Annotated in this window: 97 protein-coding genes, 1 tRNA gene, 2 pseudogenes and 1 riboswitch (2 of these 101 cut by a window edge); of the genes and pseudogenes, 45 read left to right on the plus strand and 55 right to left on the minus strand. The window is 63.7% G+C overall.

Translation table 11 applies throughout. From position 1 onward, the window contains the following. The 6 genes from VSR68_RS23135 to xylA all read right to left on the minus strand — a co-directional run. Nucleotides 1–401, minus strand: partial view of an MFS transporter gene (locus VSR68_RS23135; protein WP_342942065.1) — the 5' end (the start) only. Its footprint begins 997 nt before the window's first position; only the first 401 of its 1398 coding nucleotides appear in the window; its start codon is at nt 399–401; its stop codon lies off the left edge, out of view. Nucleotides 402–459: 58 nt separating this feature from the next. Then, nucleotides 460–1218 (minus strand): type IV pili methyl-accepting chemotaxis transducer N-terminal domain-containing protein, encoded by a 759-nt coding sequence (locus VSR68_RS23140; protein WP_342942066.1) that lies wholly within the window; start codon nt 1216–1218, stop codon nt 460–462. Between the two features lie 527 nt (nt 1219–1745). Further along, nucleotides 1746–2942 (minus strand): sugar ABC transporter permease, encoded by a 1197-nt coding sequence (locus VSR68_RS23145; RefSeq protein WP_342942067.1) that lies wholly within the window; start codon nt 2940–2942, stop codon nt 1746–1748. After that, nucleotides 2939–4540: a D-xylose ABC transporter ATP-binding protein gene (gene xylG / locus VSR68_RS23150; RefSeq protein ID WP_342942068.1), complete on the minus strand. Its 1602-nt coding sequence runs from the start codon at nt 4538–4540 to the stop codon at nt 2939–2941. Before xylG ends, VSR68_RS23145 begins: the two co-directional genes overlap by 4 nt. 74 nt (nt 4541–4614) lie before the next feature. Beyond that, nucleotides 4615–5643: a D-xylose ABC transporter substrate-binding protein gene (gene xylF, locus VSR68_RS23155; protein ID WP_342935653.1), complete on the minus strand. Its 1029-nt coding sequence runs from the start codon at nt 5641–5643 to the stop codon at nt 4615–4617. A 246-nt stretch (nt 5644–5889) separates the two neighbouring features. Then, nucleotides 5890–7215: a xylose isomerase gene (xylA, locus tag VSR68_RS23160; protein ID WP_342942069.1), complete on the minus strand. Its 1326-nt coding sequence runs from the start codon at nt 7213–7215 to the stop codon at nt 5890–5892. 315 nt (nt 7216–7530) lie between these two features. Between xylA and VSR68_RS23165 the strand changes: the two genes are divergently transcribed. The 3 genes from VSR68_RS23165 to VSR68_RS23175 all read left to right on the plus strand — a co-directional run bounded on the left by VSR68_RS23165 (nt 7531) and on the right by VSR68_RS23175 (nt 10988). Continuing rightward, nucleotides 7531–8754 carry a DNA-binding transcriptional regulator gene (locus tag VSR68_RS23165; protein ID WP_342942070.1) on the plus strand — a complete coding sequence of 408 codons (1224 nt, stop codon included), beginning with the start codon at nt 7531–7533 and terminating at the stop codon, nt 8752–8754. 60 nt (nt 8755–8814) lie between these two features. Beyond that, nucleotides 8815–9906, plus strand: coding sequence for an aldose epimerase family protein (locus VSR68_RS23170; RefSeq protein ID WP_342942071.1), 1092 nt, complete (start codon nt 8815–8817; stop codon nt 9904–9906). Nucleotides 9907–10283: 377 nt separating this feature from the next. Then, nucleotides 10284–10988, plus strand: coding sequence for a PepSY-associated TM helix domain-containing protein (locus VSR68_RS23175; RefSeq protein ID WP_342942072.1), 705 nt, complete (start codon nt 10284–10286; stop codon nt 10986–10988). Nucleotides 10989–11132: 144 nt separating this feature from the next. Here VSR68_RS23175 and VSR68_RS23180 read toward each other — a convergent pair whose 3' ends face one another. Beyond that, nucleotides 11133–11906, minus strand: a complete 774-nt coding sequence (locus VSR68_RS23180; RefSeq protein WP_342942073.1) for an SDR family NAD(P)-dependent oxidoreductase — start codon at nt 11904–11906, stop codon at nt 11133–11135. 161 nt (nt 11907–12067) lie between these two features. Here VSR68_RS23180 and VSR68_RS23185 point away from each other — a divergent pair, with 161 nt between their 5' ends. Next, the gene (locus VSR68_RS23185; RefSeq protein ID WP_342942074.1) at nt 12068–12658 is read left to right on the plus strand and encodes a helix-turn-helix domain-containing protein; all 591 of its coding nucleotides are present in this window, start codon (nt 12068–12070) and stop codon (nt 12656–12658) included. 175 nt (nt 12659–12833) lie between these two features. Further along, nucleotides 12834–13145 carry a hypothetical protein gene (locus VSR68_RS23190; protein ID WP_342942075.1) on the plus strand — a complete coding sequence of 104 codons (312 nt, stop codon included), beginning with the start codon at nt 12834–12836 and terminating at the stop codon, nt 13143–13145. Between the two features lie 18 nt (nt 13146–13163). Here VSR68_RS23190 and VSR68_RS23195 read toward each other — a convergent pair whose 3' ends face one another. The 5 genes from VSR68_RS23195 to VSR68_RS23215 all read right to left on the minus strand — a co-directional run bounded on the left by VSR68_RS23195 (nt 13164) and on the right by VSR68_RS23215 (nt 19533). After that, nucleotides 13164–14015: a carbohydrate ABC transporter permease gene (locus VSR68_RS23195; RefSeq protein ID WP_342942076.1), complete on the minus strand. Its 852-nt coding sequence runs from the start codon at nt 14013–14015 to the stop codon at nt 13164–13166. Between the two features lie 10 nt (nt 14016–14025). After that, nucleotides 14026–14976, minus strand: a complete 951-nt coding sequence (locus VSR68_RS23200) for a sugar ABC transporter permease (RefSeq protein WP_342942205.1) — start codon at nt 14974–14976, stop codon at nt 14026–14028. Between the two features lie 88 nt (nt 14977–15064). Beyond that, nucleotides 15065–16336 (minus strand): ABC transporter substrate-binding protein, encoded by a 1272-nt coding sequence (locus tag VSR68_RS23205; protein ID WP_342942077.1) that lies wholly within the window; start codon nt 16334–16336, stop codon nt 15065–15067. Between the two features lie 51 nt (nt 16337–16387). Next, nucleotides 16388–18370, minus strand: coding sequence for a beta-galactosidase (locus tag VSR68_RS23210; protein WP_342942078.1), 1983 nt, complete (start codon nt 18368–18370; stop codon nt 16388–16390). Nucleotides 18371–18381: 11 nt separating this feature from the next. Further along, nucleotides 18382–19533, minus strand: coding sequence for a sn-glycerol-3-phosphate ABC transporter ATP-binding protein UgpC (locus VSR68_RS23215; RefSeq protein ID WP_342942079.1), 1152 nt, complete (start codon nt 19531–19533; stop codon nt 18382–18384). 229 nt (nt 19534–19762) lie between these two features. On the opposite strand from VSR68_RS23215, the gene VSR68_RS23220 reads away from it, so the two are divergent. After that, entirely contained in the window at nt 19763–20791 is a 1029-nt protein-coding gene (locus tag VSR68_RS23220) for a LacI family DNA-binding transcriptional regulator (protein ID WP_342942080.1), read from the plus strand. A 134-nt stretch (nt 20792–20925) separates the two neighbouring features. Here the strand turns inward: VSR68_RS23220 and VSR68_RS23225 are convergent, their stop codons facing one another. Then, nucleotides 20926–21528, minus strand: a complete 603-nt coding sequence (locus tag VSR68_RS23225) for a lipocalin family protein (RefSeq protein WP_342942081.1) — start codon at nt 21526–21528, stop codon at nt 20926–20928. Nucleotides 21529–21773: 245 nt separating this feature from the next. Here VSR68_RS23225 and VSR68_RS23230 point away from each other — a divergent pair, with 245 nt between their 5' ends. Continuing rightward, nucleotides 21774–22769, plus strand: a complete 996-nt coding sequence (locus tag VSR68_RS23230; protein ID WP_342942082.1) for an aldo/keto reductase — start codon at nt 21774–21776, stop codon at nt 22767–22769. Between the two features lie 10 nt (nt 22770–22779). On the opposite strand, the gene VSR68_RS23235 is transcribed toward VSR68_RS23230, so the two are convergent. From VSR68_RS23235 to VSR68_RS23275, 9 genes are all read right to left on the minus strand, one after another. Continuing rightward, nucleotides 22780–23271, minus strand: coding sequence for a YbhB/YbcL family Raf kinase inhibitor-like protein (locus VSR68_RS23235; RefSeq protein ID WP_342942206.1), 492 nt, complete (start codon nt 23269–23271; stop codon nt 22780–22782). A gap of 166 nt (nt 23272–23437) precedes the next feature. Further along, nucleotides 23438–25063, minus strand: a complete 1626-nt coding sequence (locus VSR68_RS23240) for an IS200/IS605 family accessory protein TnpB-related protein (RefSeq protein ID WP_342942083.1) — start codon at nt 25061–25063, stop codon at nt 23438–23440. A 151-nt stretch (nt 25064–25214) separates the two neighbouring features. Further along, nucleotides 25215–25997, minus strand: coding sequence for an ROK family protein (locus VSR68_RS23245; RefSeq protein WP_342942084.1), 783 nt, complete (start codon nt 25995–25997; stop codon nt 25215–25217). Nucleotides 25998–26057: 60 nt separating this feature from the next. Then, nucleotides 26058–27659 carry a glucose-6-phosphate dehydrogenase gene (gene zwf, locus VSR68_RS23250; protein ID WP_342942085.1) on the minus strand — a complete coding sequence of 534 codons (1602 nt, stop codon included), beginning with the start codon at nt 27657–27659 and terminating at the stop codon, nt 26058–26060. A gap of 159 nt (nt 27660–27818) precedes the next feature. Next, a complete protein-coding gene (locus VSR68_RS23255; protein WP_342942086.1) occupies nt 27819–30566 on the minus strand; it encodes an MGH1-like glycoside hydrolase domain-containing protein in 2748 nt (915 codons plus the stop codon). A 34-nt stretch (nt 30567–30600) separates the two neighbouring features. Next, entirely contained in the window at nt 30601–32604 is a 2004-nt protein-coding gene (locus tag VSR68_RS23260; RefSeq protein ID WP_342942087.1) for an amylo-alpha-1,6-glucosidase, read from the minus strand. Nucleotides 32605–32718: 114 nt separating this feature from the next. Next, the gene (locus VSR68_RS23265) at nt 32719–34074 is read right to left on the minus strand and encodes an ATP-binding protein (RefSeq protein ID WP_342942088.1); all 1356 of its coding nucleotides are present in this window, start codon (nt 34072–34074) and stop codon (nt 32719–32721) included. Then, complete coding sequence (locus VSR68_RS23270) at nt 34071–34784, minus strand: response regulator (RefSeq protein WP_342942089.1); 714 nt, start codon at nt 34782–34784, stop codon at nt 34071–34073. Before VSR68_RS23270 ends, VSR68_RS23265 begins: the two co-directional genes overlap by 4 nt. Nucleotides 34785–34841: 57 nt before the next feature. Next, the gene (locus VSR68_RS23275) at nt 34842–35135 is read right to left on the minus strand and encodes an EF-hand domain-containing protein (protein WP_342942090.1); all 294 of its coding nucleotides are present in this window, start codon (nt 35133–35135) and stop codon (nt 34842–34844) included. Between the two features lie 362 nt (nt 35136–35497). On the opposite strand from VSR68_RS23275, the gene VSR68_RS23280 reads away from it, so the two are divergent. The 7 genes from VSR68_RS23280 (at nt 35498) to VSR68_RS23310 (ending at nt 45163) form a co-directional block, all read left to right on the plus strand. Next, nucleotides 35498–35884: a hypothetical protein gene (locus tag VSR68_RS23280; protein ID WP_342942091.1), complete on the plus strand. Its 387-nt coding sequence runs from the start codon at nt 35498–35500 to the stop codon at nt 35882–35884. A gap of 108 nt (nt 35885–35992) precedes the next feature. Then, entirely contained in the window at nt 35993–36466 is a 474-nt protein-coding gene (locus tag VSR68_RS23285; RefSeq protein ID WP_342942092.1) for a ferritin-like domain-containing protein, read from the plus strand. Nucleotides 36467–36871: 405 nt separating this feature from the next. After that, on the plus strand, nt 36872–38260 hold the full coding sequence (locus tag VSR68_RS23290; protein WP_342942093.1) for a transposase: 1389 nt from the start codon (nt 36872–36874) through the stop codon (nt 38258–38260). A gap of 275 nt (nt 38261–38535) precedes the next feature. Then, the gene (locus VSR68_RS23295) at nt 38536–39993 is read left to right on the plus strand and encodes an efflux transporter outer membrane subunit (protein ID WP_428983569.1); all 1458 of its coding nucleotides are present in this window, start codon (nt 38536–38538) and stop codon (nt 39991–39993) included. Between the two features lie 142 nt (nt 39994–40135). Further along, on the plus strand, nt 40136–41302 hold the full coding sequence (locus VSR68_RS23300; protein WP_342942095.1) for an efflux RND transporter periplasmic adaptor subunit: 1167 nt from the start codon (nt 40136–40138) through the stop codon (nt 41300–41302). An 11-nt stretch (nt 41303–41313) separates the two neighbouring features. Beyond that, a complete protein-coding gene (locus VSR68_RS23305) occupies nt 41314–44367 on the plus strand; it encodes an efflux RND transporter permease subunit (protein ID WP_342942096.1) in 3054 nt (1017 codons plus the stop codon). Nucleotides 44368–44506: 139 nt separating this feature from the next. Next, entirely contained in the window at nt 44507–45163 is a 657-nt protein-coding gene (locus VSR68_RS23310; protein WP_342942097.1) for a LysE family translocator, read from the plus strand. A 57-nt stretch (nt 45164–45220) separates the two neighbouring features. Here VSR68_RS23310 and rarD read toward each other — a convergent pair whose 3' ends face one another. Next, nucleotides 45221–46111 (minus strand): EamA family transporter RarD, encoded by an 891-nt coding sequence (rarD, locus tag VSR68_RS23315; RefSeq protein WP_342942098.1) that lies wholly within the window; start codon nt 46109–46111, stop codon nt 45221–45223. Nucleotides 46112–46463: 352 nt separating this feature from the next. Between rarD and VSR68_RS23320 the strand changes: the two genes are divergently transcribed. Further along, entirely contained in the window at nt 46464–47252 is a 789-nt protein-coding gene (locus VSR68_RS23320) for a sulfite exporter TauE/SafE family protein (protein WP_342942099.1), read from the plus strand. Nucleotides 47253–47260: 8 nt separating this feature from the next. On the opposite strand, the gene VSR68_RS23325 is transcribed toward VSR68_RS23320, so the two are convergent. From VSR68_RS23325 to VSR68_RS23335, 3 genes are all read right to left on the minus strand, one after another. After that, on the minus strand, nt 47261–47515 hold the full coding sequence (locus VSR68_RS23325) for a hypothetical protein (RefSeq protein WP_342942100.1): 255 nt from the start codon (nt 47513–47515) through the stop codon (nt 47261–47263). A 297-nt stretch (nt 47516–47812) separates the two neighbouring features. Next, nucleotides 47813–49939 (minus strand): 3-hydroxybutyrate oligomer hydrolase family protein, encoded by a 2127-nt coding sequence (locus tag VSR68_RS23330; protein ID WP_342942101.1) that lies wholly within the window; start codon nt 49937–49939, stop codon nt 47813–47815. A gap of 599 nt (nt 49940–50538) precedes the next feature. After that, complete coding sequence (locus VSR68_RS23335; protein WP_342942102.1) at nt 50539–50895, minus strand: BON domain-containing protein; 357 nt, start codon at nt 50893–50895, stop codon at nt 50539–50541. A 599-nt stretch (nt 50896–51494) separates the two neighbouring features. On the opposite strand from VSR68_RS23335, the gene VSR68_RS23340 reads away from it, so the two are divergent. From VSR68_RS23340 to VSR68_RS23350, 3 genes are all read left to right on the plus strand, one after another. After that, nucleotides 51495–53063 (plus strand): TAXI family TRAP transporter solute-binding subunit, encoded by a 1569-nt coding sequence (locus VSR68_RS23340; RefSeq protein ID WP_342942207.1) that lies wholly within the window; start codon nt 51495–51497, stop codon nt 53061–53063. A 156-nt stretch (nt 53064–53219) separates the two neighbouring features. Continuing rightward, complete coding sequence (locus VSR68_RS23345; RefSeq protein WP_342942103.1) at nt 53220–53864, plus strand: 2-hydroxychromene-2-carboxylate isomerase; 645 nt, start codon at nt 53220–53222, stop codon at nt 53862–53864. 444 nt (nt 53865–54308) lie between these two features. Then, nucleotides 54309–55256, plus strand: coding sequence for a LysR substrate-binding domain-containing protein (locus VSR68_RS23350; protein WP_342942104.1), 948 nt, complete (start codon nt 54309–54311; stop codon nt 55254–55256). A 159-nt stretch (nt 55257–55415) separates the two neighbouring features. Here the strand turns inward: VSR68_RS23350 and xdhC are convergent, their stop codons facing one another. From xdhC to VSR68_RS23370, 4 genes are all read right to left on the minus strand, one after another. Continuing rightward, complete coding sequence (gene xdhC, locus VSR68_RS23355) at nt 55416–56003, minus strand: xanthine dehydrogenase accessory protein XdhC (RefSeq protein WP_342942105.1); 588 nt, start codon at nt 56001–56003, stop codon at nt 55416–55418. 5 nt (nt 56004–56008) lie between these two features. Beyond that, a complete protein-coding gene (gene xdhB, locus VSR68_RS23360) occupies nt 56009–58390 on the minus strand; it encodes a xanthine dehydrogenase molybdopterin binding subunit (RefSeq protein WP_342942106.1) in 2382 nt (793 codons plus the stop codon). Between the two features lie 26 nt (nt 58391–58416). Next, nucleotides 58417–59934 carry a xanthine dehydrogenase small subunit gene (xdhA, locus tag VSR68_RS23365; protein WP_342942107.1) on the minus strand — a complete coding sequence of 506 codons (1518 nt, stop codon included), beginning with the start codon at nt 59932–59934 and terminating at the stop codon, nt 58417–58419. 161 nt (nt 59935–60095) lie between these two features. After that, a complete protein-coding gene (locus tag VSR68_RS23370; protein WP_342942108.1) occupies nt 60096–60287 on the minus strand; it encodes a hypothetical protein in 192 nt (63 codons plus the stop codon). A 44-nt stretch (nt 60288–60331) separates the two neighbouring features. On the opposite strand from VSR68_RS23370, the gene VSR68_RS23375 reads away from it, so the two are divergent. Then, a complete protein-coding gene (locus VSR68_RS23375) occupies nt 60332–61534 on the plus strand; it encodes an MFS transporter (protein ID WP_342942109.1) in 1203 nt (400 codons plus the stop codon). 77 nt (nt 61535–61611) lie between these two features. On the opposite strand, the gene VSR68_RS23380 is transcribed toward VSR68_RS23375, so the two are convergent. Then, nucleotides 61612–62856 carry a pyridoxal-phosphate-dependent aminotransferase family protein gene (locus VSR68_RS23380; RefSeq protein ID WP_342942110.1) on the minus strand — a complete coding sequence of 415 codons (1245 nt, stop codon included), beginning with the start codon at nt 62854–62856 and terminating at the stop codon, nt 61612–61614. Between the two features lie 18 nt (nt 62857–62874). Between VSR68_RS23380 and VSR68_RS23385 the strand changes: the two genes are divergently transcribed. From VSR68_RS23385 to VSR68_RS23395, 3 genes are all read left to right on the plus strand, one after another. Further along, nucleotides 62875–63051 (plus strand): hypothetical protein, encoded by a 177-nt coding sequence (locus tag VSR68_RS23385; protein ID WP_342942111.1) that lies wholly within the window; start codon nt 62875–62877, stop codon nt 63049–63051. Between the two features lie 614 nt (nt 63052–63665). Further along, the gene (locus VSR68_RS23390; protein WP_342942112.1) at nt 63666–64652 is read left to right on the plus strand and encodes a LysR family transcriptional regulator; all 987 of its coding nucleotides are present in this window, start codon (nt 63666–63668) and stop codon (nt 64650–64652) included. A 51-nt stretch (nt 64653–64703) separates the two neighbouring features. Further along, the gene (locus VSR68_RS23395) at nt 64704–65708 is read left to right on the plus strand and encodes a 2-hydroxyacid dehydrogenase (RefSeq protein ID WP_342942113.1); all 1005 of its coding nucleotides are present in this window, start codon (nt 64704–64706) and stop codon (nt 65706–65708) included. A 112-nt stretch (nt 65709–65820) separates the two neighbouring features. Here the strand turns inward: VSR68_RS23395 and VSR68_RS23400 are convergent, their stop codons facing one another. Next, nucleotides 65821–66378: a plasmid fertility inhibition factor family protein gene (locus tag VSR68_RS23400; protein ID WP_342942114.1), complete on the minus strand. Its 558-nt coding sequence runs from the start codon at nt 66376–66378 to the stop codon at nt 65821–65823. 260 nt (nt 66379–66638) lie between these two features. Here VSR68_RS23400 and VSR68_RS23405 point away from each other — a divergent pair, with 260 nt between their 5' ends. The 3 genes from VSR68_RS23405 to VSR68_RS23415 all read left to right on the plus strand — a co-directional run bounded on the left by VSR68_RS23405 (nt 66639) and on the right by VSR68_RS23415 (nt 70159). Beyond that, nucleotides 66639–67553 (plus strand): crotonase/enoyl-CoA hydratase family protein, encoded by a 915-nt coding sequence (locus tag VSR68_RS23405; RefSeq protein WP_428983570.1) that lies wholly within the window; start codon nt 66639–66641, stop codon nt 67551–67553. A 204-nt stretch (nt 67554–67757) separates the two neighbouring features. After that, nucleotides 67758–68915: an MFS transporter gene (locus tag VSR68_RS23410; protein ID WP_342942116.1), complete on the plus strand. Its 1158-nt coding sequence runs from the start codon at nt 67758–67760 to the stop codon at nt 68913–68915. Between the two features lie 86 nt (nt 68916–69001). Continuing rightward, nucleotides 69002–70159 (plus strand): MFS transporter, encoded by a 1158-nt coding sequence (locus VSR68_RS23415; protein WP_342942117.1) that lies wholly within the window; start codon nt 69002–69004, stop codon nt 70157–70159. A 105-nt stretch (nt 70160–70264) separates the two neighbouring features. On the opposite strand, the gene fahA is transcribed toward VSR68_RS23415, so the two are convergent. Together fahA and hmgA are read right to left on the minus strand one after the other, a co-directional pair. Continuing rightward, complete coding sequence (gene fahA, locus VSR68_RS23420) at nt 70265–71575, minus strand: fumarylacetoacetase (RefSeq protein ID WP_342942118.1); 1311 nt, start codon at nt 71573–71575, stop codon at nt 70265–70267. Beyond that, nucleotides 71572–72894 (minus strand): homogentisate 1,2-dioxygenase, encoded by a 1323-nt coding sequence (gene hmgA, locus VSR68_RS23425; protein WP_342942119.1) that lies wholly within the window; start codon nt 72892–72894, stop codon nt 71572–71574. The genes fahA and hmgA overlap by 4 nt, the downstream gene beginning before the upstream one ends. A gap of 235 nt (nt 72895–73129) precedes the next feature. Between hmgA and VSR68_RS23430 the strand changes: the two genes are divergently transcribed. Beyond that, complete coding sequence (locus VSR68_RS23430; RefSeq protein ID WP_342942120.1) at nt 73130–73960, plus strand: diguanylate phosphodiesterase; 831 nt, start codon at nt 73130–73132, stop codon at nt 73958–73960. 47 nt (nt 73961–74007) lie between these two features. On the opposite strand, the gene VSR68_RS23435 is transcribed toward VSR68_RS23430, so the two are convergent. After that, on the minus strand, nt 74008–74814 hold the full coding sequence (locus VSR68_RS23435) for an IclR family transcriptional regulator (RefSeq protein ID WP_342942121.1): 807 nt from the start codon (nt 74812–74814) through the stop codon (nt 74008–74010). A gap of 117 nt (nt 74815–74931) precedes the next feature. On the opposite strand from VSR68_RS23435, the gene VSR68_RS23440 reads away from it, so the two are divergent. Beyond that, a complete protein-coding gene (locus VSR68_RS23440; protein ID WP_342942122.1) occupies nt 74932–76122 on the plus strand; it encodes an acyl-CoA dehydrogenase in 1191 nt (396 codons plus the stop codon). A 99-nt stretch (nt 76123–76221) separates the two neighbouring features. Here VSR68_RS23440 and VSR68_RS23445 read toward each other — a convergent pair whose 3' ends face one another. Both VSR68_RS23445 and VSR68_RS23450 read right to left on the minus strand, forming a co-directional pair. Continuing rightward, nucleotides 76222–76860: a peroxiredoxin gene (locus VSR68_RS23445; RefSeq protein ID WP_342942123.1), complete on the minus strand. Its 639-nt coding sequence runs from the start codon at nt 76858–76860 to the stop codon at nt 76222–76224. 223 nt (nt 76861–77083) lie between these two features. Next, nucleotides 77084–78190, minus strand: a complete 1107-nt coding sequence (locus tag VSR68_RS23450; RefSeq protein ID WP_342942124.1) for a transposase — start codon at nt 78188–78190, stop codon at nt 77084–77086. A gap of 359 nt (nt 78191–78549) precedes the next feature. On the opposite strand from VSR68_RS23450, the gene VSR68_RS23455 reads away from it, so the two are divergent. The 3 genes from VSR68_RS23455 (at nt 78550) to VSR68_RS23465 (ending at nt 79899) form a co-directional block, all read left to right on the plus strand. Further along, nucleotides 78550–78852 (plus strand): DUF883 family protein, encoded by a 303-nt coding sequence (locus VSR68_RS23455; protein ID WP_007584918.1) that lies wholly within the window; start codon nt 78550–78552, stop codon nt 78850–78852. A 116-nt stretch (nt 78853–78968) separates the two neighbouring features. After that, the gene (locus tag VSR68_RS23460; protein WP_342942208.1) at nt 78969–79352 is read left to right on the plus strand and encodes a phage holin family protein; all 384 of its coding nucleotides are present in this window, start codon (nt 78969–78971) and stop codon (nt 79350–79352) included. 70 nt (nt 79353–79422) lie between these two features. After that, on the plus strand, nt 79423–79899 hold the full coding sequence (locus VSR68_RS23465; protein WP_342942125.1) for a DUF3318 domain-containing protein: 477 nt from the start codon (nt 79423–79425) through the stop codon (nt 79897–79899). A 183-nt stretch (nt 79900–80082) separates the two neighbouring features. Here VSR68_RS23465 and nrdR read toward each other — a convergent pair whose 3' ends face one another. Both nrdR and glyA read right to left on the minus strand, forming a co-directional pair. After that, on the minus strand, nt 80083–80574 hold the full coding sequence (nrdR, locus tag VSR68_RS23475; protein ID WP_342942126.1) for a transcriptional regulator NrdR: 492 nt from the start codon (nt 80572–80574) through the stop codon (nt 80083–80085). A 6-nt stretch (nt 80575–80580) separates the two neighbouring features. Further along, on the minus strand, nt 80581–81828 hold the full coding sequence (glyA, locus tag VSR68_RS23480; RefSeq protein ID WP_342942127.1) for a serine hydroxymethyltransferase: 1248 nt from the start codon (nt 81826–81828) through the stop codon (nt 80581–80583). A gap of 184 nt (nt 81829–82012) precedes the next feature. Then, nucleotides 82013–82127, minus strand: a riboswitch (ZMP/ZTP riboswitch). A 190-nt stretch (nt 82128–82317) separates the two neighbouring features. On the opposite strand from glyA, the gene ydfG reads away from it, so the two are divergent. The 9 genes from ydfG (at nt 82318) to VSR68_RS23525 (ending at nt 88991) form a co-directional block, all read left to right on the plus strand. Then, nucleotides 82318–83064 (plus strand): bifunctional NADP-dependent 3-hydroxy acid dehydrogenase/3-hydroxypropionate dehydrogenase YdfG, encoded by a 747-nt coding sequence (gene ydfG / locus VSR68_RS23485; RefSeq protein WP_342942128.1) that lies wholly within the window; start codon nt 82318–82320, stop codon nt 83062–83064. A gap of 109 nt (nt 83065–83173) precedes the next feature. Further along, nucleotides 83174–83644, plus strand: coding sequence for a tol-pal system-associated acyl-CoA thioesterase (gene ybgC, locus VSR68_RS23490; RefSeq protein WP_342942129.1), 471 nt, complete (start codon nt 83174–83176; stop codon nt 83642–83644). A 165-nt stretch (nt 83645–83809) separates the two neighbouring features. After that, entirely contained in the window at nt 83810–84487 is a 678-nt protein-coding gene (tolQ, locus tag VSR68_RS23495) for a protein TolQ (RefSeq protein WP_012401829.1), read from the plus strand. Between the two features lie 10 nt (nt 84488–84497). Further along, nucleotides 84498–84944 (plus strand): protein TolR, encoded by a 447-nt coding sequence (gene tolR, locus VSR68_RS23500; RefSeq protein ID WP_087732634.1) that lies wholly within the window; start codon nt 84498–84500, stop codon nt 84942–84944. Next, complete coding sequence (tolA, locus tag VSR68_RS23505; RefSeq protein ID WP_342942130.1) at nt 84941–85957, plus strand: cell envelope integrity protein TolA; 1017 nt, start codon at nt 84941–84943, stop codon at nt 85955–85957. Before tolR ends, tolA begins: the two co-directional genes overlap by 4 nt. Before the next feature lie 126 nt (nt 85958–86083). Next, nucleotides 86084–87376 (plus strand): Tol-Pal system beta propeller repeat protein TolB, encoded by a 1293-nt coding sequence (gene tolB, locus VSR68_RS23510; RefSeq protein WP_342942131.1) that lies wholly within the window; start codon nt 86084–86086, stop codon nt 87374–87376. A gap of 19 nt (nt 87377–87395) precedes the next feature. After that, entirely contained in the window at nt 87396–87902 is a 507-nt protein-coding gene (gene pal / locus VSR68_RS23515) for a peptidoglycan-associated lipoprotein Pal (RefSeq protein ID WP_342942132.1), read from the plus strand. Nucleotides 87903–87917: 15 nt separating this feature from the next. Further along, nucleotides 87918–88667: a tol-pal system protein YbgF gene (gene ybgF, locus VSR68_RS23520; RefSeq protein ID WP_342942133.1), complete on the plus strand. Its 750-nt coding sequence runs from the start codon at nt 87918–87920 to the stop codon at nt 88665–88667. Between the two features lie 248 nt (nt 88668–88915). Next, nucleotides 88916–88991 (plus strand) — tRNA-Lys (locus VSR68_RS23525). Between the two features lie 119 nt (nt 88992–89110). Here the strand turns inward: VSR68_RS23525 and VSR68_RS23530 are convergent. From VSR68_RS23530 to VSR68_RS42870, 5 genes are all read right to left on the minus strand, one after another. Beyond that, nucleotides 89111–90313 carry a cytochrome P450 gene (locus VSR68_RS23530; protein ID WP_342942134.1) on the minus strand — a complete coding sequence of 401 codons (1203 nt, stop codon included), beginning with the start codon at nt 90311–90313 and terminating at the stop codon, nt 89111–89113. A gap of 579 nt (nt 90314–90892) precedes the next feature. Then, on the minus strand, nt 90893–91198 hold the full coding sequence (locus VSR68_RS23535) for a hypothetical protein (protein ID WP_342942135.1): 306 nt from the start codon (nt 91196–91198) through the stop codon (nt 90893–90895). A gap of 15 nt (nt 91199–91213) precedes the next feature. Next, on the minus strand, nt 91214–91480 hold the full coding sequence (locus tag VSR68_RS23540) for a hypothetical protein (protein ID WP_342942136.1): 267 nt from the start codon (nt 91478–91480) through the stop codon (nt 91214–91216). Between the two features lie 238 nt (nt 91481–91718). Further along, nucleotides 91719–92483 carry an FAD-binding oxidoreductase gene (locus VSR68_RS23545; RefSeq protein ID WP_342942137.1) on the minus strand — a complete coding sequence of 255 codons (765 nt, stop codon included), beginning with the start codon at nt 92481–92483 and terminating at the stop codon, nt 91719–91721. Next, on the minus strand, nt 92435–92656 hold the full coding sequence (locus tag VSR68_RS42870) for a hypothetical protein (protein WP_428983565.1): 222 nt from the start codon (nt 92654–92656) through the stop codon (nt 92435–92437). The genes VSR68_RS23545 and VSR68_RS42870 overlap by 49 nt, the downstream gene beginning before the upstream one ends. Here VSR68_RS42870 and VSR68_RS23550 point away from each other — a divergent pair. Together VSR68_RS23550 and VSR68_RS23555 are read left to right on the plus strand one after the other, a co-directional pair. Then, nucleotides 92582–93469 (plus strand): annotated as a pseudogene (locus VSR68_RS23550) (3-hydroxyacyl-CoA dehydrogenase family protein). The gene VSR68_RS42870 and the pseudogene VSR68_RS23550 overlap by 75 nt on opposite strands. A 103-nt stretch (nt 93470–93572) precedes the next feature. After that, nucleotides 93573–94749, plus strand: a pseudogene (locus tag VSR68_RS23555) (acetyl-CoA C-acyltransferase). A 218-nt stretch (nt 94750–94967) separates the two neighbouring features. On the opposite strand, the gene VSR68_RS23560 reads toward VSR68_RS23555, so the two are convergent. Further along, nucleotides 94968–96032, minus strand: a complete 1065-nt coding sequence (locus tag VSR68_RS23560; RefSeq protein WP_342942138.1) for a glycosyltransferase — start codon at nt 96030–96032, stop codon at nt 94968–94970. After that, complete coding sequence (locus VSR68_RS23565) at nt 96032–97279, minus strand: oligosaccharide flippase family protein (RefSeq protein WP_342942139.1); 1248 nt, start codon at nt 97277–97279, stop codon at nt 96032–96034. Before VSR68_RS23565 ends, VSR68_RS23560 begins: the two co-directional genes overlap by 1 nt. A 285-nt stretch (nt 97280–97564) precedes the next feature. Here VSR68_RS23565 and VSR68_RS23570 point away from each other — a divergent pair, with 285 nt between their 5' ends. Next, nucleotides 97565–98824: a group 1 glycosyl transferase gene (locus VSR68_RS23570; RefSeq protein ID WP_342942140.1), complete on the plus strand. Its 1260-nt coding sequence runs from the start codon at nt 97565–97567 to the stop codon at nt 98822–98824. A 110-nt stretch (nt 98825–98934) separates the two neighbouring features. On the opposite strand, the gene VSR68_RS23575 is transcribed toward VSR68_RS23570, so the two are convergent. Next, entirely contained in the window at nt 98935–100080 is a 1146-nt protein-coding gene (locus VSR68_RS23575) for an acyltransferase (protein WP_342942141.1), read from the minus strand. A gap of 406 nt (nt 100081–100486) precedes the next feature. Between VSR68_RS23575 and VSR68_RS23580 the strand changes: the two genes are divergently transcribed. Together VSR68_RS23580 and VSR68_RS23585 are read left to right on the plus strand one after the other, a co-directional pair. Next, entirely contained in the window at nt 100487–101995 is a 1509-nt protein-coding gene (locus tag VSR68_RS23580) for a hypothetical protein (RefSeq protein WP_342942142.1), read from the plus strand. Nucleotides 101996–102067: 72 nt separating this feature from the next. Next, a complete protein-coding gene (locus VSR68_RS23585) occupies nt 102068–103327 on the plus strand; it encodes a glycosyltransferase (RefSeq protein WP_342942143.1) in 1260 nt (419 codons plus the stop codon). Nucleotides 103328–103434: 107 nt separating this feature from the next. Here VSR68_RS23585 and VSR68_RS23590 read toward each other — a convergent pair whose 3' ends face one another. Both VSR68_RS23590 and VSR68_RS23595 read right to left on the minus strand, forming a co-directional pair. Further along, nucleotides 103435–105180, minus strand: a complete 1746-nt coding sequence (locus VSR68_RS23590; protein ID WP_342942144.1) for a GMC family oxidoreductase — start codon at nt 105178–105180, stop codon at nt 103435–103437. A gap of 254 nt (nt 105181–105434) precedes the next feature. After that, nucleotides 105435–106136 (minus strand): DapH/DapD/GlmU-related protein, encoded by a 702-nt coding sequence (locus VSR68_RS23595; protein ID WP_342942145.1) that lies wholly within the window; start codon nt 106134–106136, stop codon nt 105435–105437. A 200-nt stretch (nt 106137–106336) separates the two neighbouring features. Between VSR68_RS23595 and VSR68_RS23600 the strand changes: the two genes are divergently transcribed. Next, nucleotides 106337–107008, plus strand: coding sequence for a hypothetical protein (locus VSR68_RS23600; RefSeq protein WP_342942146.1), 672 nt, complete (start codon nt 106337–106339; stop codon nt 107006–107008). Between the two features lie 180 nt (nt 107009–107188). On the opposite strand, the gene VSR68_RS23605 is transcribed toward VSR68_RS23600, so the two are convergent. From VSR68_RS23605 to VSR68_RS23630, 6 genes are all read right to left on the minus strand, one after another. After that, entirely contained in the window at nt 107189–108517 is a 1329-nt protein-coding gene (locus VSR68_RS23605; protein WP_342942147.1) for a glycosyltransferase WbuB, read from the minus strand. Nucleotides 108518–108634: 117 nt separating this feature from the next. Then, on the minus strand, nt 108635–109777 hold the full coding sequence (locus VSR68_RS23610) for a glycosyltransferase family 4 protein (protein WP_342942148.1): 1143 nt from the start codon (nt 109775–109777) through the stop codon (nt 108635–108637). A 105-nt stretch (nt 109778–109882) separates the two neighbouring features. After that, nucleotides 109883–110854 (minus strand): GDP-L-fucose synthase, encoded by a 972-nt coding sequence (locus VSR68_RS23615; RefSeq protein WP_342942149.1) that lies wholly within the window; start codon nt 110852–110854, stop codon nt 109883–109885. Between the two features lie 5 nt (nt 110855–110859). After that, complete coding sequence (gene gmd / locus VSR68_RS23620) at nt 110860–111987, minus strand: GDP-mannose 4,6-dehydratase (RefSeq protein WP_342942150.1); 1128 nt, start codon at nt 111985–111987, stop codon at nt 110860–110862. Between the two features lie 59 nt (nt 111988–112046). Then, complete coding sequence (locus VSR68_RS23625) at nt 112047–114269, minus strand: polysaccharide biosynthesis tyrosine autokinase (protein ID WP_342942151.1); 2223 nt, start codon at nt 114267–114269, stop codon at nt 112047–112049. 80 nt (nt 114270–114349) lie between these two features. Then, nucleotides 114350–115343: the 3' portion of a polysaccharide biosynthesis/export family protein gene (locus VSR68_RS23630; protein ID WP_342942152.1), read on the minus strand. Its footprint extends 146 nt past the window's final position; the window shows 994 of its 1140 coding nt (coding positions 147–1140); its start codon lies off the right edge, out of view; it ends in the stop codon at nt 114350–114352.

The following is a 115343-nucleotide window of genomic DNA, read 5'->3' on the forward strand; positions in this document are numbered from 1 at the left end:
GGATAGTTGCTGCCCGCCATCGGCAATGCGACCGCGAAGCTCGCGCCGCCGACGCCGAGAAACACGCCGAGAATCAGCAGCAACGTGTACGACGGCACGCCGGGCATCAGCAGCAGCACGATCGACGGAATCGCCGACAGCGCGACGCCCATCAGCGCAACGCGTCGTCCGTCGCAAGCCTGATAGAGATTGCCGAGCGTCACGCGCAGGATCGCCGCGCCGAGCACAGGCACCGCGACGAGAAAGCCCAGTTCCGCGGGCGACATCGCGATGTCCTTGTGAATGAACGGCGCGAGCGGCCCGAACATGACCCACACGGTGAAGCCGGTATCGAAGTACAGGAAGCACGCGAGCAGCGCGCGCCAGTTACCGCTTGCAAGCGAATTCAGCAGGTTTTTCATCGGTGTCTCTCATTGAACGAAAGCAGGACTGGTGCGTGGTCGTGTAAAGAACAAAAGATCAGGCGCGTTCGGCGATCCGACTGCGCGCGGAAACAGGTGGAACAGCAACGGATGAAACATTGCGCGGCGCGTGACGCGACACGTCGCGTCGCTGCGAGGCGTCATCGCCATCGCTGTCGACGACGCTGTAGATCAGCGCGTCCATCTCCTTGATGATGTCGGCGAGCACGGTCGTGATGACGGCGAACTCGCGGCCATACGAGCCCGCGCGCGCTGCCGAAATGCGCGCATTCAACGCGACGATGTTCGCCTGCATCGAAATGCTCGACAGCTGCTCCGCGATGGCCGCCTGACGGCGCTGCGCCGCCGCTTCGATGCCGCGCATCTCGTGCTGGTACACGAGCGTGATCTCCTGCAGCAGATCGAGCAGCGGCGTCGCCTGCGCGACGAGGGCTTCGACATGCGCGTGCGCCGCATCGTCGCGGGCCTCAACGTGCGCAGCCGTTTGCGCCGTCAGCGCGATGAAGCGTCCGACGCGCTCGTCCGCCTCGCGTGTGCCGAAATAAAGCTGGCGCAACGCGTCCGAGAACACGCCCGGCAGATGATCGTTGCCGTTCACGAGCACCGCGTGTGTCGTTGCGAACGTCGCGAGACATTCGCGCGCGACCGCGAGCGCGGCCATGTCGCCATGCGACGCGAGCGACACGTGCAGCACGATGCGTTGCGAAAGCATCCGCTGACGGCCCGACAGATTGATCAGTTCACCGATCGTCTGCCCCGATACTTCGATGCGTTGCGTGCTGGTGTGCTCGTTCATCGTGCCGATTGTTTCAAATGAGCGCGTCGGATGCGCGTGTCAAAAGAGCGCGCGTTTCGAGCGCGTTTCGGAGCGCGTTCCGTTTGCGCAAGAAAAAAGCGTCCCGAACCGCACGCCTGTGCCGTCGACCGATGCGATCGAACGATCCTCGCGTTGCGTTTCGGGACGCCGTTGCCCCTGTGGTCGCCCGCCATGCGAGCGTCCGCAAAAAATTCAGAAATCCTTGAAGCCGCCGTTGGCCCCGCGGCGGATAACGCAATAGGTATGCCATCGGCCTCTTCCAGGCCGTCGCCTTGACGTCGAAACAGGTTTCAAAAAGCGCTGGCGAAGCGTGCGAGCATCGCGCAATCGCTTGCAGGACAAGGCTTGCGCGCTTTCTTTTATTTTTCTGACGCGCCGCACGTCCTGCCTGTTTTCGTTCGTGTACGACAAAAGAAAAGCGCCCTTTGCAGGGCGCCTGCGCGCGCCTCGACGAAGCGCGCGGATGCTGTGCCGTGGTGCAGCGCACCACAGCCGTGCGCGATGCGCTACCGCCGTTCGGACCCCGAGATCACGTCGATCCACACGGCGAGCACGAGAATGCCGCCCTTCACGATCATCTGCCAGTACGAGTCGACGTCGAGCATCGACATGCCGTTGTCGAGGCTCGCCATCACGAGCGCGCCGATCAGCGCGCCGTAGACGGTGCCCGAGCCGCCGCGCATCGACGTGCCGCCGATAAAGCATGCCGCGATCGCATCGAGCTCGCCCATCGATCCCGCCGAAGGCGAACCCGCCGCGAGACGCGCCGTGTTGATGAGCCCGCCGAACGCGCACATCAGACCCATCAGCGCGAAGATCGCGAGCTTCACGCGGTTCGTGTTGACACCGGACAACCGCGTCGCTTCGAGATTCGAGCCGACCGCATAGATGCGCCGGCCGAATACCGTTTGCGTCGCGATATACGTGAAGATGCCGAGCAGCGCGAGCAGCAGCAGCACGGGCACGGGAATGCCGCCGTAGCGGTTGAGCGTCGCGACGAACGCGAGCAGGATCAGCCCCGCCGCGACGATCTTCACGCCGTCCTGCCACAGCGGCACGACGCTCAGGTTGTAGTGCTGACGCTTCTGCCGCTGCCGCACCGTCAACGCGGCGAGCAGCACGAACAGCACGACTGCGAGCGTGTCGCCGGCGATACGCGGCAGATAGCCTTGCCCGATGAACACGAAGTTGTCGGAGACGGGCGCGATCGTCGAACCGCCGGTGATGCCGAGCAGCACGCCGCGATACGCGAGCATGCCGCCCAGTCCGACGATGAACGACGGCACGCGCAGATACGTCGACCACCATCCGTTGAACAACCCGACGGCGATGCCGAGCACCATCACGACGGGCAGCGTCGCCGCGAGCGGCCAGTGATACGTGACGTCGAGAATCGCCGCGACGCCGCCCAGCAGACCGAGCAGCGAACCGACGGACAGATCGATCTCGCCCGAGATGATGACGAACACCATCCCGCACGCGAGCATCCCCGTAATCGACATCTGCCGCAGCAGATTCGACAGATTGCGCGGCGTGACGAACGCGCCGTCGGTGAGAAACGAAAAGAAAATCCAGATGACGGCGACGGCCAGCAGCAGCGCGAGCAGCTTGTAACGCGAGAACAGCAGCTTGATGCGCTGCCCCGACGCGAGCGATGCGCCGTGCTTTGCGTGGCTATCGGTGGAAGTGAGATCAGGAGTCATGCGACGCTCGCCAGTTGAGTGGGGTCCTTGCGTTGGGGGTCATTGCTTTGGGGGTCATTGCTTTGGGTGCCATTGTTTCCGGCGCCGATGGCGGCCGTCAGAATGTGTTCCTGCGTGAGGCCGTCGTTGGCGAAATCGCCGCGTAATTCGCCCTCGCCGATCACGAGCACGCGATCGCTGACACCGAGCACTTCCGGCAATTCCGACGACACCATGATGATCGACACGCCGCGCTTCGCGAGCGCGAACATCAGCTTGTAGATTTCATACTTCGCGCCGACATCGACGCCGCGCGTCGGCTCGTCGAGAATCAGCACGGACGGATCGGTGAGCAGCATGCGCGTGAGCACCGCTTTCTGCTGGTTGCCGCCCGACAGACTGGCGATCGACAGCATCGGATGCGCGGCGCGCACCGACAGCCGCTTCATTTCCGTATTGATCGTGTCGAGTTCCGATGCCGTGTCGATGCGTCCGCCTTTCGCGAAGCGTTGCAGCACGGCGAGCGTGATGTTGTGGCCCACGCCCAGTTGCGGCACGATGCCGTGACGCTTGCGGTCTTCCGGCACCATCGCGATGCCGGCCGCGATCGCATCGGCGGGCGTGCGGATCTTGAGGCGCTTGCCGTTCATCCACACTTCGGCTTCGCTGATGCCCGCATACGCGCCGAAAATCGCCTGCATCAGTTCCGTGCGGCCCGCGCCGACGAGTCCCGCGACGCCGAGTATTTCGCCTTTGCGCAACGCAAACGATACGTTGTCGACGCGCTTGCGGTTCGTGTTCGTCACGTCGTAGCACGTGACGTTGCGCGCTTCGAATAGAACGTCGCCGATATCGTGCGGCTCGCGTGGAAAGAGATTCGTGATCTCGCGCCCCACCATCATCGCGATGATGCGATCGGTGTCGAGCTGCGTCATCGGCTGCGTGCCGACATGCTTGCCGTCGCGTATCACGGTGATCGTGTCGCACACGGCTTCCACTTCGTCGAGCTTGTGCGAGATGTACACGCATGCGACGCCGCGCTTCTTCAGGTCGCGCACGATGTCGAGCAGAATCTTCGTTTCCGCTGCCGTCAGCGAAGAAGAAGGTTCGTCGAGAATCAGCAGCCTTGCCTGCTTGTTGAGCGCCTTGGCGATTTCGATCAGCTGCTGATGCCCGCCGCCGTAGTTCATCACCGGCTGCGCGACGTTGATGCCCGTGATATTCAGCTCGCGCAACAGCTCGTCTGCGCGCTGATACATCGCCGCGTAGTTCATGCGGCCGCCGGGCAGCGTGATTTCGTTGCCGAGGAAAATGTTCTCGGCCACCGACAGCTGCGGCACCAGCATCAGTTCCTGGTGAATAATGACGATGCCCGCGCGTTCGGTATCGCGGATGTTCTGCGCGACGAGCGGCTTGCCGTCCCAGACGATTTCGCCCGACCATTCGCCGTGCGGATAGACGCCGGACAGAATCTTCATCAGCGTCGATTTGCCTGCGCCGTTTTCACCGCACAGTCCGACGCATTCGCCGGGCGCGACGACGAGATCGATGCCGTCGAGCGCCTTCACTCCGGCAAACGACTTCGCGATGCCGCGCATCTCCAGTAGCGCTTGTGCCATGCGTAGTGTCCTGGATGGATGAAAGATGCGCGAGCGCTTTCCCGCGTTCATGCGGAAAAGCGCCGCGCCCGCTATCAGTTGCCAGCCAGTTGCGCCTGCGTATAAAAGCCGTCCTTGATCACGACGTCGACATTGCTCTTCGTGAGCAGCGTCGGTTGCAGCAGAACAGTGTCGACCTGCTTCTTGCCGTTGTCGTACTTCGCGTTGAACGCGGGCTTCTCGCCCTTCGCGAGATCGACGGCGAGTTTCGCGGCTTCGCCTGCGATCAGCTTCAGCGGCTTGTAGACGGTCATCGTCTGCGTGCCGGCGATCACGCGCTTGACGGCTGCAAGATCGGCATCCTGGCCGGACACGGGCACCTTGCCCGCCATCTTCTGCGCGGCGAGCGCCTGGATCGCGCCACCTGCCGTGCCGTCGTTCGACGCGACGATCGCATCGATCTTGTTGTTGTTCGCGGTCAGCGCATCTTCGGTAATGCGCAGTGCCGTTGCCGCGCTCCATTCCGGCACCCACTGCTGGCCGACGATCTTCACGTCGCCGCGATCGATCGCTGGCTTGAGCACCTTCATCTGCCCTTCGCGCAGCATCTTCGCGTTGTTGTCGGTCGGCGCGCCGCCGAGCAGGAAGTAGTTGCCCTTCGGCTGCGCGCTAAAGACGCCCTGCGCCTGCAGTTCGCCCACCTTCTCGTTGTCGAACGAGATATACGCGTCGACGTCGGCATCGAGAATCAGGCGGTCATACGAGACGACCTTGATGCCTGCCTTGTGTGCTTCCGCAACGACATTGCCGAGCGTCTTCGAATTGAACGGCACGATCACGATCACGTCGACGCCGCGCGAAATCAGGTTCTCGATCTGCGAAATCTGTCGCGCTTCGCTCGCGTCGGCGGATTGCACCGAGACTTTCGCGCCGAGTTTCGTTGCAGCGGCGACGAAATAGTCGCGATCGCGCGACCAGCGCTCGACGCGCAGATCGTCGATGCAGAAGCCGATCTCGGGCTTGTCCTTGCTTGCGTGCGCGAGCGGCGCCACCATCGTCAGACCTGCGGCCATTGCGGCGCAAACGAGGGAACTCAATACGGAACGACGCATTGCAGATTTCATGTCTCACTCCATTTTAGGGTTGCGTGCGGTATCGAATGCGAGAACTCGAAACGCCGTCTTAACCTCAAGGGCGCGCCGCGAATACCTGTTCGCGAGCGTCGGTTGTTGTCGAAAGCCGTGCCCCATTTTTATTCGCACGACAGCGTGTGCCGTGCGCGCCGGCGGAGCAATTGCGAAATCTGCCGGCGCTGCTAACGATATTTCGTGCGAGATTGAAGGCCTGGCGTTAAGGCCTGATCGAAGTACCTATTTGGCGTGCGAGTAGATCGCCTGATTGACGATGTTCTCCAGGTGCTCCTGCTGTCCGCTGACATGGCGCGGCGCGATGTTCCGCTGCACGGCATCGCTTGCGAGCGACTCGAGCGTATAGCCGCCCGTGAGCACCTTGCGTCCGAACTCGCTGTCCCAGCCCGCGTAGCGCTGCTGCTTGAATGCGTCGAGGCGATCGTTTTCGACGAGATGCGCCGCGCGCTCCAGCGCGATTGCGATCACATCGATTGCGCCGATATGACCATGCAGCAGATCTTCGGCATCGATGCTCTGACGGCGCACTTTCGCGTCGAAGTTCATGCCGCCCGTCGTAAAGCCGCCGTTGCGCAAGATCTCGTAGAACGCCAGCGTGAGTTCTTCGACACTATTTGGGAACTGGTCGGTATCCCAACCGTTTTGCGGATCGCCGCGATTTGCATCGACACTGCCGAAGATCCCCAGCGCAAATGCATTGGCGATTTCGTGGTGGAACGAATGGCCCGCGAGCGTCGCATGATTCGCTTCGATGTTCACGCGGATTTCATTCTGCAAACCGAATTGCGTCAGAAAGCCGTGAACAGTGGCGACGTCATAGTCGTATTGATGCTTGGTCGGCTCTTGCGGTTTCGGCTCGATCAACAGCGCGCCCTGGAAGCCGAGCTTGTGCTTGTGCTCGACGACCATGCTCATGAAGCGGCCCAACTGCTCGCGCTCGCGCTTGAGGTCGGTATTGAGCAGCGTGTCGTAGCCTTCGCGACCGCCCCACAGCACATAGTTCGCGCCGCCAAGTCGGTGCGTCGCTTCGAGCGCGTGAAAGACCTGCGTGGCGGCAAACGCGAACACATCGGGATTCGGATTGGTCGCCGCGCCCGCCGCATACCGCCGATTCGAAAAGAGGTTCGCCGTGCCCCACAACAGCCTGACGCCCGTCTCCTGCTGCTTGCGCGCGAGCACGTCCGTCATCGCCTTGAAGTTGTTCACATACGTGTTGATGGTGTCGCCCTCGGGTGCGACGTCCGTGTCATGAAACGTATAGAACGGCGTGCCCAGCTTCGAAAACAGCTCGAACGCGTGATCGGCCTTCATATGCGCCTTTTCGAGCGCGTCACCCGAACGATGCCACGGACGCTCGAACGTCCCCGCTCCGAAGATATCCGTGCCCGGCCACACGAACGTATGCCAGTAACAGACGGCAAGGCGCAGATGATCTTCCATGCGCTTGCCGAGCACCAGCTTGTTCTTGTCGTAATGGCGGTATGCGAACGGGTTGTCCGTCTGCGGGCCTTCGTAGCGCACAGCGGGCAAATGTTCGAAGTAAGACATGCGTGTCTCCTTGGGTATCAGCCCGACGTTGCATCGGGCCATGCATGATGTGACGCCATGCTGACGCTTGCCGCTTTGCGCGGCAATTGCGAAATTCGCCAGCGCGCTTGGTGATTCTTGCTGGCGCTTAAAATCCATTGGCAGGCAGGGGGAAGTGACGCCTAGAATAAGCAGAACACTTAAATGTCTGCGCCGCGAAAAACCTCAGCTAACGCAGCCGCAAACATAAAAACGCAAATCCGGAGACAACGTGACGATCAACGTGAAATTCAGCGTAATGAGCGCGCCGCGCCGCAGCCTGCGTCAGGAACCTCGATGACACGACAGCACGCCGCTCAACGCACGCACCGGATCGCATTGCTCTTTAATGCGAACAAGGTGTACGACCGCGAGATCATCACGGGGATCGGCAATTACCTGCTGTCGACGCGCGTCGCGTGGGACCTGTTTCTCGAAGAAGATTTTCGCGCGCGGCTAAACGGCATCGAGTGCTTCGAAGGCGATGGCTTTATCGCGGACTTCGACGATCCCGCCGTCTGCGACGCATTGGCGAATTCGCGTTTACCCGTTGTCGCCGTCGGCGGTTCGTATGAGGACGCGTCGAAGTATCCGGCCAACCTGCCGTACATCGCGACCGACAACATGCAACTGATGTCGCTCGCGTACAAACATCTGATCGGCGCGGGGCTGCAACGCTTCGCGCTCTACAGCCTGCCCGAATCGCCGACGAACCGCTGGGCCCAGGAGCGTGAACTCGCTTTCGATGCGCTGCTGAAGGCGGACGGACTCGAAGGCGACGTGCATCGCGGACTGCCGACGAGCGCGCCCGTCTGGCACCAGGCCAGCGTGCAACTGACGGAGTGGCTGCAAAGCCTGCCGAAGCCCGTCGGCATCATCGCGGTGACGGATGCGCGCGCGCGTCAGGTGTTGCAGGCATGTCTGATCAGCGGCATTGCGGTGCCCGAGCAGGTGGCGATCATCGGCATCGACAACGATCCGCTGACGCGCTCGCTCACGCGCATTCCGTTGTCGTCGGTGATTCAGGGCACGGAGGAAATGGGCCGCACGGCCGCGCACCTGCTACACCAGATGCTGGGCGGCGCGCGCTTTGCGGGACGCCGCATTCTCGTGCCGCCCGTCGGCATCAACGTGTGCGAATCGACGAAGCACGAGCCGCTCGCCAGCCCCTATGTGATGCGCGCGCGCCACTACATCCGCCAGTACGCGTGCCAGGGCATCAAGACGGAACAGGTGGCCGATTATGTGGGCGTGTCGCGCTCGTCGCTCGAAGACTACTTCCGGCGCGAACTCGGCTGCACCGTGCATCAGGAAATCCTCAAGCACAAGCTCGATGTCGCGAAGCAGTTGCTCGCGCAACAGGACATGTCGAGCGCGGAAGTCGCGATACGCTGCGGCTTCACTTCGCTGCAGTACATGTACGCGGTCTTTCGCCGAGAACTCGACTGCACGCCGCGCGAGTATCAGGAGCGCATGCGGGCCGCGCAGCCGCGCTCAGCGTCATCGTCGCAAATGCCTTAATCTGGTCTCACATTCCGGTTTTACCTTCGCCTCACACTCGGGTCTCAACAAACGACCGACATGAATTTCGCCGACATGCAAAGCACCGATACCTCCACTTCATCCAGCATGCAGATCGAGCGCTGGGGCACGTTGCCCGGGCTCGGCGACATTCGTCTGTTCACGCTGCGCAACGCACACGGCATGCGCGCGACGATCAGCGATTTCGGCGCGACGCTCGTCTCGTGGCATGCGCCCGACCGCGCGGGCCGCGTCGCCGATGTGCTGCTCGGCCACGACACGCCCGCCGACTATCTGGCGAGCCGCTGGTTTTTCGGCTCGACGATCGGCCGCTGGGCGAACCGCATTGCGCACGCGCGCTTTACGCTCGACGGCGTCACGTACCAGCTCGATCGCAACGAAGGGGACAATCTGCTGCACGGCGGCGCAAGCGGCTTTCACAAGGCGTTGTGGACGGCGCGCGAAGTCGACGGCGCGCTCGTGTTCTCGCATGAATCGCCGGAAGGCGATGCGGGCTTTCCGGGCGCGGTCACGGCCACCGTCCGCTACGCGCTCGACGACGACGGCGCGCTGACGATCGACTACGATGCGACGGCCGACGCGCCCACGCCGATCAGCCTCACGAATCACGCGTACTTCAATCTGTCCGGCGACGCGCTCGCCGATGCTTTCGACATTCGCGGCCATGTGATCTCGATCGATGCGGACGCATTCTTCGCCGTCGACGACACGATGATCCCCATCGAACGAAAGGACGTCGCGGGCAGCGTGTTCGACTTTCGCGCGGGCGCGCCGATCGGCGCGCGGCTCGACTGGCCCGATGCGCAGCTTGCGCGCGCGAGCGGCTTCGACCACTGCTATGTGCTGCGCGATGCTCCCACCGCGTTGCGCAGGGCGGCCGTGCTCTACGATCCGGCGAGCGGCCGCGAACTGACCGTATCGACGAACGCGCAGGGCATGCAGTTCTATACCGGCAATTTCCTCGCCGGCGTGAAGGGCCGCAACGGCAGGACGTATTGCAAGCACGCGGCGTTGTGCCTCGAAACAGGGGCGTTTCCGAACCAGATCAACATGCCGGACGCGCAAGCCGTCGTGCTGCGGCCCGGCGCGCACTACCGGCACACTACTGTCTACCGGCTCGGCGTCCGTTGATCGCCAGAGTCGCCGCACGCGGCTTGCCGTAATCTGTCGAAACATTGACGGTGTTGTAAATCGCGCCCGGCGATTGCGGCATTCATTACGCCATGAAATCATAGGCACCCTTAGACGGTCGCTGATTCGATCGACAATCCGATCGCACATCTGATCGTCGACTCTGATTGCCGAATCCGATCGTCGAGCCAGCCCACTGCAGCGCCCCATTCATGGGCAACGCGGCCAGCCAGCCATGCCATCGCGCCCTTGCGCCGATGGCCCATTCGTAGCGAAGCCAAGCCCGTCGCAAGCCTCTCCGGCCACGACGCGGTTTCGCTTGCGCAGCGGTCGAAATCCGTTGCGACTGCACGCTGTCCTGCCCCCTGGAGCGACTTGTGAATACACCCGAAACCGTCGTCATCGATCCCGCCACGCGCGGCAATGGACAGAACAAGAGCCAGGGCAACGGCATGCCGCCTGCCGGCTCGCGCCGCATCACGTTCATCAAATGGCTGCGCAAGGTGCATAGCTGGATCGGTTTGTGGGGCGCCGCGCTCGGCCTGCTGATGGGCACGAGCGGCTTTCTGCTGAACCATCGCGGGGGGCCGCTGCGCGTGCCGACGGGCGAGCCGCATGTCGAGTCGCTACAGGTTCGTTTGCCGCAGCCCTCGCCCGAGTCGCCGCGCGATCTTGCCAAATGGCTCAAGCAGGAACTGAAGGTGCAAGGCAAGCCGGGGCGCATGCAGAAGGAGCCGGCGCATCCCGTCGCGTGGGGCGATCGCAAGGCCATTCAGCCGGAGCGCTGGCAGATCACGTTCGCGACGCCGAACGAGAGCACGTCGGCGGAATACTGGGTCGGCAACGACTACGTGAGCGTGAAGCACAGCGCCAATACGTTCCTCGCGACGCTCACGAATCTGCACAAGGGCGTGGGCCTGAGCGTCGGCTGGGTGCTGCTCATCGACACGTTCGCGGGCGGCGTGATCCTGTTGTCGCTGACGGGCGTGCTGCTGTGGACGCAGTTGACCAAACGCAGAACGATCGGCGCCGTGCTGGTGCTCGGGTCGATTGTCGCGGCTATCGTGGCGGGGCTTGCTTAACGCTGCAATCGCGCTGCATTCGCGCTGTGCTCGCACGACGACGCGCGTTCTGATGACAAGGGCGATGCGCAGCCGCATGGCCGTGCATCGCCCTTTTTCTCGCCGTGACTTAGCGTGGCCAAGTCTGCGTTCAGGGCTTCGCGCTTATCCGCGGAACATCGGCGCACCCATCGGCGCGCCCGTGCTGCCGCCATCGACGACGATCTCCGCCGCCGTCATCCCCGACGATGCGTCCGACGCGAGGAACACAGCCGCCTGCGCGACTTCTTCGGCATCGGCGAGCCGGTTCATCGGGATCATCGGCTTCATTGCGGCTTCGGTGGCGTCGAGCGTCACGCCCTCGCGGTCGCCGCGCGTCCAGATCGGCGTGCGCGTCGCGCCGGGAATGACCGTGTTCACACGAATTCCGCGCGTCACCAGCTCTGACGCGAGCACGCGAGCCATGCCGGAGATCGCGGCCTTCGAAGCGGAATAAGCCGCCGCGCCAGGACGCCCCATCTCGCGCATCACCGAGCCGTTCAGCACGATCGCGCCGCCGTCGCCCATCAGCGGCACGGCTGCCTGCACCGTGAGGAACACGGCCGTGACGTTGGTACGCATGATCGATTCGAACTTTTCCGCCGTCGTATCGCCGACGGGTGTCGCGCCGCTCACGCCCGCGTTCGCGAACACGATGTCGAGCTTGCCGAACTGGTCGCCGATCACCTTCATCACTTCATCGATGGCCTTCGGGTCGTTCACGTCCGCGCGGATCGGCAGCGCGCTCGGGCCGAGTTCGGCGACGGCGTCGTCGAGCTTCGCCTGGTCGCGGCCCGTGATCGCGACGCGCGCGCCCTGCGCGATCAGCAACCGCGCCGTCGCGAAACCGATGCCGCTGTTGCCGCCCGTGACGAGCGCCGCCTTGTTTTCGAATGACATTGCAATTCTCCAGAGTTGATAGATGAGGCGGACATCCGCCGGCAGCTGCTTTATAATTGCGACTGCAATCTTAAATTAATGATAGCGATCGCAATGAACGTGCGTCAAGCGCTTTTTGCGCTGGCGTTCGCGTCGCTATCGTTCGGCAGGACGGAACAGCGATGAAAGTAAGCAAGGAAAAGGCGGCGCAGAACCGCGCGGCCCTTGTCGAGACGGCCGCGCGGCTGATCCGCGAGCGGGGCATCGATGGCGTCGGCGTGGCCGAGATCGGCAAGGCGGCGGGACTCACGCACGGCGCGCTGTACGCGCACTTCAAGTCGAAAGAGGCGCTCGCCGCGGAAGCGCTCGCGTATGGCGTGCAGATCAGCCACGAACGGATGACGACGCCGCGCAACGGCCATATGCCGAGCCTAAGCGAGTTGCTCGACAGTTATTTGTCGGAGGAAAGACGCGACGACATTGCCAATGGTTGCGCGATGGCGGCCTCGGCGAGCGAGATCGGCCGGCAGGACGAAACGATCAGCGCGCGCTACAGCGAAGGGATCGAGAACATGGTCGGCGTGTTCGAGAAACACCTGCACGCGCGCAAGACGAAGGGCAACGCGCGCGAAAAGGCGATTGCGATCACGATGGCGCTGATCGGCGGCATCGCGGCTTCGCGTGCCGTGCTGAAAGCGCAACCGGCACTGGCGAACGAAATTCTGCGCGCGGTGCGGCGCACGGTCGGCGAGATTGCGGGCGAAAAGGCCTGAAAGCGGTGTTTGCGACGAACCAGAACCAAAACCCCCATGCGCCCTGCACTACGGCGTGCTCGCTGCCTTGAACTCCTGCATGCGATGACCAATAGTTAAAGCGAACCGCGTCGCGTGAAGTTTGCGAAGCAAATCTCTTCGCGTGACCGCGGCATCATCGAGCAAGGAGTGCACCATGCACAAGACCACCTTTTCGCTTCATGGCGCCACAGCGCTCGCGCTAGCGTTGAGCGCGGTTCTATCGCAGGCGCAGGGACTTTCTGTTTATGACGACATGAACGCGCCGATGAACGACACGCGTCTGATGCCCACAGCGCCGCTCGGCAGCGAATACCCGACGCATGGCAACCAGCAGGCCGGCGAACTCAATCTGAATCCGATCGACCCGCGCGCACAACTTGTGAACGGTCTGCCGAACAATGCGCACTCGGGCGGTTATGGATCGCCGCTCGCAGGGGTGCACACGGTTGCGCAACCGGGGCGGTGACGTATCGCGCTCGCAGCACTATCCCTTGGTCGCGCCGAACGTAAGGCCCGCAACGAAGTGCTTCTGCATCGCGAAGAACATCGCGACGGAAGGCAGCGCGGCGAGAATCGAACCGGCCGACACGAGATTCCACGCCGTCGTCCATTGTCCTTTGAGCGCAGCGACGCCCACCGTGATCGGTGCGGCCTCATCGCCTTGCGTCAGGCACAGCGCCCAGAAGTAGTCGTTCCAGACGAACGTGAAGACGAGAATCGCGAGCGCGGCGAGCGCGGGACGAATCAACGGCAACACGATGCGAAAGAACACGGTCCATTCGCCCGCGCCTTCGATGCGCGCCGCCTCGACGAGTTCATACGGCAGCTGCTTGATGAAGTTGCGCAGAAAGAGCGCGCAAAAGCCCGTCTGAAACGACACGTGAAAGAGGATCAGCGCGTACAGCGTATTGAAGAGCCCGAGGCTCAGCGACAGGTCGCGCACGGGAATCATCAGGATCTGGATCGGCACGAAGTTGCCCGCCACGAACGTCGCGAAGAGCGTCGTGTTGCCGCGAAAGTGATAGATCGCCAGCGCGAAGCCCGCCATCGCCGCGAGCGCAATCGAACCGATCACGGAAGGCACCGTGATCAGCACGCTATTCCAGAAGTAATGCAGCATCGGCGATGTGGTGAGCGCTTCGCGGTAGTTGTCGATGAACGCGATGTGCTTCGGCCAGCCCCAGTAATTGCCTTCGCTCAGTTCTTCCGTCGAGCGCACCGACGTGATGAGCACCGCGATCATCGGCAGCAGCCAGATCAGGAGCGCGATGGGCAGCGTCAGCTTGTACAGGCGCCGGTTGAGCGGCTTCCATTTCGCAACGGGCATCGGATACATGGTCCGCTCCTTACTGTTCGTGGCGCAGCATGCGGCGCAGGTGATAGACGATGTACACGAGCATGATCGCGAACAGCACAACGGCAATCGACGCCGAATAACCAATGCGGTAGTACTTGATCGCCTGGTCGTACATGTAATACGCGAGCACAGTCGAGCTTTCGAACGGGCCGCCGCCTGTCATCACCGAAATCAGATCGAAACTGCGCAGCGCACCAATCACCGTCACGACGATCGCCATGAACGTGACGGGCCGCAATTGCGGCAGCACCACGTGCCATAGCATCGACCAGCCCTTCGCGCCTTCCATCCGCGCCGCTTCGATCTGCTCGCTGTTGAGCGTCGTGAGCCCCGTCAAGTAGAGAATCATGCAGTACGCCGTCTGCGGCCACAGCGCGGCGAAGATGATGCCGAAGGTCGCATAGCGCGCATCGCCGAGAACGGGGACGCCATGTCCGAGGATCATCGCCAGCAGGCCGAATGTCGGATCGTAGAACCACGAAAAGATCAGCCCGACGACTACGCCCGACAGCACGAACGGCGCAAAGAACAGCGACTTCACCACGCGTATGCCCGCGACCGCCTGGTTCAGATAGAGCGCGACAGCGAGTCCCATCGGCGGCGCGAGCAGGAACAGCACGAGCCAGATCAGGTTGTTCTTCAACGCGGTATAGAACGTCGGCGCCTGAAACAGCTCGATGTAATTCGCGAGACCGATAAACACCTTGTCGGTCATGCCGTCCCAGTTGTAGAAGCTGAGCCAGATCGACGACAGGATCGGCCAGACGACGTACACGGCAACCATCACGCATGCGGGCGCGAGAAAAAGAAGCGCGGCCTTGCGCTGCCGGCGCGCAGACGGCGACGGGCCGCGCCGCCTGCCCGCCGCTCCGGGCGCGGGCGCGGCCTGCGGCGAAGGCGGCGTGGCGTTGATGTCCTGACGTGTGACCGAATGCGACACGACGATGCTCCTCTTCATGCAAGCGGGCTGCTGACTTGCTGCGCGCCGGGCGACATGCGCATGCGATCGTCGCCCGGCGCTCCCGCCGTTACTTCTTGTAGATGCGCTTACGCGTCTGTTCGAGCTGCGCGAGAATCGCGTCGAGCTTCGATGGATCGGAGACGAACTGCTGCATGCCCTTCATCCCTTCGTCGGCCATTTCCTTCGTCATGTCGCGATCGTAGAACTGCGCGATGCCGCCCTTCGTGTTCGACAGAATCTGGAAGCCGATCTTCGAAATGGGATCTTCCGGTTCCGGCGACTTGCTGTTCGCCGACAGCGAGCCGAGACCCGCCGCGAGCTTCGCGCCCTGCTCGGGCGATTCGACGAACGCGAGGAACGTGTGCGCATCGGCCTTGTTCTTGGCCTTCGCCGGAATGTGCAGCGACTCGACGGGGCCGTCTTCCGCAGTCGGCACGTTGGAATCGATGATCGGGAACTGGAAATAGCTCATGTTCGGCTTCACGCTCGGCGGGAAGCCGCCCGTGATGAACGTGCCCATCAGCATCATCGCGGCCTTGCCCTGGAACAGGAACGGTTGCGCCGCATCCAGATCGTAGGACAGCGAGTTGTCGATGAAATCGTGATCGTCGAGCATCTGCTTCCACGTCGTGTAGACCTTCTTCACACGCGGATCGGTATAAGGCACTTCACCCGCCATCAGCTTCTGGTGGAACGCGTTGCCGTTCAGGCGCAGGTCAAGATAATCGAACCAGCCCGCGAGCGTCCATGCGTCGCGGCCGCCCACTGCGAACGGCGTGATGCCCGCGGCCTTCAGCTTCTTGCACGCGTCCATCAACTGATCCCATGTCTTCGGCTCGGACGCGATGCCGGCCTTCTGGAACAGGTCCTTGCGATAGAACAGGCCCCACGAGTAATACACGGTCGGCGCCGCGTACTGCTTGCCGTTGTATGTCGACGATTCCTTCGTCGATGCATACATGCTGTCCCAGCCGTTCTTCTTCCAGTCGCCGCTCAGGTCCTCGAACAGGCCGCGCCGCGCGTAATAGGCCATGCGCTCGCCGTTGTGCCAGTTGACGACATCGGGCGCGACCGTCGACAGCCAGCCCGGCAATTGCACCTTGTACGCCTCTTCATCGACGAACGACACCTTCACGTCGATGTCCGGGTGTGCCTTCTTGAAGTCGTCGATCACCGATTGCCACACCGCGCGCTGGCTTGCGCCCTTGAACGCGATGTTCATCGTCATCGTGCCCGCCTGCGCGACCGTGGTCGTCGCAGCGAACGACGACACGGCTGCCGCAACCGCGATGGCCATCGTCGCGAACGCCTTGCGCGGGTTGAATTGGCTTGCTGTCATCCTTTCGTCTCCTGTCATTTGCGTCTGGTTTTTACGTGCTGGATCACTTGCCTACTCGGTCCGATAAACCGCTACGCCTTGCGGCTCGACTTCACGCGCGCCGATCACGAAGCGCGATGCATCGACGCCTGCGATCACGTGCCTGTCGCCCGCATAGTTGAAGACATACGTGAGCTTGCCGCGCCGGCTGATGCGCACGCTGTCACCACACGGCATCGGCGTGAGGCCGGCTTGCGTTGCGATGCGCGCGAACAGCGACTCGGTGAGACGGTCGTCGAACAGGCTCGCGAAGTAATGGACGCGACCATGCTGCACATACGCGGGATGGCCGTCGGCGAAACGTGCATGCACGCCGAAGGTGCGTTCGTCGACTGCATCGATCAGATCGCGCCAGTGACGCGCATGGCCTTCGCGATGCGCACCGCCGTTGCCGTCGAGCCGCACCGGCTCCGTCACGTTGGGCCGCATCGATTCGACGCGCCATACGCGAATCGGCAGCAACGATGCGAGCGCGCCCGGCGGCAGGTTCGCGGGAATCTGCAGATCGGGCGTCTTCGAGCCCGTGCGAGGACCGAGCACGATCTGCGCGCCCGACGCCGCGAGCCGCGCCGCAAAGTCGGCGGGCACGACGGGCAGCGGCGGCACGACGATCATCGCGTAGCCGTCGAGCGGCGCATCGGCGGAAATCACGTCGACATCGAAACCGAGCGAGCGCAACGCCGAGTAGTACTCGAATGCAAAACGCGGATAGTGGAAATCCGCGCCCTGCGGATGAATCTCGAAGAGCCACTTCGCTTCGTAGTCGTAGATCAGCGCGATCTTGTTGCGCACATCGGCGTTTGCATCCGCATCGGCCGACAGCACATGCGCGATCTCCTGCGCGACCTTTGTCGCTTCGCTGCCGCCGATATCGAGGCGATTGTCCGGCGTATTCAGGCCCGCATGCATCTGCTCCTGCGCGAACGGCGCCTGGCGCCATCTGAAGTACGACACGCAGCCCGCGCCGTGCGCGAACGCTTCCCAGCTCCACAGGCGCACCATGCCCGGCAGCGGCGCGGGATTCCAGTGCGCCCAGTTGACGGGACCGGGCTGCTGCTCCATCACCCAGAAGGGCAGCTTCGACATGCCGCGATACACGTCATGATTGAACGACGCGAAATCGGGATGCCCTGTGCGCAGAAACTTCGCCTTGACCTCAGGCGCGAACCACTGCTCTTCGAGCGCGCCGAGCGGATAGCTGTCCCACGTCGCCACATCGAGATCGCGCGCGACCTTGTAGTGATCGAACTCGGTGAAGAGCTGCATGAAGTTGTGCGCAACGGGCCGCCCCGGCGAATGCGCGCGAATGATCTCGACCTGCATGCGGTTGTAGCGCGCCACTTCGTCGGAAGCGAAACGCCGATAGTCGAGACGATGCGACGGATGCGCTTCCGTCACCGTCGCAACGGGCGCGTCGATTTCGTCGAACCTGCGGTACTCCATGCTCCAGAACACAGTGCCCCACGCACGGTTCAATGCATCGATGGTTTGATAGCGTTCCGTGAGCCAAACACGAAAACGCGCGACGGCAGCAGGCGAATAGCTGACCACCGTGTTGTGGCAGCCGAACTCGTTGTCCGTCTGCCAGTAAGCGACGGCAGGATGCTTGCCATAACGCTCCGCGACGGCCGTGCAGATCTTGCGCGACGCCTCGAAATACGACGGCGACGAGAAATCGTAGTGACGTCGCGAGCCGAACGCGCGCGGCCGGCCATCGGCGCCAACGGGAAGGATGTCGGGATAACGATCGATCAGCCACTTCGGCGGTGTGGCCGTGGGCGTGCACATGACCACCTGCAAGCCCGCATCGCCGAGCACGTCGACGGCGCGATCGAGCCAGCCCCAATCGTATTCGCCCGGCGTGGGCTCGATACGGCTCCACGCGAACTCCGCGATTCGCACCTGTTCGATGCCGAGCGCTTTCATACGGCGCGCGTCGTCTTCCCACATCGATTCCGGCCAGTGCTCCGGGTAATAGCAGACTCCAAGGCGCATGCGCATGTCCCTTATGCGTAGTGTTCGACGGTGTTGAGCGCCTTCACGGCGAATCCGTCGTCGGTGAAAAGATGGCAGGCGTTGGCGGGCGCCTCGAATACGGCGCGCTCGCCCTGCTCGATGCGCGCATTGCCGGGCACTTTCGCGATCAGCACGTCGCCGCCGGGTTGTTCGAGATGCGCATAGCTGTGTTCGCCCAGATGCTCGACGAGCGAAACGGTGCGCGTGAGCGTTGCCTCACGTCGTGATACATCGGCCGCGACGAGCCGGAGATGTTCGGGACGCACGCCGAGTGTCACCGGCTGCGCGCCTTGCAGCGTGCTGCCGTCGACGAGAACGCGCACGGTTTCATTCGTATGATCGAGCGTGACGTCGACGCCTTGCCCGTCGATCGCCGTGACGCGTGCAGGCAGAAAGTTCATGCGCGGCGAGCCGATGAAGCCCGCGACGAAACGGCTGCTGGGCCGGTGATACAACGTGAGCGGCGCGCCGATCTGCGCGATGCTGCCGTAGCGCTCCGTGTCCTTGCCCGTGTGCAGCAGCACGATCTTGTCAGCGAGCGTCATCGCTTCCGTCTGATCGTGCGTCACGTAGACGACGCTCGCCGATGCGAACTGCTTGTGCAACCGCGCGATTTCGATGCGCGTCTGGCCACGCAGCGTCGCGTCGAGATTCGACAGCGGCTCGTCGAACAGAAACACGCCGGGCTCGCGCACGATTGCGCGGCCAATCGCGACGCGTTGCCGCTGCCCGCCTGACAACGCACGCGGCTTGCGGTCGAGCAGCGCTTCCAGTTGCAGGATGCGCGCGGCTTCGCGAACCTTGTGGTCGATTTCGTCTTTCGGCTTTTTGGCGAGCTTCAGGCCGAAGGCCATGTTCTCGTGCACGCTCATGTGCGGAAAGAGCGCATAGCTCTGAAACACCATTGCGACGCCGCGCTCGGCAGCGGGCACGTCGTTGACGATGCGCCCGCCGATCGACAGGTCGCCGTCCGTCACATCTTCGAGCCCTGCGATCATGCGCAGCAGCGTGGACTTGCCGCAGCCCGACGGACCGAGGAACACGCAAAACTCGTTCTCGCCGATCTCCAGATCGACGTTGCGGATCACAGGCGCGTTGTCTCCATACGCTTTCTGCACGCCCCTCAAGGAAATGCTCGCCATCGCTTCGACTCCGTGATTTAATCAGCGCGAAGCGGAGATTAAGCGCTTAATCTGCACGGCCGAAAAAACGATCGCATTGCGATCGCGGGGCCGCAGGCCTTTTTGTTAGCGGTGCTGCTGGCCTGTCAACGCTGTCTCCGATCATCGTTCTGGTGTTTCGCGCATGGTGCCCCGCCTTCGTAGCCAATGCAAATGATGAACGCTTGTCCCATATATTGACGCGCAAACCATGTCCACACTCAGCGAAGTCGCGCGGCGCGCCGGCGTCACGTCCGCCACGGTCTCGAACGTGCTGCGCAATCGCGGACGCGTCGGCGAGCAGACACGTCAGCGCGTGCTCGAAGCCGTCGAAGCGCTCAACTACCGTCCGCATCTTGCCGCACGCGCGCTCGCCGAAGGCCGCGCACCCACGATCGCGCTGATGGTGTCGAGCATCGCGAATCCGTTCTATCCCGAGTTCGCGCTCGCCGTCGAACGCGAGGCGCGCAAGAGCGGCCACTTCGTCATCATCTGCAACACGAACGAGGACCCGCGCGCGGGCCGCGCGTATCTGGACCAGATTGCAGGCACGCTCTCCGAGGGTGTGCTCGTGATGAACGCGAATCTCGACTTCGACGATCTGCACAAGACGCAAGCGCGCGGCGCGCCCGTGGTGCTGTGCATGTGGGAACGTCCCGACGATCCGCCGGGTTTGCCGTGCATCGCGGTCGACTTTCGTCTTGCGGGCCGGCTGGCCGCGAAGCATCTGATCGAACTGGGCCATCGTCGCATCGGCGCGATTGTCGGCAGCAAGCCTTCTGGCATTCACGCGTCGCGTTACGAAGGCTTCGTCGATGCGATGCGCGAAGCGGGCCTGAAGGTGCCCGCGAAAAACGTGCGTTACGCGCCCGACACGATCCAGGGCGGCTACACGGCCGCGCGCGATCTGCTGGAGCGCGACGCGAACATGACAGCGATCTTCGCGACGAACGACCTGCCCGCGCTCGGCACCATTCATGCTGCCGCCGATCTCGGGCGCAACGTGCCGCGCGATCTCTCCGTGGTCGGCATTACCGACATCCAGCTTGCGCAGCAATCGCGCCCGCCGCTGACGACCGTCGCCGTGCCGACCGTCGAAGCCGCCGAACTTGCCGTGACGCTGCTGCGCGATCTGATCGAGCGGCCGACACGCAAGCATGGTGCGCAGCAAAAGGCGCCGCGCATGTGCGTGACATCGGAGCCGCGACTGATCGTGCGCGGATCGACGCAAAAGCGTTGACGTCGACCGTGCGCGACGTGCAAGGCAAGAGCAAAACTTACCGCGAAGCTGCATTCGAAGCGGCGTTCAATAGCGCAACGCAAGCAATAAGCCGACGACCGCTTCGCCAAGCAGAAAAATTTTCAGCCGGGCTTTCAGTGCTGTGTACGGCGCAGCATCGAAAGGTCATAGCCGAGCGCGCGCACGCGTTCGAGCAGCGCGTGTTGCAGTTCCCCAGCGGGCTTCGCGTCGCGCGTGAGTATCCATAGATACGCACCGCTCGGCTCGCCGATGATCGACCATCGATAGTCGTCGGCGTGATCGAGCACCCAGTAGTCGCCGACGTAGAACGGTCCGAAGAAAGACACTTTCAGTTTGGCGTTGTCGGAGCCGGGCGTCACGCGCGCCTTGCCTCTCGCAATGCGCCGCACGCCGTTTGCGCCGTCGCGGCCCGTGTTGATCACGCTGAGCGAGCCGTCATCGCGCTTCGCATAGTTGGCCGTGACGAAATCGCGGCCCCGTTCGAAGTGATTGTCGTAACGCGCAAACTCGTACCAGTGCCCCGTGTAGCGGTCCAGATCGACGCTCTTCACAGGCTCGGGCACGCGCGCATTGCCCTTCTTGCTTTTCAAGCGGATTGCGTACGTGACGGCAATCCCTAACGTCACGACTGCCACGACTGCAGCGGCGACCAGTGCACCGCGCTTAGGGAAACTGCTTTGCTCGATATTGTCGTTGACGCTTCGTTCGACACTCATCGGACATGAACCTCGACTCGATGTCAAAGCCGTTTAGACCCTACGCAAATGAAAAGTTTTCGCCATTACGGGACGAAGAAAGGACAAAGCAGTACCGGCGATTCAGCTGTGCACGACCGCGCATGACGGGCCAGCGACGCGAATCCGCAATAGCCGCTATGCTTGCTGCTTTGTCGCGCTTTTGCCCGTCCTGCTGCACATCACATCAACCCATCACCCATAGTTCCCTTCTCGCGGAGTCGATCATGCAATACCGCAAATTCGGTAGCACCGGCCTTAATGTCTCGCGTTTGTGTCTCGGTACGATGACCTTCGGCTTGCAAACCGAAGAAGATGTATCGCGCGGCATTCTCGACAAGGCAACGGACGCCGGCGTGAATTTCATCGATACGGCTGACGTCTATCCGCTCGGAGGCACCGAGGGTGTCATCGGCCGCACCGAGGAGATCATCGGGCGCTGGCTCAAGGGCAAGCGCGACCGCTTCATTCTCGCGACGAAAGCCGTCGGCAAGGTTGGCCCGTCGCCGTGGGACCAGGGTGCGTCGCGCAAACATCTGCTCGATGCGATCGATGCGTCGCTGCGCCGCCTCGGCACCGATTACGTCGATCTGTATCAGCTGCACTCCGATGACCGCGACACGCCGCTCGACGAGACGCTCGAAGCGCTCGACGTGATCGTGCGTTCGGGCAAGGCGCGCTATATCGGCGTGTCGAACTATCTCGCGTACCGGCTCGCGCGCATGCTTGGCCGCGCGGACGCGCTGCGCACTGCGCGCTTCGTGTCGGTGCAGCCGCGCTACAACCTGCTGTTCCGGCAGATCGAGCGCGAACTGCTGCCGCTCGCCGATGAAGAAGGTCTCGCCGTGATGCCCTATAACCCGCTCGCAGGCGGCCTGCTGACGGGCAAGCATCGTCACGGCGCAAAGCCGGCGGACGGACGTTTCACCGAAACGGTCGGCAAGGCAGGCGAGATGTATTCGGAGCGCTACTGGCACGAGCGCGAGTTCAAGACGATCGACACGCTGCGCGAGATCAACGCGAAAACGGGCGAGCCGATGACGAAGACGGCGATCGCGTGGGTGCTCGCGAATCCCGTCATCACATCGGCGATCATCGGCGCGAGCCGCGTCGATCAGCTGAACGATTCGCTCGCCGCCGCCGACTACACGCTCGACCCTGAACTCAAGTCACAGCTCGATCAGGCGACGGTCGAATACCGTTGGGGCGATGCGCCGCGCTAGGCAACGTGCGTTAGCGCCCGTAGCGCAGCACGGTGCTGCTCGCGGCCAGCACGTGATTGTTGATGGCCGCGAGGAACTGATCGTGATTGAGACCGGGCTGCAAAGCGTCTTGCGCGAGATCGAGCGCGTAGACCTGTAGCACGTAGTGATGCGGCACGTCGCCGACGGGCGGACACGGCCCGTAATAGCCGGGCTTCCCGGTGCGATTGATGCCGCTCACGCTGCCCTCCGGCGCGGACGCGCCATGCGCCATCGACGTCATCGATGCAGGTATCCCGTACAGCACCCAATGGATCACGCCCAGGCCTTTCGCGCCATCGGGATCGAACAGCGTCACCGCGAAACTGCGCGTGCCCGCAGGGACGTTGCGCCACTGCACGGCGGGCGACTGGTTGCCGCCGCCACAATTGTTCGCGCTTGCGCCATGGCTCGAATCGACCGTGCCGCCATCGGGCGTGCCCGGCGACGTGACTTCGAAAGCGTCCGCCGCAAAGACCTGCATCGCTCTCGCCGACAACGCGACACATAGCGCGACACGCGCAAGTGCGGCATAAGGGAACCTTTTCATCGCGCGACTCCGTTGAACGATGTGCGGCCCCGCATTTGCATCCGCACAAACGGACTACCCTACCGCTCCTAAGAACCTGCTCAAACTTGCACAGATTCGATCAGACGCCACCCGAGCAGTGTTGATGACGATTCGCGCCGGGGGATCGCACCCCGGAGGTCCGGATAGCACCCACTGGCCGCGTTGCCGGGGCCAGTGGTGCAGAACGTGAGCCGCCTCTGGCCCGCTCACGTTCCGACCGGAGATGCGCTGCATGCGCCGCTTTCAGACTTCTCTTCACACCGGCCCACAGTGACCACACATGCTTCGCACGATTCCTCTCGGGTAGCACGAAGGTGACGTGACCACCGCAGTGCGCGGGCACCTGACCGCTGCGCACTGCCAGGCGTTCTGACAAGCCCAATCCTCTTCGGGCGATCGCACACGCGGCGCCCATGTGTATTGAAATCCCGCGCCGCTTCGCATGGTTGACCGCGCCGATCACCGACGTGTAGGCCGGATTAACCGCGATCGTCTCCACGCCACGGCGAAAGCACGCGCTATCGATACCGGCCATGAGCTTGCGGTAGGACAGCGATGAGAGCATGCGCGCGTACCGCGCGCCAGTAACCTCCAGTTCCGGCTTTTTCCTTGTGAAGTCAAGCATCTCGTGTACGACCGGCTTGCCTGCCGCGCGGGCGAGTTCGGCAATAGCGACGCATGCGTCGCCGATCATTGCTTCAGCCTGCGCCGTGGTCTTTCCATAGGTCGCTAGGTCGAGCCTCAGGGTTCGGACTAGGTTGCCTGATGCGTCGAGCTCGGCCAGCGCGAGATGGTCGGCATTGATGTCCACACCGATCGCGCCGCACTGGCGGCGGCTCGTTCGAGCCGGAGCGCTGACGTCCACGCTGGCGAATACCCGCCAGCCCTTCCCATCGCGCACGAAGCGATAGCTGACGGCGGTGCCGGTGCGCCGGTAGACGGGCTTGCCATCCTTCGTGCCGGACTGCACCCGCTGGCTTGACAGGAGCGCAGTTACGACGTCCTGATGGCCATAGGCGAAGCGCACGCCGGGGAGCGTGATGTATTTACCCGCTGCGGTGAGGCGATCCGGCAGACGCAGCTTCAGCGTCAGCGTGCCATCCTCTTCGAGGCTTGCCTGGCACGACTGGTTGCCCGCCGTCTCGTCCTTGCTGCCGAGTACGAAGAACTGCGCATCGCGCCGCGCCTGCCAGTCGGCTTTCCATTCCGCATGGCTGGTGTACCCGTTTTGCGCCAGCGCGAACTGGGCCCGGAACAGCTTGCGTGAGCCAAAGCACAGCCTCACGTGGCCGGTCTTCTGGTCGGTCTGAATCTGTTCCAGCTTCGCCTGCAGGATGCCCAGACGGCGACGCTTCTGATGCAGCTTCGACGTGCCAGGCGCCGATTTCTCAAGCTTGCCAACGTACGTCGCCGCCCGCCTGATCTGCTTGTTCAGACCCGCCACGCGCTCCGACCGCAGAGCGTCGATGCTGTCGACCTTGCCCTGCAGGCCGATACGCATCGCGTTGAACTGGCGGGCGGTCAGCCCAAAGCGCAACAGGAACTCACGCTTGATGGTGTTCACATCCTTGCCGCCCGCCTGAAGTGCCGCGAAAAGGCTGCGTTCGGCCCGACCGTACAGCGCGGCGTAGCCGTCCAGCCAAGCGGCTTGCGCTACGCTTACCACAGGGCGTGACTGGTACGTGTAGCAACGCGGATCGGTCATGAGTCGGCTGCTGGGAAATCGGTTCTCTGTATGAATATACAGTATCAGCCTCGAGAGAACCGCGCAACCGCCGTTGATGTAACGCGCGCGGATGAGGAGTTTTGAGCAGATTTTAACCGGCTGCACAGGCCCGTCACTATCCGAATACGCTCTACCTTTTGTTCATTTCCGGCAACCGTCGCGACTCGCGCACCGACTTCGCATGCCAGAGCCGCGCCCCGCCTTCGATGCCCGCCTCGTTCGACACGATCGCGGCATTCGTCGGCAACTCGAACGTGAGCCTCGACGCGTTGCCGCCGCCGATCCACAGCTTGTCGTAGTTGACGAGCGAAGCCAGGATGCCGATCACTTTTTCGACGCGCCGGTTCCAGCGCTTGTTGCCGGCCTTCTCGCGCGCCGCGTTGCCGATGTACTGGTCATAGGTGCGGCTCTTGCTGACGGGATGATGCGCGAGTTCGAGATGCGGCATCAGCTCGCCGTCGCGAAAGAGCGCGGTGCCCGCGCCTGTGCCGAGCGTCAGCACGAACTCGATGCCGTGCCCTTCGATTGCAGCGAGACCCTGCATTTCGGCATCGTTGATCATCCGCACGGGCATGCCGCCGACACGCGCAACAAGCTCGTCCGCAAGCGGAAACCCACGCCAGCTCTCGTCGCCGATATTCGGCGCGGTCAGAATGCGGTTGTCGCGCACGACACCGGGAAAGCCGATCGACATCAACGCGGGATGATGCTCGTCGACGAGCGGCTGCACGAGTTTCGCGAGCGTTTCGACGAGTTGCGCCGGCGTGCACGGATGCGGCGTGGGCACGCGCACGCGCTCACTTTTCATGCTGCCGGCCGGATCCAGCACTGCCGCCTTCAGGCCCGTGCCGCCGACGTCGATCGCGAGTATCCGTTCTTCGCGGCTTGCTGCTTCTTTCCTGCTCGTAGCCAAGTCGTTCCCCTTTCTCTGGTTCTTGTTCAGTGCGGCTGATTCGGTGCGCCATTCAGCGTGCTATTTCGCCGAGCCGCTTTTCTCCAGCGGCCGCCACGTGCGGCCGTCGCGGGCTAGCATTTCATCCGCTTGCGCCGGGCCACTGCTTCCCGCCGGATAGCCATGCACCTGCAACGCGGCGCCCTGAGGATGCAGCACACGGTCCACCGCGCACCAGCTCGACTCGATGCCGTCCGCGCGCTGAAACAGCGTCTCATCACCACGCATGCAGTCGTACAGCAGCGTTTCGTAGCCGACGTTCGCGCTTTCCTCGAAGTAGTCGTTGTAGTCGAACGCGGAGCGCGCCGCGCCGATCTGCATTGTCGGTCCGGGCACCTTCACGTTGAAGTCGAAGCTTGTGCCGTGCGCGGGATCGATGCGCAGCGTGAGCACGTTCGGCGTCAAAGCATCGACGGGCGTATCGCGGAACATCAGATACGGCACGCGTTTCAGATGCACCGCGATCTCCGTGCGCTTCGCCGTCATGCGCTTGCCCGTGCGCAGATAGAACGGCACACCTGCCCAGCGCCAGTTGTCGATGGACACGCGCGCAGCCGCATAGGTTTCCGTCTTGCTGTGGCGCGCGACATCCGGTTCGTCGCGATAGGCCGCCTTCGCATCGCCCTTTTCGTATTGCCCGAAGACGACATCGTTGGGCGTCAGGGGCTCGATTGCATGGAAGAGTTCGGCTTTCTTGTCGCGTACGGCTTCGGCATCGAATGATGTGGGCGGCTCAAGCGCGACCATCGCGAGCAACTGGAACATGTGGTTCGGCACCATGTCGCGAAACGCGCCCGTCTGCTCGTAGAACTTTCCGCGCCCTTCGACGCCGAGCGTTTCGGCCGCCGTGATCTGCACGTTGTCTATGTACTCGCGCCGCCATACCGGCTCGAACAACGCATTCGCAAAGCGCACGGCTAGAATGCTTTGCACCGTGTCCTTGCCGAGAAAGTGATCGATGCGATAGACCTGCTTTTCCTTTGCGAAATGCAGAATGTGCGCATTTAGATCGCGTGCAGACGCGAGGTCCGTACCGAATGGCTTTTCGATCACGAGACGCCGGAAGCCGCCATGGCCTTGCGGATCTTCCCTGAGCAAGCCGTGCTTGCCGAGTCGCCCGACAATCGGCTTGAAAAAATGCGCGCCAACTGCGAGATAGAAAATCGCATTGCCGTCGGGCGCGTTGTCGATGCGCTGCTTGAGCGCCTCATAAAGCGCGTCGTCTTCGAATTCGCCCGCCATGTACTCCATGCGCGACGAGAGCCACTGCCATGCCTTGTCGTCGATCTTGCCGGTATGAAATTCACTGGCCTTGTCCGCGGCAAACTGTTGTAGCGACTGGCCGAGATCATCGACCCAGTCCTTCGTTTCGCGCTCGCCGTGATTGACGCCGATGACGTTCATGCGATCGTCGAGCAGGCCGTCGACCGTCAGGTTGTAGAGCGAGGGCGTCAAGAGCCGTTTGGTGAGATCTCCGCCCGCGCCGAAGATGACCAGCGTGCACGGTGGTGCGGGCTGCTCGCCTGCAGGCCCCGACGAAGCAGGATGCGGCCCCGCGTCGAGCTTGCGGTTCACAGGTTGTTTGGCGGATGAAGCAGCCGTGTTTATCGCGTCATTGGACATGGCATTCTTCCCTAATGAGCCAGATGAAGTGGCGATATCCGAAAGACACGCGGCCAGGCCGCGCGGTTCAATCAAAGCCAGTCGATGCGTTCAACAATGCAATCCAGGCGATACGTCAAGCACGCGTCAGCCGTGCGCAAGGCAGATGTAATGCACGCGCTATTTCACCGCAACCGGAGTCGGCGCGGCAGCGGCGGCCGATTGAGCAACCCCTGCCGCCGCGGGCACATTCCCCGAACTCGCGACTTCGCGCGGCTGCAACAGCAATGCGACGAGCCCTGTCCAGCCCGTCTGATGCGATGCGCCCACGCCGCGTCCGTTGTCGCCGTGAAAGTACTCGTGAAAGAGCACGAGATCCTGCGAGCGCGGGTCCGCCTGCAACAGCGGATACGCGGCCATCACGGGACGCTCGCCGTTCTTGTCCTTCAGAAAGAGCGTAGTCGTGCGCCGCGCGAGCGCATCGCCGATCTCGGCCAGCGACAGCTTGTTGCCCGAGCCCGTCGGATACTCGAGGCGAAAATCGTCGCCGTAATAGCGGTGGAATTCGTAGAGCGATTCGATCAGCAGATAGTTGACGGGCATCCATACCGGTCCGCGCCAGTTCGAATTGCCGCCGAACACGCGCGAATCCGATTCGGCGGGCAGGTACTTCACGCAAAAGCTCTGACCGTTGTGCCGGTAGACGAACGGATTGTCGCGATGCACGCGCGACAACGCGCGCACGCCGTGATCGGAGAGGAACTCCGCTTCGTCGAGCGCACGCCTGAGCAGCGCCTTCATCCGGTGCCCGCGCAGCAGCGAGAGCAGCAGGCTGTTGCCGCGTCCCGGCTCGTTCCAGCGCGATACCAGCCGCGCGAGATCGGGCCGAAAGCGCAAGAACCATACGAGGCGATCGCGCAAGCCCGGCAGTGAGCCATGCAGGCGTTCTTCGAGCACATGCACCGCGATCAGCGGAATCAGGCCGACGATCGAGCGCACGCGCATCGGCGTGCTGGAGCCGTCGGGCAAGCGCAGCTTGTCATAGAAGAACTCGTCTTCGCTGTCCCACAGGCCGGTTTCGCAATTGTCTTCGCAACTGACGGCCTGCGCGATATACAGAAAGTGCTCGAAGAACTTCACGCCGATATCGACGAACACATGGTTCGCAAACGCGAGTTCGAGCGCGATGCGCATCAGGTCCAGCGCATACGCGGCCATCCATGCCGTGCCGTCCGCCTGATCGATGCGGCCGCCCGTCGGCAGCGGCGACGAGCGATCGAAGATGCCCACGTTATCGAGCCCGAGAAAGCCGCCCTGGAAAATATTGCGGCCATCGGCGTCCTTGCGGTTCACCCACCACGAGAAGTTGAGCAGCAGTTTGTGAAAGACCAGCTCGAGAAAATCGCGGTCGCCCCTGCCCGTCAGCGCGCGATCGATCTCATAGACACGCCATGCGGCCCACGCATGCACGGGCGGATTCGCATCGCTGAACGCCCATTCATACGCGGGGATTTGCCCGTTCGGATGCATGTAGCGGTCTTTCACGAGCAACAGCAGTTGACGCTTCGCGAACGCGGGATCGATCAACGCGAACGCCGCCGCATGAAACGCGAGATCCCATGACGCGTACCACGGGTACTCCCATTTGTCCGGCATCGACACGATGTCGGCATTGCACAGATGCCGCCAGTCGCGGTTGCGGCCCTGCTTGCGCGATTCGGGCGGCGCGGGCTGCGCAGGATCGCCGTCCATCCATCGCTGCACGTCGAACTGGTAGTACTGCTTCGACCACAGCATGCCCGCCAGGGCCTGACGCTGCACGAGGCGCTCGTCCGCGCCGTCGATGTCGCGCTGCAACGCTGCATAAAACGCGTCGGCTTCCGCGATGCGCTGCGAGAACAGCTCGTCGACGTCGAGAGGCTCGTCGTCGACGGCGAACTCGGGCCGCCAGCGCAGATAGACGACGGCCGTGCCATGCGGCGGCAGATTCAACGGCACATGCGCGGCCGCCTTCGTGCCCGCGTCGCGGCGAATCGCGTCGGCGTCGCCATGCACGACGTATTCGTTGAAGCCGTCCTTGAACGGACCCGCCGCCTCCATGTTGAAATGACGCCGGACGTTCGTATCGTTCTCGCAGAAAATCCATTCGAGCACGGTCGTATCGGGCGACCACGCCGTCACGACGATCGGCTCGTGGCCCGGATGCGTGCCCAGCAGATGTGTGACGCCGTGCACCGTTTCCTTGACGAGCTTCGGCCGTTCGTCGACATCCTTCCACGACCACTTGTTGCGCGCCCAGATCTGCGGCAGAAGATCGAGCGCTGCCGATTCGTCCGCGCGATTCTCGACGGTGACGCGCATTACGATGTCTTCCGGCGTGTTCTTTGCGTATTCGACGGTCACATCGAAATAACGCAGATCGTCGAACACGCCTGTATCGAGCACTTCGTACTCGGGCATATCGCCGCCGCGCCGCGCGTTTTCCTCGATGAGATCCTGATACGGAAATGCGGCATGCGGGTACTTGTACAGCATGCGCATATAGGAATGGGTCGGCGTGCCGTCCAGATAGAAGTACAGCTCCTTCACGTCCTCGCCGTGATTGCCTTCCTGATTCGTGAGGCCGAAGAGACGCTCCTTCAGAATGGGATCGGCGCGATTCCACATCGCAATCGCCACGCACCAGTTCAACGTTTCGTCGCCGAATCCGGCGATGCCGTCTTCGCCCCAGCGATACGCGCGGCTGCGCGCGTGCTCGTGCGGGAAGTAGTCCCATGCGGTGCCGTTCGGGCTGTAGTCCTCGCGCACCGTGCCCCATTGACGCTCGCTGAGGTACGGGCCCCAGCGCTGCCACCGCGCGCACTCGGCGGAATGCAGACGTATCCCCTCGGTCGTGGAAAGCAGATTCGCAGCGCGCAGCGCAGGCATGGCAGCGTCCTTCCTCTCGTGGTGACGGCAGGAGTCACATCGTAGCGCGGTTGGGGGGTTCGTGTGGCGCAGCGGGCACATCGGCGCTGACGCGTTCCCCAAGCAACACCCCCACACGCAACCGTTCCCCGAGCGACCACGCCTGAAACGGCGTGCCGCCCGGCGCGTGCGGCGCGTCGCCGTCCGCGACTTCCGAAATGTGATCGAGGCCCGTGCGGTCCAGATGCGCATCGAGCGGCGCGAGAAAGCGTGTGCGAGCCGCGACGCGTGCGGCGGCATCGGGACGTTGCACGCGCAGCCATGCTTCGACGAACGGCCCGAGCAGCCAGGGCCACACGGTCCCCTGATGATAGGCGCCGTCGCGCTCAAGCGGCGTCCCCGCATAGCGCCCGCGATACGCGGGATCTGCCGGCGAGAGCGTGCGCAATCCGAGCGGCGTCAGCAGATGCGCTTCCACCTGCGCGACGACGGCGCGCGCCGTCTCCCCTTCGACGAGCGCGAACGGCAGCCCGCCGGCAGCGAATATCTGATTCGGACGCACGGAGCGATCGACGGCGCCGCGCACATGATCGACATCGACGTTGTCGAACAGCGCGCCCGTTTGCGGATCGACGAAGCGCCCGGCAAACGACTGCGCCGCGCGCATTGCGGGCTCGCGCCAGCGCGCGTTCCATTGCGCGGCAATCTGCAACGCGTTGAACCACAGCGCCTGCACTTCGACGGGCTTGCCGATGCGCGGCGTCACGACCCAGTCGCCGACCTTCGCGTCCATCCATGTGAGCTGCACGCCGCGCACGCCGGCGCGCAACAGGCCGTCGTCGTCGGCGCGTATGCCATAGCGCGTGCCTTGCGTGTAGCCGGACAGAATCGTATCGACGGCTTCCTGCAAGCGGTCTCGCGTTGAGTTCGACGCATGTCCCGTCGCCAGATAATCGAGCACGGCGATCGCGAACCAGAGCGACGCATCGACCGAGTTGTACTCCGGCTCGTCGCCATAGTCCGGAAAGCGGTTCGGACACATGCCCTCGGAGATCGTGCCCGCCCACGCAAGCAGGATCGATTCGGCTTCCAAATAGCGACCTGTGGCGATGAGCAGACCGCGCATCGCGATGAACGTATCGCGGCCCCAATCGGTGAACCACGGAAAGCCCGCGACAATCGTGTGGCCCGTCGAACGCGCAACGACATAGGCATCGGCGGAACGTTGCAGGCGCGACGCGAAAGCAGCGCGACGCGATGCTTCCATATTCGCAAGCGCATCGGCGTGAGCGCTTGCCGCTTGCCTGTCGTGCTGCGCATCACTCGTGTCCGCGCTCAGCACCATGACAGCCGCATCGCTCAGAAGATCGAAGCTGAAGACGCCGGGCGTCGCGAGGTCTTCCGTGTAGTCGAGGCCGCGCTCGCGTTCGCGCACATAACAGAAGTTGCGATACCAGTCGGGCGCATGTTCATATGCGCCGTTCGTCAGCGCGCGTATCGCGGGCAGATCGCGATACGGCTGCCACTGCACGCGCTCGCCATCGACGCGCGCGCTGAAATCGAACGCGCCGTTCTCGTGATGCAGCGCGTGATAGTCGCGGCCCGACAGCAACGGTCTCACATGCAGCGCGATCGTGTAATCGCGCGGCGTATCTTCTTCGAACTCAGTCCGCCAGCGCAGCACCGTTTCGCACGTCGCTTTTGCAACGAACACTTCGGCGATCACGCTCGTCTGCGCGTCGATCCGGAAACGCCATGTCGGCCACGGCGTCGTATCGAATGCGATCAGGCTCGCGACGATGTCGGGATACAGAATGTCGGGCGCGTAGCGCTGCATCGTGAACGGATAGCGCGCTCCGTTCGCTTCGATCCACGCTTCGATGCCATTGACGAGCACCACGCGCCCCGCAGGCGCGCGCGTCGCCGTCAGCAGCAGCGCGTGATAACGGCGCGTGCGCAACGTGCCCACCGTGCCCGACGCAAAGCCGCCGAAGCCATCGGCCTCGAGCCATTCATCTTCCAGACGTTCGATATCGAAGGGGCGTTCGACGCGTGTCATCGCAGCTCCGCTTTTCGCTGGCGTGGCCGATCAAGACAGCCGACAGATTAGCGGCTCGCGCGGGAAAAGTCTTGCGAAGCGCGGTGTCACCTGTGGATGCCAACCGCGTGAAGATCACGCAGCCGGTTGCTCGGCCACGCGACGCTGAATCGGCAGCACGGCCCACACTTCGAGCCCGCCGCCTTCGCGAGGATGAAACTCCAGCGTGCCGCCATGCAAGCGCGCGATGCGCTCGACGATCGCAAGCCCCAGCCCCGTGCCGCCCGTCTTGCCGAGCGCATTCTTGCCGCGCTGGAACGGCGCCTTCAGGCGTTCGAGTTCTTCCGCGCTCAAACCCTTGCCGCGATCCCCGACAGCCACACGGATCGCATCCGCATCGACCCATGTCCTGACAGCAAGGCCCGTCTGCCCGTAGACGACGGCGTTCTGCATCAGGTTCATCACGAGCCGCATCATCGTGATCGGCCGGAACGCGTGTTCGGGAAGCTCGCCGAGCGACAGCGCGAACTCGTGACCGAGGCCCGCGAAGTCCGCGGCAAGCTGGCTGATCAGCGCATTCAGATCGCCGGGCTGCGGCGTCTCGCGCTCGCCGCTTCCGGCGTAGTCCATGAACTGCTGAAGGATCGTGTCGATCTGGTCCAGATACGACTCCGCCGCGCCGGCGAATGCTTCGTCGCCGCCCGTCTCGTTCGCCATCGCCATCGCGAGACGCAGCTTCGTGAGCGGCGTGCGAATATCGTGCGAAACGCCCGCGAGCATCAGCGCGCGCGTCGCCTCGGCCTGCTGCAACGCCTGCATCATCTGATTGAACGCGCCGCTCACCTGCGCGATTTCGGTCGGTCCGTCGACGGGCAAAGGCGGCGGCGTTTCGCCCGCGCTCACGCGCCGAGCCGCATGCGCGAGTTCCTGCAGCGGACGGTTCAGATAGCTTTGCAGCCCGAAGCCCGTCAACGCCGCCAGCAGGCCGAGTCCCAGCGACAGCAACACGGCTGTCAGCATGCCGCCGCCCTGCGCTTCTTCCGGCACCCCCAAGCCGATCCAGTACGGCTTGCCCGCGACGTGCATGCGTATCCACATGCGTGGGCCGGCTTGTTGCCAACGCACTTCCGTGCCCGACGGCAGATAGTGGCGCAGACTTTCCAGAAACAGCTGCAACTGATGAAGCCGGTAGAACGCGAGCAGTCTGACGCGCGGCTCCGTGACCGCATCGGCGGGCGGTTCGTCGCGCGCGTCGAGCCGCGCGACGAGCGTGTCGCGCGCAATCTCCGGCGACGCGGTGAGCGCGTTATCCAATGTCTTGATGTACGTGCCGAACACGGCAGCGGCGCGCTCGGTGCGCGGGCTTTGCACATAATGGATCAGCACGCTCAGCGCGCAGACCTGGCTAACCGCCATCAGCACGATCAGCAGCATGATGTTGCGCGCGAGAACGCTGCGCGGCAGCACGCGCGACAGGATGCGCGCGTTCATGCTTCGACGTCGGCGACGAGCATATAGCCGACGCCCCATACGGTCTTGATGAAACGGGGCTTCGACGGATCGCTTTCGATCGCCTGCCGCAAGCGCAGAATCTGCACGTCGATGCTGCGATCGAGCGCATCGTGATCGCGCCCTCTCGCGCGCGCGATCAGATTGTCGCGGCTCACTGCGCGGTTCGGCGACGCTGCGAGCGCCGTCAGCAGCAGCATCTGCGCCGAATGCAGTTCGACGGGCGCATCGAGCCGATAGAGACACTGCTTGCCGACATCGAGCCGGAAGTCGCCGAAGCGCAGCGTTTGCGTGGTGACGGTCGGGTCGCCCGCTGCGATCTTCTGGCGGCGCAACAGCGCGTTGATGCGCGCCACCAGCTCGCGCGGCAGGAAGGGTTTCGCGAGGTAATCGTCGGCGCCCGTTTCGAGACCGATCACGCGGTCGAGCGGATCGCCCTTTGCCGTGAGCATCAGGATCGGCATCGTATGGCCTTCCGCGCGCAGGCGCGCGCAGATCTGCAAGCCGTCCTCTTCGCCGATCATCAGGTCGAGCACCAGCAGATCATAGGGCTCGCGCTGCAAATAGCGTTCGAGCCGCTTGCTGTTTTCGACGGCGCGGACTTCGAAGCCATGTCCGCTCAGGAAGCGCTGCAGCATGTTGCGCAGTTCCGCTTCGTCGTCGAGCACGATGATGCGGGCGGGTCGGTCCATGCGATGGCTCCTTTCGCTACTTGCAACAGTTTAGCTTCGGGCCGACCCGTTTTTCCGTCAGTGCGATCCCGCGCGCTGCGCCATGAATTGCTCGATCTGTCCGAGCGTCACATAGCCCTGTTTCTGCGTGTCGATCTCGCCGAAATGCTGCGCGACGCGCGGCATGCCTGTCTGGGCCTGCGCAAGCGTCAGCTTGCCATCATGCGTCGTGTTGGCGGCGGCAAAGCGCTGCTGCAACTCCTGCATCATCCGCTCCATGCGCGGCGATGCGGCCATCGGTTGCGGCGCCGTCTGCGCCAGCACGCCCGTCGATGCGATGCACAAGGCAAGCATGGCGATCCACTTCTTCATGTCACTCTCCAATCGGTTCATTCAACTTCTTCGCTCACGTGGTGTTGCGATTCGTCGTTGGCGAAGCGAATTCTTACTGTCCGGAAGGCGGAAGGCAATTTCAAAGTTATGTCGCCGCGTTTCATCCGGGCCGTGCGTTTACGGGTGTTTTCGATGCGCCGTTGCATCGCGCGCGGCATCGCGATTACGAAGCAAACGAAGCAAACGCTTCAAGCATGAGCGTGCTTTTCCGGCGACATCGAATGAAACAAGTTATCGCTGCCCATTCGAGGATGCGTTGCGTATCGTCTGCACGTCGGCGGCGATGTGAGGACTTCGCATCGCATCCGCCGACTGTCCGCTCGTCCGCCGAGGAGTTTGATGTGAACATTCGCTCTGCTTATACGTCCGCGATCGCCGCGATGGGTATCGCCTGCTCGACCAGCGCCTTCGCCGGCACTGTGTTCGTCCATGCGGCCTATGTGCCCGCTGTCGTCTATGCGCCGCCGCGCACGCTCTATTACGTGCCGCCGCAACCGCCCTATGTCGTGCCCGTCGTCAACAGCGCGCCTGTGACACCTGTCGTGCCCGTGGTGCCCGTGGTTCCATATGTCGCCGTCGTGCCGCCGCCCGCGCCCGCGAAACCGTTGCCCTATGCGACGGTGGCCGTCCCCGTCGTCGCGGCGCCCGCTTATGCCGTTGCGCCCGCAAGAAGCATCGTCTATGCGCAGCCGGTCGCCGTCGTGCCTGGCGTCGTCGTCACTCGCTGATTGCAACGCCGCGCCTATTCGCTTGATCTTTGGAAAGCCGGGGCCAACAATGAAAGCCTTCGTCTAACCAGCATTAACCGGCATTCGACGAGCTTCGCGGAGGGCGCTATGTCAGAGATCGAAAAGGACAAGGTCATTGCCGTGCTCGACCAGATTCTCGAATCCGAGCTGGCTGGGGTGGTCCGTTACACGCACTACTCTTTTCTGGTGTTCGGCTTTGGCCGCATCCCGATCGTGTCGTGGCTGCGTCAGCAGGCCGACGAATCGCTCACGCATGCGCATCTCGCGGGCGAATGGATCACGACGCTCGGCGAATATCCGTCGCTCGGCATCGGACCATTGCTCGATTCGCATACGACGGATATCGCGTCCATTCTGCGCGAGTCGCTTGCAGCCGAAGATGTCGCGCTCGGCCTGTATCGCGATCTGCTTGCGCTAGTGAAAGACCGCTCCGTTGCGCTCGAAGAATATGCGCGGCAAATGATCTCGGTCGAAGAGATGCATGCGGGCGAAGTCGACAAGATGCTGCGCAGGCCGGGCACGGTCGCGACGTCTGGCGAACGCACGGCGGATACGCACTAGATCTCAAGGCTTGCCACCCGCGCCTTGCCGAATTGTCAAATCCTTCCCTGCGCCGATTTTCAACCGATCACGGAATAGTCCTTCAATCCTCTCTGAGAGCACTGCATATGTCACCACATGGCGTATGCTGTGCCCTTTGTCTTTGTGCATACGCGTCATTGCATGCGCGCCCGCGATGCATTTAACCTTTGCCAACTGCCAAATCCCCTAAAGCTTCCGCTTACATGATGGCGTTTGCAACGACCAATGCTAGGCTATGCGCGGCATCTGGCTGTTGAACAAGGAAGCCGGCAATTCTCCCCGTTCACAGGAAGGAAGGATAGGCGGCGAACCGACGGTTCGTTTCTGGGGCCGATGTGGATCGAATTGGCTTGACACGTATATGTATGGATGTACAGTACCCACATGTCTTCGATACTCCAGTCTGGCGTTCGATTCAGGTCCTATCCCGATGCGCGATTGGCGTCGACGCTCGCGCGATGGATTGGCTGTCAGCGTTTCATCTACAACGGTAAGGTAAACGAAGATCGGCTGTTCGCGGCGCAACGCCAGCTTGAGATGGCCTCGGGTAACGTGGAAATCAACACCCCGCTCGACCAGGCGTATTCGCATTTCAAGGACCGGGAGCTCACACCCTGGCTGTACGAGGTGCCCAGTCAGATCCTGCGCAACGGCGCGGTACGCTGGATGAACGCCAAGCAACGCCAGCTGAAAAAGCTCGGCAAAGCACCTCGTCGCCGGACCCGCAGGGACTTCAACAGCGTCCATGTGACGGCGGAACTGTTCCGCTTTGTTCAGACCGCTGCGGGACCGGCCATCGAACTGGGCACGAAGGCCGATCCCGTCGGCTGGTTGCCGTTCAGGGCGCATCGTCCGTTTGGGCTGCCAAAGAGTATCGTCCTCCGCGAGGTTGCCGGCCAATGGTTCGTGAGTTTCTGTTACGAGCACGCGAGCAATGTCATCCCGCGCGAGCCGCACGAACTGGCGTACGAGTTGAACGCGCTCGACGATGAGACGCTCGCCGGAGTCACGCTCGGCCTTGATCGCAATGTGGCCGACAACTGTGTCGCCACGAGCGCTGGCGAGCAGTTCCGCTTCGATCCTGTGACTGTCGAACGCATGCGGCGCAAGGAGATCGGTGCGAAGCGGTATCAGCGGCGCATGGCGCGATCGCAGAAAGGCTCGGCGAACCACCGCAGGCTGGCCAGACGGCTTGCCCGGCGGCAGGACTACGCCGCACGCGTGCGTAACGACTTCGCCCACCGGCTCACGTACCGGGTCGTCAACAGCGAAGCGCGCTTCTTTGTGCTCGAGGATCTCAAGGTCCGGAACATGAGCCGCCGCCCCAAGGCCGTGAAAGACGAGCGCACGGGAAAGTGGCTTAGAAACGGAGCCAAGGCAAAGGCTGGCCTGAACCGGAAGATCCTCACCTCGTGCTGGGGCAGAATCGACGTGTTTCTGCGCTATAAGGCCGCGAAACAGAACAAGCTGGTCGGCAAGGTGCCTGCCCAAAATACATCAAGAGGATGTTCCCGGTGCGGGCACATCCACGCAGACAACCGGGATGCCGGTCGGTTTGTCTGTGTACGCTGTGGTTTCGCGCTGCATGCCGACCATAACGCGGGGATCAACATCAGGACCCGCGGAATCGAGGCATTGCGCGACGGAGCCTTCTCTGTCGAGAAACCGAAAAAGCGCGTTGCGTTTCGACGCAAGAACAGCAGTACGACCGGTGGGACGCCGGAAGTTGCCTGTGGAGCGAATGTAAGACCTGACCCACGCCTTGAGGCGTAGGTCAGGCAGTCCGCCATGAAGCAGGAATCATGCGTCGCGAGGCGCAGAAGCATCAGGCTTTAGCCCGGTGAGAGTTCACTTCTGCATTCGCTATTTCGTTCGTACTCCCCGCAGGTGAGAGAAGGTGGAAGATGATCGATGACGCCAACCGCAGTTTCAGTCGCAGTCGTTTGCATCGACACTTGCACGACGCACCGTGCCGCTACGCAGCACGTCAATCTCTCGCGCGTGCCGCGTCGATCACCGTCCTGATCGCTGGCTCGTTGAGCGGTTGCATGGTCGGCCCCGATTACCGCACGCCCGCCCCGCCCGCCATCGAATCCTACACGCCCACGCCGCTGCCCGATCAAACGGCGTCGTCGCCGGGCGCATCGGGCGTCCCGCAACAGTTCGTGGCCGGCCAGAACATTCCCGCGCAATGGTGGACGCTCTTTCACTGCGAGCCGCTCGACGCGCTGATCCGCGAAGCGCTCGCCAACAGTCCCAACGTCGCCGCGGCGCAAGCGGCGCTCAGGCAGGCCGGCGAAAATCTGCGCGCGCAAATGGGCACCACGCTGTATCCGTCCGTCGATGCGAAGGCCAGTGCGACGCGCGAGAAATTCAACGGCGTCACGTTCGGCCAGCCGGGACTCACGGAAGTGCTGAACCTCTATAACGCATCGGTGAGCGTGTCGTACAACCTCGATGTGTTTGGCGGTGCAAGGCGCGAACTCGAATCGCTGCGCTCCCAGGTCGACTATGAGGGCTTTCAGTTGCAAGCTGCGTATCTCGCGTTGTCGGCGAACATCGTGACGGCGGCCGTCAAGGAAGCCTCGTTACGTGAGCAGATCGAAGCGACCGAGCGCATCGCCACCGACGAGGACGCGCAACTCGGTGTGTTGCGCAAGCAGTTCGAGCTTGGCGGCGTGAGCCGCGCCGCCGTGCTCTCACAGGAAACGCTCGTCGCGCAGACGCGCGCGACGTTGCCGCCGTTGCGCCAGTCGCTCGATCAGATGCGCCATCAGCTCGCCGTGCTCGCGGGCAAGCCCCCCAGCGACACGGGTGTGCCCGAGTTCATGCTGTCCATGTTCACGCTGCCGCAGAGCTTGCCCGTCAGCGTGCCGTCGTCGCTCGTGCGGCAGCGGCCCGACATCCTCGCCGCCGACGCCACGCTGCATCAGGCGAGCGCGCAGGTCGGCGTCGCGACGGCCAACATGTATCCAAAGCTCACGCTCTCGGCGAGCTACGGCCCGCAGGCGCTGACGCCCGCGGGCCTTCTCAAGTACGCGGACATGATCTGGAGCGTCGGCGCAGGCGTCACGCAGCCGATCTTTCACGGCGGCCAGCTGAGCGCGCAAAAGCGCGCAGCCGAAGCCGCCTTCGATCAGGCCAACGCGCAGTATCGGCAGACGGTGCTGCTCGCGTTCCAGAACGTCGCCGATACATTGCGCGCGCTCGAACACGATGCGACCGGTCTGCTTGCGCAGACGGAAGCATGGCACGCGGCCCGCGATTCGCTCGATCTGACGCGCGGCCAGTTTCGCGTCGGCGGCGTCAGCTACCTGGCGTTGCTCGACGCAGAGCGCCAGTACCAGCAGACCGTCGTGAATCTCGCGCAGGCGCAGGCCGCGCGCTATGCGGACACGGCGGCGCTGTTCCAGGCGCTCGGCGGCGGCTGGTGGAACGACACGGCGACGAGCCAGGCAGCCCAGGCCACGCCGGCGGCCGCCCCGGCGTCTGCCAGGCCGCAGTGAATCTTTTTGCAAGCCGCGCGTCGCATGCGATCAGACGGCAGCGCCGCCGGACGAGTTTGTGCGTCATGTCGACAGGAGTTAGCGCTTTAGGGCTTACTCCCGTCTCATGCAGAGCAGTTTGCCGTGCAAGGACAAGACGACGATGACAACGAAAAGACCGATGACAAAGCGGACGATGACCAAGCGGATGATCATCATGCTGATCTGCGTGGGCGTACTGCTCGGCGCGCTGGTCGGCTTCAATCTGTTCAGGGCGCACATGCTCAAAAAGTTCATGGCGAGCAATGCCGTGCCGCCCGCGACCGTCACGGCCGCTGTCGCGGGCTATCAGACATGGCAGCCGCAGCTCGCCGCCGTGGGCAGCCTGCGCGCGGTGCGCGGCGTCGACGTGACGACGGAAGTGGCGGGGCTCGTGCGCGAAATCGCATTCAGCTCGGGCCAGGAGGTGAAGGCAGGCCAGGTGCTCGTGCGCCTGAACGACGATTCGGACCGCGCGCAGCTCGCGTCGCTGCAGGCCGCCGCGGAACTCGCGCAAACCGTCTACAAACGCGACAAGGCGCAGTTCGACATTCAGGCGATTGCGAGGGCGCAGCTCGACGCCGATGCCGCCGACCTGAAGAGCAAGAAAGCCCAGGTTGATCAGCAGGCCGCGCTCGTCGAAAAGAAAACGATACGCACGCCCTTCGCGGGACGCGTCGGCATCACGACGGTCAACCCGGGCCAGTACATCAATCCGGGCGATGCGATCGTCACGCTGCAAGCGATCGATCCGATCTACGCCGACTTCTATCTTCCGCAACAGCAGCTCGGGCAATTGCAGGTCGGTCAGGCCATCGTCGTCGATACGAATGCGTTCAGCAACCGCACGTTCGACGGCAAGATCCGCTCGATCAATCCGCGCGTGGACAGCACGACGCGCAACGTGCAGATCGAGGCGACCGTCGACAACCACGAGCGCAAGCTGCTGCCCGGCATGTATGCGAATGTGAAGATCGACGCGGGCGGCGTACAGCGCTATCTGACCTTGCCGCAAACGGCGATCACCTATAACCCGTACGGCGCGACCGTGTTCGTCGTGAAGCCCGGCGCGCAAAAGAACGCACAAGGCAAGATCATGCCTGTCGCGCAGCAGGTGTTCGTCACGCCGGGGCCGACACGCGGCGATCAGGTCGCGATTCTCAAGGGCATCAGCGAAGGCACGCAGGTCGTGACGAGCGGCCAGCTGAAGCTGAAGAACGGCACGCCGCTCGTGATCGACAACCGCGTGCTGCCTGCTGACAACCCGAATCCGACGCCTCAGGAACAATAAGAGGCCGCCCGATGAAATTCACCGACATTTTCATTGAACGCCCGGTGCTTGCATCGGTGGTGAGTCTGCTGATTCTCGTGCTCGGCTTGCGGTCGCTATCCGCGCTGAAAGTCGGCGAATATCCGCAGACCGAAAACGGCGTGGTGACGATCAAGACGTCGTACTACGGCGCGAGCGCCGACACGATGGCCGGCTTCATCACGCAGCCGCTCGAATCCGCGATCGCGCAGGCCCAGGGCATCGACTATATGTCGTCGACGAGCAGCACGGGCGTCTCGACGATCACCGCGACGCTGCGCCTGAACTACGACTCGAATCGCGCGCTGACGGAGATCAACACGCAGATCGCGTCGGTGCGCAACCAGTTGCCGCCGCAAGCGCAGCAGCCGGTGCTGACGGTGCAGGTGGGCCAAACGACCGACGCCATGTACATGGGCTTCTACAGCGACGTGCTGCCGAGCAACAACGTCACCGACTATCTGCTGCGCGTCGTGAAGCCGAAGCTCGATTCGATCCAGGGCGTGCAGACGGCGGAGATTCTCGGCGGACGTCAGTTCGCGCTGCGCGCCTGGCTCGATTCGAACCGGCTTGCCGCGCACAACGTCACGGCCGCCGACGTCTTCACGGCTCTCGGCAACAACAACTACCTGGCGACGCTCGGCACGACCAAAGGCCAGATGATCAGCGTCGATCTGAACGCGGGCACGGACCTGCATTCCGTCGACGACTTCAAGAAGCTCGTCGTCAAGCAGAAGAACGGCGCGATCGTGCGCCTCGAAGACGTCGCGAACGTCGTGCTCGGCGCGGACAACTACGATTTCAACGTCGCGTTCAGCGGCAAGCGTTCGGTGTTCATCGGCATCAAGGTGGCGCCCGATGCGAACGTGCTCGACGTCGCGAAGCGCGTGAAGACGATCTTCCCCGATCTGCAGAAGCAGTTCCCGACAGGCATGACGGGCGACATCGTCTACGACGCAACCGACTTCATCAACACGGCGATCGAAGAGGTGGTGAAGACGCTCGTCGAAGCGCTGCTGATCGTGACGGCCGTGATCTTCCTGTTCCTCGGCAGCTTCCGCGCAGTGATCGTGCCCGTGATCGCGATGCCGCTGTCGCTGATCGGCACGTTTTTCGTGATGCAGCTGCTCGGCTATTCGATCAATCTGCTGACACTGCTTGCGCTCGTGCTCGCGATCGGGCTCGTCGTCGACGATGCGATCATCGTGGTCGAGAACGTCGACCGGCATATGAAGGAGGAAGGCAAGCAGCCCTTCGAAGCCGCGCTGATCGCCGCGCGCGAACTCGGCGGACCGATTCTCGCGATGACGGTCGTGCTCGTTGCCGTGTACCTGCCGATCGGTTTTCAGGGCGGATTGACGGGCGCGCTCTTCACCGAATTCGCGTTCTCGCTGGCGGGCGCCGTGACGGTATCGGGCGCGATTGCGCTGTCTCTATCGCCGATGATGTGCTCGCGCTTCTTCCGCACGGATCAGGAGTCGGGGCGCTTCGCGCGCTTCGTCGACCGGCAGTTCGAGCGCGTGCATCGCGGCTATGGGCGTCTTCTGCACGCGATGCTCGACACGTGGCCCGTATTCATCGTGATGGGCGCGCTGCTGTTGTGCGGCACAGTGTATCTCTTCATGACGTCGCAATCGGAGCTTGCGCCGCAGGAGGACCAGGGCATCGTGCTGTCGCAGATCCAGGGCCCGCCGAACGCGACGATCCAGCAGATGCAGACTTACGCGGACCAGGTGTTCGACATCTCGAAGCAGTTGCCCGAGTACTCGCAGATGTTCCAGCTGACGGGCGCACCGACGCTGAACCAGGGCATCGGCGGCGTGCTCTTCAAGACGTGGGACAAGCGCAAGAAAGGCGCGACGCAATTGCAGCAGGAATTGCAGCAGCAATGGAACGGCATTGCGGGCGCGCGCGTCGCCGCGTTCCAGTTTCCGCCGCTGCCGGGCGCGCAAGGGCTGCCCGTGCAGTTCGTCATCAGCACGACGGAGCCGTTCGAGAACCTCAATGAAGTGTCGCAAGCGGTGCTGCAAAAGGCACGCGAAAGCGGCATGTTCTTCTTCGTCGACAGCGACCTGAAGATCGACAAGCCGGAAAGCGTGCTGCTCGTGGACCGCGACAAGGTCGCTTCGCTCGGCCTGTCGCAAAGCGACGTCGGGCAGACGCTCGGCGCGGCGCTCGGCGGCAACTACGTCAATTACTTTTCGATCGCGGGCCGCTCGTACAAGGTGATTCCGCAAGTGCTGCAAACGGACCGGCTGAACCCGTCGCAAGTGCTCGACTACTATTTGCGCACGCCCGATGGCAGCGTGATTCCCGCATCGACGGTCACGCATCTGAAGCAGACCATCGTGCCCGAGTCGATCAATCACTTCCAGCAGCTCAATTCAGCGACGATTTCCGGCGTGCTCGCGCCGGGCATCTCGCAGGGCGAAGTGCTCGACTTCCTGCGCAAGGCCACCACCGACGTCGCGCCGACAGGCTACACGGCCGACTATTCGGGCCTGTCGCGGCAGTTCGTGCAGGAGTCCGGCGGCTTCGTGATCACGCTGCTGTTCGCGACGATCATCGTGTTTCTCGCGCTCGCCGCGCAGTTCGAGAGCTTCCGCGATCCTGTCGTGATTCTCGTGTCGGTGCCGATGGCGCTGTTCGGCGCGCTCATCTTCATCAACATGGGACTCTCGACGCTCAACATCTACACGCAGGTCGGTCTCGTCACGCTGATGGGCCTCATCAGCAAGCACGGCATCCTGATCGTGCAGTTCGCCAACGAGCTGCAACGCGCGGGACGCCGCAAGCGCGAGGCGCTCGAAGAAGCGGCCGGCGTGCGCTTGCGGCCGATCCTGATGACGACGGCGGCAATGGTGCTGGGCGTGCTGCCGCTCGTGATCGCGTCGGGTGCGGGCGCGGCGGGCCGCAATGCGATGGGGCTCGTGATCTTCACGGGGCTGTCGATCGGCACGCTGTTCACGCTCTTCGTCGTGCCCGCGATGTATATGTTCCTCGCCGCCGATCATCATCGCGACAGGGAGCATCCGGTGGAGGCCTGAACGATCTGAGCCGCGACACGCGCGCTTTCGCGACGAACGCGCGGCCGTTTTTTGCCGGCATTGCCCGCCGGCGCGCCGCGCGGCTATGCTTGCGGATGGCCATCCGGCATGGCCCTCGTCATAACACACAGGAGCATCGATGTTCAGTCCCGGTCTTTTTCTCACGGCAGCGGGCGTGGGTCTCGCGGTCGCGGCGCCCGTCGGTCCGATGGGCATGCTGTGCATTCGCCGCACGCTCACCGATGGTCCGCGCGCCGGTCTCGCGATCGGCTTCGGCATTGCAGGCGGCGATGCGTTCTACGGCCTGATCGCCGCGCTCGGTCTCGTGAGCGTGTCGCAGTTCATGCTGGCCTATGACAAGCCGCTGCATATCGTCGCGGGGCTCTTTCTGCTGTATCTCGGCATTCGCACGATGTTGCAGAAAGTGCCCGCCGACAATGGGAACAACGGCGGCAACGGAAACAACGGCGAAGGCAGGCTCGCGGGCATCGGCCATGCCGGCGCGCTGAAGGCTTTCGCTAGCGCGCTGCTGCTCACGCTGACCAACCCGCAGACGATCATCATGTTCGCCGCCCTCTTCACGACGCTCGCGCCACGCGGACCGTTTTCGTCGAACGTCGCGCTCACGACGGTATTGGGCGTATTTTGCGGATCGATTGCCTGGTGGTGCCTTCTCGTGACGGCCGTGTCGCTCGCGCGTCATGCGATCGGGCACAAGCTGCGCGTTGTCATTGATCGCATTGCGGGATTTGCACTGGCCGCGTTCGGCGTCGCCGAAGTGCGCCGCGCGATCTGACGCAGGCGCTTGCATATCGTCAGCAGCAAGCCGGGCCGCCTGCGGGCGGCCTTTCGTTTATCGCGTCGCCGTCACGCCCCGCGCGAAGCGCGCGCGCCACAAGCCGTCGAGCGAATAGAGGGCGAGCGCGATCCAGATCGCGCCGTAGCCGATCAGTTGCACGTGTCCGAACGGCTCCTGATAGATCAGCACGCCGATCAGCAGTTGCAGCGACGGCGTCACGTACTGGATGAGCCCGAGCATCGACAGCGGAATGCGCCGCGCGCCCGCAGCGAACAGGAGCAGCGGCACGGCCGTGATCGGGCCGGCGAGCGCGAGCAGCACCTTCACGCCGAACGACGCGTCGCCGAAACCGCTCGCCCCATGCGACGACGCGACGAACAGATACAGCGCGGCAACGGGAAAGAGCAGCACCGTTTCGAGCGTCAGCCCTTCGAGCGCGCCTAGCTGCGCCGTCTTGCGCAGCAGTCCGTAGCCCGCGAAGCTGAACGCGAGCGCGAGGCTGATCCACGGCGGATGGCCGTTTTCCCACGTGAGCCACAGCACGCCGCACGCGGCGACGGCCACCGAAAGCCACTGCACGCGGCGCAGCCGCTCCCCGAGAAACACGAAGCCGAACAGCACGTTGATCAGCGGGTTGACGAAGTACCCGAGGCTCGCCTCGACGATATGCCCCGCGTTGACGGCCCAGATATAGGTGCCCCAGTTCGTCGACAGCAACAGCGCGCTCGCGGCGAAGCGTCCGAGCAGCTTCCGGTCGCGCAGCACGGGACCGAGCCAGCGCCATTGCTGCCGCACGGCCAGCACGATGAAAAGAAACAGCATCGACCACACCATCCGGTGCGCGAGCATTTCGATCGGCGAAATCTGGTGCAGCGTCTTGAAGTAGACGGGAAAGAGTCCCCAGAGGGTGAATGCGAGGACTGCGTAGGCGACGCCGTAGTTCATTTTTATCGGTCTGCGGATGGGGAGGCACGGGCAACGCATCGCGCGGCGCACATCGTCGACGCCCCGTGCAAGCGCCGTCCGACGCGCCCGCGGCGCCCGAAACGCTATTGTAAACGGGCGGTGGGAGCCGGCATCATTGCGGACATCGGCGGACATCAGGACGTTGCGCCGCCGGTTTTGCGACAATAGCGGTCTTTCGCCGCGCCGCAGCCCGATGGAACCGCCCGACGGACTGCCCGAGCCCCCGCCTGAGGAACCGCCTTCAGGCACAGCCCGCGCGCGGCTTCTGGCGACAGTACCGGCAAGCCTGCCCGCAACCGAATTCTTTAAGAGACCGTCCGCGGTCCGAGCAATGGCACTTCCCCACATCGATCTCCTGTATTCCGCGTCGGGCCTTTTCGTCGGCTTTCTGGTCGGGCTGACGGGCGTCGGCGGCGGCTCGCTGATGACGCCGATCCTCGTGCTGCTCTTCAACATCCATCCGGCGACGGCCGTCGGCACGGACCTGCTGTACGCGGCCGCGACCAAGGCGACGGGCACGCTCGTGCACGGCGTGAAGGGATCGATCGACTGGCAGGTGACGCTGCGGCTGGCGGCCGGCAGCGTGCCCGCCGCGACCGTCACGCTGATCCTGCTGCATCGCTACGGAATGGAATCGCAGCGCGGCGGCCATCTGATTTCCGTCGTGCTCGGTGTCGCGCTGCTGATCACCGCGATCGCGCTGGTGTTCCGGCCGCAGCTCACCGCGTTCGCGGCCTCGCGCCGGCGCGCGACGGGCCAGGGCAGCACGCTCGCGCTGACGATGCTGACGGGGGCCGTTCTCGGCGTGCTGGTGTCGCTGACGTCGGTGGGCGCGGGCGCGATCGGCGTGACGGTGCTGCTGCTGCTCTACCCGATGCTGCCGATCACGCGCATCGTCGGCTCGGACATCGCGCATGCCGTGCCGCTCACGCTGCTCGCGGGCGCGGGCCACTGGCTGCTCGGTTCGGTCAACTGGTCGCTGCTCGCGTCGCTGCTGGTCGGCTCGATTCCGGGCATCATGATCGGCAGCTATCTGGCGTCGAAGGCACCGGACAAGCTGCTGCGCAACCTGCTCGCGGCGACGCTGACACTCGTCGGCGTGAAGCTCGTGATGGCATGACGCGACGGTCATTTGAAGAAGCGGCAGTTGAGGTCGGTTTCGAACTGCCGGATCCAGTGGCCTGCCTGGTCCTCGTGATACGACTGCGCCCAGCCGCCGCGCCGTATCGTCAGGAGGCGCGCGTGGTGTGAAGCGTCGTCGGGATCGTCGGTGGCGCTGATGTCGAAATGCGCGGGCGCAAAACCATGCCGCGCGCACACGAGTTCGAACGCGGCGCGTTCGCCGATCGGAAGATCGGTGTAAATGAAGGCGTGTCTGTCCATGGCCGTCGCTCCGGAAGCGTCGATACTTCACAGTACTTCACGCGACGGGTAAACAGTGTGTCACGGCGTACAAGCACGATGGTCCGTCGCGTTTAAACGATGCACACGCGGCGTGTCCGACAAGGTGCTTGCAAGGCACCCTGCGTTCGGCTCCATTCGTGTGCATCGTTGCGACGGCATCTCATGCGCGCGTCACACCGCTCGCGTCATTTCCGCGCTGACTTTCCGCACTGACGCGAGCGATGCGATCGTCGCTACGGCAAGCGGCGCTTCATGTCCTTCATACCTTCATGCCCTTCACTTGGGCACGTTCACCGCGCCCGCTCCGACCTGAATCGCATTCGCACCCGGACTCATCGAGATCGCGGGCAGATTCGCCGTCGTCAATGCAGGCGCAGCACCCGGCGTGCCACCGCGCGGCACTGCGCGGATCACCTGCGACGGCGGCAGCGGCGCGCCGCTCTTCAGGTGATTCCACATCAGATCGAGTGCCTGGATGTTGTAGTAATGAACCGGGATGAAGCGCGTGTCGAAACCGGCCGTGCTGAGGAACGCGTCGAAGTGCTGGCCGTTCATCACTTCATAGAACGACAGCTGGCTCTTCGATCCCTCCGTGATGTTGTTCATCGCCAGATACGCGCGCGATGCGTGATTCACGGGCACGAGGGCATCGCTGCGGCCCTGCACGATGATGGCCGGCTTGCCGTGCAGATTCGCGTTCACGCGGATCGCGTTGACGTTGTCCTGCATGCGCTGGTCGCCCGTCGTCCACAGCGCGCGCAGACACGCGGCGCCCGTGAAGCTGGCGTCGGCCGTCGCGAGCCGATGGTCCGCGCCGCCCGGCGCCGCCGAGTTGTTGTAGACGAGGTTGATCCCGTTGGTCGGCGGCACGCCGTTGCCCAGGCCGAAGATGGAGAACATCGGCGGCGCCGCCGGCGCGACGCCCGCTGCGCCCGTCGTCGCGTTCGTCGTGCCGAAGCTGAAGCCGCACAGATTGTCGACGACGCTCGACTTCGTGTACGCGTTCGCATACGTGACGGCGACGGCGGGCACGGCCTGCGAATCCCACATCGGCGCGTGCAGGAGGTCCGAATCGGTTTCGTAGCCGGCCTCGTGCAGACGGTTGAGCGCATCGTTGGCCTGGCTCGTTTCGTCCGCGCCGCTTACGAAGCCGCCTGCCGCCAGCGACGCGCAGCGCGCCGCGCGGATCGCCTGGGTGGTCGCGAGCGGCAGCGCCGTCAGATACGGCGAGCCTGTCGCCGCCGTCGCGGCCGCCGCGCACGGCTGCAGCATGTTCGCGTAGGTCATGTAGTCGGCCAGCGGCGCGCCCGCTGCGGGAATGGGGACGGCCCCCTCCAGCACCTTCGCCGACGACGCCATGCGCAGGTTGATCTGCGGCTCGCCGACGACGACAGCTGTGATCCACCCTTGCGTGTCCTGCTCAGCCGCCGCGAGCGACGCGCCGCCGCCGTTGCTGACGGACGCCGCGATCGTCGTGATGCTGCCGGGGTTGTAGCGCACGCCGTGCTGCTGGCCGTTGTTGTCGACGGCCGGCGCGAACTGCTGGTTGAGCGCCCAGTACGCGAACTGCACGGCTTCGAGCGTGTTCTTCCCCCAGTCCTGCTCGGGATTCTGCTGCGAGTGCGCGTGCTTGAACGCGTAGCGGTTCGGAAAGCCGGTGTTGAACGTCGACAGTGCGCTCGACGACACGTTCGCCGTGAAGAGGCTCTTCGTGCCCGCCGCCGTTGCCGCCGCGACCGTGCCGTTCATCAGCGTGATGAGGCTCGTCGCCAGTTCGTGCGCGCCGTTGCCGCTGCCCTTGTCGGTGTAGGCGACCGCGCAGCCGCGCTTGAGGCCCCACTCGCCCGCCGCCGAAATCGCGCCGTAAACGCCGCGCGAACCCGACGACGTCGCCGTGACGATGCACGGATTGTTCGGGTCGAACGTGGACGGCACCTGCACCATCAACGTCACGTTCTGCTGGCCGGTGCCGTTGTCGGCGTAGGCGAGATACTCGGTGCCGGCGATCTTGCCCTCGCCAAGCGTGTCGTTGCCGTTCAGGTCGACGTTGGGCCCCCAGAAGCGTCCATAGCCGCCGTTCGCCGACATGTCGACGAGCGCCCGGTAGTTCGACCAGATCGCAAGGCGGCGCAACTCGGCGGGCGTCGGCGCGGCGGAGTTCGCGAACGAAGGCGGCGTCGCCGAGCCGAGGCCCGTCTTGCCGAGGCCGCCCGTCAGCAGGTCGTCGCTGTTGCCGTCATAGGCGGTCGTCGTGACGCTGCTGGACACCACGAACGAAGGCAGCGCGTTGGTGGTCGGGTTGTTGTGGTGATCGTCGCCGTGGCCACACGCGGCGAGCAGTATCGCGGACATCGTCGTGCAAAGAGCAGTGGCGGCACGTCTGAACGGCAGTTTCCCTGTCATCGTCGTCTCCATTGTCTTGTTGTTTCGGCGCCGGGGCTCATCCGCTGCCGTCAGTCGAAGCACGCAGCGGGCGAGCCGACGGCGGCTGCTCCAATGCAAGTTTCGCGCCGAATGCACGGATGTCGCGTCGGCGGCGCTGCCGTGCAGGTTCACAGCGCTTTCGCGCTTCGGATGAACACGAACGCGAGCCACGAGTGCCGTCTTGTTCCGTAGACAATCCCGTGGCGCTGAAACCCATCGCGCCATGCCCGCATGGCCGGGAATATCGGTCGGATGCGGGTTTCGAGGCAACGGGCTGTCCGTCTACGCGCGGAGACGAGGGCCACGCCGTCCCGTTTCGTGGAGAGACACGGGCCTTCGCGCAGCCGCCTGCCGCGTGTGTCCCCCGCTTGCCGAGCGCGAGCGCCACGCGACGCCGGAGAAAACCGCGCAAAACCGTACCAAACAAAAACGGGCTTCCGTTCGGCACGGAAGCCCGCTTGTCATTCTGACCGGTAAGGACGCCGCAAGATGCACGGTGCCGCTCGTCGTACTGCCGGTCGTCCGCTGCCCGCGCCATCCGGACCGCGGTCCCTCCGACGCGAGCGCGGCAGCATCGCTTATTGCTGCTGAACGTTGATCTTGTTCGTCACGGAAGTCACGCCCGCAACGCCCTTCGCCACATCGCCAGCCTTCTGGATCTGGTCGTTGTCGGGCGCCGTGCCCGTCAGCGTGACTGCGCCGCCATGGGCGCGGACGTTGATCGCCGATACGTCGAGGCCTTGCGCCTTCGCGAGCGCCGCGCGGACCTTCTTGCCGAGCGCGCGGTTCTCCTTCTTGGCAGCCTTCGAATTGGCAGCGGGCGTTTCCGCCGTCGTGCCAGTGGACGTGGAGTCGCTTGCCTGGGCATACGTGTGGCATGCGACGACCATTGCGACAACACCACCCAGTGCCTTCAGAAAATCGACCGATTTCATGACTTCTCCTTTTTGCTTTGGTTTGGACCGCGTTTGGCTAGCGGCTTGGTTACGACTGCGGGCGACCCGATTGCACGCGGCGCACAAAGGCGCAACGAGGCAATGGCGGGCCTGGAGCGTTGTCACGGTCTGCGAGAGAGGCATTGGAAGGTGCGACGGCCGGCGCTACCGATGCGCAGCGGTTCATTACGTTGGCCGTCCGCCGCGCGTCGGCGGCGCGCCCTGGTCTCGTGAGTCCGGCCGGGTCGCGCAGCGCGAACGTTGTTTCGCGGCAGCGATGCCAATGTAATCTAGCCGCGAAAGTTCTGCAAAGGATATCGCGCTTTCGTCGCGCTTCGCGGTGCAACGTCGGGCTTCGTTGGCCTGCGCGCCGACGATGTCGAATGAATGCCGGCTCACGCTTTGTTACGCGTTTATGGCAGCGCGTCCGGTTGCGCGCGCCGCCGCGCCTTCAATCTCATGTACCATCGGCGCGAACGTCGAAACGGGCGGGCCGTATTTGCAGCAGACACAGCAGGCGGGCGCGAGCCGTTGCGCCCACGAAAGCCCGATCGACATCGTTGAGCCAACCTGACCACTTCCTGACCACACGCATTCCCATGAAGCCTTCCGACGGAACTCCACCGGAACGCACTCCTCGCCGCAAGCCGCCCCACCTCGTCGCCCGCTTCGTGGCGATTTCATGGCGCGATCTTGCCGTGTCGTTCGGCCCGATCCTGCTGATCAGCGCAATCGCGATCTACATCGCCGTGCGCCTGATCCAGCCCGCGCCGCCCGACACGCTGACGATGGCGGCCGGCCCGAAAGGCAGCACCTTCTGGGTGGCCGCGCAGAAGTACAAGGCCATCCTCGCGCGCAACCGGATCACGCTCAACGTGCTGGAGACGGAAGGCTCCGCCGACAACCTCAAACGTCTGACCGATCCGCATGCGGACGTCGACGTCGGCTTCGTGCAGGACGGCATCGCGCCATCGAAGGAGACGATGGACGGGCTGATGTCGCTCGGCAGCGTCGCTTACGTGCCCGTCGCGATCTTCTATCGCGGGGCGATGATCACGCTGCTGTCCGAGTTCAAGGGCAAGCGCGTCGCGATCGGCGCCGAAGGCAGCGGCACGCGCGAACTGGCGCTGCAACTGCTGAAGGCCAACGGCATCACGCCCGACGGCCCGACGAAGCTGCTGCCGCTCTCCGGTGACGACGCCGCTCAGGCGCTGATCGCGGGCAAGATCGACGCGGCCATCCTCACGGGCGACAACGCGCAGCCTCCCGTGATGGGCAAGCTGTATCGCACGGCGGGCGTGCAGTTCTACGATTTCACGCAGGCGGGCGCATATGCGCGGCGCTTTCCGTATCTGACGCAGCTCGAAATGCCGATGGGCTCGTTCGACCTGGGCAAGAACCTCCCGTCGACGACGCTGCACATGATCGCGCCGACGGAAGAACTGGTCGCGCGCGGTTCGCTGCATCCGGCGCTCTCCGATCTGCTGATCGAAGCGGCGCGCGAGGTTCACAGCAAGGCGAGCGTGATGCAGAGGGCGGGCGAATTCCCCGCGCCGCTCGCGCATGACTTTCCGATCAGCGACGATGCCGCCCGCTACTACAAGTCGGGCAAGGGCTTTCTCTACCGCATCCTGCCGTTCTGGCTCGCGAGCCTCGCGGACCGGCTGCTGGTCGTGCTGGTGCCGGTCATCGTCGTGCTGATTCCGGGGCTCAGGCTCGTGCCGTCGCTGTATGCGTGGCGCGTGAAGTCGCGTATCTACCGCTGGTACGGCGCGCTGATCGCGATCGAGCGCGAGGCGCTCAACGATACGTCGGCGGCCGAGCGCGAGGCGCTCGTCGAGCGGCTCGACAAGATCGAGGAGTCGGTCAACGGACTGAAGATGCCGCTTGCCTATGCCGACCAGTTCTACGTGCTGCGCGAACATATCGGCTTCGTGCGGGCGCGCCTCACGCGCGATTCGGAAGCGGCCACGACGGCTGCCGCGCGCGACGCGACGGACGACGCGCAATCGACCGAATCGTCCGCCGGTTCGGCGGATTCGACTGGCTCGACGGGCTCGCCGGACGAAGCACGCGCCCATTCCGGTGGCGCGATCAGCCGCGCCGAAGCACGCGCCGCCAGTCACGAAGCTCACGAGAGCCGCGAAAGGCCGGACCACGACGCGTGACCGTTCCCGTGAACGCCTGCTGAAGAGCCGGACGCAACAGCGCCGTTTCATCAAATGATGCGAACGGGGCGTGCTTTGCGTAAGATCGAATCAACCAGAACGGGCTGACGCACGGCATCCGCGACCGCCCGCCGAATCAGGAAACCGGGAGACATCATGACCGATGGCATCGACGCCACGCAGCCACTGTGGTTTTACGACTTTGTCTCACCGTTCTCGTATCTGCTGCTCGAACAGCACGACAAATGGCCGGGGCTGCCGTTCGTGTTCACTCCTGTTCAGCTGAACGATCTGTATCGCCACTGGCGGCAGCGGATCGCCTACGACGTACCCGCGAAGCGCATTTTCACGTACCGCTACGCGCTCTTTCGCGCCGAGCAACTGGGCATTCCATTCCGGATGCCGCCCGCGCATCCGTTCGACTCGGCCAAGCCGATGCTGCTCGCGACGGCGCTCGGCGCCGATTTGAACACCGTGCGCGAAATCTTCCGCTTCATCTGGCGCGACGGCCGCGATCCGTCGACAGCGGATGGCTTCGCCGCGTTGTGCGAGCGCCTGAACGTGTCCGACGGCGAGGCGCTGATCGCACGCGAAGCGACGCGCGCGCAACTGACCCGCAACGGCACCGACGCGATCGCCATCGGCGTGTTCGGCGTGCCGACGTTCTGGCTCAACAAGCAATTGTTCTGGGGCGAAGACGCGCTGCCGATGGTGCTCTACTGCGCGCGCACGCCGAACTGGCTCGAATCGAAGGAAGTGAAGCGCATCACGTCGCTGCCGTCGGGACTCTCGAAGGCCTGAGCGGAGGGTGTCTGGCGGAAGCGTCCGTTGCCGGGCGACTGCTGCACGGTGGCTTGTCGCGCGGCGCTGGCGGCGCACGTCGTGCATCGCGTGGCGCCCGTGGCGCGACACCCGTTGCACGACACACCCGTTGCACGACGCCCGCTGCACGACGCCCATTACACGGCACCCGTAGCACGACGCCCGATGCACGACACCCTTGCACGACGCGACTGCACGACGCCATTGAACGACGGCATTGCACGACGCCCACAAAGCGCGCTGCTCACGGTCCGTGATGCCCGTTATACCGCTTGCGCTATGGCCGGCGCGGGGCAAACGGGCCTAAGGTTATAGCTTCGCGCGTGCGGCGCGTTGCAGGCAACGGGATCACTGCCCGCGCGATGCACGGTTCGATACCCGCATTCGAATGCCTTCAACGGGCCTTCCCCGCCCCGCCGATTCATGGACGACAACGCCGCTTCACTCGATATCTGGCTCGTGCGCGTGCTGCGCACGCTGCTCGTCGAGCGCAGCGTCACGCAGACCGCGTTGCGGCTGAACCAGACGCAGCCCGCCATCAGCACTGCGCTGCGCAAGCTGCGCGAAACGCTGAACGATCCCATCCTCGTGCGCGGCAAGTCGGGCATGGTGCCGACGGAGTACGGCGAATCACTGCTCGCTTCCGCGCAGAAGGTGCTGCGCGACGTCGATTTCGTCGCGACGCCTCATGGCGACTTCGATCCGGGACGCTCGCGCCGCACGTTCCGCGTCGCCGCGCCCGATTATCTGAACGACTTCTTCATGCCGACGGTGATCGCGCAGTTCCGCGAGGCGGCGCCGCATGCGCGGCTCGAAATCGAATCGCTCGGGCCGCTGCTCGATCATGCGTCCGCGCTCGATGCAGGCGAACTCGATCTCGTGATCGGCAACTGGCCGAAGCCCGACCCGCGCTTCGAGCGCAGCGACCTGTTCTCCGATACCGTCGTGTGCATGATGCGCGCCGATCATCCCCTCGCGAAAGCGCCGCTCACACGCGACGCGTATCTCGCCGCGCCGCATCTCGCGCCCGCGCACTACAGCGGCGCGCGCGGCGGCGCGATCGACACGGGCTTCAAGCGAGCGAACGCGTCGCGGCGCATCGTCGCCACGCTGCCCTACTTCGGGCTCGTGCCGCAAGTGCTGCTGCAATCCGACCTGATCTTCACGACGACGCGCCGCTTCGCGCGGCATTATGCGGAGATGCTGCCGCTCGCGGTCGTCGACGTGCCGATTCCGTTTCCGCGCATCAAGTGCTATCAGATGTGGCATCCGCAGCCGGACCGGCCAAGCGATATCGCGTGGCTGCGCGGACTGATGGCGCAGGTGTCGGAGATGCTGGTGGCGGCGAAGGGGCGGCGGGGGACGAAGTAAAGCGCGGCGAGATCGTTCGCGGATGCCCGCGCGGAGCGAGGCAAAAGCGAAGCAAACGAAAGCAGCAAACAAGAGCAGCAAACGAAAAAAGCGAACGCAAAAAAACAGGCGCAGCAGCAGCCTTTGCTGCCGCGCCCGCTGGAGGAACCGAACGTCGCTTCAAACGCCGATACAGTGCGCGTTCCGAGCGGAGCCAAAATCCACAAGCGAAACCTGCTGCGTACGCACTTGCAGCAGCTCGGCGCACACGGCCACCGCGATCGACGGCGGCGCCTTGTCGACGATCCCCGGCACGCCGATCGGACAGGTCATTTCAAAGAGGCGCTCGGCATCGACGCCCCGATCGATCAAACGACGCTCGAACTTCACGCGCTTGGTCTTCGATCCGATCAGCCCGAAGTACGCGAAATCGCGCCGCATGATGCGCTCGGTCAGCGAAAAATCGAGCGCGTGATTGTGCGTCATCACGAGGAAGTACGCGCCCGGCGGCGCTTCGTCGACGATGGCAGCGGGCGTGTCGGTCGCTTCGACCTGCACGTTCGCGGGCACTTCGTCGGGGAACAGTTCGTCGCGTTCGTCGACCCATTGCACGACGCACGGCAAACGGCCAAGCAGCGCGATCAGCGCATGACCGACGTGGCCCGCGCCGAACAACACGATATGCATCGGCGGCGGCAACTTCGTCGCATGCCCGCTGCGTCGGCCGATCTGAACGGGCATGTCGGTGAAAGACGGGACGCGCATCATGGCGGTCACTCCGCAACTCGGGTTGAGCGCCCGTCCAGGCAGGCGGCACGCACCGCGCCGATCGCCTTCAGGATTTCTTCGCCCGTCGCGGGCGCGTTCAGCGGCGGATTCACGTTGTAATCGCCGACGGCGGCCACCGCATCGCGGATCGCGAAGAACACCGAGAACGGCAACAACAGCGGCGGCTCGCCTGTCGCCTTCGAGCGGTGAATGCTGTCCTCCGCGTTGCGGTTCTTGAAGAGGCGCACGCGGAAATCGGGCGGCGTATCGTTGACGGTCGGAATCTTGTAGGTGGATGGCGCGTGCGTCATCAGCCTGCCGCCCGCGTTCCACCACAACTCTTCCGTCGTCAGCCAGCCCATGCCCTGGATGAAGCCGCCTTCGACCTGGCCGACATCGATGGCCGGGTTCAGCGACGCGCCCACATCGTGCAGCGCATCGGCGCGCAGCACGCGCATTTCGCCCGTCAGCGTGTCGATCACGACTTCGGACACGGCCGCGCCATACGAGTAGTAGAAGAACGGCCGCCCTTGCAGCTTCGCCTGATCCCAGTAGAGCTTCGGCGTCGCGTAGAAACCGTCGGACCACAACTGCACGCGCGCGAGATACGCTTTCGCGATCACTTCTTCGAACGGCACGACGGCATCGCCGACCAGCACGCAATCGCCCGCGAATCGCACCTGCGACGCCGTCACTTCGCCCGCGCCGAACTTGTCGGCGGCAAACGTGGCGAGACGCTCGCGCAACTGGCGCGCGGCATCCTGCGCGGCCTTGCCGTTCAAGTCCGAGCCCGTCGATGCCGCCGTCGCCGACGTGTTCGCGACCTTCGACGTATCGGTCGCCGTCACGCGCACGCGATCGAAACTCACGCCCAGTTCATGCGCGACCACCTGCGCGACCTTCGTGTTGAGCCCCTGGCCCATTTCCGTGCCGCCATGATTCACGAGCACGGAGCCATCGGTATAGATGTGAACGAGCGCGCCCGCCTGGTTGAAGTGCGTGACGTTGAACGCGATGCCGAACTTCACGGGCGTCAGCGCGAGGCCCTTTTTCAGCACGTCGTTGTTGCGGTTGAATTCGAGCACTTCGGCGCGGCGCTTGCGATAGTCGCTCGTCGCTTCGAGTTCGTCGATCAGCTCGTGAATCACGTTGTCTTCGACGATCTGGCCATACGGCGTCTGGTTGCGCCCGGTCTTGCCATACAGATTGCGGCGGCGCACGTCGAGCGAGTCCATCCCGAGCGAACGCGCGATATCGTCGATGATGTACTCGATCGCGAACGCGCCCTGCGGGCCGCCGAAGCCGCGAAACGCTGTGTTCGACTGCGTGTTCGTCTTGCCGCAGAAGCCGTCGATCGCGACGTCCGACAGGTAGTACGCGTTGTCGAAGTGACAGACGGCGCGCGTCATCACGGGACCGGACAGGTCGGCGGAAAAGCCGCAGCGCGACGTCATGTCGACGGACACGCCTTCGATCACGCCTTCGTCGTCGTAGCCGACTTCATACGTATAGTGGAAATCGTGGCGCTTGCCCGTGACCATCATGTCGTCGTCGCGATCGGGACGCAGCTTGACGGGACACAGCAGCTTCCATGCAGCGAGCGCCGCGCAGCACGCGAACAGCCCCGACTGCGATTCCTTGCCGCCGAAGCCGCCGCCCATCCGGCGGCATTCGACCAGCACGTTGTGCGAGTGGACACCCAGCATGTGCGAGACGAGATGCTGCATTTCGCTCGGATGCTGCGTCGAGCACCACACGTGCATGCCGTCGTCGTCCTTCGGCACCGCGTATGAAATCTGGCCTTCCAGATAGAACTGCTCCTGGCCGCCGAGCAGCATTTCGCCCGCTTCGCGATGCGTCGCGCGCTGCAGTTTCGATGCGGCGTCGCCGCGCGCGAGCTTCATCGGCGGAATCACGCTCTGGTTCGCGACGCGCGCCTGCTGTGCCGTCAGCACGGCGGGCAGTTGCTCGAATTCGAATTCCGCGCGACGCGCGCCGAGACGCGCCGCATCGTGCGACGTCGCGACGACGATGAACATCGGCTGGCCGACGTATTGCACGATGCCGTCCGCGAGAATCGGATCGTCGCCCTTGACGATCGGCGCGCAGTCGTTGTGGCCGGGAATATCGTCAGCGGTGAAGACGGCGACGACGCCGGGCGTCGCGCGCACCTTGTCGAACTTCATCGACACGATCTTCGCGTGCGCTTTCGGCGACAGTCCGAGCGCCGCGTGCAGCGTGCCCGCGAGTTCGGGCATGTCGTCGGTATAGCTCGCGCGGCCGCTCACATGCAGATGCGCGGATTCATGCGGACGCGACAGGTGTACTTGCGTGAAGTCGGCGAGTTCGGTGGCGTCCTTCAGGAACGGTTCGGCTTGCTGGTTCATTCTGCTGGTTCTCCGTGATCCTGTTTTCAGGCTGCCACACCGGCCGCGACGACTGCACGCACATCGAGCGCGCTCTTTTGCAGCGGATCGTTCGGGCGCGTTTCGAGCCAGAAGCGGTACAGCGTGTTCTTCGCGGTTTCGAGCCGATAGCCGCTCGTCGCGCGCATGTCGGTAAGCGGCTCGTAGTCCTTCGCGAGCGCGATCATCGCGGCCTGCGCGGTGGCTTCGTGCCAGTTGGCATCGGCGAGTGCGGCTTCGGCATGCGTCGCGCGCTTCGGGGTCGCCGCCATGCCGCCGAACGCGATACGCGGCTCGCGGATCATGTCGCCGTCCGCGATGAACGAGAACGCGGCGCACACGGCGGAAATATCCGAGTCGAAGCGCTTCGAAATCTTGTACGTGCGGAACGTGAAGTGCCTGCGCGCTTCGTTGCGCGCGGGCACTTTAAGACCCACGACGAACTCATGCTCGGCCATGTCCTTCTTCTGATACGCGAGATACAGGTCTTCGAGCGGCAGCTCGCGTTCGACGTCGCCGCCGCGCAACACGACACGCGCGCCGAGCGCGATCAAGCCCGGCATCGAATCGCCGATGGGCGAACCGTTCGCCACGTTGCCGCCGAGCGTGCCCGCGTTGCGAATCGGCAGCGATGCAAAGCGCTGCCACATCTCGGTGAGTTCGGGATACTGCTTCGCCAGCTCGGCATACGCGCGCTCGACCGTCACGCCCGCGCCGATTTCGATCCAGTCGTCGTTTGTCTCGACTTTCTGCATCTCGGCGATCTGGCCGACATACACGATATGACCCAGGTCGCGCATCATCTTCGTGACCCACAGGCCGATGTCGGTGCTGCCCGCGAGAATGCGGGTCGCGGGCGCGTCGGCCTTGATCTTCGCGAGCGCGTCAACGGTGCGCGGCGCGTCGAATGTCTGGCCGTTGCATTCGTAGTGGAAGGTGTCGCCGCGCTCGAGCGTCGCAAGCTTTTCGGCCAACGCCTTCGCATCGACGGGCGCTTTCGGCGCGGGCAACTGGAACATGCGCTCGGCCGCATCGACGATCGGGCGGTAGCCCGTGCAGCGGCACAGGTTGCCCGTCAGCGCGTTGGCGATCTCGGCGCGATCGGGCACGGTCCGGTTCGCGCACGCATGCTCGTGGCCATGCTTCTCGTACATCGACCACATCGACATCACGAAGCCCGGCGTGCAGAAACCGCATTGCGAGCCGTTGCACTCGACCATCGCCTCTTGCACGGGATGCAGGGCGCCGTCCGGCTGGCGCAGGTCTTCGACGGTGAAGAGGGCTTTGCCGTCGAGCGTCGGCAGAAACTGGATGCACGCGTTGACGGCCTTGAAGCTGACGCCACCTGCGTCGTCGCGTTCGCCGATCACCACCGTGCACGCGCCGCAATCGCCTTCCGCGCAGCCTTCCTTGGTGCCCGTGCAGCGCGCGTCCTCGCGCAGGTATTGGAGAACGGTGCGTGTGACGGGCGCGTCGGTGATCTCACGGATCGCGTTGCGATGGTAGAAGCGGATCGGCTGGCTCATGTCTCGTGCTCGTTTCGGTTATTCGCATCCGCATGGGGAATGCGGACGGTGCGGCTGACGGTTCGAAAAGTAGCATCATCAATCATCGCAACCCATAGGCTCGATCGCATGGGGGACATACAGCTGGAGCGATAAATTGAGACGGCGGCGGGTCGCTGCGCTTATGTCGCCACGTCGGATTCGAGCTGTTTTGATTGATATTCGCTCATATAGGACAGCACATGCGCTGACGGCGCGCAATCAAAACCTGCCAGGAGCCAGGAAAATTGACGGGAACCCGTCAGAACCCTCGTGCAGCCCTGTTTCATCGACGAGAAAATATCGAGCAAGGTCTGCAAAGGAATCGGTTCCATGGGAAAATCACGCCTCCTTGCCGATTTCAAGTCTCGTTTTCCCCATGTCCGTCGACTCGCGCAGCGAATTTGCGACCACGTTGCAGATCATTCCCGTCGTTTTCTTCACGTTTCTTTGCTACCTGACGATCGGCATTCCGCTCGCGGTGCTGCCAGGCTACGTCCACGACGATCTCGGCTACAGCGCCGTGCTCGCGGGTCTCGCGATCAGCGTCCAGTACTTCGCGACGCTCGCGTCGCGGCCGCTCGCCGGCCGTTCCGCCGACACGCTCGGGCCGAAGAAAACGGTGACGATCGGCCTGATCGGCTGCGGCGCGAGCGGCGTGCTGTTGCTCGTGGCCGTGCTGCTCGGCCATTGGCCCGCGCTGAGCCTCGGTCTGCTGGTGCTGAGCCGTCTCGTGCTCGGCTTCGGCGAGAGCATGTGCGGCACGGGCGCGATCCTGTGGGGCATCGGGCGCGTCGGCACGACGAACAATGCGCGCGTGATCTCGTGGAACGGCATCGCCACTTACGGCGCACTCGCGATCGGCGCGCCGCTCGGCGTCGCGATTGCACATGCGGTCGGGTTCTTCGCGCTCGGCGTCGTCGTGATCGCGCTCGCGGCGCTCGGCTACTACCTTGCGCGCCTGATCGCGCCCGTGCCCGTCGTGCACGGCGAACGCATGTCGTATCGCAGCGTGTTCACGCGCGTGCTGCCGCACGGCATCGGGCTCGCGCTCGGCTCGGCGGGCTTCGGGTCGATCGCGACGTTCATCACACTCTTCTACGCGGCGAACCACTGGCCGAACGCGGCGCTGTCCCTGACGGTGTTCGGCACGTTGTTCATCGGCGCGCGGCTGTTGTTCGCCAACACGATCAAGACGTATGGCGGCTTTCGCGTTGCGATCGCGTCGTTCTCGTTCGAATGCGCCGGCTTGCTGTTGTTGTGGCTCGCGCCCGTGCCGCATGTCGCGCTGGCGGGCGCCGCGCTGACGGGCTTCGGCTTCGCGCTGGTGTTCCCAGCGCTCGGCGTCGAAGCGGTGGGACTCGTGCCGCCCGCGAGCCGTGGCGCGGCGCTGTCCGCTTATTCCGTGTTCCTCGATCTGTCGCTCGGCGTGACGGGACCGTTGGCGGGCTATATCGCCGGCGAGTTCGGCTACGGCTCGGTGTTTCTGTTCGCGGCCGTCGCTGCCGCAGCCGCCGTCGCGCTGTCGACGATGCTCTACTTGCGCAACGCGCGCACGCCGAACGCGCCGGCAGCGGCGTGATAGCGGTCTGAGTTCGGATCAAAAAAAAAAGCGACGCCGCGTGCGTCGCTTTTTCATTGGCACTCCGCTTTCGCCGATCAGGCGTTCAGCGCTTCGCCCTTCGCGCTGCTCGCGAGCGACCGCTCCAGCGCCGCGACGCCCGCAGGCAGATCGACATTCACGCCGAGATCGATCATCGTCCGCCCGAACGCGTGCAGCGTGCGGAACAGGTTGTGTTCGCGGGCCTGCTCGCCCATCTGGCCGATGCGCACGATCGGCAAGCCGAACGATCCGGAAATCTCGACCTGATGATGACGCGAGATGTGCCCGCAGATGTCGCCGGGCGTGAGATCGGGGCGGTCCTTCGTCGGCACCTCGATGCCGACCACGGAGTTCAGCCGGCACTCGGCGGGCGCGTACAGTTGCAGGCCCATTGCGCTGATCCCCGCCTGTAGCGCGAGCGAGCACTTCAGATGCCGCGCGAAGCGCTTCTCCAGCGTCTCCGCGCACACGAGCCGCAGCGCCTCGTGCAGCGCGAGCACGCCCGACACGGGCGCCGTGTAGTGATAGCCCGCGTTGTGCCAGAAGTTCTCGGCAAGCGATGCGTCGAGGCACCAGTGCGCGCTTGCATGCGAGCGTCCTTTCACGCGCTCCCACGCCGCATCCGAGAACGCGATCAGCGACACGCCCGGAATCGACGACAGCCCCTTCTGCCCGCCCGTGATGACGGCATCGATGCCCCAGGCGTCCATTTCGAGCGGCATCGTCGACAGCGTGCACACGGCATCGACGACGACGAGCGCGCCCGCCTTCTTCGCGAGCGCCGCAATGTCGTTCAGGTGATGGTTCCAGACGGTGTTCGAGGTCTCGCCCTGCACGATCGTCACGATCTCGGGACGCACGCGGCGAATCGCCTCCTCGACCTGTTCGAGCGTCGCGACCGTGCGGTCCGCGATTTCGAGCAGCGACACGTCCGCGCCGACGCGCCGCCCCATTTCGGCCATCCGCGCGCTGAAGAAGCCGTTCTTGATGCTGAGCACGCGCGTGCCGGGCCACGCGAGATTGGAGATCGCCATTTCCATCGCCGCCGAGCCCGGCCCCGCGACGCCCAGCACCCACTTCGAGTTCGTCTGAAACACGTAGCGCGCCATCGTCTTCACCTGTCCGACCACCTTGGCCATCGTGCCGCCGAGATGGTTGATGACGATCGCATTCGCCTTCGCGACGGCGGCGGGAATCGGCACGGGGCCGGCGCCCATCATCAGGAGCGGTTCTTCGGGAAGAATCGCATCGAGCGACTCGACTTCGGGACAGGGAACGACGTTGGACGTTGTATGGGTCATGACGGAGACGCACGAAAGATGAACGTTGCAGGAAAGATGGCCCGCCGCGCGCAGCAACACCTGCGGGCGGCGGGCCATCTTTCGATCATTCACCGATATGCACGCTTGCGCAAGCGTTCAGGGCGATTCGATGACGGATTCGGGCGAGCCTTCTTTGATTTCTCGTCTCTCAAACGCGTCCTTGCCGCCGGATGAGATGCCGATCTTCTCGTACAGCGCGCGCTTGCGCGCTGCGGAATTCCGTCATTTATGGTTATTCGTATGAATCTTTTTAAAAAATTACGCGCGCATTAATTCATCCATGAACCGAACAGGATTAATTGAAATGCGTATACGAATAACAACGGGATTAACCCGCCTGATTCGAAACAACACGTAATGCGATGCGGTGACACATTCATGTCAGCGGGCATTGGCGCTTTTGACCGATATCAATTCAGCCTGTGTCGCTTCCATTGAGAAGACATCGTTCCCTCGCAAAGGTGTCAAACGACACGGAAACCGTCTTTCAGCCCGATGGCTTTTTTATATCCGCATTTGAAGCTTGCGAAATCGCCTTGACAGATTCCGCCAAATCAAAGCAAGCTGGTTTTTACAATTGCGAAATAACATCGTCCATTCGATAAATATTGAAATTCCCAGCCACTGTCAATACTATTTTTTGGGATGACCTGGTAAAAATTCCAGAACCGGCGATCGTTTGTAATCGGCCGGTACACCACCAGCGAGGCCAATGCGGGGAGCATGCTTCCGCACGCCACGCCGGGTCAACGACGCGCGGCTAAACCGCGCTTTGCGAGGGCGCTACCATGAATCAGATCTACGCTATGCGGGTCTTCGTCCGGGTTGCGGAGACACAGAGCTTCAGACGCGCGGCCCAGCAACTGAAAGTGTCGAATGCACTGGTCACACGTTCGATCGCGACGCTGGAGGCGCATCTGCATGCGCGCCTCATCAATCGCACGACACGCAATCTCTCGCTGACGGAAGCGGGCACGCACTATCTCGAAGGCTGCCGCGGCCTGCTCGAAGAACTCGATCTTCTGGAAGGCTCGGTGGCGGGAACCGAGCGCGAGCCCGCCGGCACGCTGCGTGTCGTCGCGACGGGCGCGCTGTCGCCTCAGGCCCTCACGCAATTGCTCGATGGCTACCGGCGGCGTTATCCCAAAGTGCGCATCCGCCTCACGCTCGCTGAACGCACGCCGCATCTGCTCGAAGACGGTTACGACGTCGGCCTCTTCATCGCGGGGCATGGATCGACGGGGCAAAGCGCGGAGGTCGACAGCGTCGATCTGTCGTTCGCGACGCAGCGACTCGTGCCGTGCGCCGCGCCCTCCTACCTCGCGCTGCGCGGCGAGCCGCGCGATCCCGAGCAACTCGTGCTGCACTCGTGCATCGCGACGCCTGCGGAGCAGCGCGGTCCGATGGCATGGCATTTCGTCGATGGCGAAGGCGATCCGCAACCCGTCGCGTTCGAGCCGTCGTACACGGTGAACAGCCGGCTGCTCGTGCGGCTCGCGGCGATCGCCGGCATGGGCGTCGCGGTGCTGCCCGAAACGCTCGTCGCCGACGACTTCGCAACGGGTGCATTGAAGCGCGTCATGCCGGACTATTCGGTCGACGAGTCGCAGGCAAAGGTGTCGCTCGTCTATCCGCGCCGCCGCCACTTGCCGACGAAAACGCGTACATTCATCGATTACACGGTCGAGCATGCGGGATGCGCGGAGTCGGAGGTTCCCGCGAACGCGCATGCAATCGTGGCGCACGAGTTGCACGTCGTGCGGCACGCTTCATAGGCCGCGCGGCGTCGCCAACACGCCGGCGGTGCCCACAGGAGTCCGGAATCCATGCGCATGATCCTGTTCAGCAGCCGGCAATACGACATCGACACGTTCACCGACGCGAACACCGCGTTCCAGTACGAGTTGCACTTTCAGGAGTCGCATCTCGATGCGGACACAGCCGTGCTCGCCGACGGTTACGACGTCGCGTGTCCGTTCGTCAACGACACCGTCAATGCGGCGACGCTCGAGCGCCTGCACGCGGGCGGCACGCGGCTCATCGCGCTGCGCTCGGCGGGCTTCAATCACGTCGATCTGGCAGCGGCTCAGCGCCTGGGCATGCCCGTCGTGAGAGTGCCCGCGTATTCGCCGCACGCGGTCGCCGAGCACGCGGCCGGACTGGTGCTCGCGCTGAACCGGAAGCTGCCTCGCGCCTTCGCTCGCACGCGCGAGGGGGATTTCTCGCTGAACGGGCTGCTCGGTTTCGATCTTCACGGCAAGACGGTCGGCGTGATCGGCACGGGCATCATCGGCCGGTGCTTTGCGCGTGTCATGGCGGGCTTCGGCATGCAGGTGCTCGCGCACGATCCTGGTCCTGAGTCGCCCGAAGTCCTCGCGCTCGGCGGGCGCTACGTGCCGCTCGATACGCTGCTCGCGGAGTCCGACGTCGTGAGCCTGCACTGCCCGCTGCTGCCCTCGACGCACCACCTGATCGACAGCCGCGCGCTCGCGAAGATGAAGCGCGGCGCGATGCTGATCAACACGGGGCGCGGCGGCCTGGTCGAAAGCAATGCGCTGGTCGGCGCGTTGAAGAGCGGCCAGCTGGGACATCTCGGGCTCGACGTGTACGAAGAGGAAGGCGGCATCTTCTTCGAGGACCACTCGAATCTGCCACTGCAAGACGATGTGCTCGCGCGTCTGCTGATGTTTCCCAATGTGATCGTGACCGCGCACCAGGCCTTTTTCACGCGCGAGGCGATGACCGAGATCGCGCAGACGACGCTCGGCAATGTGAAAGCGTGGCGCGAAGGGACGCCGCGCAATGTCGTCGAGGCGCCGGCGAAAGGATGATCGGCGCACGGCCGGCCCGATACGCCGAAGCGGCCAACGAAGCGATAAAGGCCAGCGCGGAAGCAGCGTCGAACTTCCAAGGATTCGATCGCGCGTAGCGAACGCGCATCGCTCAGGTTCGCGGCACCACATCCGCGCCGGCAGAACCGGGACGCAGCGCGGTGCGCGCGTCGTCGGGCGCGCCGCAGTATTGGCGCAGCAGCGCCGCTTCGCGTTCGTGCACTTCGACAGGAAACCACACCGCGCCCGCCGCGAGCATGTAGCGCGCGCGATGCTGCCCGTTGCGAAACGCGACCACGCCTTCATGTTCCAGCCTGAGCCAGCCGAGCAACCCTGGCGCGCGGCGCGTCGTGATCGTCACATAGGGCATCTGCGGAATGCGCGCGTTGGACGGGTCGAGAAACTCGCGGATGCCGCGCACCTTGCCTTGATGCCATTCGTTGACGGGACGCAGCACGTAATCGGTGTCGTCGCGATTGGCGCATGCAAGCAGCTTGCGCGCATCGACGAGCACGACCTGGTGACGCGTGCCGTCCGCCGTGAAGACGCGCTTCATCCGCACATGGTTGTAGGCCGGATGATCGAGCAGCGGAACGATCCATACGGGCTCGTTGCCGGATGGCGATGATGCTGCCGAAGACGTCGTCGGTAATTCCATCAATGAGGACATAGGGCGTACTCCATGCGCCGGTGCGTGCGCGCGCCCTGGCAGTTCAAAAAGCGCCTAAGCTACGAGTCGATTGTTAAAAGCACGTGACTGGCATGCAAGCGATTCGCGCTATATCGCCGCTGCATTTTCACGCTTCGTCGCGCAGGCTCGAGCTTCCGGTTTAGCGGATGTTTTGCGCGGTTCTTTAGGGTGTCGCCGCGCATTCGTGCGCTTTTCCATTCCAGTCTAGGTCCTCAACGAACACTGACGCGGAGAGAATGATGGCTATCCAACAGTTCGGCGAGCACGTGCGAATTGAAACTGCACAAAAAACCGCAATTGCACAGAACCAGCAATTGGCAGACCCGCCAGACGCCGTCGCGACGATCGTCATCGACCGCCCCGCCCGCCGCAATGCCGTCGACCGTCCGACAGCCGATGCGCTTTCCGCAGCGTTGCGCCACTTCGAAGCAAACGATGCGTGGCGCGTCGCCGTGTTGACGGGCGCGGGCGGCACCTTTTGCGCGGGCGCGGACCTCACTGCACTACAAGACGATGCGCGGCGCAACGAATTGCACGCCGACGGCAGCGGCTCCGGTCCGATGGGACCGACGCGCATGATGTTCACGAAGCCCGTGATCGCGGCCATCGCGGGTCATGCGGTGGCGGGCGGGCTCGAACTGGCGGCGATGTGCGATCTGCGCGTCGTCGAAGCGGATGCGGTGCTGGGTGTGTTCTGCCGACGCGTCGGCATTCCGTTGATCGACGGCGGGACGATTCGCCTGCCGCGTCTGATCGGCCAGTCGCGCGCGCTCGATCTGATCCTGACAGGCCGCGCCATTGGCGCCGACGAAGCGCTTGCGTTCGGTCTTGCGAATCGCGTCGTGCCGAAGGGCGCCGCGCGCGCCGCCGCCGAGCAACTCGCCGCCGAACTCGCCGCGTTCCCGCAGGCAGCGCTGCTCGCCGATCGCCGGTCCGTCTACGAAAATGCGTCCCTCGAAGATCTGCCCGAAGCGCTGCGCCGCGAAGGCGCGGGCGGCTATCAGGCTGTGTTCGCCGAGGGCATCGCGGGCGCGGCGGCGTTCGCCGCGGGAGCGGGTCGTCATGGGAGCGCGATTCGCGATATGTCCGGCGATGTTCCCGGCGATGTTCCCCGCGATGCATCCGATTCCGCGCCCGACAAGAAAGTCCCCTGAAACAAGGGATTTTCTCCGCTCGACCACATCGCAATCGACGAAATACAACAGTGCGTCAGGCCGTCAGCACGGTCGAATTGGCTTAGGTACAATCCCCTACTGATTTTCCCTTGCTGACGCCTGCGCACTCGTCCCGAAAGCGCGCGACGGCAACGCGAACGGCGTCCCAGCCCGCCGGCGCGACCCTCCCGTGAAAGCCCCAACATGCCCTTGCCCCTGCTTGCCCTTGCCGTTGCCGCGTTTGGTATCGGTACCACCGAGTTCGTCATCATGGGGCTGCTGCCCGATGTCGCGCGCGATCTGAGCGTGTCGATTCCGGCTGCGGGCATGCTGGTGTCCGCGTATGCGCTGGGCGTGACGATCGGCGCGCCGATCGTCGCCATTGCGGTGGCCAACATGCCGCGCAAGAAAGCGCTGATGAGCCTGATCGGCATTTTCATCGTCGGCAATCTGCTGTGCGCAATCGCGCCGGGTTATGCAGTGCTGATGGCCGCGCGCATCGTGACGGCGTTCTGTCATGGCGCGTTCTTCGGCATCGGCTCGGTCGTAGCTGCCGGGCTCGTCGCGCCGAACCGCCGCGCGCAAGCCATCGCGCTGATGTTCACGGGTCTCACGCTCGCGAACGTGCTGGGCGTGCCGCTCGGCACGGCGCTCGGCCAGGCCGTCGGCTGGCGCGCGACGTTCTGGGCCGTGACGGGCATCGGCGTGATCGCGGCCGTCGCGCTTGCGCTGTGCCTGCCGTCGAAGATCGAGATGCAGAAGGCAAGCCTCGTCCACGAGTTCACGGTGCTGAAGAATCCGCAGGTGCTGATGGTGCTGGGCACGAGCGTGCTCGCGTCGGCGAGCCTCTTCTCGACCTTCACCTACATCACGCCGATCCTCGAAGACGTGACGGGCTTCACGCCACATGCCGTGACGATGGTGCTGCTGCTGTTCGGTCTCGGGCTGACGGTCGGCAGCACGCTCGGCGGCAAGCTCGCGGACTGGCGCCCCGTGCATTCGCTGCTGTCGTTCCTGCTCGCGATCGTTGCAATCTTGTCGATCTTCGCGATCACGATGCACGGCGAAATCCCGGCGATGATCACGATCTTCCTGTGGGGCGTGCTCGCCTTCGCCATCGTGCCGCCGCTGCAAATGCTGATCGTCGACCGCGCGAGCAGCGCGCCGAATCTCGCGTCGACGCTCAATCAGGGCGCCTTCAACCTCGGCAATGCGACGGGCGCGTGGCTCGGCGGCATGGCGATCGGCGCGGGCGCGCCGCTGACGTCGCTGCCGTGGGTCGGCGTCGCGACGGCGGCTGCGGCTGTCGCGCTGACGTGGTGGTCGGTGTCGCTCGACAGGCGGCTGCCTGTGGCGGGCTGAGCGGCCGCACATATCGAACGCCTTCATCGTGCCACCCGGCGATCCCACGCTGCGCGTGACATGACGGCGTAGTAGCATCTCGCCGGATGAAAGTCGTCCTCTCCCGCGATTTCCTCGCGCTGATCCTGAGCGTGGCCGTGGTCGGCCTCGGCAGCGGCGCGACGCTTCCCCTCACCGCCCTCGCGCTGACACAGGCCGGCTACGGCACCGATGTCGTCGGCCTGCTGACGGCCGCGCAGGCGGGCGGCGGCCTGCTGGTCGTGCCGATCGCCGGCCGGATCGCCGCGCGCTGCGGCGGCCGCGAGGTGATCATCGGCTCGGTGCTGATCGTCGCCGTCGCGACGGCGCTAATGCAGGCGACGCCGAATCCGTACGTCTGGGGCCTGCTGCGCGTGCTGTGCGGCGCGGGGCTGATGTTGCTCTTCACGATCGGCGAGGCATGGGTGAACCAGCTCGCCGACGATGCATCGCGCGGGCGCGTGGTCGCGATCTACGCGACGAATTTCACGCTGTTCCAGATGGCGGGCCCGGTGCTCGTGAGCCAGATCGCCCGGTTCGATCATTGGCGCTTTGTGATCTGCGGGCTGATCTTTCTGATCGCGCTGCCCGTGCTGACGATGATCCGCTCGACGCCCCACGCGTCCGACGAACACGAGCCGCACGGCAGCTGGCGACGCGTGCTGCCGCAGATGCCCGCGCTCGTGATGGGCACGGGCTTCTTCGCGCTGTTCGACACGATCGCGCTGTCGCTGATGCCGCTCTTTGCGATGGCGCATGGCGTCGCAACCGATGTGGCCGTGCTGTTCGCGTCGGCGCTGCTGCTCGGCGACACGACGATGCAGTTTCCGATCGGCTGGCTCGCCGATCACCTCGGACGCGAGCGCGTGCATATCGGATGCGCGGTGCTCGTCGTCGTGCTGCTGCCGCTCTTGCCATGGGCCGTGCAGTCGCCGTGGCTGTGCTGGCCGCTGCTCCATGTGCTCGGCGCGGCGGCGGGCGCGATCTATACGCTGTCGCTCGTCGCGTGCGGCGAACGCTTTCGCGGCGTGGCGCTGGTGTCGGCGAGTTCGCTCGTCGGCGCTTCGTGGAGCATCGCGAGTTTCGGCGGACCGCTGATCGCGGGCGCGTTGATGAAGAGCGTCGGCAACGACGCGCTGATCGGCGTGGTGCTCGCGAGCGCGTTGGCGTTTCTCGCGGCGGCTGTGTGGGAGAAGCGGCGCGGCGTGGTGAGCGCGGCGTCGTGAAAACAATGAAGCCGCGCGCATTCGATGCTGCGCACGGCTTCATGGACAGGGCTCAGATCCGCGAACGATACGCCGACATAAGCCGTGTGATAGATGTAATAGACCTCACTGACGCGCCGGCAAAATCTCGCCGACACACGTGCCGAAGCCCACGCGATACCCATCGCCCTGACACCATCCCGCGAGCGTCAGCGTGTCGCCGTCTTCGATGAATGCGCGCGTGCCGCCTTCTTTCAGTTGCAGCGGCTTCTTGCCGTTCCACGTGAGTTCCAGCAGGCTGCCGAACGAATCGTCGGTAGGACCGCTGATCGTGCCCGAGCCCATCAGATCGCCGACGCGCGTATTGCAGCCCGACACCGTGTGATGCGCGAGCTGCTGCGCCATCGTCCAGTACATGTGACGGAAATTCGTGCGCGCGATCGTCGTCGCTTCGTTTGCGCCTTGCGGCTTCAGCAGCACTTCGAGCGAAACGTCGAACGCGTGCTCGCCCGCGTGGCGCAGATACTCGAGCGGCTGCGGGTCCTGCGCGGGCTGCGCGACGCGGAACGGTTCGAGCGCGTCGAGCGTGATGATCCACGGCGAGATCGTGGTGCCGAACGTCTTCGCGTTGAACGGCCCGAGCGGCACGTATTCCCATTGCTGGATGTCGCGCGCGCTCCAGTCGTTGAGCAGCACCATGCCGAAGATATGCTCTTCCGCTTCCGCGCATGGGATCGGCTCGCCCAATGCGTTGCCGCGTCCGACGATGAAGCCCGTCTCCAGTTCGATATCGAGCTTGCGGCACGCGCCGAAGACGGGCCGCTCCTGATCCGGCAGCTTCAGCTGGCCATTCGGACGGCGCACAGGCGTGCCGCTCACCACCACCGACGACGCACGTCCGTTGTACCCGATCGGAATCTCCGACCAGTTCGGCAGCAGCGCATTCTTCGGATCGCGGAACATCGAGCCGACGTTCGTCGCGTGCTCCTTCGACGAATAGAAATCCGTGTAGCCGTGAATCTGCACGGGCAGATGCAGCGTCGCGTCGGCCTGGCGGATCAGCGCGCGGCTCTTCAGCTCGGCGTCGTCGCGCAGCGTCGGGTTATCGCGCGAGAGCAGTTTGCTCGACTGGATGCGCACGCTGCGCCATGCATCGCGGCCAAGCGCGATGAAGTCGTTCAACGCGTCGCGCACGAATACGCTGTCGCCGGCACTCGATGAAGGCACCGTCAGCAGGCCCGCGCTTTCGAGCGCGGCCAGATCGACGATGCAATCGCCGATCGCGACGCCCGCACGCCGCGTCGAGTTCAGCCCGTCGCTGAAGATGCCGAACGGCAGGTTCTGAATCGGGAAGTCGCAGGCCGGCTCGTTCGCCGATTCGACCCAACTCTTGCGCGACGCATCGAGCGTCGCCTGAAGATCGCTCAATGCGTTCATCGTTGCTCCGGGTTGAAGTGTTTCTTGAGGCCTTGCCAGCACTCGAAGTAATGCGCCTGAAGCTGCGCGGTTTCGAGCGCGAAGCGCGTCGGCTTGATCAGCGTGCGCGTTTCGAACATAAACGCCATCGTGTTGTCGACCTTGTTCGGCTTCGACGTATCGATGTTCGAGGCTTTCTCGAACGTGTCCGCGTCCGGGCCGTGGCCCGACATGCAGTTATGCAGGCTCGCGCCGCCCGGCACGAAGCCTTCCGCCTTCGCGTCGTACGCGCCGTGCACGAGACCCATGAACTCGCTCGCGACGTTGCGATGGAACCACGGCGGACGGAACGTATCTTCGGCGGCGAGCCAGCGCGGCGGGAAGATCACGAAGTCGATGCTATCGACGCCCGGCGTGTCGCTCTGCGACTGCAGCACGAGAAAGATCGACGGGTCCGGATGGTCGTAGCTGATCGAGCCGATCGTGTTGAAGTGGCGCAGATCGTATTTGTACGGCGCGTAGTTGCCGTGCCAGGCGACGACGTCGAGCGGCGAATGACCGATGTCCGCGCGCCACAGATGGCCGTTCATCTTCGCGACGAGTTCGAAGTCCCCTTCGCGGTCTTCGTAGGCGGCGTGCGGCGTCAGGAAGTCGCGCGGATTCGCGAGACCGTTCGAGCCGATCGGCCCGAGGTCCGGCAGACGCAGCTGCGCGCCGAAGTTCTCGCAGATATAGCCGCTCGCACGGCCGTCCGGCAGCGCCGCCGAAAAACGCACGCCGCGCGGAATCACCGCGATCTCGAACGGCTCGACGTCGAGCTTGCCCAGTTCCGTGAAGATCGACAGACGCCCGGCCTGCGGCACGATCAGCAGTTCGCCGTCCGCGTTGTAGAAGAATCGGTCCTCCATTGACTGGTTCGCCGCGTACACATGAATCGCGCAGCCGCTCATTGCTTCGGCCGAGCCGTTGCCCGCCATCGTCACCCAGCCGTCGATGAAATCGGTCGGCTCTGTCGGCATCGGCAGCGGGTCCCAGCGTAACTGGTTGGGCGGCGTCGGCGGCACGTCGGCGAAATTCGCGACCAGCCGGTGCGACGGCAGCGCCGTGAACGGCTGATGCACAGCCGCCGGCCGGATGCGATACAGCCACGAACGGCGGTTGTGGCCGCGCGGGGCCGTGAACGCCGTGCCCGACAGCTGCTCCGCGTACAAGCCGTACGGCGCGCGCTGCGGCGAATTGCGGCCTTGCGGCAGCGCGCCGGGCAAGGCCTCGGTCGCGAATTCGTTAGCAAAACCCGACTGGTAACCCGGCTGGATTTCGCGTCGTGTAGTCGATTCCATGCAGTGATCTCCGTAGATGCCCGGCCGCGCGCTCGCTTGCAGCGCGACCTACATTTTTCGAATAGTAAAACAGATTATGATTAGTGAAATTAACGTAAACCCTCAGTTGGGCTACGATCACTACACGGAGGGCGAAATCCATATCAGTATTTGGTGCATGAAAGAGCGGCGGCCGCTGCTACCATCAACTCATGCGGCACCGACCGCACCCAGATTCGCTCCCCCGAACGCATTCATGATTCCGCTGACCATCCCCCAACTCGTCGACCGCGCCTCCACTCACCCGTTTCTCGGCGAGCATCTGAGGATGGGCACGGGGATTCGCGCCGACGAGGCGGTCGCGAAGTTCGGCAACGTGGAAATCGGCAGCAGCTATGAGCCGATCTTCGATATTTCGGTGCATGCGCTCGCGCAGTCGCTGTCGTCGGCGCCCGAGAGCGCGGACCGTTTCGGCGACGAACTGGGCGTTCAGGCAATCACGCAACAGCTGGACGGCACGGAGTCCGACACGTTCGATCCGTTCGAGCACGTCGCCGACGATCAGCAACTCGTCGCGCTCGACCGGATGTCGCGCGCAATGCACGCGATCAATTTCTTCGGGCCGCAGCGGCATGGCCTGCTGTTTCTGCGCGTCCACGAGCGGCTGCTAAAGAGCGTGCGCTACGACCATGGCCGACATTTCTCGACCGTGCTGATGTCGTTCGGGTTGAATCCGTCGCGCATCGTGATCGAGTTGCCGCCAGCGGCGGTCGCGCATCGGACGTTTCTTGGCTATCTGACCAAGAGCTATCAGCACTATGGATTCAAGGTCGCCGGCAATCTGCCGAACGCAGGGCAGATTCTGTCCGTGTCGGACATGGCGAGACTGGACTTCATCAAGATGGATGCGGCTTCGGCATTGCGCGACTCGATGGTGAAGCCGCTCGTCGGCTATGCGAACCGGCTAAGAATCCCGTTGATCTTCAATCGCGTGACGACTGAAGCGCAGTTCGATCTGTTGCAGCAGTACGACGTGCGGTTCGTGCAGGGACCGCTATTCGTCGTGCATGAGAATCGGCCGGCTTGAGGTTGTCTGTCGCTCAGGTTGTCAGATTCGCACGCTGTGCGCGGTATTCAGGCGCTGTCGCCCAGTCGCCGCGCAAGCGACTTCAGACGCGGCGCGACCCTTTCCCTAAACACGCTCTCCCCCATCGACGACGCCGGTCCGCTGCAGCTCAGCACCAGCAGCCGGCCGTCGCGCGGGTCCCTGAACGGCACGGCGACGGCGTTCACGTCGTCATGCCAGTCGCGAAACGAATAGCAGCAGCCCTCGTGCGCGAACGCATCGATTTCCTTCTGCGCCTGCTCGACCTGTTGCGCGCCTTCGTCGCCGGCTGCGCGCTGCAATTCAGCGAGCAGCGCCGCGCGCGCGTCGTCGGGCTGCACGGCGAGGTATGCGCGGCCCATCGAACTCGTCAGCATCGACAGTTTCGAACCTGATGCAAGGCCGAGCGTCAGCGCTGTTTCGCTGCGGATCGTCTCCAGATAGATCATGTCCATGCCGTCGCGGCAGCCGAGCGACACCGCCGCGCCGACCTCGCGCGCGAAGTCGCGCATATGCGGGCGGGCGAGTTCGAGCGTGTCGGTGCCCGACAGCAGCGCGAAGCCGAGCGACAGCACGCCCGCGTCGAGCGCGTATTTGCCGAGCGCCTCGTCGAAGCGCAGATAGCCGAGCATTGTGAGCGTGTACGCGAGCCGGTTGACGGTCGCCTTGGGCAAGCCCGTGCGCTCGACGAAGTCGCGGTTGCCGAGCAGCGTCTCGCCGGGCCGGAACGCGCGCAGCAAATCGAGCCCGCGCGCCAGCGCGACCACGAACTTGCGTTCGTCGACAGAATCGGAAACGCGCGCCGATAGTGATGGGGTGGATGCAGGTTTCGACATCGGGTGCTAAACTCAATCGTCGTTTGCAAAACATTGTTTCGCACAGCGGAACTCGAGTCAAGCATGGGACAGGAGCGAGCGCCAAAAAGCAGGCTCCCGTCGACAAGGAGATACGTCATGGCAGCCGCCGCGCAGTTTCACTGGGAAGACCCGCTGCTCCTCAACCAGCAGCTCACGGAAGAAGAACGTATGGTGCGCGATGCCGCACAGGCCTATGCGCAGGACAAGCTCGCGCCGCGCGTGCTCGAAGCGTTTCGCCATGAAAAAACGGATGTCGCGATCTTCCGCGAGATGGGCGAACTGGGCCTGCTCGGCCCGACCATTCCCGAGCAGTACGGCGGCCCCGGCCTCAACTACGTGAGCTACGGGCTGATCGCGCGCGAGGTGGAACGCGTCGACTCGGGCTACCGGTCGATGATGTCGGTGCAGTCGTCGCTGGTGATGGTGCCGATCTTCGAATTCGGCTCCGACGCGCAGAAGGACAAATATCTGCCGAAGCTCGCGACGGGCGAGTGGATCGGCTGCTTCGGCCTGACCGAGCCGAATCATGGTTCCGATCCGGGCAGCATGGTCACGCGCGCAAAGAAAGTCGATGGCGGCTACTCGCTGTCCGGTTCGAAGATGTGGATCACGAACTCACCGATCGCGGACGTGTTCGTCGTCTGGGCGCAACTCCAAACGGATGGCAAGGATGAGATTCGCGGCTTCATCCTTGAGAAGGGCTGGAAGGGTTTGAGCGCGCCCGCGATTCACGGCAAGGTCGGCTTGCGCGCATCGATCACCGGTGAGATCGTGCTCGACGACGTGTTCGTGCCTGAGGAAAATCTGATGCCCAACGTGAAAGGTCTGCGCGGGCCATTCACCTGTCTGAACTCGGCGCGCTATGGCATCGCGTGGGGCGCGCTCGGCGCAGCCGAAGCTTGCTGGCATACGGCCCGGCAGTACACGCTCGATCGCAAGCAGTTCGGCCGGCCGCTCGCCGCCAATCAGCTGATTCAGAAGAAGCTCGCCGACATGCAAACCGAAATCATTCTCGGCCTGCAAGGCGTGCTGCGTCTTGGCCGGATGAAGGACGAAGGCACGGCAGCCGTCGAAATCACGTCGATCATGAAGCGCAATTCATGCGGCAAGTCGCTCGACATCGCGCGTATGGCGCGCGACATGCTGGGTGGCAACGGCATTTCGGATGAGTTCGGTGTCGCGCGGCACCTGGTGAATCTCGAAGTCGTGAACACGTATGAAGGCACGCACGATATTCACGCGCTGATTCTCGGACGCGCGCAGACGGGCATTCAGGCGTTCTTCTGACGCTCATCGATTCACAAAGAATCCATAGGAAGTCTGTAAGCGAAAAGCCCGCGTTCATTGCGAACGCGGGCTTTTCTGTTTTGCGCCGAGAACGGGTGCTTACCTGTTCGGCTGCGGCGTCATGCGCAGATAAGGACGCAGCGCCTTGTAGCCCTTCGGGAACTTGCGCCCGATTTCTTCCTCATCCTTGAGCGACGGCACGATCACGACATCGTCGCCATGCTTCCAGTTGCCCGGCGTCGCGACCTGATAGTTGTCGGTCAGTTGCAGCGAGTCGATGACGCGCAGCACTTCGTCGAAATTGCGGCCCGTGCTGGCCGGGTACGTGATGATCAGGCGCACCTTCTTCTTCGGGTCGATGATGAAGAGCGAGCGCACCGTCAGCGTTTCGTTCGCGTTCGGATGAATCATGTCGTACAGCTGCGAGACCTTGCGGTCGCCGTCGGCGAGAATCGGGAACCCGACGCTGGCTGCCTGTGTCTCGTTGATATCCTTGATCCACTCGTTGTGCGACTCCTTGCTGTCGACGGACAACGCGATCGTCTTTACGTTGCGCTTCTCGAATTCGCTTGCAAGCTTCGCGGTCAGCCCGAGCTCCGTCGTGCAGACGGGCGTGAAGTCCGCCGGGTGCGAAAACAGGACGCCCCAGCTGTCACCCAGCCATTCGTGGAACCTGATGCGGCCGATGCTCGACTCCTGCTCGAAGTCCGGTGCGACATCGCCAAGACGTAGACTCATAGTGCAGCTCCTTGAAGTTGTTCGAATGATCCGCTCGGTCTGGCCGGCCGAGGGTTACAAATTAGAGCATACGGGACGAGGACGTGCACCGCGAACGAACTTCGACTGCGACGCTTATCTGTTTTTTTGACGTCCGCCCCGCGCTCAGCCCGAGGCTGCCGCTAACGCGGAAAGGACGGGGATTCCTTCTGCAAGGGGGTCACGTCCGACCCCGGCTTTCGCCTCATTCGCGGTGGCTTGACCGGCCATCGCGGCAAACTGCGCTTCCATCCGTTTCAGACCGTGCCGCAGGATGGGCCGCGTTGGTGTCTCTGTCGTGCAGGGCACCGCACGAGGCGCAGGTCCACTCGCGTACCGCGAGCCCTGCCGGGCCGCCGGGTCCGCAGCGTGATCCACAACAGGAACAGGTCTGGGTGGAATAACGCTCGTCGACCTGCTCGAACCACACGCCCGCGTCATCGCTCTTGTATTGCAGCATGGTCCGGAACGCGCTCCAGCCTGCGTCGAGTACGGATTTGGCCATACCAGTCCGCGCCAGGGCAGAGGCATTCACGTTGCCGACGAAAATGGCGCCGTACTTGCGCACGAGCGCCGTTGAAGCCTTATGCAGGAAATCCTTCCTGCTGTTTTTGATCTTTGCATGCAGCGCGGCGACGCGCTTCGTCTGTCGCGCGCGCTGCGCTACTCCCAGCGCGGCCTCGTACCTGCGGTAGAAGCGCTGTGCCTCTAGCGTTTCGCCGTCGCTGGTCTTCGCGAAATCCTTCAGGCCCAGATCGATGCCGATCGCGCTGCGTCCCTGCCGCGGCACCGCCTTCCTCACCTTCACCGTCACGTTCAGGTACCAGCGTCCGCTCGCATCCTCGCTGAAGCAACCGGCCCCGAGCTCATAGCCGGACAGACCGTAGCTGTCCCAGAGCGACAGAGGCCTGTCGAAGCCGGACATGAACAACTGTCCGTTCCGGTAACGCAGCGCTGATGCCTTGAACGGCACCCAGCCGAGACTGCGGCGCGAACCTGACGAAACCCGCCAGCGCAGCTTGACCATGCGGGCCTGCACGCGCCGCGTCACAAACTCCGCACTGACCGCCTGGATCGTCTGGGAGTGCAGCCTGACGCCAGCCCTTGACGCGCCGCTGGTGTACCGGTCTATCTCGTAGCTGCTGATGAAACGCCGTTCGCGCTCCCAGACCTTGTGCGACAGTTCATTCGAATAATTCCAGACCTGATTGACCCAGAACGCCCTGTCGAGCAACTCCGGCGCGTGCCGGTCCTTCAGGCGGACTCTGAGCACGCGGGTCGTGGTTGTCGGATCAGGCCTGATTTTGGGCATGGAGCTAATTTAATAACATTGCAACCAAAGTCAATTCGACATGCGGTCGACGCGCTCTACATCCGCTTCGTGAAACAAACGGGCTTTCTGCGCTTCCTGGTAATTTTCTCGCGGATGTACGAAACTTAACGGGACAGATCAACTCCATCCAGTCGATGGCTTGCTTTGCAACAACATGAGCGGGAAGGTTCGAAACGGGCAGGATGAAATATCTGTAACGGCCAGGAACGCTTCATGCGAGCGCGTTCGGGACCATGCGCGCGATGATGCGCGTAACCCACAGCGCACGGTTCGCTGGCTCGCCAGCGAACGCTTCTTTGGTTACGATTCACGCGTAGCGTGCACGAAGGGAGCAGTCAATGTCGGAAGTCAACAAGGAGAGATTGATGTCGGATATCAAAACCGTACTCGCAGACGCGGAAGATCTGCTGAAGCAGGCCGCGAGCGCCACGGGCGAACGCGCTTCTGAACTTCGCGAGACGGCACTCTCGCGTCTCAAGCAGGCGAAGGAAAAGGCTGCCGACGTGCAGGTCGTGGTTGTCGAGAAAGGCAAGAAGGCCGCTCGCGCCACCGACGACTATGTCCACGAACATCCGTGGGCGTCGATTGGCATCGCAGCCGGCGTTGGCGTGCTGGTGGGCCTGCTGATCAATCGCAAGTAACGCGCGCTCCGGACGCGCGGTCGAGCGGCCGGCGCGCTTTGCTGACTTGCCGACCGACGCGCGAGCGGCCGGTCGGCTCCATCTACGCGCATCCTCGCGCGCAACACGCTCAAGCCATGATCGACAAACAATCGCACAGCGGGGACCGTGGGCCATTGCGGCGCATTCTCAGTTCGTTCTTTTCGATCCTGCAAACGCGGCTCGAACTGATCGGTATCGAGCTGGCCGAGGAAAAGGACCGGTTGCTGCTGGTGCTCTTCATGGGGCTAGCCGCCATGATGCTCGCGACGATGGCGTTGATCGCGCTGACCGCGCTCATCGCGATCGCCTTTTGGGACACCTACCGATGGCAGGCGCTCGCCGGGATCACAATCGTCTACGCAATCGCGGCGATCATTTTCGCGCTCAAGGCTCGTAGCGGCTTGCGTAATGCGCCGATGATCTTCGAAGCCACGCTTCACGAATTCCAGAAGGACCGCGAGATCTTCCGCAAACACTGAAGGCCATGCGGCCCTTGGCTGTCCATCGACAACGACTTCGATCAACCGTTCGATCAATCCGCCATCCACCATGAGCCAGGTCCATTCCGATAACACATTTCGAAGCCACCGCCACACCGGCAAAGACCTGAGCGCGCCGCATCTGCGCGCGCTGCGCAAGGAGCTGCTGATCGTGCGAGCGGACGTCGAACGCATGGAGCTCGCGCAGGCAACGTTCGATCTGCGCAATGCCGTCACGCATTTCAGCTGGCTCAAGTTCATCGTGCCAGGCTTCGGCGCGATGCCGTGGGGACGCCGTCGCGGCGCGGCCAGCGGAATCGGCGCGCTGCTAAGGGAGTACCCGCTGATCAGTTCGATCGTGTCGCTCGTGCTCGCGAAGCCGATCCGCAATAGTGTGACGGCGACCGCTAAGCCCGTACTCAAATGGGGGAGCCTCGCGTTGGCGGCATGGGAAGCATATCGCATCTACAGGCAGGTCAGGCGTGAGGCCGCGAAGCCTGCGGCAACGTCCGCCAGGGAGAAAGACGCCGATATGAACCCGCCCTGACGCAGATTGTGTTGGTCTCCGGCGCGCCGCGAACGAGCATGCACACATCGACGGCGACGACGCTGCTCCATTGCGCCGGCGCAAGTCACGTGGCATCGAGCGCCGACGACGCACCCCGTCAGCCAGTACCGCAAGCGCACGCGCTCGACACCTTCGACGAGCGGTTGCGACGAATTCGCCCCCTCAGCGCTTGCGAGGAGACTTCGCGGGCGTGGCCGGTGCGTTCATCCGGCGAAACTCTTCGATGACGTCTTCGAATTCGGAAACGTCTTCGAAGCGCCGGTAGACGGATGCAAAGCGAACGTACGCGATGGTGTCGAGCGCACGCAACTCGTTCATCACGAGTTCGCCCAGACGCTCGCTGCGCACTTCGCGCTCGCCGCTGCCAAGCAGCTGATACTCGATGCGCGACGCGGCGGCATCCACCGCGTCGGCCGCAACGGGGCGCTTGCGCAGCGCCAGTTGCATGCTCGCGATCAACTTGCGGCGATCGAATTCCGTGCGGCTGCCGTCCTTCTTCACCACGGCGGGCAACGCCAGCTCGACCCGCTCGTATGTCGTGAAACGCTTGTCGCAGGCCGGGCAACGGCGGCGACGACGGATCGCGGCGCCATCCTCCGATACGCGCGAGTCGACGACCTGCGTATCGTCATGCCGGCAGAAGGGGCAGCGCATGGCAGCTTAACGATAGACCGGGAAACGTTGCGTCAGCTCGGCGACCTGCGCGCGTACGCGCTCGATGGTGGCCGCGTCTTCCGAATTGTCCAGCACGTCGGCGATCAGGTTGCCCACCTGCTCGGCTTCCTTCGTGCCGAAGCCGCGCGTCGTCATTGCCGGCGAACCAAGACGGATGCCGCTCGTCACGAACGGCTTTTCCGGGTCGTTCGGAATCGCATTCTTGTTCACGGTGATGTGCGCGGCGCCCAGTGCCGCTTCCGCTGCCTTGCCCGTGATCTTCTTCGCGCGCAGGTCGACGAGCATCACATGGCTTTCCGTGCGGCCCGACACGATGCGCAGACCGCGCTTGACGAGCGTTTCAGCGAGCACGCGTGCGTTCTCCACCACGCGTTGCTGGTATTCCTTGAATTCCGGCGACAGCGCTTCCTTGAACGCGACCGCCTTGCCCGCGATCACGTGCATCAGCGGTCCGCCCTGAATGCCCGGGAAGATCGCCGAGTTGATCTGCTTCTCGTACTCGGCCTTCATCAGGATCACGCCGCCGCGCGGACCACGCAGGCTCTTGTGCGTGGTCGTCGTGACGAAGTCGGCGAACGGCACGGGGTTCGGGTACACGCCCGCAGCGATCAGGCCGGCGTAGTGCGCCATGTCGACCATCAGATACGCGCCGACCGACTTCGCGATCTTCGACAGACGCTCGAAATCGATGCGCAGCGCGAACGCCGATGCGCCCGCGACGATGAGCTTCGGCTTGTGTTCCTGCGCGAGCTTTTCGGCTGCGTCGTAGTCGATGTCTTCCGCTTCGTTCAGGCCGTAGCTGACCACGTTGAACCACTTGCCCGACATGTTGACGGGCGAGCCGTGCGTCAGGTGGCCGCCGTGCGCGAGGCTCATGCCCATGATCGTGTCGCCCGGCTTGAGCATCGCGAAGAACACGCCCTGGTTCGCCTGCGAACCCGAATTCGGCTGGACGTTCGCTGCTTCCGCTCCGAACAGCTGCTTCACGCGGTCAATCGCCAGCTGCTCGACGACGTCGACGTACTCGCAACCGCCGTAGTAACGCTTGCCCGGATAGCCTTCCGCGTACTTGTTCGTGAGCTGCGAGCCTTGCGCGGCCATCACGGCCGGGCTCGTGTAGTTTTCCGACGCGATCAGTTCGATGTGCTCTTCCTGACGGTGGTTCTCGTCCTGGATTGCCTTCCAGATTTCGGGGTCGACGTTGGCGATGGTGCTTTGGGCTCTGTCAAACATGCTGGTTCCGTTAAGTGTGTTCAGGTTGACCGGATCGTGCGCAGGTCGTGTGCCGGGAGCGTAGTGGGTACGCAGCACTGCTGGCCGCTGCTGATGGTGGGAGCCTTGACGTGGCGGGTGAAGGAGGTGCCGCACACGCGAGGCAGGACAACCACCGGCAGCGCAAACGACGGCGCGCTCGAAACATGGCTGCCCAGGCGAACGGCAAAACGGCACCCTGCGCTTCACGGTGGGATGCTCCACCTTGAACCCGTCACGCTTGACAGCGTCGGGTTCTATCGCCAGTCACGCAGGGGTGAGCGCGTTAGTTTATTGGAACCAGGTGGAATAGGCAACCGAACGGGCACGCGCGCCGCGCCCGCCGCCAGAAGGCCCGCAGCGCCGCTCGGCCGGCCGCCCGGACGTGCCTTCGCGCGGCGGGGTCATTCTTGCCGCAGCGCGCCATTGGAAGTAGGCTTGTGGCCTTTCTCCACCGACCAGGGAACAGCAATGATCGTGTTCGTTACCGGAGCGTCCGCCGGGTTCGGCGCCGCTATCGCCCGCGCTTTTGTCAAAGGCGGCCATCGCGTCGTCGCCACCGCGCGCCGCAAGGACCGTCTGCAGGCGCTCGCGGACGAACTCGGTGATAACCTGCTGCCGTTCGAACTCGACGTGCGCGACCGCGCGGCCGTCGAGGCGGCGCCCGCCGCCCTCCCCGCCGAGTTCGCAGCCGTCGACGTGCTCGTCAACAACGCGGGCCTCGCACTCGGCCTCGAACCGGCCCAGCGTGCGCTGCTCGACGACTGGACGACGATGATCGAGACCAACTGCATGGGCCTCGTGCAGGTCACGCGCGCGTTCCTGCCCGGCATGATCGAGCGCAATCGCGGGCATGTGTTCAACCTCGGCTCGGTTGCGGCGACGTGGCCGTATCCGGGCGGCAACGTGTACGGCGCGACCAAGGCGTTCGTGCGCCAGTTCAGCCTGAATCTGCGCGCCGACCTGCACGGCACGCCAGTTCGCGTGACGGACATCGAGCCGGGCCTGTGCGGCGGCACCGAGTTTTCCAACGTGCGTTTTCGCGGCGACGACGAAAAGGCGGCAAACGTCTATCAGAATGTCCAGCCGCTCACGCCCGAAGACATCGCCGATTCGATCTACTGGATCGCGACGCGCCCCGCTCACGTCAACATCAACACGATCGAGCTGATGCCCGTCGCACAGTCGTTCGCCGGCCTGAACATCCACCGGGGTTGAGCATCGCCGCAACGGGATATCCGGCGACCGCGAAAGAGCGCGCGGCGCCCGCGCAACAAATGTGCCCAAAAATGCGGCGCGCTTTTGCGTTCCGGTAAAATGCGCGGCTATGAATATGTCTGACAGTCAGTCTGACGCGGAAACCGGTTTTATCTGGCCGATTCGCGTGTATTACGAAGACACCGACGCCGGCGGCATCGTGTTCTACGCGAACTACCTGAAGTTTTTCGAGCGCGCCCGCACCGAATGGCTGCGGGCCTGCGGAGTCGATCAACGCAAGCTGGCCGACGAAACAGGCGCGCTGTTCGTCGTGCGCAGCACCGCGCTCGACTATCGCGCGCCCGCGCGGCTCGACGACGTGCTGCGCATCGTCAGCCGGATCGAGCGGATCGGCCGGGCGTCGGTGGACTTCGCTCAGGAAGCCTGGCGCGACGACACGCTGCTGGTAACGGGCACGATCCGCGTGGGCTGCGTCGACTCGACGGCGATGAAACCGGCCGCCATTCCTCCGCCTGTTCTCGCTGCGTTGCGGCGCGGATCGGACTCAAACGGCGCGAGCGTGTCAACGGCAGGCAATTAAGTGTCGTTGTTACCTCGACAGTGAATTCGTAACGGTCACAACAAGACCAAGCATGGTTCGGCGAAGGATCCGCCGAAGCTTCCGGTTTGCCGACTGAATGCCAACCGACCGCTTCGAACCGCCTTTCAGCCGGATGCCCCTCCCGGGACGTTACAGCGAAACTCTATGAACACTACTCAAGATCTTTCGATCATTTCTCTTGTTCTCAATGCGAGCCTGCTGGCGCAGGCGGTGATGGCGCTACTGCTGCTGCTGTCGCTGATGTCGTGGACCTTCATCTTCCGCAAGTGGTTTGCGATTCGCCGCGCGCGGGCGCAGACTGAACGTTTCGAACGCGATTTCTGGTCGGGCGGCGACCTGCAGGCGCTGTATCAGAGCGCGGCGAACAACCGTCACACGATCGGGGCGCTCGAACGTATCTTCGAATCGGGCATGCGTGAGTTTCTGAAAGGCAAGGAAAAGCGGATCAACGATCCGGGCGCGATTCTCGACGGCGCACGCCGCGCGATGCGCGCCGCATTCCAGCGCGAAATGGATGTGCTCGAAGCCAACCTCGCGTTCCTTGCATCCGTCGGTTCCGTCAGCCCGTATATCGGTCTTTTCGGCACGGTGTGGGGCATCATGAATGCGTTCCGCGGTCTCGCGAACGTCCAGCAGGCGACGCTCGCGAACGTCGCGCCAGGCATCGCCGAAGCGCTGACTGCAACAGCCATTGGTCTCTTTGCCGCCATCCCCGCCGTCGTCGCGTACAACCGCTACGCGCACGACATCGATCGCCTCGCGATCCGCTTCGAAACCTTCATCGAAGAGTTCTCGAACATCCTGCAACGCCAGGCCCATTAAGGAGTCCACGATGGCCGGTTCAGTTCGTTCCAGCATGCGCGGCAGCCGCTCGCGCCGCGCGATGTCCGATATCAACGTCGTGCCGTACATCGACGTGATGCTCGTGCTGCTCGTGATCTTCATGGTGACGGCCCCGCTCGTCGCGCCGTCGATCGTGAACCTGCCGACTGTCGGCGGCGCCGCGCCCCAGCAGCAGACGCCGCCCGTCGTCGTCAACATCCGCGCGGACGGCAACATGAGCGTCAAGTACAAGGATGACGCGGGCACGACCCAGCAGGAGACGATGACGCAGGCCGACCTGCGCAGCTTCGTCACCGACCGCGAGGCATCGCATCCGGATCAGCCTGTCGTGATCGCCGCCGACAAAACCGTGAAGTATGAAGTCGTGATGAACGTGATGTCCGACCTGAAGGCTCGCGGCGTCAAGCGCGTTGGATTGCTCGTCAAATCGCAATGATCCGCCGACCGAAAAACGTCTATCCGCTGCAGCCGCCGCGCGAGCGCGGCACGGGGCGCGCGTTCGCGCTCGCCGCGCTGATGCACGTGCTTCTCGGATTCTTCCTGTATCACGGCATCCACTGGCAGAACAGCACGCCCGCGGGCGCGGAAGCCGAACTGTGGACGCAGGTGCCGGATACGCCGGCGCCCCGCCCCGCTCCGCCGCCGCCCGCGCCGGTGAAGCCCGCGCCGCAGGTCAACGACGAAGAGGCTGACATCGCGCTGCAGGAAAAGAAGCGTAAACAGCAGGAAGCCCAGCGTCAGGCCGAACTCGCCGAGCAGCAGCGTCAGCAGAAATTGCAGGCCCAGCAGGAAGCGGAAGCGAAGCGCCAGCAGCAGCTGGCCGCCGATCAGGCGGCGGCCGCAGCAGCCGCGAAGCTCAAGCAGCAACAGCAACAACAGCAGCAAGCCGAAAGGTTGAAGCAGCAGCAGTTGGCCCAGCAGAAGCAGGACCAGTTGAAGAAGCAGCAGGAAGAGCAGCAGAAGGAACAGCAAGCGAAGCAGGCCCAGGCCGAAGCACAGGCCAAGGCTGAGGCGGCGAAAGCCGCGAAGGCCAAGGCACAGGCGCAGGCCGAAGCCGCGAAGAAGCTCGATGCGGAGCGCCGCGAGCGTCTCGCGGCGATGCAGGGTATGGCGGGCGGCGAAGGCTCGACGAGCAACGGCCTGACGAAGGGCGGCACGGGCAGCGGCGCGGGCGGCAACGCCGCGTCGCCGGGCTATGCGGACAAGGTCCAGCGGCGCGTGCGTCCGAACATCGTCTGGTCGGGCGACACAGCGGGGCTCGAAACCGTGGTTGCCGTCCACTGCGCGCCGACAGGTACGTTGCTGAGCGCGACCGTCACGCGCAGCAGCGGCAATTCGGCGTGGGACGACGCTGCGTTGCGCGCCGTCCAGCGCTCGGACCCGATGCCGCAAGACGTCAACGGCAAGACGCCCGCGAGCTTTACGATCACACTGCGTCCAGCCGCCTGAACGCGCTGAACCGCGTTGAACGGTCCGCCCGCCTTACAAGTAGGCGACCGGGAACGATTTCTGCGTATGGCGGTCTGTTTGTAATCCTGGAGTGTTAGAAATTCGTTTTTGGGGAATCTATACAGAATGAGTTTGATGACCAAGCTAGGCCTGCGAGCGCTCGTAGCGTCGTGCCTGATCGCCACCGGCGGTGCCGCCCATGCACAACTCAACGTCCTCGTGACGGGCGTAGGGTCCACCCAGTTCCCGATTGCCACGGCAAATTTTGCCAACGAGGCAAATTCTCCCCAGCAGATCAGCGCGATCGTCCGCCAGGACCTTCAGCGCAGCGGTAAATTCACCAACATCGACGCCGGCGGCACGCCCGTTTCGGAAGGCGATTCGGTCGATCTGGGCGCGTGGAAGGCCAAGGGTGCGGACGCGTTCGTCGCGGGCAGCGTCACGCGTCTGCCGAACGGCCAATACCAGGTGCGCTTCAAGCTGTACGACACCGTCAAGCAGCAGAACCTCGGCGGCCTGGAGTTGACCAGTCCGGAAAGCGGCCTGCGCATGAGCGCGCACAAGGTCGCGGACTATATCTACGCCAAGCTGATGGGCGGCCGTGGCGTGTTCGCGACGCGCCTGTCGTATGTGATCAAGACGGGCGGCCGCTACCAGTTGCAGATTTCGGATTCCGACGGCCAGGACGCGCACATCGCGCTCTCCAGCCCCGAGCCGATCATCTCGCCCGCATGGTCGCCGGACGGCACGAAGGTCGCGTACGTGTCGTTCGAACGAAAGAAGCCGATCGTCTACATTCACGATCTGCCGACGGGCCGCCGCACCGTCGTGTCCGATCAGAAGGGCAACAACAGTGCGCCCGCATGGTCGCCTGACGGCCGCACGGTCGCCGTCGCCCTGTCGCGCACCGGCAATACGCAGATTTTCGCCGTCAACGCCGACGGCAGCGGCCTGCGCCGTCTGACACAAGGCACTTCGATCGATACTGAGCCGTCGTACTCTCCCGACGGCCAGTCGATCTATTTCACCAGCGACCGCGGCGGCCAGCCGCAAATTTATAAAATGCCGGCCAGCGGCGAAGGCTCGGGCGGCGCGCAGCGCGTGACATTCAGCGGGAACTACAATACGAGTCCGCGCGTGAGCCCGGACGGTAAGCAACTCGCATACATCTCGCGCACGGGTGGGGGCTTCAAGCTGTACATCCAGGATCTGCAGTCGGGCGTCGCGACGGCGCTCACCGATACGACACATGACGAATCGCCGAGCTTCGCGGCGAATGGTCAGTACATTCTTTACGCCACTCAGGTGAACGGCCGTGGCGTGTTGGCCGCAGTTTCGACCGACGGTCGTACGCGGCAGGTCCTGTCCGTTCAGGGGGGCAGCGTACGCGAGCCTTCCTGGGGCCCGTTTATGCAATAACACACAAGGAGAGTGAAGCATGATGTCCAAACTTCGAATCGCGTTTGCCGTGACCATGGTCGGCGCGCTGGCTGCCTGTCATTCGGGCGTCAAGCTCGACGAGAACGCCAACAAGGGCGGCGCAGGCGCGCAACCTAACCCGAACGATGTCGCCACGGTGAACGTCGATCCGTTGAACGATCCGAACAGCCCGCTCGCAAAGCGCAGCATCTATTTCGATTTCGACAGCTACTCGGTCAAGGACGATTACCAGCCGCTGCTGCAGCAACACGGGCAGTACCTGAAGAGCCATCCGCAGCGTCACGTTCTGATCCAGGGCAACACGGACGAGCGCGGCACCAGCGAGTACAACCTGGCACTCGGCCAGAAGCGTGCTGAAGCAGTCCGTCGCTCGCTGTCGCTGCAGGGCGTTCCGGAATCGGAAATGGAAGCCGTGAGCCTCGGCAAGGAAAAGCCTGTGGCATCGGGTCATGACGAAGCGTCGTGGGCGCAGAACCGCCGCGCCGACCTCGTCTATCAACAGTAATAGGTGGCAAGCCGTATGACGCACCGTTTCTCCTGGCTGCGCATGGCCGCAGCCGCTTGCGTCGCAGGGACGGCCGCGATGGCCCTGCCCGCTCACGCAGGCATGTTCGACGACGATCAGGCTCGCCAGGCGATCCTCGATCTGCGCAGCAAGACTGATAGTCTGTCGAGCCAGCTGTCGGCGGCTCAACGCACGATCCTCGATCAATCCAACCGTCTCGACCAGTTGAACCAGCAGGTCGCGACGCTGCGCGGACAGAACGAGGACCTCGCCAATCAGCTCGCTACGTTGCAGAAGCAGCAGAAGGACTACTACACCGACCTCGACGGTCGCCTGAAGAAGTTCGAGCCGCAGCAACAGACGGTCGATGGCGTCGAGGGCAGCGTGCAGCCCGGTGAAACGGATGCGTTCAACGCGGCTTCGCAGCAGTTCCGCAACGGGGACTTCAAGAACGCGGCGACATCGTTCCGCAGCTTTATCGCGAAGTACCCGCAAAGCCCGTATCAGCCGACGGCGCAGTACTGGCTCGGCAACGCGCTGTACGCGCTGCGCGACTACAAGGGCTCGACGACCGTCTGGCAAGGTATCGTGCAGAAGTATCCGCAGCATCCGCGCGCGCCTGAGGCCTTGCTGGCAATCGCGAACAATCAGCTCGAACAGGGGCAGAAGGCCGCCGCCAGAAAAACGCTCGAGCAGATCGTCGCGCAATACGGCGGCTCCGATGTCGCGCAGTCTGCGCAAAGCAAGCTTTCGCAGATCAAGTGATTTTGCGATTCTTTGCGGCGTCCGGTTTGTGCCGGGCGCCCGGTTGCTAGATGTAGACGCAGTAAAAGCACGCCGTGTCGAGGTTCGATAACCGATACGCGTGCCTCTCGCTGGAAAGCCCGGAACTTCGCGGTTTCGGGCTTTTCGTTTTTTGGGCTTTTGGTTTTCGGGCTGTCCGTCGGCGACTAGTTTGCCCGGCGCATTGTTGACAGCCCCTGCCCTCGCCGATATAATTTCGCTTCTCTTTTGGGTCGTTAGCTCAGCTGGTAGAGCAGCGGACTTTTAATCCGTTGGTCACTGGTTCGAATCCAGTACGGCCTACCAAAGATTAGCAGTGGGAAACCAAGGGCTTGCAGACGCAAGCCCTTTTTCTTTGGTGCGCCCGGGGGCCATGGGAACGAACTCTACATTGTTATCGGACTAAGCGCGGGGAGCAGGTCACGTCAAACCGCGCACATCAACGACTTCACGCCTCGCAAGACGTTACGGGGCTGCCACTCCAGATTGTCCAGATTCGTCAGGCGCAGCGTCGGCAGGCGCCTGAGGATGGTACCCAGCGCACTTTCCAGTTCCAGCATTGCAAGGCGAGCACCAATACAATAGTGGATGCCTGCCGCAAACATCAACGGTATCGCTGTCGTCTCCGGGCGGTCGATAGTCAGCTTCTCAGGCTCTGCATACTGTGCCGGGTCGCGATTTGCTGCCCCAAGCGACAGCATGACGAGTGTCCCCCGGGGAATGGGGATACCGGCAATCTCCGTGTCTTCCAGCGCGATACGCTGCACTGCCTGCAACGAACTGTCAAAACGAATGCACTCGTTGATAGCGCTCGGCAAGAGTTCCGGATGAGCGCGCAACTTCTCGAGCTGGTCGGGATGCCGATGCAGGGCAATCAGCGCATTGCCAATCATGTTGCCTGTTGTCTCGTGGCCGGCAGCGAATACCAACAACACATTCGAAACGACTTCTTCTTCGGTAAGCGTGTCGCCGTTGTCATTCACTGACAGAAGCATCGAGATAAGGTCACTTCCGGGCTTTTTCCGTCGAGCTGCCACCAAGTCTTTGAAGTAGGCCTCGAGATTGACATTTGCCGCGTTAGCCGCAGCAAGCTGCTCCGTATTGAGCGGCGCGGCTTCCAGCGCCTGCCCCATCTTGCTGACTTCGGCACCCAGCATCAGTGCGTCCTCGACGCGCATATCCATTATTTTGCAAATGAGCCGAACGGGCATCGGTGTCGTAAAGCCTGAGACGAGGTCAAACGGGCCGTCCGTCGGCAAGGCATCAATCAGCTCATCACTCGTTGCCTGTGACATCTCACGCATCGAGTCAATCTGCTTCGTATTGAACGCCTTCATGAGCAACGCGCGCAACCGCGTATGCGTGGGCGGATTCATCATCAGCAGCGTGCGTGAGAGCGCTTGAAACACCCGCTGTTGAACACCAGCTTCACCATACCGGGAACGAACCGCTTGCAGATACGCTTTGCCCATCTTACGGTCAAGCAGCACTGACCGAACAATCTCGGCCCGTCCTGTCATCAGTGTGTTGGGCGCAATCGGAATGAACGGTCCCGCCTGGCGGAGATGCTGATACAGCGGATAAGGGTCTCGGTAGAACTCAGCAGATGCAAGGTCGGTATATTTCATGAATGGTTTTTGATAGATTCTTGAAAGCAATGCCTGCCTTTCTTGTAACTGCTTTTTGGAAAGTTAGCTCGAAAATGATTCCCAACCTAAAGCTTTTCTCGCCGCCAGCAAACTTTTAGTTTTCGAAGCTTTGCGTAATATTGATTCAATTTTTAGTAAACGCAATTCTACTGTCCTCTGTAGTGAAAAATCGTCGTTTTCGAAGCAAGGTGCGTCCACAACGAAGCACAGTTGAATCGGGTTCAACGATTTTACGTCTTTGAGTACGACGCAATGCGGGACATCGTTATCAAGAGGAAAGCACAACAGCCCGCATCACGGGCAGCAGCGAGTGGCCCCGTGCGTCCACGCGCACGCACTACGGAACTCGCCTGTCTGGCGCTTAGTGCCGCAGAATCCACGATGCTTGACGCTTCAATACTTCAGTTCGCTCCTGGATTTTCGCCGCGAGACAATCCCGGTACATGTTCCCGGGATTGATGACGTTCGACGAAGCGTCGTTGCCTGCGCCGGGAAGAACGAGGCATTTCGTGCTTTCCAATTGCCAGGCGTCTTCCAACGACTGCAAACTGTCAATCATCAGCGCGGAGAATTATTGTTGCGTTGGCGGCCTGCGAAAGCCGTCGTCCGCCACCAGCACGGCAAAAAACATCGTCCTGACAGGCACGCCCGCCCACGCGCCCTTCCCCATTGCGGCAAGAACCTCGCAAGCGGCCAGCCTATCGCCACCATCAGCAATGCTCGAACGCAGTGCGCGATGACGATCGTCAGCAGGTTCGCACCGATTTCACGCTTGCTGGATGCCCGAGGCTTCCGGAACTCGCCCGTGAAGAGGTCGAGCAGCAGCAGCCCCAGCATGACCCCTGCGATCACGACAAGATTCATCTTCCGTCTCCTTCCCTATCGCGTTGCGGGCGCGCCCTTGCGGCCTTCGACTAGAACGACAGGCACGCCGACCTTGGCGGGATTGACGGTCACTTCGACGTCGATGGTGCCTTCGACGTCCGCAAAGTCTCCTGTACCGCCGCGGATGAATATCCTCCCCCGATCGCCATGCTCCGTGTCGCTCTGGAAATGAAAGTACGCGACACCTCCCGCCGTCGACTTCAGTTCGCAATCGCCGACGCCATCGATCTGTCGGGGTCCCCACCAGCGTATCGACGACACTGCACTGCGACGAAAAGCGTATCGTCCTGCCCTGTGCCACCAGCACGCCCGCGCCCTCCGCGACGATGCTCACGCGTGACTTGTCGGGGCCGGTATTGATGCGCGATGTCGCCTTGACGGCAGCGCCGACCGTCAATCCGATCGGCGCGTTCGCGGCATGCGCGTGCGCAGCCACAGCGAGCAGCACGCAAAGTGCAAGGTTATGTTTCACCATATCGGTCTCCTGCACGAACTGGAATCAAACCGCAGCTTCAGCAAGATGGCTTCGATCGAGGAAGCTGTCGTAGTGAATGCAGTTCGGGGACACGACGCCGCTCAATTGGTCGAGCGTCGCGTCGATCATCGGCGGTGGTCCGCACAGATAGAAACTGCTGTCAGCAATGCTGCAGAACTGCTCGAGATGATCGGTGCAAAAACCGCGCAGACCGTTCCATCCCAAATCGACTGGCTCATGTGAGAGGACAGAAAGCAGCAACAGGCGTCCCGTACCGGGCCACGCGCGCCGCAGGCGCTCCAGGTCTTCCAGGCGGTAGAGATCACGCTGACTGCGAGCACAGAAGAACAGCGTCGTATCGGGAGCGGCCGGGCGCGCGCTCAAGTCTTCGAGCATCGCCATGATCGGTGCGAGGCCGCTGCCGCCCGCGATGCAGACGACGGAACGGCCATCGTTGCGGAATCGGAAATCGCCGAGCGGACCAGTCAGGTCGACGGCCTGCCCGACGCGCGGAGCTGCGAAGAGCCACTCGGTGAACTCGCCACCCGACACCAGGCGCACGTGAAATTGCACCTCGTATTGCCGCTCGCCCAGCGGCGCTGCGCAAAAGGAATAACAGCGCGGCGTCGACGCCAGCACGGGATTCCCAGGGACGCTCAGTTGCGCATATTGACCCGCGCGGTAAGCGATCCCGTGATCCAGTTCGACTGTCAGCCTGCGAATATCGTGATTGAGCGTCGTCACCGCCTTGATCCGCCCAGTAGTGCGCACAAGCCCTTGTTCCTCCATGTCCGCCGACAGTCCTGGGATTGCAAGCACCACGTCGCTATGCGCTTCGCCCTGGCACGCGAGAAGATAACCGCGCTGCAACAAAGCGCATCGACGTGATGCGTGATGTCGCGCCTGAGCCGCACTTTTCCGCGCAGCAGGCGGCAACGACACGAACCGCACTCGCCTGTCATGCACAGATGGGGAATCCGCACTTCTTCAGTCCAGCTAACGTGATGAAGCTGCTCGAAGTGGTGCGCGGCAAGGCAACGGGCAAGGACGTGCTCGCGACCGTGATACAGATCGCGAAGTAGATCAAAAAGGTGGCCGTCGTTTCTGGCGTATGCGACGGCTTCATCGGCAATCGCACGCTCGAGCAGTACTGCCGCCAGGCCGGGCTGATGCTCGACGAAGGCGCGCTGCCCGAGCAGATCGACCGCGCAATCGAGCAGTTCGGCTTCGCGATGGGCACATTCCAGATGATCGACATGGCGGGCAACGATATCGCGTGGGCGATCCGCAAGCGCCGCGCGATCGAGCGCCCGGAGTTCAAATATTCGAAGGCGGGCGACCTGCTGTGCGAAATGGAGCGACTGGGGCAAAAAGCCGGCGCCGGCTGGTACGACTACAAGCCCGGCGACCGGAAGGCGTATCCGAGCCCGCTCGTCAATGAAATGATCGTCCAGCACTCGAAAGACCTCGGCATCACGCGGCGCAAGATCTCCGACGAGGAAATCGTCAAGCGGCTCGTGTTCGCGCTCGTCAACGAGGGCGCGCTGATTCTCGAAGAAGGCATCGCGTCGAACGCCTCCATCGACATGGTCAATCTGAACGGCTATGGCTCTCCGGCCTTCCGCGGTGGCCCGATGCTGCACGCGGATCAGGCGGGACTCTGCGACGTCGCGAATGCGATCCGCCGTTACGCGAAGGGCTATCACGGCCACGCGTGGGAAGTCGCGCCGCTGCTTCAACGGCTCGCCGACGCGGGCGGGACCTTCAACGGCTGAATGCTGCCGAATTCGATTCAATGCGGCCGCCGCGCGGCGCACGCGCTGCGCACCTCGCCCACCGTGGCCGCGCGACGACTACCAGATACCTCGGGAACATGACATGAACGACGCAGTGATCGTATCCACGGCGCGCACGGAGCTCGCGAAGAGCTGGAAGGGCGCATTCAATCTCACACACGGCGCGACGCTCGGCGCTCATGCCGTGCAGCACGCCATCGCTCGCGAAGCTCGACCCCGCCGAAGTCGAGGACGTGCTGATCGGCTGTGCAAATCCCGAAGGCGCGACGGGCGGCAACATCGGCCGACAGATCGCGCTACGCGCCGGCTGTCCGGTGAGCGTGCCCGGTGCGACCGTGAACCGCTTCTGCTCGTCGGGTTTGCAGAGCATCGCGATGGCGGCGCAGCGCATCATCGCGGGCGAAGGCGATATTTACGTCGCGGGCGGTGTCGAGAGCATCTCGTGGACACAGCGGCAAATGAACCAGATTCACGCACTCGACCCGTGGCTCGTGCGGCACAAGCCGGAGATCTACTCGAGCATGCTTCAGACGGCCGAAAACGTCGCGTAGCGCTACGGGATTTCGCGCGAACGCCAGGACGAGTATGGCGTGCGCAGCCAGCAGCGCGCAGCTGCCGCGCAACAGGCACGACTCTTCGACGACGAAATCGTGCCGATGACGGTGATGGCCGGCGTCACCGATTCCGCAACCGGCCGGATCGTCACGCGCGAAGTGACGATCGCCGGCGATGAAGGCATTCGCGGCGACACATCGCTCGAAGGCGTGGCAAAGATCCGCGCTGCCATTCCGGGCGGTGTGATTTCGGCGGGCAACGCATCGCAGTTCTCGGACGGCGCATCGGCTTGCGTCGTGATGAGCGCGAGCGCCGCGGCCGCAAAGAGCCTGCAGCCGCTCGGTGTGTTCCGTGGCTTCACGGTCGCCGGCTGCGAGCCCGACGAGATGGGCATCGGCCCCATGTTCGCCGTACCCAGGCTGCTGGCGAAAGCGGGCCTCAAGGTCGACGACATCGGCTTGTGGGAGCTGAACGAAGCCTTCGCCGTGCAGGTCCTGTATTGCGCGGACCATCTAGGCATTCCGATGGAACGGCTCAACGTGAACGGCGGTGCGATTGCCGTCGGACATCCGTTCGGCGTTTCGGGCGCGCGTCTCGTCGGCCATGCGCTGATCGAGGGCAAGCGTCGCGGCGTGAAGTATGTCGTCGTCACGATGTGCATCGGCGGCGGCCAGGGCGCGGCGGGGCTCTTTGAAGTGCTTTGAATGAAGTGCTTTGAACGAAGTGCTTTGAACGAAGTGCTCTTTGAACGAAGCGCTCTTTGAACGAAGTGCTCTTTGAACGAAGTGCTCTTTGAACGAAGCGCTCTGAACGAAGTGCTCTGAACGAACCGCTTTTTAAACGAAGCGCTTTGACCAGAACGCCGGCGCGTCATTAACGCTATCGCAACGCCGCTGCAACGCGAGCCGCCGCTCAACGGCGCTCAAACCCGCGCCGCCACCTTCCTCGCGACATCGAGATACCGCTCGGCCGTATCCTGCAACGTCAGCCCGACGAGCGTCCGCTGCACCCGAGGCTGCACGAGCGCGCCGAGCAGCGCGGCGGCATAAGCGGCCGTATCGTCGGTATCGACCAGTTGCACGCAGGGCAGCGTCTTCGCGAACTGGAACGGCATGATCGTGCTGGCGACGACGGGAATCCCCGAAGCCAGCGCCTCCAGAAACGCAATGCTGTGCCCCTCGGAACGCGACGGCATCGCGAACACGTTCGACGCCCGAAGCACGCCGCACACATCCGGATGCGGCCCCTCCACGTTCACCCGCTCTTCGAGCGCGAGCTTCTTCACCAGATCCTGAACCGCGGCCAGATAAGCCGGGTCCTCGACGACGCCATACAGTTGCAGCCGCACATCCTCCACTTGCGCCGCGACCTCCTGGAATGCATGCACCGTCTGCAACTGGTTCTTCACCGACGTGTATCGCCCGATCTGCACGATCTGCAGCGGCGCGTTGCCGTCGCGCGGGCGGTCGTCGAATGCGAAGCGCGTCGTGTCGACGCCGTTCGGAATCAGCGTCAGCGACGGATGCGCGCGAACACTGTTCGTGTAGTCATGCAGATTGGCCGGCGACACGCCGATCACCGCCCTCGCCCGCGACGACAATATCCGTTCGACGTAGCGAAAGAGCGCCCGCTCGAAATCGTTAACGGCCGAATGCATCACGTAGATCACGGGCACCTTGGTCGGCAGCGCGCGGGCATAGAAAGCAGGAATCGTCGCGTGAGCGAACAGGACATCGGGCCTGAAATGCCGCAACATGCGGGCCAGAAAGACGAGCTTGCCGGGCAGTGTCGAACGCCTGCAAGGAAACACACACTCTACGCCGTGACTCGCCAGCTCGCGCGTGAGCGGCGCGAAATCCGCGTGCTCGGGCAACAGCGAGGTCACGCCGACCACGCTTCCCTCGCGCTGCTGATGGATCGCGAGATCCTTCGCGAGCACTTCCGCGCCCGACAGACGCGGCTCAAGCACGAGATGAAGAATCCGCATCAAAGCACCCTTGCCGTCCGATACGCCATCCACATCGCCGCGCAACTCAGTCCGAGCGTCATGGCCCATGCAATGCCCGTGACGCCCCAGTAGTGGGTCGCGGGCGGCACGCAGGCGAGCAGCACGATGACCTGGATCACCGACGCCTGCGTGGTCGCCTTCGCGTCGCCGACCGCGCGCAGATACGAAACCAGCACCGCGATCAGCGCGCCGATCGCCATGTTGATCACGAAGATCTTGAAGAGCGGCACGGCAGGCAGCCACGCCGGTCCGAGAATCAGCGAAAAGAGCAGGTGCGCCGCGAGCCGCAGCACGATCACGACGACGACGAGCCCCAGTGCGATCAAACCAATATAGCGCCTGAAAAGCCGCGCCGCGACCTTCGGATCGGTGCGATGGCGCGCGGCGAACGTAGGAAACAGGTACTGCGACATTGCGATCGCGGCATCGGCGAGCAGCATCTGTGCGAGCCGCGACGACATCTGATACGCGCCCAGTTGCGCCGGCCCCAACAGTTTGCCGACCACCACCTTGTCGAACTGGTTCAGCACGAGATTGACGACGCTGCCCGCCCAGATCCAGCGGCTGAATCCGATGTAATGGCCGATGCCCGACCAGCGCAAACGAATGGGCGGACGCGGATTCATCGTGATCCACGTCAGCGCCGTTTTCAGCGATTCGCCGACGATCATGCCGAGCAGCACCGAATACGCACCCGCGCCCGCCAGCGCGAGCGCCAGCCCGAAGCAGCAATCGACGAACGCCGCCGATATCTCGACGAGCGCGACGTGCTGGAATCGCCGGTCGCGCTGCACGACGTAATACGCCGGCGACGCGACGCCGCGCAGCAGCGGCAGCAGCGCCGCAAGCTGCAACAGCAGCAGTGCGCCGCCCAGATGAAACTGGCTGTTCATGATCGGCGCGAGCGCGACGAGCGCCGCGCCGATCAGCACGCCGCGCGACGCGAGCGTGGTCCAGACGGCGCCGAGTTCATCGCGTGTCGGCGCGGCCTGACCCTGTATCACGGCCTGCGACAGGCCCGTATCGGACAGCGCCTCCGCAATCGCAACGGCCAGCAGCGCGACGCTCACGCTGCCGATCGCCTCCGGCCCGAGAATGCGGCCGATCGCGAGAAACTTGATGGCCACAAGCCCGCGCATCAACACCTGCTGCAGCAATACCCACGTTGCCGCGCTCGAACCCAGACTCGCCCTGAACGAAAACGCTGGTAGCCTCATCGTCCGCAATCTTCTTCTCCTTGTTCCGTCAATGCATTGCATCGTCGTGAGAAAGCACGGTGTCGAATCGATGCGTCATGTCTCGCGCCACGCGCGGACACGACGCGGGCCGCCGGCGCAAACACGTCGTTCTTCAAGGTAACTCGCCACACCCGCACGCGAACGCCATCTGCCAGGCAGAATCGGAAACGCGCAGCGCGGGCTGTCCGTTCTCGCCAAAGATATGGCGAAATTGTCGGTTCGCACCGAAAGCGGGATGCTAAGGTGGACCCAATACTGCTCGTCAGGATCACCATGGAACGCGCAACTCACCTCGTGCCCGTCGAAGCGCCCATCGCCGATGCCGCCAGGCTCGGTTACGTCGTCATCATCGAGCCGAATTTCACGGGGCATCGGTGGCGCTACGTCGAATGGATCGCGCAGACCTGTCTCGAAGCGGGTTATCCGTGCCTCGTCGTGACGGAGAACTCGAACGAGGATCATCGGCTCGCGCGCGAGATCATGGCCGCGAACCGCGAGGATCTGCAGATCGCGTTCGTCGATGCGGAAAGCCAGCGTCAGAGCCGCGGCCTGAGGCGCGTCAGCTACGCGCGCTTTCATGCCTATTTCAAGCTGGCATACGACTCCGTCAAACGTGTCGAGCGCGTGCGGCTAGTCGTCGTGCCTTACGTCGATTACTTCTTTCATGCGCTGCCGCTGCTCGGCACGCCGTTCGGCAGGACGCCGTGGATCGCCATTACGATGCGCGCGACGTTCCACCATCGCAAGGTCGGCGTGCGCACGCCGGGGCGGCCGCTCGTCAATATGCTGAAATCGCTGCTGTTTCGCCGCGCCGTGCATACGAAAGGGCTGCGCGCGCTGCTGTCGATCGATCCGACGCTCGCCGAGTGGGTCGGCCGCTCGAAGCCGAAACATGGCGCGAAAGTCGAGTACGTCGCCGATCCGTTTCCTGATGCGAAAGCCGAAGACCCGCTCGTCGCGCGCGAGCGTCTCGGGCTCGATCCCGACGGCCGCTATCTGCTCGTCTACGGCTCGATCAGCGAGCGCAAGGGCATCTGCGAGCTTGCCGAAGCGCTCGCGGGCATGACGGACGCGCCGACCCTGCTGCTCGCGGGCGAACAGGACCCGGACATCCGCGGCTTCATGCGCGCATTCATTCCGATCCTCAAGCCCGCGCCCGTGATCCTCGACCGCTTCATTTCGAACGAGATGGAGCGCGACCTGTTCTCCGCCTGCGACGTCGTATGGCTCGGCTACAAGGGTCACTACGGAATGAGCGGCGTGCTGGTTCAGGCGTACCGCTTCGACAAGCCCGTCGTCGCGACGAGCGAAGGGCTGATCGGCTGGTTCTGCCGCGGCGGGCAACTCGGGCCGTGCCTCGACGATCTGTCCGCGCAATCGATCAAGCACGCGCTCGATGAAGTCGCCGCCAAGTGGCGCAGTGGAGAACCGCATCGGCGCCCGCTCGATCATCTGCTTGCGCGCAACACGCTCGGGCAATTCAAGGAAACGTTGCGACAGGCGATCACCGACGCTGTCGCCACGCGAGCCTGAGCCACACTTCGTTTGAGCAACGACGTCACGCGGGGCGCTCGCGTCGTGTCGTCGACGTGCATGCTTCACTGACAATTATGGCCAACTGTCGCTGCGCGGGCATCAGCGCATCAGGACAGTTGGCCGCCGACAGGCATCTCTTCGCGCACCGACGCATTCCGCTTGGCCGGAAACAGCGCATTGCGCAGCCGCAGGAACGGATACTCGACGGCGCGCGTCATCGCGTAGCCCGCGATGATCGCGACGGCAGACTGCGCGGACAGCGCAAGCGCCCACACGACGATAGGCGGCAAGCCGAGCGCCGTCGCCTTGTGGATCACCATGTCGCCGGGCGCGAGCGCGAGCGAGTGCCACAGATAGATACCGTATGAGTAGACGCCGAGCCACGCGACCGCGCGATACGCGAACGACGTGCGCACCTTGCCCGAGTGCTCGAGCATCAGCACGATGAATGCGCAAAAGCCGAGCGCCTGAATCGTATAGCCGATGCTTTCGTCGAGCGGAATGTGCTTCGTCGCGAACGCGAGCCACGCGACGAGCACCGCGACCACAGCGAGCAGCAAGCCAGTCTTTTTCGCAAGACGCTGATACACGTCCGGCCTCATCCAGTAGATCGCGGCGAGGATCACGCCATAGAGCAGGCTATCGATCCGGTACTGCGTATAGAAAAACGCGGGGTCCACGCCCCCTCTCGCCACTTCGATGCAACGCGCGATCAGCACGATCACGCAGATGCCGCCGAGCACGCCGATGATCGAGCGGGCGCGCATCTGCCAACGCGCGAACAGCAGCAGCACGGCGGGCAGGAAAAGGTAGAAGTGCTCTTCGACGGCGAGGCTCCACGTCTGCGAAATCGACGTGCCGAAGTAGTTCTGCAGGTGGGTCAGGTTCTGCCACAGGAACGAGTCCAGCGGGTGACGTCCGATGATTGCGTGAAAGAGGATCAGCACGTAATACGCGGGCCAGATCTTGAACATCCGGCGCACGATGAAGCGGCGCGCGTCGACGTGTCCCTTCTCCGCGTATTGCCGCAGCAGCAATCCGCCGACGAGGAACCCGCTCAGCGTGAAGAACAGGTTCACGCCTTCGCGGCCGAAATTCTTCAGCGGATACTCGATGATCGAGATCAGCGTGCTGCCCGTGTTGACGGTGTGGAAGTGAAAGCCCATCACGGCGAGGATCGCAATACCGCGCACGAAGTCGAGTTCGACGGACCTGCCCCGCACCATCGATTCCGCGCTGCCGAATAGCTTCATGCTGTTCCCCTTCGACGTCGTTTGTTGGTCGTTTGGTCGTTTGCTTATCGCTCAGTCGTTTCGTTGTTCGCGAGCCCGCCGTGCGGAGACCGGCCTGCCTTGTTTTGGCCCATGCACGGGCGCGTTCGGCGGGCACTTCTGGCACGGTATTCCAGTCATGTTGCTTGCTACTGCGTGTACCCGTTCGCCAAGTTGCCGTCGTTCTCGGACAGCGTCGTTAGAGGTGCGAAACCGTCTGACGAACGGCATCGGCCCGCATCGGTCGACCCCGCCAGAACCCAGGCGAAATACGCCTCGCGCGGACTTGAGCGGAAGCCGGCCATTTATATTCAGACTGAACAGTGGCGCGCGTCGCCCTGTCACGATGAACGCACCGCACACCCCACCGGGAGAGGGAGAATCGTCGATGCGCAACAAGTACGCTACGTTGTGGATCTGGATGTGCATCTTTCCGCTCGCGCTCGACTACAAGGCTCCCGACGCCGATTCGGGCCACGCCGCCCAGGTGCTGCTCGTCCTCCCCGTGCTCGCTGCCGCCGTCGCGCTGATGTTCATCGCGCCGCGCTTCAAGCAGTCCTCGCCGTTGCGCAGCTTCGTCACGTTCTGCCTCGTGCTGAGCGTGCCGTGCAGCCTGATCTCGCAACTGGTGCAGGGCAACGATTTCGGCAACTACATGCGCGTCATCCTGCCCTTTCTGCTGTTTCTGCTCGGCTATGAGATGGCTTGCCATCCGTGGCACGAAGACCGCATCGGACAGATGGAAAAGGCGCTTTTCTGGGCTAACCTGGTTGCGCTGATCTTCACGCTGATCTTCGGCATCGCGACAAGCGGCGGACTCGGTGCAATCGCCGATGTGCGCTATCGCATCGTCTCCGTGACGCTGCTCGGATTGCAGGGCGTGCTGCTGCACGAGTTCGTGCTCGCGCGGCGCTTTTCGCCGTTCATGCTCGCGACGTTTCTCGTCACCGTGCTGATCGAGCTGCTGAGCGTCACGCGCAGCCTGCTGGTGGGCACGGTGATGCTGTTTCTGCTGGCTGCGTGGATGAGCGCGCCGTCGGTGCGCCATCTGCTGAACTCGGCCGTGCGCGTGTTCATCGTGAGCGTCGTGATCGGCTCGATGTCCGCTGCCGCCGTATGGAGCTTTCCGTCCGTCAGCAAGCACTGGACGCAGCGCTTCGACGCCGCGGCCAACACGGAAACGGGCAAGGACCCGACGACGATCACGCGTCTCGCCGAAATCAAGGACCAGTTCGACCAGGTCACGTCGTCGACGCAGACGCTGCTGCTCGGCGAAGGCTACGGCCACTACTATCGCTATTCGCCGCAATATCTGCCCGATCTGGCGGGACAGATCACCAAGAAGGATTTTTACGCGATCCACGAGTGGGCGGCAGGCCACAACTTCTGGATCTATCAGCTGTTCGCGGGCGGAATTCTGTTCGGCATCGCGCTGCCCATCGCGGTGGTCTTCGTGCTCTGGCATTGCTCGCTTGCCTACCGGCGATGGCGCGCGCGCTCGCCCGGCGCGCCGCTCTTGCCCGTGTTCGGCCGCGCGATCCTGCAACTGGCCGCGCTGCCCGCGACGTCGATCGGCGGCAATCCGCTCGGACCGCGTTTCTCCGGCCTCGTATTCGGCATCGCGCTCGGCCTGACGGTCGCCACCTATTGCCGGCTGCGTCGCGAGCTGGATGCGAAAGCGCGCTCGCGCGTTGAACCCGTCGTGCCGCCGCAGGCATCGAGGACGCCTGCCGGCGCAAGACGTCCGGCACCCGGTCCAACGGGACAGCCGACGCGGCCCGCGCCGTTTGCCTCCGCTGCGCAGCACGACGCGCTTCAAGACACGAGCGACACCGAGCCGTTCGATGCAAGCCGCGCGGGCGGCCTGCGTCAGCGCGGGGTGCCGGCATCCGCATGAGGGTCCCTCGCCCGACACCCGGTTCGATTGCGTCACGCCCTTTCCTTTCGCACTACGCCGCATGACTTGCCAATGAAAATCCTTCATCTGCTTTCGACAGTCGATCCGCGTGCAGGCGGGCCGACTGAAGGTGTCCGACAGAGCGGCGTCGCGATGGCGTCGCTGGGTCACGAGATCGAAGTGGCATCGCTCGATGCCGCCGATGCGCCCTACGTGCGCGACTTCCCGCTGCCCGTGCACGCGCTGGGCCCCGGCCGCAATTACTACGGCTTCACGCCCAGCTACGTGCCTTGGCTGGGTCGCGAAGCGCAGCGCTTCGACGCGGTGATCGTGCATGGCCTGTGGCAATACCACGGCTTCGGCGCGTGGCGCGCGCTGCGCGGGTCGAACGTGCCTTACTACGTGTACACGCACGGCATGCTGGACCCCTGGTTCAAGCGCACCTATCCGCTCAAGCATCTGAAGAAATGGGCGTACTGGCCGTGGGCCGAATATCGCGTGCTGCGCGACGCGGCCGCCGTGATCTTCACGACGGAGGAAGAGCGGCTGCTCGCGCGCCAGTCGTTCTGGCTGTATCGCGCGAACGAGCGCGTCGTGCCGTTCGGCACCAACGCGCCGCCGCCGCATGCGCGAGCGTTGCGTGAAGTCTTCCTGAGCGCGTACCCGCAATTGCGCGGCAAGCGGATCGTGCTGTTTCTCGGGCGCATTCACGAGAAGAAGGGCTGCGACCTGCTGGTCCACGCATTCGCCGATCACGCGCAGCGCGACCCGGACGCGCATCTCGTGATCGCCGGTCCCGATGCGACGGGCTGGCAGCGTCCGTTGCAGGCGCTGGCGCGCGCGTGCAGCATCGAGGAGCGCGTCACATGGCCCGGCATGCTGCAAGGCGATATGAAGTGGGGCGCGTTCTACGCAAGCGATGTGTTCGCGCTGCCGTCGCATCAGGAGAACTTCGGCGTCGCCGTTGCCGAGGCGCTGGCGTGCGGCCTGCCTGTGCTGCTGTCCGACAAGGTCGGCGTATGGCGCGAGGTGGAAAGCGATCACGCGGGGCTGGTATCGAGCGATACCATCAGCGGCACGCAGCGCAACCTGCTGAACTGGCATTCGCTCGACGCCTTCGACAAGGCGAAGATGCGCGAGCAGGCGCGCAGAACGTTCGACGCGCGCTTTGGGATCGCGAGCATGGTCGATGCGTTGACGGCGTTGCTGCAACCGCCGGGGGCGCCTGCGACGATGGCGTCACGCGCGGCCGAAGGGCAGCAGAATGCGCCCGATGCCGCTGCGGGTACGGTTTCGAAAGCGGCGGCGCAGAGGGAGCATTCCGTGAGTTGAACCCGCTTCACGCGTCGCAAGACGCTGCGTTCAAATAAAAAATCCCGCGACATATCGCGGGATTTTTATGATCTCGAGCGCTCGCGTTACACCGGGCGCACGCAGCCTCACACCGCCTCATTCCCCCCAGCCCGAACCAGCGACTGCGCCGCAATCGGCAGCGTGCTCACTTCGGGATTCGGCACGTTGCCGAACCGCGCGTTGACGGCTTCGCCGATCGGCACCACGGTCGCCGTGTCGGGCTTGCCGAGCTGTTGCACGAGATGCGTGCTGAGCCGTAGCGCGAGCGCGGAGATCGTGATCGTCGGGAAGTTCGCGCCGACAGTCGGAAACACCGAACTGCCCGCGATATACAGATTGCTCACGCCGTGCAACTTGCAGTCGCGATCGACGACGCCCTCGCGCGGCGAGTCGTGCATCCGCGTCGTCCCCATGTGATGCCACGTGCCTTCGAGCTTCGCGGGCCACGACGTGCGTCCCGTCAGCGGCTCGTCGAGTTCGACCTCTCCGACGCCCATCATCTTCAGTTCGTCGGCGAGCAACTGGAACGTGCGGTCGAACGTGCGCTGCACGAGCTCCGTCAGCCGCCAGTCCACTTTCACGCGCGGCAGCCCGAGGCGGTCCTTGCGATCGGACAGCGTCACGCGGCTGTCGCGATTCGGCTCCGCTTCGACGATCGCCTGCAGCTTCACGTCGGATATCAGCGCGCGCAACTGCAACAGGCGCGTCAGCCCGAAGCCGATCGTATCGACGGGATGCGCGGCCATCGTCATGTAGTCGTCGCGCGCGCGCCGGCCCGGCTGCTCCTTGCGATGCAGCGCCTCGCGGCAGCGGATCAGCGCCTCCGATCCCGCACTGCCTTCGCCGAAGAAACGCGAGAAGAACCACACGCGCGAGTTGAGCAGCTTTTCGCGCATGATCACGTCGCGCGTCAGCGCGAACTGCGACGAGATTTGCGTGCCGTGCGCCGCGACGACAGGGTTCTGATAGTGATACTTGATGTCGTACAGCTTGTTGCGAGCCCATTGCTTCGAGAACTTCACGGTGCCCGTCATCAGACGCGGATGGTCCATGAAGAAGCGGCCGACCAGATCGTTTCCATTGCCGAGGCCCGCTGCCTGCACCTTGTTCGACGCGAGCAGAAGCCGCGCGTTTTCGATGCCGCCCGTCGCGAGCACGAAGAGCTTCGCGTTCATGCGGATGCGCTTGCCCGAGAGCGTCGCGATATCGACGCCCGTGACTTGCTTCGCTTCGCTGTCGGTGTCGATGTTCACGACATTCGCGTACAGGAATACGCGCACGCGCTCCGCGCGACGCAGCACTTCGCGATACACCTTGCCGAAACGCACAGGCGGGCTGAACTGCGAGACGGTGTCGCGCACGTTGCCCGACATCAGCGGATAGCGGCGCACGTCGTGCCGGTTGATCTGCTGCTCCCACCACGCCGGATCGAAATTATCCGGTCCGAGCTTGAGCAGCGTGTGCGTGCGCTGATAGTACGGCGTGAGTTCGTCGAGGCCGAATGGCCAGCCGCTGTTCGCGACCCAATCCTTTTTGTCGAAGTCCCAGGGATCGAGCGGCCGGCACCAGCCGCCCCAGCAATTGCTGCTGCCGCCGAGATAGCGGCTCCTGCAGCCGTCCGCGAATGTGTATGGGATGCCGACGTTGTCGCCGCGATAGAGATCGCGTGTGTCGTCGTCTGCCTTGTAGCCGCCGCTTTCGAGCACGCAGCATTCGATGCCCGCGCGATCCAGTTCCATCGCGAGCGTGATACCCGCGACGCCTGCCCCGATGATGCATACCGTCGTCGACACAGCGACGCCCTCTTCGACACTTCGGGTATCGATAAACATCCCCTGCTCCCAGCCTTGTGTTCTGTTCGCACCTTCTACGGCCGTGTGAGACTCCGTCCGTTCTGGCCCCTCGCCGAGCCTGCGTGCCTGGCTCGTCGTGCAGCAACGCGTTGCAGGTTTGCGCCATCGCGGCGCGTCGCGGCAGGTAGTGATTTCCCCCAGCCGCCCATGCCTACTTGGATGATGGCTCTGCGCCAAGCCGTTCATCCGCCAACATCGCGCTTCCGGCAGACAGACCATGCATACGATGCACGTTATGCGGCCCCGCCCACATCCCCGTCGAAACGCTTACGAATGAAGCGGCAAGGATTGCCCCCGTACACGCCTTCCGCCTCGAGCGAACGGTGCACGACAGAAAGCGGCGTCACCACGGCGGATCGCCCGATCGTCACGCCCATCTGCACGACGCACTTCGACGAGACCCACGCGCCGTCTTCGATGACGATCGGCGCGACGCGCAAATCCATGTTCGTGCGCATCTCATGCGAGCCTGCGCTCAGGAAAGTCCCCTGCGAAATGCAGACGTTCGAGCCGATACGAATCGGCGCCTGGTTGTAGATCCACACATCGACGCCGAACCAGCAGTTGTCGCCCACCGTGAGATTCCATGGCGCTTTTACGCGCACCGGATGCACGAAACGGCAGTTCGTACCGATCTTCGCGCCGAAGAGCCGCAACAGCCCAACGCGCACCGACGACACGGGCAGCAGCTTGTTGTTGATCACACAGGCTTCGACAAAGTACCAGATGATCTCGGTGAGAAAACCGCGCGACGCGACATAGTTGCCCTTGCCCGCGCGGCTCAGGTCGATCACGCGGCCTGTCTGGGAGGGCTGTGCCGTGGAGGGCTGCGCCGTGGAGGGCTGCGCCGTGGCGGCCGGCCCCGACGCGCGCGTGTCATGCAAGCCTTCTCTCTGCGCGTCCTCGCCGATCGTGGAGCCGATCGTATTGTTCATACTCTTCTCCCGTGATGGAGCGCCGTCTCATGTCGGGCCATCAGGCCGTCTGTCGCGCGCCCTTTCGTCATCGATTATCTGGTCCGTGCAGCGGCATGGATGACGGCTGGCCGCGCCGGGCGTAGTTTTGGCGGATCCATGCAGAGTGTCCGGTTCACCATGGAAGCAGACTTCGACGTTTGCACGGGAGGAAGACGACGATGACCGCTCATCTTCATTCGCGACAACGCTCGCCGCTTGAATATCCGCTGCGCAGTGCGAATCGTTCGCGTGCGTGGCTGCCGTCGATCGCGCTCGCATCCGCGCTGCTGTCGAGCGTTGCGCTGATGCCGTGCGCCCATGCGCAGAACAACAACGCCGCGCCGGGCAATGGCGCGAAGGCCGCCGCGGCCAAAAACAATGTGAACGGCGCGCCCCCGAAGAAGACAGCCGCGCAGCGCACGCAAGAGGACGCGCAGCGTCTGCTCGGCGGCCCGAACGCGTCGCTCGGTGGCTATGAAATGGATGGCGCCACACCCGATTCGGAACGCGAGTCGCTGCTGAACAGCGAGCGCATGCGCGCCGCAAAGCCCAATACGCAGGGCGCGGGCGGTCCCGCAGCGGCCGGCGGCAATGGTGGCAACGGAGGCGCGGCGGGCGGCAAAGGCGCGGCGCCTGCTGTCGCGATCAAGCGGCCCGCGCGCGGCGGCGCGGCGGCAAACGGTGGCGCGGCAGCGAACGGTGCCGTTGGCGGCGTCGCGGGCCCGGCTCGCGCCGCGGGACAGCGCGGCGGTGCGATGCCTCCCGCCGATGCGGGCGTCGCCGCCAATGCCGTCTACGGCAACCCGTACATCAACAAGGGAGGACGCGACATCTATCGGTCGCCGTGGTGAGCGTGTTCGCTGCATCGGTGTCAATCGACTCGACGTGACAGGGAAAAACGAAGAGGCCGCATTCGAACTGCTTTCGTGCCGTTCGAATGCGGCCTCTTCATTTCAAGTGTTCGAGGCCGTTCGAACGCGTGTCGAGCCAGCGCGCGCCGCAAGCAAAGCCGGCGCGTCGCGGCACTCGCTTTACTCCACTTTCGACTCCTCGACGGACGCCGACAGAACGCCCCCATTCGCCGTGGGCGCCGCGACGGGTGGAGCCGCGACAGGCGGAGCCGCCGTCGCGGGCGTGCCGTCGCCCGTGAGCAACGCGAGACGCGTATCGAGCGTCAGCAGCGTCGACAGCGGCGAGAGCATCGTCTCGGCGTAACGCCGCCCCGCCGCGCCGAGCGCGGCACGCCGCGCGCCATCGCCGGCGAGCGCCTCGATCGCCTCGACGAGCGCGCCCGTATCGTCGGGCGGCACGATCACGCCGTTGTCCGCGACGGCTTCGTACAGCGCCGTACCCGGGCGCGCCATCGCGATCACGGCGCGGCCGCTCGCGAGCATGCCCGTCAGCTTCGACGGCATCACGAGATCGGCGGCATCGCCGCGCTGAGGTAACACGTGAATGTCGGCGACGTTCAGCAGTTCGTTGAGCGACGCCGCCGGCTGCAACGGCAGGAAGCGGCAGTTGCGCAAGCCTTCGCAACGCTTGACGAGGTCCGCCCGCGCCGCGCCGCTGCCGCAGAACACGAAGCTGATGTCGTCGCGCGCGTCGAGCGCCGCGGCCGCCGCAGCAAGCGTCTCGATGCCCTGCTTCGCGCCCATGTTGCCCGAGTAGAGCACCACCGTATGGCGCGCCGGAATGCCGAGGGTCTCGCGATACTCGCTCGCGCGCTCGAGCGGAAAGATCGCGCGCGTATCCACCCAGTTCGGCAGGAACTCGGTCTTCGCCGTCTCGACGCCTTTGCCGACCGCGCGCTCGACCATCTGGCCCGATATCGACGACACGACATCGAAGCGCTTCAGGATCACGCGCTCGACCCAGTAGGCGATGCGCGCCGCGCGTCCGCTTTTCAGCAGACCGAGCTCGAAGGCCGCGTCCACTTCGTAGTCCTGGATGTGCAGCCACGCCTTCGCGCCCGTGACGCGCGCGAGCACGAGCGCGCCGGGTGCGCATATCATCGTCGGCGCGATCAGTATCACGGCGTCGGGGCGCCATGCGATCTGCCGCGCGAGCAGCGGCAGCGACGACAGCGCGAACGACGCCAGATGCGTCATCCGCTTGAGCCCGCTTTGCCGCGCGGGCACCCACAGCGGAGCGCGCCAGATGCGCACGCCGCGCATGACGTCGCGCCGGTAGCGCCACATCGAATAGCCTGCCGCGACTTTCCATTCAGGGTAGTACGGCGGCGCGCAGATTACCCGCACCTCATGGCTGCATTCCGCCAGCATCTGTGCCATTTCGGCTGTGTATTTCCCCGTTCCCGAAAGCTCGGGCGCGTAATTGAGGCCATAGATCAAGATCTTCATATTTGACATCCACGTCGAATGCCCGTCATGCGGCAGCGGACGGCGCTACGCCTCCCAGCCACTACATTGCGCGGCCACGGCGTGGTCAAGCCGTGGTAGCCGCGCAATCGATCGATCTCAATCGCTCAGCATCAGCGCGCAGCCGCGCGCGATGTTGGCCGCGGCGGACGGCGGATCGAAACGCCGTATCACGTCCATGCAGCGGCGCGCCGTCGCTTCGGCGTCCGCGAATGCTTCCGTCGCTTTCAGCAGCGTGCGCTGCAGACCCGCCTCATCGCCTGCGGTGAATGCATAGCCGCTGACGCCGTCGTGCACGAGTTCGGGCACGCATCCGCAGCTCTCGCTGACGACAGTGGGACATCCATGCGCAAGCGCCTCGTTGACGACGAGCCCCCAGGGTTCGCTTCGGCTCGGCAGCACCAGACAGGTCGCGCCGTAGTACTCGCGCGACAGCGGCTCGTCCTGCAGGCTGCCGACGAACGTAATCGAATGGTCCATGCCCAGCTCGCTGACCTTCTCGCGCAACGCGCCTTCGAGCGGCCCCGTGCCGACGATGCGCAATTGCGGATCGGGCAGACGCTTCGCGATTCCCGCGAATGCGTCGATCAGCGTCGTGATGCCTTTCTCTTCGGACAGACGCCCGACGAACAGGAACACGTGTGGGTTGCCCGCGCGATAGCGCAAGCGATCGGCAAGCGCGCGCTCGCGCGAGAACGTGACGGGCAGCGCGGCGGCCTGGCAGGGAATGAAGATCTTGTCGGCCTTCGCGCCGAGCGACATCAGATAGTCGCGGCTGCGTTCGCCGAAGCCGAAGTAGCCGTCGCACAGCGAGAAGAACACGCGCTTCGGAACCGAAGTCAGAAGGCGCTTCGGACGATCGCGCGCGGTCGAGTCGCAGAACACGGCGCGCCGCTTGCCGGTGACGATGCACGCGGCGAGCATCGCCCAATACTCGGGCCGGTGATAGCCGGGCAACACGATCAGATCCGATCTGGCTCTCAGCACTTCCCACACGAGGCGCCCGGTGAGGCGCCAGGTCGGCACATCTTCATAGCAGCCGTCGAAGAGCTTGTGCATCGGATAACGGTGAAACGAATAATCGACGTCAGAAAAACCCAGCCTGTCGTGCTCCGTGTCCGCGATCTGCACCATCGAATAGCGGATCGCACCCGTGGCCGAAATGCTGTGCAACGCGGAGAACACGGCGCCCTTGTGCCGTGACCACACGACGTTATGAAAGATCGTGACTGACGCATCCATTTCTTACAGTCCTCATTCGGTCGAAACTGTCGACTGCCCTGGAAAAAAGAACGGACGTCACCCTAATCCCGGTCCCAGGCAACGTCCGTCACCAGGAACGGTTCTTCAGGCGCGCGCAGCCATCTCTAGAGAAGGCGTGGCGAATTTCTCCTCGTACGTCGCGGCAAACTCCCGATAAGTATTGCCGACTCCTTCAACAAGACCGATGCTCGCGCGCCAGCCCATTTCCGCCAGCCGCGACACGTCGAGCAGCTTGCGCGGCGTGCCGTCGGGCTTGCTCGCGTCGAACTGCAACTCGCCTTCGAAGCCGACCACATCGCAGATCGTCTGCGCCAGTTCGCGGATGCTCAGGTCTTCTCCGACACCGACGTTGAAGACACCCGTGTTCACGTCGTGCTCGAGCACGAAGAGCGTCGCCGCCGCGAGATCGTCGACGTGCAGGAACTCGCGCCGAGGCGTGCCGCTGCCCCACACGGTCAGCGCCCGATCGCCACGCAGCCGCGCTTCGTGCGCCTTGCGGATCAGCGCGGGCAGCACGTGGCTGTTCTTCAGGTCGTAGTTGTCGTTCGGCCCGTACAGGTTGGTCGGCATCAGCGAGACGTAGCGCGTGCCGTACTCGCGGTTGTACGCGTCGCAGAGCTTGAGACCCGCGATCTTCGCGATGGCATACGCGTCGTTGGTCGGCTCCAGTTCGGAGGTCAGCAGATACGCTTCGCGAATCGGCTGCGGGCACATCTTCGGATAGATGCACGACGAGCCGAAGAACACGAGCCGGTCGACGTTCGCGCGATACGCCGCGTGAATCACGTTGGTTTCGATCACGAGGTTCTCGTAGAGAAACTTGCCCGGCTGTGTCGCGTTCGCGAGAATGCCGCCGACGCGCGCCGCCGCGAGCAGCACGACGTCGATCTGCTCGCTCGCGAAGAAGCGGTTCACGGCGGCCTGATCGGTGAGATCGAGCTCGACATGCGTGCGCGTGACGAGATTGCAATAGCCGCTCGCCTGGAGCTTGCGCACGAGCGCGGAACCGACCATCCCGCGATGTCCTGCGACGTAGATGCGTGCGTTCTTGTCCATGGCCGTCACTCGTGATGTTCCAGCGCCTTGAAGCCGGCCAGCGTGACGAGTGCATCGCGCCGCGCGATCTGATAGTCCGACACCACCATTTCCTTGACGAGCGACTCGAACGGCGTCACAGGCTGCCAGCCGAGCTTCTGATGCGCCTTCGACGGATCGCCGAGCAGCGTCTCCACTTCCGTCGGGCGGAAGTAGCGCGGATCGACGCGCACGATCACGTCGCCCGCCTGCACGCGCATTTCGCTGCGATGACGGCGCTCGACGTGCTCGACGATGCCCACTTCATGCACGCCGTCGCCTTCGAAGCGCACGGTGATGCCCAGTTCGGCCGCCGCGCGCTGCACGAATTCGCGCACGCTGTACTGCACGCCCGTCGCGATCACGAAGTCTTCAGGGGCTTCCTGTTGCAGCATCATCCATTGCATTTGTACGTAGTCGCGCGCGTGTCCCCAGTCGCGCAGCGCGGACAGATTGCCGAGATAGAGCTCGTCTTGCAGGCCGACTGCGATGCGCGCGATCGCCCGCGTGATCTTGCGCGTGACGAACGTTTCGCCGCGCACGGGCGACTCGTGATTGAACAGAATGCCGTTGCACGCGTAGATGCCATACGCTTCGCGATAGTTGACGGTCGTCCAGTACGCGAACAGCTTCGCGACAGCGTAAGGGCTGCGCGGATAGAAAGGCGTCGTCTCGCGCTGTGGCACTTCCTGCACGAGGCCGTAGAGTTCCGATGTCGAAGCCTGATAGAAGCGCGTCTTCTTCTCGAAGCCGCAGATGCGGATCGCTTCGAGCATGCGCAGCGTGCCGAGACCGTCGGCGTTGGCCGTGTATTCGGGTTCTTCGAACGACACGGCGACATGGCTTTGCGCCGCGAGGTTATAGACTTCGTCCGGTTCGACGCGCTGGATGATGCGCAAGAGGCTCGTCGAATCGGTCAGGTCGCCGTGATGCAGTTGCAGGCGTTGGTCGGGGTCATGTACGTCCCGGTAGAGGTGGTCGATGCGGTCCGTGTTGAACAACGATGAGCGGCGCTTGATTCCATGGACTTCGTAACCCTTGTCTATCAACAGCTCTGCCAGGTATGAGCCGTCCTGGCCGGTGATGCCTGTAATCAAGGCAACCTTCTGAGTCATTACGTTCTCCTGATGAATGACGTCGGACCACGGCGCGATCCGACGCACAGGAACAGCGTTTAGCCTGCGATACTCTCGTAACCGTAGTAGCCGCCGCGATAGCCGGAGCCAATGAATGCGCCCGCCTGCGGCACGTCGGTCAACAAGACCCCCTGCAAATTCACGCCGCCATTGCGCAGACGCTTCGCGGTTTCCGCGAGCTCGCCTACCGGATGGCGTCCGTGACGAATCACGAGCAACGTCGTCCCCACGTGCTTGCCGATCACGGTCGAATCGGTGACGGCGAGGACGGGTGGCGTATCGATGATGATCAGGTCGTACTGCTTCTTCAGCTCGTCGAGCATCGTTTCGAACCGCTTGCTCATCAGCAGCTCGGACGGATGCGAGGGCAATGAGCCCTTGGTCAGCACGTCGAGGCCCGGCAGCACCTCGCGCTGGATCGACGATTGCAGATCGCCGCCGCGCAGCACGTCGGAGAGACCCGGCTGGTGCTGCAGGCCGAAGTGCGAATGCACGTCGCCGCGCCGCATGTCGCCGTCGATCACCAGCGTGCGCTTGTTCACGGAGGCGACGAGGGCCGACAGGTTCACCGACAGGAACGACTTGCCCGCGTCGGGACGCGAGCCCGTCAGCATGACGACGTTGCTCTGGCTGTCTTCGACGGTCAGCTGCAGCGAGGTACGCAAATTGCGCACGCCCTCGACGGCGATATCCTGCGGCGCCTGTTCGGCGAGCACGTGCAGGCCGCGCCGGCGCATCATCACGTCCTGCTGCAAGCGTATCTGCTGCTCGCTGCGTGGCACGACGGCGAACACGGGCACGCCCAGCGCGGCTTCGAGTTCGTCCGGACGTTCAACACCGCCATACAGCGTCTTGCGCACGAACGCGAACACGATGCCGATGAAGAGGCCCGCGCCGAAGCTGATCAGGATCACGACCAGGCGCTTCGGACGCACGGGATCGTCGGCCGCTTCCGCGAAGTCGACGATGCGCACGTCGCCCACCTGGCCCGCCTTCGCGATGCGCAGTTGCTGCGCGCTGTTCAGCAGGTTCGTGTACAGCTCGGTATCGACGTGCACGTCGCGCAGCAGGCGCAGCGCCGTCTGCTCGGTATCCGGCAGCGACTGCACGCTCTTGCCCATCGTCGAGAGATTGCCCTGCAGCGCGCGGATCTGCGCGTCGAGCGCCGCCACGGCCGGGTGATTCGCCGTGAAGCGCTGCGACATCTCCGCGCGCTGCGTCTGCAGATCGACGAGCTTGGTCTTGTTGTCGACGATCTGTTGCAGCAGCAGCCGGCTTTCCTCGCTCAGATCGACGGTGCCGTGCTGGTTGCGGAACGTGTTGTAGCGCTGCTCGGCGGCGTCGAGTTCCTTGCGCAGCTGAGGCAATTGCTGGTCGAGGAACGCGAGCATGTGCTCGGCTTCCGACGAGCGGCTTTCGATGTCCTGGCGGATGAACTCGCGCGCCATGTTGTTCATGATGTCGGCCGTGAGCTTCGCGTCGCTGCCTTCGAGGCTCGCGCGAATCACGCCCGATTGCAGCGTCGATTCGGCGACATCCATCGACTTCTGCAGACGTTCGACCGTCGTCAGCGTCGAGCCGCGCGTCATGTCGTAGCGCGTGCCCGGCGCGCCGACGAGCGCATCGACGCGCAGCGCGATCGGTCCGACGGGCGTTTCGCGCACGACGTTTTCGCCGACATGCCCTTCGAGAATCGCGACGCCGTCAGGACTGTTCAGCACGAAGTCGCCGTTCTGTCCGGCGATCAGCGTGAAGTCCTTGTCGTACATATCTTTTGCGGTGTCGAACTGCGACACCTTGATGCTTTCATTGCCCCACGCGTAGCTCGGAAGCTGCAGCGCAGGCGGCAGCTTGAACCCCCACTTGCCGTTCATCAGCGGGGCAAGCAGCCCGCCGACGAACGGCAGCGTGTGGGGGCGCGCGGCAATATCGAGGTGCAACGTCTTGACAGTTTCCTCGGTCACGAGCCGTGACTTCATCAACTCGATCTCCGCAGCCGTCGACGGCTTCGTATCGAACATGCCCGTCAGCGGTTGAAGGCCGTCCTGCTTGTTGTTATCGGCCTTGTCCACCACATGAAAAAGGACATCTGCGCGATACACGGGCGTCGCCAGAAATGCGTAGGCGGTGCCCAGCGCCGTGATGGCCAGCGTAATCAACAGAATCGACTTCCAGTTCGCAACGATAGCCTGCAGATAATCTGTCAGGTGCATCTCATCGGAGCTGACGTCCGTATAGCGATTGTCAAAGTTGATAGCCATTTGCGTGATCCATCAAGTAACCACACTGTCGGAAGCATTGCGTTGCTGCACCCCGTTATTGCACGACGCATTCGTCACCCTTACTTCGCGAGCAATGCAGCCGTCACGCCAGCATTGATTGCAGGCAACAACAGCGACAGCACGCGGTTGAATTTCACGAGACCGTTGTTGTCCACGTACACGACATCCTTCGGCTCAAGATTGAACTGGTTCGCAAGCACCATCGAAGTCGGCGATGTCGCATCCAGGTGGTAGATCTGGGGCTTGTCGCTCATCGAATTGCGGATCACGAAGGTTTGCTTTGCGTAAGCCGTGTTCGGGTTGAGACTGCCCGCCTGCGACAACGCTTCCGCCAACGTCAGACGGCCGTCGCGCATCGGCAGGATCGTCGCCGGCTTGTTGACTTCGCCCATCAGGTAGATGCCGTACTCGTCGCGCGACCCGACCCGAAGAAGATCGCCGCCCTGCAGATAGAGCTGCGTCGGCGCGCGGCCCGCCCTGATGAGGCCCGGCACGTTGATTTCATACGTCTTGCCCTCGCGCACGAGTTCGACGTGACTCTGATCGGCATTCGGCGTGAAGCCGCCCGTGCGGTTGATCGCTTCCGTCAGCGACATCGGAATATCGTTGACCTGCGCGGGCCCCGGCGCATGCACTTCGCCATCGACATACACCTGCGCCGCGCGGAACGCGGCGACACGCACCGTCACTTCAGGCTTCTGAAAGACGACGCTCAGCTTGCGATACAGCTCTTTCTGCACCGTCGCCGCATCCTTTCCGCCCGCGTGGATCGTGCCTGCATACGGAAACTGGATATTGCCGTCGGCGTCGACGAGAAAGCCAATGCCCGGATCGTTCTTGCTGCTCGAAGGCGATGGCTGGCCGAGCGCGGCCGCCAGCTCGGGGTGATCCCAGACGGTGATCTGCAGCACGTCACCCGGTCCGAGCTTGTAGGTGGGCGCCTTGGGGCTCAACAGCGACGCGATCTGCTGATCCACTTGCGTCGCCTGCCCGTTCATCGTGCGCACGAGCTTCAGGTTGATATCCGTGATGGGAATCTGCACATTCTGTTCG

Source organism: Paraburkholderia phymatum, from assembly GCF_038900715.1.
Lineage (GTDB): Bacteria > Pseudomonadota > Gammaproteobacteria > Burkholderiales > Burkholderiaceae > Paraburkholderia > Paraburkholderia phymatum_A.

Coding starts and splice junctions, on each gene's coding strand:
- VSR68_RS23415 (WP_342942117.1), top strand. CDS start 69,002: ATGAAAGTCGTCCTCTCCCGCGATTTCCTCGCGCTGATCCTGAGCGTG.
- VSR68_RS23615 (WP_342942149.1), bottom strand. CDS start 110,854: ATGGACAAGAACGCACGCATCTACGTCGCAGGACATCGCGGGATGGTC.
- VSR68_RS23170 (WP_342942071.1), top strand. CDS start 8,815: ATGAATTTCGCCGACATGCAAAGCACCGATACCTCCACTTCATCCAGC.
- VSR68_RS23290 (WP_342942093.1), top strand. CDS start 36,872: ATGTCTTCGATACTCCAGTCTGGCGTTCGATTCAGGTCCTATCCCGAT.
- VSR68_RS23285 (WP_342942092.1), top strand. CDS start 35,993: ATGTCAGAGATCGAAAAGGACAAGGTCATTGCCGTGCTCGACCAGATT.
- VSR68_RS23345 (WP_342942103.1), top strand. CDS start 53,220: ATGACCGATGGCATCGACGCCACGCAGCCACTGTGGTTTTACGACTTT.
- VSR68_RS23375 (WP_342942109.1), top strand. CDS start 60,332: ATGTCCGTCGACTCGCGCAGCGAATTTGCGACCACGTTGCAGATCATT.
- VSR68_RS23210 (WP_342942078.1), bottom strand. CDS start 18,370: ATGCGCCTTGGAGTCTGCTATTACCCGGAGCACTGGCCGGAATCGATG.
- VSR68_RS23335 (WP_342942102.1), bottom strand. CDS start 50,895: ATGAAATCGGTCGATTTTCTGAAGGCACTGGGTGGTGTTGTCGCAATG.
- VSR68_RS23190 (WP_342942075.1), top strand. CDS start 12,834: ATGCACAAGACCACCTTTTCGCTTCATGGCGCCACAGCGCTCGCGCTA.
- VSR68_RS23430 (WP_342942120.1), top strand. CDS start 73,130: ATGATTCCGCTGACCATCCCCCAACTCGTCGACCGCGCCTCCACTCAC.
- zwf (WP_342942085.1), bottom strand. CDS start 27,659: ATGTCCAATGACGCGATAAACACGGCTGCTTCATCCGCCAAACAACCT.
- VSR68_RS23545 (WP_342942137.1), bottom strand. CDS start 92,483: ATGGAGGAACAAGGGCTTGTGCGCACTACTGGGCGGATCAAGGCGGTG.
- VSR68_RS23435 (WP_342942121.1), bottom strand. CDS start 74,814: ATGTCGAAACCTGCATCCACCCCATCACTATCGGCGCGCGTTTCCGAT.
- VSR68_RS23220 (WP_342942080.1), top strand. CDS start 19,763: ATGTCCACACTCAGCGAAGTCGCGCGGCGCGCCGGCGTCACGTCCGCC.
- VSR68_RS23530 (WP_342942134.1), bottom strand. CDS start 90,313: ATGAAATATACCGACCTTGCATCTGCTGAGTTCTACCGAGACCCTTAT.
- gmd (WP_342942150.1), bottom strand. CDS start 111,987: ATGACTCAGAAGGTTGCCTTGATTACAGGCATCACCGGCCAGGACGGC.
- VSR68_RS23270 (WP_342942089.1), bottom strand. CDS start 34,784: ATGGACCGACCCGCCCGCATCATCGTGCTCGACGACGAAGCGGAACTG.
- VSR68_RS23165 (WP_342942070.1), top strand. CDS start 7,531: ATGACACGACAGCACGCCGCTCAACGCACGCACCGGATCGCATTGCTC.
- VSR68_RS23560 (WP_342942138.1), bottom strand. CDS start 96,032: ATGCGGATTCTTCATCTCGTGCTTGAGCCGCGTCTGTCGGGCGCGGAA.
- tolB (WP_342942131.1), top strand. CDS start 86,084: ATGAGTTTGATGACCAAGCTAGGCCTGCGAGCGCTCGTAGCGTCGTGC.
- VSR68_RS23265 (WP_342942088.1), bottom strand. CDS start 34,074: ATGAACGCGCGCATCCTGTCGCGCGTGCTGCCGCGCAGCGTTCTCGCG.
- VSR68_RS23580 (WP_342942142.1), top strand. CDS start 100,487: ATGCGCAACAAGTACGCTACGTTGTGGATCTGGATGTGCATCTTTCCG.
- tolQ (WP_012401829.1), top strand. CDS start 83,810: ATGAACACTACTCAAGATCTTTCGATCATTTCTCTTGTTCTCAATGCG.
- tolR (WP_087732634.1), top strand. CDS start 84,498: ATGGCCGGTTCAGTTCGTTCCAGCATGCGCGGCAGCCGCTCGCGCCGC.
- VSR68_RS23230 (WP_342942082.1), top strand. CDS start 21,774: ATGCAATACCGCAAATTCGGTAGCACCGGCCTTAATGTCTCGCGTTTG.
- xdhC (WP_342942105.1), bottom strand. CDS start 56,003: ATGATGCGCGTCCCGTCTTTCACCGACATGCCCGTTCAGATCGGCCGA.
- VSR68_RS23215 (WP_342942079.1), bottom strand. CDS start 19,533: ATGGCGAGCATTTCCTTGAGGGGCGTGCAGAAAGCGTATGGAGACAAC.
- VSR68_RS23575 (WP_342942141.1), bottom strand. CDS start 100,080: ATGAAGCTATTCGGCAGCGCGGAATCGATGGTGCGGGGCAGGTCCGTC.
- VSR68_RS23295 (WP_428983569.1), top strand. CDS start 38,536: ATGGTCGGCCCCGATTACCGCACGCCCGCCCCGCCCGCCATCGAATCC.
- VSR68_RS23225 (WP_342942081.1), bottom strand. CDS start 21,528: ATGAGTGTCGAACGAAGCGTCAACGACAATATCGAGCAAAGCAGTTTC.
- VSR68_RS23300 (WP_342942095.1), top strand. CDS start 40,136: ATGACAACGAAAAGACCGATGACAAAGCGGACGATGACCAAGCGGATG.
- VSR68_RS23185 (WP_342942074.1), top strand. CDS start 12,068: ATGAAAGTAAGCAAGGAAAAGGCGGCGCAGAACCGCGCGGCCCTTGTC.
- glyA (WP_342942127.1), bottom strand. CDS start 81,828: ATGTTTGACAGAGCCCAAAGCACCATCGCCAACGTCGACCCCGAAATC.
- VSR68_RS23585 (WP_342942143.1), top strand. CDS start 102,068: ATGAAAATCCTTCATCTGCTTTCGACAGTCGATCCGCGTGCAGGCGGG.
- xylG (WP_342942068.1), bottom strand. CDS start 4,540: ATGGCACAAGCGCTACTGGAGATGCGCGGCATCGCGAAGTCGTTTGCC.
- xylA (WP_342942069.1), bottom strand. CDS start 7,215: ATGTCTTACTTCGAACATTTGCCCGCTGTGCGCTACGAAGGCCCGCAG.
- VSR68_RS23600 (WP_342942146.1), top strand. CDS start 106,337: ATGACCGCTCATCTTCATTCGCGACAACGCTCGCCGCTTGAATATCCG.
- VSR68_RS42870 (WP_428983565.1), bottom strand. CDS start 92,656: ATGACAGGCGAGTGCGGTTCGTGTCGTTGCCGCCTGCTGCGCGGAAAA.
- VSR68_RS23595 (WP_342942145.1), bottom strand. CDS start 106,136: ATGAACAATACGATCGGCTCCACGATCGGCGAGGACGCGCAGAGAGAA.
- VSR68_RS23195 (WP_342942076.1), bottom strand. CDS start 14,015: ATGTATCCGATGCCCGTTGCGAAATGGAAGCCGCTCAACCGGCGCCTG.
- VSR68_RS23625 (WP_342942151.1), bottom strand. CDS start 114,269: ATGGCTATCAACTTTGACAATCGCTATACGGACGTCAGCTCCGATGAG.
- hmgA (WP_342942119.1), bottom strand. CDS start 72,894: ATGGAATCGACTACACGACGCGAAATCCAGCCGGGTTACCAGTCGGGT.
- ybgC (WP_342942129.1), top strand. CDS start 83,174: ATGAATATGTCTGACAGTCAGTCTGACGCGGAAACCGGTTTTATCTGG.
- tolA (WP_342942130.1), top strand. CDS start 84,941: ATGATCCGCCGACCGAAAAACGTCTATCCGCTGCAGCCGCCGCGCGAG.
- fahA (WP_342942118.1), bottom strand. CDS start 71,575: ATGAACGCATTGAGCGATCTTCAGGCGACGCTCGATGCGTCGCGCAAG.
- VSR68_RS23305 (WP_342942096.1), top strand. CDS start 41,314: ATGAAATTCACCGACATTTTCATTGAACGCCCGGTGCTTGCATCGGTG.
- VSR68_RS23370 (WP_342942108.1), bottom strand. CDS start 60,287: ATGGAACCGATTCCTTTGCAGACCTTGCTCGATATTTTCTCGTCGATG.
- VSR68_RS23310 (WP_342942097.1), top strand. CDS start 44,507: ATGTTCAGTCCCGGTCTTTTTCTCACGGCAGCGGGCGTGGGTCTCGCG.
- VSR68_RS23455 (WP_007584918.1), top strand. CDS start 78,550: ATGTCGGAAGTCAACAAGGAGAGATTGATGTCGGATATCAAAACCGTA.
- VSR68_RS23390 (WP_342942112.1), top strand. CDS start 63,666: ATGAATCAGATCTACGCTATGCGGGTCTTCGTCCGGGTTGCGGAGACA.
- xdhA (WP_342942107.1), bottom strand. CDS start 59,934: ATGAGCCAGCCGATCCGCTTCTACCATCGCAACGCGATCCGTGAGATC.
- VSR68_RS23410 (WP_342942116.1), top strand. CDS start 67,758: ATGCCCTTGCCCCTGCTTGCCCTTGCCGTTGCCGCGTTTGGTATCGGT.
- VSR68_RS23405 (WP_428983570.1), top strand. CDS start 66,639: ATGGCTATCCAACAGTTCGGCGAGCACGTGCGAATTGAAACTGCACAA.
- VSR68_RS23330 (WP_342942101.1), bottom strand. CDS start 49,939: ATGACAGGGAAACTGCCGTTCAGACGTGCCGCCACTGCTCTTTGCACG.
- xylF (WP_342935653.1), bottom strand. CDS start 5,643: ATGAAATCTGCAATGCGTCGTTCCGTATTGAGTTCCCTCGTTTGCGCC.
- VSR68_RS23235 (WP_342942206.1), bottom strand. CDS start 23,271: ATGCAGGTCTTTGCGGCGGACGCTTTCGAAGTCACGTCGCCGGGCACG.
- ybgF (WP_342942133.1), top strand. CDS start 87,918: ATGACGCACCGTTTCTCCTGGCTGCGCATGGCCGCAGCCGCTTGCGTC.
- VSR68_RS23395 (WP_342942113.1), top strand. CDS start 64,704: ATGCGCATGATCCTGTTCAGCAGCCGGCAATACGACATCGACACGTTC.
- VSR68_RS23465 (WP_342942125.1), top strand. CDS start 79,423: ATGAGCCAGGTCCATTCCGATAACACATTTCGAAGCCACCGCCACACC.
- VSR68_RS23240 (WP_342942083.1), bottom strand. CDS start 25,063: ATGACCGATCCGCGTTGCTACACGTACCAGTCACGCCCTGTGGTAAGC.
- VSR68_RS23140 (WP_342942066.1), bottom strand. CDS start 1,218: ATGAACGAGCACACCAGCACGCAACGCATCGAAGTATCGGGGCAGACG.
- VSR68_RS23535 (WP_342942135.1), bottom strand. CDS start 91,198: ATGAATCTTGTCGTGATCGCAGGGGTCATGCTGGGGCTGCTGCTGCTC.
- VSR68_RS23440 (WP_342942122.1), top strand. CDS start 74,932: ATGGCAGCCGCCGCGCAGTTTCACTGGGAAGACCCGCTGCTCCTCAAC.
- rarD (WP_342942098.1), bottom strand. CDS start 46,111: ATGAACTACGGCGTCGCCTACGCAGTCCTCGCATTCACCCTCTGGGGA.
- VSR68_RS23260 (WP_342942087.1), bottom strand. CDS start 32,604: ATGACACGCGTCGAACGCCCCTTCGATATCGAACGTCTGGAAGATGAA.
- VSR68_RS23570 (WP_342942140.1), top strand. CDS start 97,565: ATGGAACGCGCAACTCACCTCGTGCCCGTCGAAGCGCCCATCGCCGAT.
- nrdR (WP_342942126.1), bottom strand. CDS start 80,574: ATGCGCTGCCCCTTCTGCCGGCATGACGATACGCAGGTCGTCGACTCG.
- VSR68_RS23325 (WP_342942100.1), bottom strand. CDS start 47,515: ATGGACAGACACGCCTTCATTTACACCGATCTTCCGATCGGCGAACGC.
- VSR68_RS23380 (WP_342942110.1), bottom strand. CDS start 62,856: ATGACCCATACAACGTCCAACGTCGTTCCCTGTCCCGAAGTCGAGTCG.
- VSR68_RS23205 (WP_342942077.1), bottom strand. CDS start 16,336: ATGACAGCAAGCCAATTCAACCCGCGCAAGGCGTTCGCGACGATGGCC.
- VSR68_RS23460 (WP_342942208.1), top strand. CDS start 78,969: ATGATCGACAAACAATCGCACAGCGGGGACCGTGGGCCATTGCGGCGC.
- VSR68_RS23400 (WP_342942114.1), bottom strand. CDS start 66,378: ATGTCCTCATTGATGGAATTACCGACGACGTCTTCGGCAGCATCATCG.
- VSR68_RS23445 (WP_342942123.1), bottom strand. CDS start 76,860: ATGAGTCTACGTCTTGGCGATGTCGCACCGGACTTCGAGCAGGAGTCG.
- VSR68_RS23255 (WP_342942086.1), bottom strand. CDS start 30,566: ATGCCTGCGCTGCGCGCTGCGAATCTGCTTTCCACGACCGAGGGGATA.
- pal (WP_342942132.1), top strand. CDS start 87,396: ATGATGTCCAAACTTCGAATCGCGTTTGCCGTGACCATGGTCGGCGCG.
- VSR68_RS23605 (WP_342942147.1), bottom strand. CDS start 108,517: ATGAAGATCTTGATCTATGGCCTCAATTACGCGCCCGAGCTTTCGGGA.
- VSR68_RS23610 (WP_342942148.1), bottom strand. CDS start 109,777: ATGGATGCGTCAGTCACGATCTTTCATAACGTCGTGTGGTCACGGCAC.
- VSR68_RS23450 (WP_342942124.1), bottom strand. CDS start 78,190: ATGCCCAAAATCAGGCCTGATCCGACAACCACGACCCGCGTGCTCAGA.
- VSR68_RS23320 (WP_342942099.1), top strand. CDS start 46,464: ATGGCACTTCCCCACATCGATCTCCTGTATTCCGCGTCGGGCCTTTTC.
- VSR68_RS23385 (WP_342942111.1), top strand. CDS start 62,875: ATGAACGTTGCAGGAAAGATGGCCCGCCGCGCGCAGCAACACCTGCGG.
- VSR68_RS23590 (WP_342942144.1), bottom strand. CDS start 105,180: ATGTTTATCGATACCCGAAGTGTCGAAGAGGGCGTCGCTGTGTCGACG.
- VSR68_RS23180 (WP_342942073.1), bottom strand. CDS start 11,906: ATGTCATTCGAAAACAAGGCGGCGCTCGTCACGGGCGGCAACAGCGGC.
- xdhB (WP_342942106.1), bottom strand. CDS start 58,390: ATGAACCAGCAAGCCGAACCGTTCCTGAAGGACGCCACCGAACTCGCC.
- VSR68_RS23350 (WP_342942104.1), top strand. CDS start 54,309: ATGGACGACAACGCCGCTTCACTCGATATCTGGCTCGTGCGCGTGCTG.
- VSR68_RS23340 (WP_342942207.1), top strand. CDS start 51,495: ATGAAGCCTTCCGACGGAACTCCACCGGAACGCACTCCTCGCCGCAAG.
- VSR68_RS23275 (WP_342942090.1), bottom strand. CDS start 35,135: ATGAAGAAGTGGATCGCCATGCTTGCCTTGTGCATCGCATCGACGGGC.
- VSR68_RS23145 (WP_342942067.1), bottom strand. CDS start 2,942: ATGACTCCTGATCTCACTTCCACCGATAGCCACGCAAAGCACGGCGCA.
- ydfG (WP_342942128.1), top strand. CDS start 82,318: ATGATCGTGTTCGTTACCGGAGCGTCCGCCGGGTTCGGCGCCGCTATC.